At 71.2% G+C, this 110,713-nt stretch carries 113 protein-coding genes, 5 pseudogenes and 1 CRISPR repeat array (1 of these 119 cut by a window edge); of the genes and pseudogenes, 56 read left to right on the plus strand and 62 right to left on the minus strand.

Annotation, left to right across the window (positions count from 1 at the left end; all coding sequences use genetic code 11):
* Together WBK50_RS33560 and WBK50_RS33565 are read right to left on the minus strand one after the other, a co-directional pair.
* Nucleotides 1–795, minus strand: a 795-nt coding sequence (locus WBK50_RS33560; protein WP_341339774.1) for a polysaccharide deacetylase family protein, incomplete at its 3' end; no start/stop codon positions are given.
* A 35-nt stretch (nt 796–830) separates the two neighbouring features.
* Complete coding sequence (locus tag WBK50_RS33565) at nt 831–3,173, minus strand: penicillin acylase family protein (protein WP_341339775.1); 2,343 nt, start codon at nt 3,171–3,173, stop codon at nt 831–833.
* A gap of 208 nt (nt 3,174–3,381) precedes the next feature.
* Here WBK50_RS33565 and WBK50_RS33570 point away from each other — a divergent pair, with 208 nt between their 5' ends.
* From WBK50_RS33570 to WBK50_RS33580, 3 genes are read left to right on the plus strand one after another with little or no spacing between them, the layout of a single operon-like run.
* Complete coding sequence (locus WBK50_RS33570) at nt 3,382–4,743, plus strand: GAF domain-containing protein (RefSeq protein WP_341339776.1); 1,362 nt, start codon at nt 3,382–3,384, stop codon at nt 4,741–4,743.
* Entirely contained in the window at nt 4,740–4,994 is a 255-nt protein-coding gene (locus tag WBK50_RS33575; RefSeq protein ID WP_341339777.1) for an ATP-binding protein, read from the plus strand. Before WBK50_RS33570 ends, WBK50_RS33575 begins: the two co-directional genes overlap by 4 nt.
* Nucleotides 4,991–5,617, plus strand: a complete 627-nt coding sequence (locus tag WBK50_RS33580) for a response regulator transcription factor (protein ID WP_341339778.1) — start codon at nt 4,991–4,993, stop codon at nt 5,615–5,617. The genes WBK50_RS33575 and WBK50_RS33580 overlap by 4 nt, the downstream gene beginning before the upstream one ends.
* 148 nt (nt 5,618–5,765) lie before the next feature.
* Here the strand turns inward: WBK50_RS33580 and WBK50_RS33585 are convergent, their stop codons facing one another.
* Nucleotides 5,766–6,824 (minus strand): helix-turn-helix domain-containing protein, encoded by a 1,059-nt coding sequence (locus tag WBK50_RS33585; RefSeq protein ID WP_341339779.1) that lies wholly within the window; start codon nt 6,822–6,824, stop codon nt 5,766–5,768.
* A 133-nt stretch (nt 6,825–6,957) separates the two neighbouring features.
* On the opposite strand from WBK50_RS33585, the gene WBK50_RS33590 reads away from it, so the two are divergent.
* The gene (locus WBK50_RS33590; RefSeq protein WP_341339780.1) at nt 6,958–8,394 is read left to right on the plus strand and encodes an amidase; all 1,437 of its coding nucleotides are present in this window, start codon (nt 6,958–6,960) and stop codon (nt 8,392–8,394) included.
* 59 nt (nt 8,395–8,453) lie between these two features.
* Here WBK50_RS33590 and WBK50_RS33595 read toward each other — a convergent pair.
* A pseudogene (locus tag WBK50_RS33595) lies at nt 8,454–9,778 on the minus strand (FAD-dependent monooxygenase).
* Nucleotides 9,690–10,340: an FAD-dependent monooxygenase gene (locus tag WBK50_RS33600; RefSeq protein ID WP_341339781.1), complete on the minus strand. Its 651-nt coding sequence runs from the start codon at nt 10,338–10,340 to the stop codon at nt 9,690–9,692. Before WBK50_RS33600 ends, WBK50_RS33595 begins: the two are co-directional and overlap by 89 nt.
* A gap of 496 nt (nt 10,341–10,836) precedes the next feature.
* Between WBK50_RS33600 and WBK50_RS33605 the strand changes: the two genes are divergently transcribed.
* From WBK50_RS33605 to WBK50_RS33615, 3 genes are read left to right on the plus strand one after another with little or no spacing between them, the layout of a single operon-like run.
* Nucleotides 10,837–11,193 carry a hypothetical protein gene (locus tag WBK50_RS33605; RefSeq protein ID WP_341339782.1) on the plus strand — a complete coding sequence of 119 codons (357 nt, stop codon included), beginning with the start codon at nt 10,837–10,839 and terminating at the stop codon, nt 11,191–11,193.
* A complete protein-coding gene (locus tag WBK50_RS33610; protein ID WP_341339783.1) occupies nt 11,193–13,478 on the plus strand; it encodes a N,N-dimethylformamidase beta subunit family domain-containing protein in 2,286 nt (761 codons plus the stop codon). The genes WBK50_RS33605 and WBK50_RS33610 overlap by 1 nt, the downstream gene beginning before the upstream one ends.
* A gap of 47 nt (nt 13,479–13,525) precedes the next feature.
* Nucleotides 13,526–14,644, plus strand: coding sequence for a class II histone deacetylase (locus WBK50_RS33615; RefSeq protein ID WP_341339784.1), 1,119 nt, complete (start codon nt 13,526–13,528; stop codon nt 14,642–14,644).
* Between the two features lie 28 nt (nt 14,645–14,672).
* Here WBK50_RS33615 and WBK50_RS33620 read toward each other — a convergent pair whose 3' ends face one another.
* The 4 genes from WBK50_RS33620 to WBK50_RS33635 form a co-directional block, all read right to left on the minus strand.
* Nucleotides 14,673–15,719, minus strand: coding sequence for a helix-turn-helix transcriptional regulator (locus WBK50_RS33620; protein ID WP_341339785.1), 1,047 nt, complete (start codon nt 15,717–15,719; stop codon nt 14,673–14,675).
* 515 nt (nt 15,720–16,234) lie between these two features.
* Complete coding sequence (locus WBK50_RS35550; RefSeq protein ID WP_445942420.1) at nt 16,235–16,429, minus strand: sigma-70 family RNA polymerase sigma factor; 195 nt, start codon at nt 16,427–16,429, stop codon at nt 16,235–16,237.
* Nucleotides 16,426–16,914, minus strand: a complete 489-nt coding sequence (locus WBK50_RS33630) for a sigma factor (protein WP_445942421.1) — start codon at nt 16,912–16,914, stop codon at nt 16,426–16,428. The genes WBK50_RS35550 and WBK50_RS33630 overlap by 4 nt, the downstream gene beginning before the upstream one ends.
* 253 nt (nt 16,915–17,167) lie before the next feature.
* Nucleotides 17,168–17,932 (minus strand): MFS transporter, encoded by a 765-nt coding sequence (locus WBK50_RS33635; protein ID WP_341339786.1) that lies wholly within the window; start codon nt 17,930–17,932, stop codon nt 17,168–17,170.
* Nucleotides 17,933–17,958: 26 nt separating this feature from the next.
* Here WBK50_RS33635 and WBK50_RS33640 point away from each other — a divergent pair, with 26 nt between their 5' ends.
* Together WBK50_RS33640 and WBK50_RS33645 are read left to right on the plus strand one after the other, a co-directional pair.
* Nucleotides 17,959–18,195, plus strand: coding sequence for a hypothetical protein (locus WBK50_RS33640; RefSeq protein ID WP_341339787.1), 237 nt, complete (start codon nt 17,959–17,961; stop codon nt 18,193–18,195).
* A gap of 695 nt (nt 18,196–18,890) precedes the next feature.
* Entirely contained in the window at nt 18,891–19,775 is an 885-nt protein-coding gene (locus tag WBK50_RS33645) for a hypothetical protein (RefSeq protein WP_341339788.1), read from the plus strand.
* A 635-nt stretch (nt 19,776–20,410) separates the two neighbouring features.
* On the opposite strand, the pseudogene WBK50_RS33650 reads toward WBK50_RS33645, so the two are convergent.
* From WBK50_RS33650 to WBK50_RS33660, 3 genes and pseudogenes are all read right to left on the minus strand, one after another.
* Nucleotides 20,411–21,321 (minus strand): annotated as a pseudogene (locus WBK50_RS33650) (helix-turn-helix domain-containing protein).
* Complete coding sequence (locus WBK50_RS33655; RefSeq protein ID WP_341339790.1) at nt 21,273–21,833, minus strand: DUF6879 family protein; 561 nt, start codon at nt 21,831–21,833, stop codon at nt 21,273–21,275. The pseudogene WBK50_RS33650 and the gene WBK50_RS33655 overlap by 49 nt, the downstream one beginning before the upstream one ends.
* The gene (locus WBK50_RS33660; RefSeq protein WP_341339791.1) at nt 21,827–22,144 is read right to left on the minus strand and encodes a hypothetical protein; all 318 of its coding nucleotides are present in this window, start codon (nt 22,142–22,144) and stop codon (nt 21,827–21,829) included. Before WBK50_RS33660 ends, WBK50_RS33655 begins: the two co-directional genes overlap by 7 nt.
* Before the next feature lie 336 nt (nt 22,145–22,480).
* On the opposite strand from WBK50_RS33660, the gene WBK50_RS33665 reads away from it, so the two are divergent.
* From WBK50_RS33665 to WBK50_RS33695, 7 genes are all read left to right on the plus strand, one after another.
* Nucleotides 22,481–22,702: a hypothetical protein gene (locus WBK50_RS33665; protein ID WP_341339792.1), complete on the plus strand. Its 222-nt coding sequence runs from the start codon at nt 22,481–22,483 to the stop codon at nt 22,700–22,702.
* Nucleotides 22,703–22,722: 20 nt separating this feature from the next.
* Entirely contained in the window at nt 22,723–23,037 is a 315-nt protein-coding gene (locus WBK50_RS33670) for a hypothetical protein (RefSeq protein WP_341339793.1), read from the plus strand.
* Nucleotides 23,028–23,216 (plus strand): hypothetical protein, encoded by a 189-nt coding sequence (locus WBK50_RS33675; protein WP_341339794.1) that lies wholly within the window; start codon nt 23,028–23,030, stop codon nt 23,214–23,216. The genes WBK50_RS33670 and WBK50_RS33675 overlap by 10 nt, the downstream gene beginning before the upstream one ends.
* Before the next feature lie 458 nt (nt 23,217–23,674).
* Entirely contained in the window at nt 23,675–24,364 is a 690-nt protein-coding gene (locus WBK50_RS33680) for a hypothetical protein (RefSeq protein WP_341339795.1), read from the plus strand.
* Nucleotides 24,361–25,434 (plus strand): type IV secretory system conjugative DNA transfer family protein, encoded by a 1,074-nt coding sequence (locus WBK50_RS33685; protein ID WP_341339796.1) that lies wholly within the window; start codon nt 24,361–24,363, stop codon nt 25,432–25,434. Before WBK50_RS33680 ends, WBK50_RS33685 begins: the two co-directional genes overlap by 4 nt.
* Nucleotides 25,317–26,048: a type IV secretory system conjugative DNA transfer family protein gene (locus WBK50_RS33690; RefSeq protein WP_341339797.1), complete on the plus strand. Its 732-nt coding sequence runs from the start codon at nt 25,317–25,319 to the stop codon at nt 26,046–26,048. The genes WBK50_RS33685 and WBK50_RS33690 overlap by 118 nt, the downstream gene beginning before the upstream one ends.
* Nucleotides 26,048–26,914, plus strand: a complete 867-nt coding sequence (locus tag WBK50_RS33695; RefSeq protein ID WP_341339798.1) for a hypothetical protein — start codon at nt 26,048–26,050, stop codon at nt 26,912–26,914. Before WBK50_RS33690 ends, WBK50_RS33695 begins: the two co-directional genes overlap by 1 nt.
* Before the next feature lie 262 nt (nt 26,915–27,176).
* On the opposite strand, the gene WBK50_RS33700 is transcribed toward WBK50_RS33695, so the two are convergent.
* A complete protein-coding gene (locus tag WBK50_RS33700) occupies nt 27,177–27,632 on the minus strand; it encodes a type II toxin-antitoxin system death-on-curing family toxin (RefSeq protein ID WP_341339799.1) in 456 nt (151 codons plus the stop codon).
* 2 nt (nt 27,633–27,634) lie between these two features.
* Nucleotides 27,635–27,841 carry a DUF6290 family protein gene (locus tag WBK50_RS33705; protein ID WP_341339800.1) on the minus strand — a complete coding sequence of 69 codons (207 nt, stop codon included), beginning with the start codon at nt 27,839–27,841 and terminating at the stop codon, nt 27,635–27,637.
* Nucleotides 27,842–28,977: 1,136 nt separating this feature from the next.
* On the opposite strand from WBK50_RS33705, the gene WBK50_RS33710 reads away from it, so the two are divergent.
* The 4 genes from WBK50_RS33710 (at nt 28,978) to WBK50_RS33725 (ending at nt 32,017) form a co-directional block, all read left to right on the plus strand.
* Nucleotides 28,978–29,286, plus strand: a complete 309-nt coding sequence (locus tag WBK50_RS33710) for a hypothetical protein (protein ID WP_341339801.1) — start codon at nt 28,978–28,980, stop codon at nt 29,284–29,286.
* Between the two features lie 37 nt (nt 29,287–29,323).
* Nucleotides 29,324–30,358 carry a hypothetical protein gene (locus WBK50_RS33715; protein ID WP_341339802.1) on the plus strand — a complete coding sequence of 345 codons (1,035 nt, stop codon included), beginning with the start codon at nt 29,324–29,326 and terminating at the stop codon, nt 30,356–30,358.
* A 330-nt stretch (nt 30,359–30,688) separates the two neighbouring features.
* Entirely contained in the window at nt 30,689–31,132 is a 444-nt protein-coding gene (locus WBK50_RS33720) for an Hsp20/alpha crystallin family protein (RefSeq protein WP_341339803.1), read from the plus strand.
* Nucleotides 31,133–31,387: 255 nt separating this feature from the next.
* A complete protein-coding gene (locus WBK50_RS33725) occupies nt 31,388–32,017 on the plus strand; it encodes a hypothetical protein (protein ID WP_341339804.1) in 630 nt (209 codons plus the stop codon).
* A 74-nt stretch (nt 32,018–32,091) separates the two neighbouring features.
* Here WBK50_RS33725 and WBK50_RS33730 read toward each other — a convergent pair.
* From WBK50_RS33730 to WBK50_RS33740, 3 genes and pseudogenes are all read right to left on the minus strand, one after another.
* Nucleotides 32,092–32,403, minus strand: a pseudogene (locus tag WBK50_RS33730) (ATP-dependent DNA ligase); the annotation flags it as partial.
* Between the two features lie 120 nt (nt 32,404–32,523).
* Complete coding sequence (locus tag WBK50_RS33735; RefSeq protein ID WP_341339805.1) at nt 32,524–32,796, minus strand: hypothetical protein; 273 nt, start codon at nt 32,794–32,796, stop codon at nt 32,524–32,526.
* 460 nt (nt 32,797–33,256) lie between these two features.
* A complete protein-coding gene (locus WBK50_RS33740; RefSeq protein ID WP_341339806.1) occupies nt 33,257–34,033 on the minus strand; it encodes a glucose 1-dehydrogenase in 777 nt (258 codons plus the stop codon).
* Nucleotides 34,034–34,203: 170 nt separating this feature from the next.
* Between WBK50_RS33740 and WBK50_RS33745 the strand changes: the two genes are divergently transcribed.
* Entirely contained in the window at nt 34,204–34,596 is a 393-nt protein-coding gene (locus WBK50_RS33745; protein WP_341339807.1) for a response regulator, read from the plus strand.
* Here WBK50_RS33745 and WBK50_RS33750 read toward each other — a convergent pair.
* Nucleotides 34,559–37,597 (minus strand): ATP-binding protein, encoded by a 3,039-nt coding sequence (locus WBK50_RS33750; protein WP_341339808.1) that lies wholly within the window; start codon nt 37,595–37,597, stop codon nt 34,559–34,561. The genes WBK50_RS33745 and WBK50_RS33750 overlap by 38 nt on opposite strands.
* A 60-nt stretch (nt 37,598–37,657) precedes the next feature.
* On the opposite strand from WBK50_RS33750, the gene WBK50_RS33755 reads away from it, so the two are divergent.
* Both WBK50_RS33755 and WBK50_RS33760 read left to right on the plus strand, forming a co-directional pair.
* The gene (locus WBK50_RS33755; RefSeq protein ID WP_341339809.1) at nt 37,658–38,347 is read left to right on the plus strand and encodes a response regulator transcription factor; all 690 of its coding nucleotides are present in this window, start codon (nt 37,658–37,660) and stop codon (nt 38,345–38,347) included.
* 107 nt (nt 38,348–38,454) lie between these two features.
* Nucleotides 38,455–38,763, plus strand: a complete 309-nt coding sequence (locus WBK50_RS33760) for a hypothetical protein (protein WP_341339810.1) — start codon at nt 38,455–38,457, stop codon at nt 38,761–38,763.
* A gap of 333 nt (nt 38,764–39,096) precedes the next feature.
* On the opposite strand, the gene cofC is transcribed toward WBK50_RS33760, so the two are convergent.
* Nucleotides 39,097–39,828, minus strand: a complete 732-nt coding sequence (gene cofC / locus WBK50_RS33765) for a 2-phospho-L-lactate guanylyltransferase (protein WP_341339811.1) — start codon at nt 39,826–39,828, stop codon at nt 39,097–39,099.
* 375 nt (nt 39,829–40,203) lie between these two features.
* Between cofC and WBK50_RS33770 the strand changes: the two genes are divergently transcribed.
* The 4 genes from WBK50_RS33770 (at nt 40,204) to WBK50_RS33785 (ending at nt 45,052) form a co-directional block, all read left to right on the plus strand.
* Nucleotides 40,204–40,980, plus strand: a complete 777-nt coding sequence (locus WBK50_RS33770; protein ID WP_341339806.1) for a glucose 1-dehydrogenase — start codon at nt 40,204–40,206, stop codon at nt 40,978–40,980.
* A gap of 218 nt (nt 40,981–41,198) precedes the next feature.
* On the plus strand, nt 41,199–42,785 hold the full coding sequence (locus WBK50_RS33775) for a class I adenylate-forming enzyme family protein (protein WP_341339812.1): 1,587 nt from the start codon (nt 41,199–41,201) through the stop codon (nt 42,783–42,785).
* Nucleotides 42,786–42,997: 212 nt separating this feature from the next.
* Nucleotides 42,998–43,990, plus strand: coding sequence for an LLM class flavin-dependent oxidoreductase (locus tag WBK50_RS33780; protein WP_341339813.1), 993 nt, complete (start codon nt 42,998–43,000; stop codon nt 43,988–43,990).
* A gap of 399 nt (nt 43,991–44,389) precedes the next feature.
* Complete coding sequence (locus WBK50_RS33785) at nt 44,390–45,052, plus strand: hypothetical protein (protein WP_341339814.1); 663 nt, start codon at nt 44,390–44,392, stop codon at nt 45,050–45,052.
* Nucleotides 45,053–45,073: 21 nt separating this feature from the next.
* Here the strand turns inward: WBK50_RS33785 and WBK50_RS33790 are convergent, their stop codons facing one another.
* Both WBK50_RS33790 and mobF read right to left on the minus strand, forming a co-directional pair.
* Complete coding sequence (locus WBK50_RS33790) at nt 45,074–48,124, minus strand: ATP-dependent DNA helicase (RefSeq protein ID WP_341340009.1); 3,051 nt, start codon at nt 48,122–48,124, stop codon at nt 45,074–45,076.
* Nucleotides 48,125–48,174: 50 nt separating this feature from the next.
* Nucleotides 48,175–49,584 (minus strand): MobF family relaxase, encoded by a 1,410-nt coding sequence (mobF, locus tag WBK50_RS33795; RefSeq protein WP_341339815.1) that lies wholly within the window; start codon nt 49,582–49,584, stop codon nt 48,175–48,177.
* A 1,022-nt stretch (nt 49,585–50,606) separates the two neighbouring features.
* Here mobF and WBK50_RS33800 point away from each other — a divergent pair.
* Nucleotides 50,607–51,164, plus strand: coding sequence for a translation initiation factor IF-2 (locus WBK50_RS33800; protein ID WP_341339816.1), 558 nt, complete (start codon nt 50,607–50,609; stop codon nt 51,162–51,164).
* Nucleotides 51,165–51,458: 294 nt separating this feature from the next.
* On the opposite strand, the gene WBK50_RS33805 is transcribed toward WBK50_RS33800, so the two are convergent.
* The 3 genes from WBK50_RS33805 to WBK50_RS33815 all read right to left on the minus strand — a co-directional run bounded on the left by WBK50_RS33805 (nt 51,459) and on the right by WBK50_RS33815 (nt 53,102).
* The gene (locus WBK50_RS33805) at nt 51,459–51,602 is read right to left on the minus strand and encodes a hypothetical protein (protein WP_341339817.1); all 144 of its coding nucleotides are present in this window, start codon (nt 51,600–51,602) and stop codon (nt 51,459–51,461) included.
* A 501-nt stretch (nt 51,603–52,103) separates the two neighbouring features.
* Complete coding sequence (locus WBK50_RS33810; protein WP_341339818.1) at nt 52,104–52,466, minus strand: hypothetical protein; 363 nt, start codon at nt 52,464–52,466, stop codon at nt 52,104–52,106.
* A 90-nt stretch (nt 52,467–52,556) separates the two neighbouring features.
* A complete protein-coding gene (locus WBK50_RS33815; RefSeq protein WP_341339819.1) occupies nt 52,557–53,102 on the minus strand; it encodes a hypothetical protein in 546 nt (181 codons plus the stop codon).
* 175 nt (nt 53,103–53,277) lie between these two features.
* Between WBK50_RS33815 and WBK50_RS33820 the strand changes: the two genes are divergently transcribed.
* Nucleotides 53,278–54,192: a M48 family metalloprotease gene (locus WBK50_RS33820; RefSeq protein WP_445942422.1), complete on the plus strand. Its 915-nt coding sequence runs from the start codon at nt 53,278–53,280 to the stop codon at nt 54,190–54,192.
* Between the two features lie 84 nt (nt 54,193–54,276).
* On the plus strand, nt 54,277–54,912 hold the full coding sequence (locus WBK50_RS33825) for a hypothetical protein (RefSeq protein WP_341339821.1): 636 nt from the start codon (nt 54,277–54,279) through the stop codon (nt 54,910–54,912).
* Between the two features lie 245 nt (nt 54,913–55,157).
* On the opposite strand, the gene WBK50_RS33830 is transcribed toward WBK50_RS33825, so the two are convergent.
* Nucleotides 55,158–55,436 carry a hypothetical protein gene (locus tag WBK50_RS33830; protein WP_341339822.1) on the minus strand — a complete coding sequence of 93 codons (279 nt, stop codon included), beginning with the start codon at nt 55,434–55,436 and terminating at the stop codon, nt 55,158–55,160.
* Nucleotides 55,437–55,575: 139 nt separating this feature from the next.
* Nucleotides 55,576–55,986: pseudogene (locus WBK50_RS35555) on the minus strand (bifunctional DNA primase/polymerase); the annotation flags it as partial.
* Between WBK50_RS35555 and WBK50_RS33835 the strand changes: the two are divergent.
* On the plus strand, nt 55,904–56,089 hold the full coding sequence (locus WBK50_RS33835) for a hypothetical protein (RefSeq protein ID WP_341339823.1): 186 nt from the start codon (nt 55,904–55,906) through the stop codon (nt 56,087–56,089). The pseudogene WBK50_RS35555 and the gene WBK50_RS33835 sit on opposite strands and share 83 nt — an antisense overlap.
* A 298-nt stretch (nt 56,090–56,387) precedes the next feature.
* Here WBK50_RS33835 and WBK50_RS33840 read toward each other — a convergent pair whose 3' ends face one another.
* Nucleotides 56,388–56,657: a WhiB family transcriptional regulator gene (locus tag WBK50_RS33840; protein ID WP_297494437.1), complete on the minus strand. Its 270-nt coding sequence runs from the start codon at nt 56,655–56,657 to the stop codon at nt 56,388–56,390.
* A gap of 668 nt (nt 56,658–57,325) precedes the next feature.
* Between WBK50_RS33840 and WBK50_RS33845 the strand changes: the two genes are divergently transcribed.
* Nucleotides 57,326–58,126 carry a hypothetical protein gene (locus WBK50_RS33845; protein ID WP_341339824.1) on the plus strand — a complete coding sequence of 267 codons (801 nt, stop codon included), beginning with the start codon at nt 57,326–57,328 and terminating at the stop codon, nt 58,124–58,126.
* A 219-nt stretch (nt 58,127–58,345) separates the two neighbouring features.
* Here the strand turns inward: WBK50_RS33845 and WBK50_RS33850 are convergent, their stop codons facing one another.
* Nucleotides 58,346–58,786 carry a single-stranded DNA-binding protein gene (locus WBK50_RS33850; RefSeq protein WP_341339825.1) on the minus strand — a complete coding sequence of 147 codons (441 nt, stop codon included), beginning with the start codon at nt 58,784–58,786 and terminating at the stop codon, nt 58,346–58,348.
* Between the two features lie 287 nt (nt 58,787–59,073).
* Nucleotides 59,074–59,382 (minus strand): hypothetical protein, encoded by a 309-nt coding sequence (locus WBK50_RS33855; protein ID WP_341339826.1) that lies wholly within the window; start codon nt 59,380–59,382, stop codon nt 59,074–59,076.
* A 375-nt stretch (nt 59,383–59,757) separates the two neighbouring features.
* Here WBK50_RS33855 and WBK50_RS33860 point away from each other — a divergent pair, with 375 nt between their 5' ends.
* A complete protein-coding gene (locus tag WBK50_RS33860; protein ID WP_341339827.1) occupies nt 59,758–60,174 on the plus strand; it encodes a hypothetical protein in 417 nt (138 codons plus the stop codon).
* A gap of 193 nt (nt 60,175–60,367) precedes the next feature.
* Nucleotides 60,368–61,183, plus strand: a complete 816-nt coding sequence (locus WBK50_RS33865; protein ID WP_341339828.1) for a class I SAM-dependent methyltransferase — start codon at nt 60,368–60,370, stop codon at nt 61,181–61,183.
* 6 nt (nt 61,184–61,189) lie between these two features.
* Here WBK50_RS33865 and WBK50_RS33870 read toward each other — a convergent pair whose 3' ends face one another.
* Nucleotides 61,190–61,615 carry a YunG family protein gene (locus WBK50_RS33870; protein WP_341339829.1) on the minus strand — a complete coding sequence of 142 codons (426 nt, stop codon included), beginning with the start codon at nt 61,613–61,615 and terminating at the stop codon, nt 61,190–61,192.
* Between the two features lie 96 nt (nt 61,616–61,711).
* Between WBK50_RS33870 and WBK50_RS33875 the strand changes: the two genes are divergently transcribed.
* From WBK50_RS33875 to WBK50_RS33885, 4 genes are read left to right on the plus strand one after another with little or no spacing between them, the layout of a single operon-like run.
* Nucleotides 61,712–62,239 carry a DinB family protein gene (locus WBK50_RS33875; RefSeq protein ID WP_341339830.1) on the plus strand — a complete coding sequence of 176 codons (528 nt, stop codon included), beginning with the start codon at nt 61,712–61,714 and terminating at the stop codon, nt 62,237–62,239.
* A gap of 5 nt (nt 62,240–62,244) precedes the next feature.
* Nucleotides 62,245–62,796 carry a nitrilase-related carbon-nitrogen hydrolase gene (locus WBK50_RS35560; protein ID WP_445942423.1) on the plus strand — a complete coding sequence of 184 codons (552 nt, stop codon included), beginning with the start codon at nt 62,245–62,247 and terminating at the stop codon, nt 62,794–62,796.
* Nucleotides 62,718–62,936, plus strand: a complete 219-nt coding sequence (locus WBK50_RS33880) for a hypothetical protein (protein ID WP_341339831.1) — start codon at nt 62,718–62,720, stop codon at nt 62,934–62,936. The genes WBK50_RS35560 and WBK50_RS33880 overlap by 79 nt, the downstream gene beginning before the upstream one ends.
* Nucleotides 62,933–63,625: a pentapeptide repeat-containing protein gene (locus WBK50_RS33885; RefSeq protein WP_341339832.1), complete on the plus strand. Its 693-nt coding sequence runs from the start codon at nt 62,933–62,935 to the stop codon at nt 63,623–63,625. The genes WBK50_RS33880 and WBK50_RS33885 overlap by 4 nt, the downstream gene beginning before the upstream one ends.
* Here the strand turns inward: WBK50_RS33885 and WBK50_RS33890 are convergent.
* The 7 genes and pseudogenes from WBK50_RS33890 to WBK50_RS33920 form a co-directional block, all read right to left on the minus strand.
* Entirely contained in the window at nt 63,622–63,939 is a 318-nt protein-coding gene (locus WBK50_RS33890; RefSeq protein ID WP_341339833.1) for a hypothetical protein, read from the minus strand. The two genes, WBK50_RS33885 and WBK50_RS33890, sit on opposite strands and share 4 nt — an antisense overlap.
* Nucleotides 63,914–64,282 (minus strand): annotated as a pseudogene (locus tag WBK50_RS33895) (putative protein N(5)-glutamine methyltransferase); the annotation flags it as partial. The gene WBK50_RS33890 and the pseudogene WBK50_RS33895, both read right to left, overlap by 26 nt.
* A gap of 284 nt (nt 64,283–64,566) precedes the next feature.
* A complete protein-coding gene (locus WBK50_RS33900) occupies nt 64,567–64,695 on the minus strand; it encodes a hypothetical protein (RefSeq protein ID WP_341339834.1) in 129 nt (42 codons plus the stop codon).
* Nucleotides 64,696–65,210: 515 nt separating this feature from the next.
* Nucleotides 65,211–66,977: a ParB/RepB/Spo0J family partition protein gene (locus tag WBK50_RS33905; RefSeq protein WP_341339835.1), complete on the minus strand. Its 1,767-nt coding sequence runs from the start codon at nt 66,975–66,977 to the stop codon at nt 65,211–65,213.
* Between the two features lie 589 nt (nt 66,978–67,566).
* Nucleotides 67,567–67,776 carry a hypothetical protein gene (locus WBK50_RS33910; RefSeq protein WP_341339836.1) on the minus strand — a complete coding sequence of 70 codons (210 nt, stop codon included), beginning with the start codon at nt 67,774–67,776 and terminating at the stop codon, nt 67,567–67,569.
* A 97-nt stretch (nt 67,777–67,873) separates the two neighbouring features.
* Complete coding sequence (locus tag WBK50_RS33915; protein WP_341339837.1) at nt 67,874–68,425, minus strand: hypothetical protein; 552 nt, start codon at nt 68,423–68,425, stop codon at nt 67,874–67,876.
* A gap of 81 nt (nt 68,426–68,506) precedes the next feature.
* Nucleotides 68,507–69,658 (minus strand): DUF932 domain-containing protein, encoded by a 1,152-nt coding sequence (locus tag WBK50_RS33920; protein ID WP_341339838.1) that lies wholly within the window; start codon nt 69,656–69,658, stop codon nt 68,507–68,509.
* Between the two features lie 473 nt (nt 69,659–70,131).
* Between WBK50_RS33920 and WBK50_RS33925 the strand changes: the two genes are divergently transcribed.
* Nucleotides 70,132–70,719: a hypothetical protein gene (locus tag WBK50_RS33925; RefSeq protein ID WP_341339839.1), complete on the plus strand. Its 588-nt coding sequence runs from the start codon at nt 70,132–70,134 to the stop codon at nt 70,717–70,719.
* A 90-nt stretch (nt 70,720–70,809) separates the two neighbouring features.
* Nucleotides 70,810–71,256, plus strand: coding sequence for a hypothetical protein (locus tag WBK50_RS33930; protein WP_341339840.1), 447 nt, complete (start codon nt 70,810–70,812; stop codon nt 71,254–71,256).
* 719 nt (nt 71,257–71,975) lie between these two features.
* On the opposite strand, the gene WBK50_RS33935 is transcribed toward WBK50_RS33930, so the two are convergent.
* The 4 genes from WBK50_RS33935 to WBK50_RS33950 form a co-directional block, all read right to left on the minus strand.
* Nucleotides 71,976–72,377, minus strand: coding sequence for a hypothetical protein (locus tag WBK50_RS33935; protein ID WP_341339841.1), 402 nt, complete (start codon nt 72,375–72,377; stop codon nt 71,976–71,978).
* Between the two features lie 105 nt (nt 72,378–72,482).
* Entirely contained in the window at nt 72,483–72,698 is a 216-nt protein-coding gene (locus WBK50_RS33940) for a hypothetical protein (RefSeq protein ID WP_341339842.1), read from the minus strand.
* 162 nt (nt 72,699–72,860) lie between these two features.
* The gene (locus WBK50_RS33945) at nt 72,861–73,076 is read right to left on the minus strand and encodes a hypothetical protein (RefSeq protein ID WP_341339843.1); all 216 of its coding nucleotides are present in this window, start codon (nt 73,074–73,076) and stop codon (nt 72,861–72,863) included.
* Between the two features lie 463 nt (nt 73,077–73,539).
* Entirely contained in the window at nt 73,540–74,043 is a 504-nt protein-coding gene (locus tag WBK50_RS33950; protein ID WP_341339844.1) for an Rv3235 family protein, read from the minus strand.
* Nucleotides 74,044–74,407: 364 nt separating this feature from the next.
* Between WBK50_RS33950 and WBK50_RS33955 the strand changes: the two genes are divergently transcribed.
* Nucleotides 74,408–75,040 (plus strand): hypothetical protein, encoded by a 633-nt coding sequence (locus WBK50_RS33955; RefSeq protein WP_341339845.1) that lies wholly within the window; start codon nt 74,408–74,410, stop codon nt 75,038–75,040.
* Between the two features lie 11 nt (nt 75,041–75,051).
* Here the strand turns inward: WBK50_RS33955 and WBK50_RS33960 are convergent, their stop codons facing one another.
* Nucleotides 75,052–75,246 carry a hypothetical protein gene (locus tag WBK50_RS33960; RefSeq protein WP_341339846.1) on the minus strand — a complete coding sequence of 65 codons (195 nt, stop codon included), beginning with the start codon at nt 75,244–75,246 and terminating at the stop codon, nt 75,052–75,054.
* Between the two features lie 15 nt (nt 75,247–75,261).
* On the opposite strand from WBK50_RS33960, the gene WBK50_RS33965 reads away from it, so the two are divergent.
* Nucleotides 75,262–75,687, plus strand: a complete 426-nt coding sequence (locus WBK50_RS33965; RefSeq protein ID WP_341339847.1) for a DUF2252 family protein — start codon at nt 75,262–75,264, stop codon at nt 75,685–75,687.
* A 61-nt stretch (nt 75,688–75,748) separates the two neighbouring features.
* Nucleotides 75,749–76,123 carry a rhodanese-like domain-containing protein gene (locus tag WBK50_RS33970; protein ID WP_341339848.1) on the plus strand — a complete coding sequence of 125 codons (375 nt, stop codon included), beginning with the start codon at nt 75,749–75,751 and terminating at the stop codon, nt 76,121–76,123.
* Nucleotides 76,124–76,685: 562 nt separating this feature from the next.
* Here the strand turns inward: WBK50_RS33970 and WBK50_RS33975 are convergent.
* On the minus strand, nt 76,686–77,303 hold the full coding sequence (locus tag WBK50_RS33975; protein WP_341339849.1) for a helix-turn-helix domain-containing protein: 618 nt from the start codon (nt 77,301–77,303) through the stop codon (nt 76,686–76,688).
* 152 nt (nt 77,304–77,455) lie between these two features.
* Here WBK50_RS33975 and WBK50_RS33980 point away from each other — a divergent pair, with 152 nt between their 5' ends.
* The 6 genes from WBK50_RS33980 (at nt 77,456) to WBK50_RS34005 (ending at nt 84,888) form a co-directional block, all read left to right on the plus strand.
* A complete protein-coding gene (locus WBK50_RS33980; protein ID WP_341339850.1) occupies nt 77,456–78,616 on the plus strand; it encodes an NAD(P)/FAD-dependent oxidoreductase in 1,161 nt (386 codons plus the stop codon).
* A 7-nt stretch (nt 78,617–78,623) separates the two neighbouring features.
* Nucleotides 78,624–80,297, plus strand: a complete 1,674-nt coding sequence (locus tag WBK50_RS33985; RefSeq protein WP_341339851.1) for an amidohydrolase — start codon at nt 78,624–78,626, stop codon at nt 80,295–80,297.
* 94 nt (nt 80,298–80,391) lie between these two features.
* A complete protein-coding gene (locus WBK50_RS33990; protein ID WP_341339852.1) occupies nt 80,392–81,816 on the plus strand; it encodes a purine-cytosine permease family protein in 1,425 nt (474 codons plus the stop codon).
* Between the two features lie 116 nt (nt 81,817–81,932).
* The gene (locus WBK50_RS33995) at nt 81,933–83,408 is read left to right on the plus strand and encodes an NAD-dependent succinate-semialdehyde dehydrogenase (protein ID WP_341339853.1); all 1,476 of its coding nucleotides are present in this window, start codon (nt 81,933–81,935) and stop codon (nt 83,406–83,408) included.
* A 431-nt stretch (nt 83,409–83,839) separates the two neighbouring features.
* Entirely contained in the window at nt 83,840–84,136 is a 297-nt protein-coding gene (locus tag WBK50_RS34000) for a hypothetical protein (RefSeq protein WP_341339854.1), read from the plus strand.
* Nucleotides 84,137–84,396: 260 nt separating this feature from the next.
* A complete protein-coding gene (locus WBK50_RS34005; RefSeq protein ID WP_341339855.1) occupies nt 84,397–84,888 on the plus strand; it encodes an HIT family protein in 492 nt (163 codons plus the stop codon).
* A 78-nt stretch (nt 84,889–84,966) separates the two neighbouring features.
* Here the strand turns inward: WBK50_RS34005 and WBK50_RS34010 are convergent, their stop codons facing one another.
* The 5 genes from WBK50_RS34010 to WBK50_RS34030 all read right to left on the minus strand — a co-directional run bounded on the left by WBK50_RS34010 (nt 84,967) and on the right by WBK50_RS34030 (nt 88,152).
* Complete coding sequence (locus WBK50_RS34010) at nt 84,967–85,263, minus strand: hypothetical protein (RefSeq protein WP_341339856.1); 297 nt, start codon at nt 85,261–85,263, stop codon at nt 84,967–84,969.
* A gap of 121 nt (nt 85,264–85,384) precedes the next feature.
* Entirely contained in the window at nt 85,385–85,567 is a 183-nt protein-coding gene (locus tag WBK50_RS34015) for a YegP family protein (protein WP_341339857.1), read from the minus strand.
* Nucleotides 85,568–85,864: 297 nt separating this feature from the next.
* Entirely contained in the window at nt 85,865–86,146 is a 282-nt protein-coding gene (locus WBK50_RS34020) for a DUF5996 family protein (protein WP_341339858.1), read from the minus strand.
* Between the two features lie 238 nt (nt 86,147–86,384).
* Entirely contained in the window at nt 86,385–87,233 is an 849-nt protein-coding gene (locus WBK50_RS34025; RefSeq protein ID WP_341340010.1) for a serine hydrolase, read from the minus strand.
* Between the two features lie 49 nt (nt 87,234–87,282).
* Nucleotides 87,283–88,152: a LysR family transcriptional regulator gene (locus WBK50_RS34030; RefSeq protein WP_341339859.1), complete on the minus strand. Its 870-nt coding sequence runs from the start codon at nt 88,150–88,152 to the stop codon at nt 87,283–87,285.
* Nucleotides 88,153–88,246: 94 nt separating this feature from the next.
* Here WBK50_RS34030 and bla point away from each other — a divergent pair, with 94 nt between their 5' ends.
* From bla to WBK50_RS34050, 4 genes are all read left to right on the plus strand, one after another.
* Nucleotides 88,247–89,140 carry a class A beta-lactamase gene (gene bla / locus WBK50_RS34035; RefSeq protein ID WP_341339860.1) on the plus strand — a complete coding sequence of 298 codons (894 nt, stop codon included), beginning with the start codon at nt 88,247–88,249 and terminating at the stop codon, nt 89,138–89,140.
* 296 nt (nt 89,141–89,436) lie between these two features.
* Complete coding sequence (locus WBK50_RS34040) at nt 89,437–90,348, plus strand: MFS transporter (RefSeq protein ID WP_341339861.1); 912 nt, start codon at nt 89,437–89,439, stop codon at nt 90,346–90,348.
* Entirely contained in the window at nt 90,270–90,623 is a 354-nt protein-coding gene (locus WBK50_RS34045) for a hypothetical protein (protein WP_341339862.1), read from the plus strand. The genes WBK50_RS34040 and WBK50_RS34045 overlap by 79 nt, the downstream gene beginning before the upstream one ends.
* Complete coding sequence (locus WBK50_RS34050; protein ID WP_341339863.1) at nt 90,620–91,351, plus strand: hypothetical protein; 732 nt, start codon at nt 90,620–90,622, stop codon at nt 91,349–91,351. Before WBK50_RS34045 ends, WBK50_RS34050 begins: the two co-directional genes overlap by 4 nt.
* A gap of 42 nt (nt 91,352–91,393) precedes the next feature.
* Here WBK50_RS34050 and WBK50_RS34055 read toward each other — a convergent pair whose 3' ends face one another.
* The 4 genes from WBK50_RS34055 to WBK50_RS34070 form a co-directional block, all read right to left on the minus strand.
* Complete coding sequence (locus tag WBK50_RS34055) at nt 91,394–92,503, minus strand: mechanosensitive ion channel family protein (RefSeq protein WP_341339864.1); 1,110 nt, start codon at nt 92,501–92,503, stop codon at nt 91,394–91,396.
* Nucleotides 92,493–93,317 carry an ATP-binding cassette domain-containing protein gene (locus tag WBK50_RS34060; protein ID WP_341339865.1) on the minus strand — a complete coding sequence of 275 codons (825 nt, stop codon included), beginning with the start codon at nt 93,315–93,317 and terminating at the stop codon, nt 92,493–92,495. The genes WBK50_RS34055 and WBK50_RS34060 overlap by 11 nt, the downstream gene beginning before the upstream one ends.
* A gap of 215 nt (nt 93,318–93,532) precedes the next feature.
* The gene (locus WBK50_RS34065; RefSeq protein ID WP_341339866.1) at nt 93,533–93,751 is read right to left on the minus strand and encodes a cold-shock protein; all 219 of its coding nucleotides are present in this window, start codon (nt 93,749–93,751) and stop codon (nt 93,533–93,535) included.
* Nucleotides 93,752–94,446: 695 nt separating this feature from the next.
* On the minus strand, nt 94,447–94,959 hold the full coding sequence (locus tag WBK50_RS34070) for a hypothetical protein (protein WP_341339867.1): 513 nt from the start codon (nt 94,957–94,959) through the stop codon (nt 94,447–94,449).
* 360 nt (nt 94,960–95,319) lie between these two features.
* Here WBK50_RS34070 and WBK50_RS34075 point away from each other — a divergent pair, with 360 nt between their 5' ends.
* Nucleotides 95,320–95,442, plus strand: coding sequence for a hypothetical protein (locus WBK50_RS34075; RefSeq protein WP_341339868.1), 123 nt, complete (start codon nt 95,320–95,322; stop codon nt 95,440–95,442).
* Between the two features lie 110 nt (nt 95,443–95,552).
* On the opposite strand, the gene WBK50_RS34080 is transcribed toward WBK50_RS34075, so the two are convergent.
* The 10 genes from WBK50_RS34080 to WBK50_RS34125 form a co-directional block, all read right to left on the minus strand.
* Nucleotides 95,553–96,140 (minus strand): LOG family protein, encoded by a 588-nt coding sequence (locus WBK50_RS34080; RefSeq protein WP_341339869.1) that lies wholly within the window; start codon nt 96,138–96,140, stop codon nt 95,553–95,555.
* Between the two features lie 737 nt (nt 96,141–96,877).
* Nucleotides 96,878–97,075, minus strand: a complete 198-nt coding sequence (locus tag WBK50_RS34085) for a transposase (protein ID WP_445942424.1) — start codon at nt 97,073–97,075, stop codon at nt 96,878–96,880.
* A gap of 82 nt (nt 97,076–97,157) precedes the next feature.
* Nucleotides 97,158–100,274: direct repeats of the CRISPR family, unit length 37 nt; unit sequence GTTGCGATCCTCGGCCACCGCGAACAGTGGCCGCTGC.
* 131 nt (nt 100,275–100,405) lie between these two features.
* Nucleotides 100,406–100,711, minus strand: coding sequence for a CRISPR-associated endonuclease Cas2 (gene cas2 / locus WBK50_RS34090; protein ID WP_341339870.1), 306 nt, complete (start codon nt 100,709–100,711; stop codon nt 100,406–100,408).
* Nucleotides 100,696–101,712: a type I-C CRISPR-associated endonuclease Cas1c gene (cas1c, locus tag WBK50_RS34095; RefSeq protein ID WP_341339871.1), complete on the minus strand. Its 1,017-nt coding sequence runs from the start codon at nt 101,710–101,712 to the stop codon at nt 100,696–100,698. Before cas1c ends, cas2 begins: the two co-directional genes overlap by 16 nt.
* Nucleotides 101,705–102,337: a CRISPR-associated protein Cas4 gene (gene cas4, locus WBK50_RS34100; protein ID WP_341339872.1), complete on the minus strand. Its 633-nt coding sequence runs from the start codon at nt 102,335–102,337 to the stop codon at nt 101,705–101,707. The genes cas1c and cas4 overlap by 8 nt, the downstream gene beginning before the upstream one ends.
* A 2-nt stretch (nt 102,338–102,339) precedes the next feature.
* Nucleotides 102,340–103,233 (minus strand): type I-C CRISPR-associated protein Cas7/Csd2, encoded by an 894-nt coding sequence (gene cas7c, locus WBK50_RS34105; RefSeq protein WP_341339873.1) that lies wholly within the window; start codon nt 103,231–103,233, stop codon nt 102,340–102,342.
* On the minus strand, nt 103,233–105,011 hold the full coding sequence (gene cas8c, locus WBK50_RS34110; protein WP_341339874.1) for a type I-C CRISPR-associated protein Cas8c/Csd1: 1,779 nt from the start codon (nt 105,009–105,011) through the stop codon (nt 103,233–103,235). Before cas8c ends, cas7c begins: the two co-directional genes overlap by 1 nt.
* Nucleotides 105,011–105,676: a type I-C CRISPR-associated protein Cas5c gene (gene cas5c / locus WBK50_RS34115; RefSeq protein ID WP_341339875.1), complete on the minus strand. Its 666-nt coding sequence runs from the start codon at nt 105,674–105,676 to the stop codon at nt 105,011–105,013. The genes cas8c and cas5c overlap by 1 nt, the downstream gene beginning before the upstream one ends.
* Nucleotides 105,670–107,811: a CRISPR-associated helicase Cas3' gene (gene cas3, locus WBK50_RS34120; protein WP_341339876.1), complete on the minus strand. Its 2,142-nt coding sequence runs from the start codon at nt 107,809–107,811 to the stop codon at nt 105,670–105,672. Before cas3 ends, cas5c begins: the two co-directional genes overlap by 7 nt.
* 74 nt (nt 107,812–107,885) lie before the next feature.
* Nucleotides 107,886–108,263, minus strand: coding sequence for a PH domain-containing protein (locus tag WBK50_RS34125; protein WP_341339877.1), 378 nt, complete (start codon nt 108,261–108,263; stop codon nt 107,886–107,888).
* 409 nt (nt 108,264–108,672) lie between these two features.
* On the opposite strand from WBK50_RS34125, the gene WBK50_RS34130 reads away from it, so the two are divergent.
* Both WBK50_RS34130 and WBK50_RS34135 read left to right on the plus strand, forming a co-directional pair.
* Nucleotides 108,673–109,191, plus strand: a complete 519-nt coding sequence (locus WBK50_RS34130) for a hypothetical protein (protein WP_341339878.1) — start codon at nt 108,673–108,675, stop codon at nt 109,189–109,191.
* A 547-nt stretch (nt 109,192–109,738) separates the two neighbouring features.
* Nucleotides 109,739–110,713, plus strand: the 5' portion of a protein-coding gene (locus WBK50_RS34135; RefSeq protein ID WP_341339879.1) for a serine hydrolase domain-containing protein. 225 nt of this gene lie beyond the right edge of the window; the window shows 975 of its 1,200 coding nt (coding positions 1–975); it begins with the start codon at nt 109,739–109,741; its stop codon lies off the right edge, out of view.

A 110,713-nucleotide genomic window follows, 5' to 3' on the forward strand; every position in this document is an offset into this window, starting at 1 on the left:
GACCCCGTCCTTGCCGGCGATGTGCTGAATCAGCCGCTCGTACCAGAGCATGTGATGGGCCTGGCCGATGATCTGCGGGTGGACGCACGAGGCGAACACCGGGTTCTCGACGCGCTCGTAGGCGTAGTCGAAGATGTCGCGCCAGCGCCGGAAGATCGTCTCGGTGTCCTGCATCCCGGTGGACGTCCCCGTGTAGGCCAGCGGCGGGAAGTCGTCGAGATACCAGTTGACCGGGATCTCGAGGACCTCGCTCGCCCGGCCGGCGACGTTGCCCTTCTCCCAGTTCACCTGCCAGCGCTGGGGGTGGTAGGGCACGAGGTCGCGCGCCATGAGGCTGGTGTCGTAGCGGAAGCCCGACTCCTCGATGATGTCGAGGGTGTTCTCGCTGTAGTCCCAGTACGGGGAGCGGTAGCCGGTCGGGCGGATCCCCAGCACCTTCTTGTAGGACGCGAAGGCCAGGTCGACGAGCCGTCGTTCGGTATCGCGGCTGATCGCCGGAGGAATCTCGTGGTAGTAGCCGTGGTGACCGAACTCGTGGCCGTCGTCGAGGATCTTCATGCACCACTGCGGGAAGGTGTCGACGGAGTGGCCCGGGGTGAACCAGGTGGATTTGACGTCGTAGCGCTTGTACAGCTCGAGCAGCCGCGGCACCCCGACCTCCGCGCCGAACTCGCCTCGGGACATGAACGCGGGGCTCGGCCGGTTGAACGCGCCGAGCCACAGGCACTGCGCGTCGAAGTCGGTCCCCAGGTTCACGGCGATCTTCTTGCCTTCGGGCAACTTGAGGTGTCCCATGAGTCGCTCTCCTGTTCTCGTAGGGGTCGGTCGGATCAGGCCGGCGAGCCGGGCGGATCGAGGGTGATGATCTGCTCCGTGGCGGCGTCCACCCGCTCGCGGCTATAGAGCAGCGGGAACGCCTCACCGCGAGCCCAGGACGCGAAGAGGTCGGTGGCGTGCGGGTCGTCCAGCCGGCCGGACTGCCCGGGTGCGTTCATCGCCAGCGACTCGTCCCAGTCGCCGACGTCGATCGCGATGCGGAAGGTCGCCCCGGCGCTCTGCACGAAGTTGGGCCCGTAGGCGGTGTTCCCCACGGTGTCCCCGCTGCCGCCGCGGGGCAGCGGTCCGGCGACGAGCCGCTCCTGCGACACCCCGGGCAGCACCGCGGCGAGCGGGTGGGCCATCCGGGCGACGTGCAGCCGCCCCCAGCTCCACTGTGCGCGGTCGGCGCCGAGCAGTGTCTCGACCTCGGCCACCGCGGCGGGCAACGTGGCGCCTACGGTGTCGGCCAGGAACCGCTCGGGGTCCGGGCCGAGCCGGTCGCCGGGCGTCTCCACCAGGTCGAGGTCGACGCGGGCGTCGGCGAGCAGGTCCTCCTTGGCGGCGATGCGGGCTGCGGCCCCGGGAGCCGCGTCGGTGCCGACGATCTGTTCGAGCGCCCGCTGGAGCAGGGCCGGTCGCAGGTGGCGGCGGTACCAGACCTCGAACAGCGCAGCAGCCGCCGAGTCCGCGCGGAGATCGGCGTCCCAGTCCTTGAGGAGGTCGAGCCCGTCGACGTCGCCCGGCAGCGGGAGCGCTGCGAGCCGCGCCAGTATCCGGCGCGCCGGGATGCTCACGAAATCGCTCTGCAGAGCCACCATCTCCGGCAACGTCGACGCGTCGGCCGCCGCCAGCACCTCGTCCAGGCGCTGCCGGCGGTAGGGGGCGTACCAGTCGTAGGAGATGTGGCGGTCCGCCGGGAAGTCGGGGGGCAGGTTCATCTCGTTCGCCGTGGCGACGAAGCCCTGCTCCGGGTTGAACGCACCCGGGAGCTCGTCCATGTCGTAGAACCCGGCCCACTCGTAGCGGCCGTCGCCGGGCACCGGCAGGGTTCCGTCCCAGTTGGGCCGGATCGGCGTGAGCCCGCCGGTCTTCCACCCGATGTTGCCGTCGGTGTCGGCGTAGACCTGGTTCTCCGGCGGCGCCCCCCACCGGTTCATCGCACCCAGGAACTCGTCCCAGTCGCGGGCGCGCATGTAGTCCATGCTGCCCAGGTAGGGCGCCATCCCGGGCTCCAGCCATGCGGCCCGGACGGCGAACGCGGTGTTCCTCTCCGGGTCGGTGCGGATCACCGGTCCGTGCCGGGTGAACAGCAGCTCGACCTCCACCGGCTCCCCGTCGCGCACGGTGATCGTCTCGCGCTCGACGCGCATCGGCTCCCACCGGTCCCGGTAGCGGTACTCGAGCGGCTCCGCCGGGTTCGTCTCGTAGACGTAGAGGTCCTCCTGGTCGATCGAGAAGATCGTCAGGCCGAACGCGATCCGCCCGTTGTGCCCGATGGAGATCCCGGGCAGCCCCGGCTCACCGGCCCCGATCACGTCGAACCCGGGCGCACTGAGGTGAGCGAGGTAGCGCAGCCCCGGCAGTGCGGCGGCCGCGCGATGGGGGTCGTTGGCGAGCACCGGGCGGCCGGTGGCGGTGCGGCTCCCGGAGACGACCCAGTTGTTGCTGCCCTCCGGCAGGACGTCGCCCTGGGCGGCCTGCGGTGCCGGCGGGCCGAAGACCGGCGGGGTGGTCGCCAGGTCGTAGACGGCGAGGACGTCGTCGGGGATGACGCCGAGGTCCAGGCCATCGGGCACGTGCAGCGGCCGCGGGGGTTCGCGCCGCTTGCGCAGCTCCTCCACCTCCGCCGGGTGGTCACGCAGCGTCAATGCCCTGGCGACCTCGTCGCGCACGTTGTAGAACAGGCCGTGGCTTCGGATGCGGGTGACGTCCGACGGCTCCCAGAACGCCGGCTCGTACCCCAGCTCGCGGAACTCCACCGGTAGCAGCCCCGGGTCCTCGCGGGTCATCCGGACGAACGCGTTCACGCCCTCCACAAATGCGGTGGACGCCCGCTTGGTGTCCGAACCGTAGGCGAGCCAGTCGCTGTGGGTGTCGCCGCGGAAGAGGAACAGCCGGGCCGCGCGGTCACGTTCGACGTGTTCGGCACCGAACACCTCCGACAGCCGCCCCAGACCACGCCGGCGCCAGAAGTCGATCTGCCAGAGCCGGTCGCGGGCGGCGTTGAACCCCTGCACCCGGAAGGCGTCGTAGGTGGTGGCGGCATAGATGTGCGGGACGCCCCAGCGGTCCACGACGATCTCGGCCGGTCCGGCGAGCCCGGGCAGCACGAACGATGTCCGGATGGGCGTCATGTACATCCTCCTCGACGAACGCGGCGCGCCATCAGGTCGGCCCGCCGCGGGCAGCGTCGAGTGGATCAGGGCCGGCGGTGCCGATGTCGGCAGACTTCCCACTGCCCTCCGGGCGTCTCGCTCCTACCCGTACGGGTAGGCCGCACCCCGGCCGGCGAGGCCGGACGGCGCGGGCTTTACTGGAGCCGGCGGCAGTGAGGGGGCACTGGTGACTCGATCGACGGAGGGCGCGCGCGCCGACTACCTGTGGGACGCGGGCCGGTCCCGCAGCATCGCCGAGGCGCTCGATCCGGTGCTCGCCGAGATCCGCGAGGTGCTCGGCGCCGACGCCGCGATGGTCGTCTACCGACCGAACCCCGCCGCGGGCGAGGCCCGCGTCCTGGCCGTCAGCACCGCCGGAGCGGTCGATCCGCTCCTCCCGAACGAACCGCTCGTGTTCGGCGACGTGCTGCCCCGGCACCGCCCACAGGTCCTGGTCGACCTCGACGTCGCCTCCACCGTCCGTGAACTCCGGCTGCGGCTGCACTCCGCGGTGACGGTCCCCTGGCGGGATGCGTTCGGCGCGGGCACGGTGATCGTCGGCAACCTCGCCCGGCCACTTCCCCCGGCGTCCGAGCGGCAGCTCCAGGCCCGATGCACACGCCGCGTGAGCGCGGCCGTGCGGTGCGGTCGTCGCGAAGGGGGACGGCGGATGGGCGCGGATCTTCGCGCCGCGCTCTCGGAGGTCGCCGACGCCACGGCCAGCAGCGACGACGCCGGCTCGGCACTCGCGGCGATCCTCGTGTCCGCCCGCGATCTCTTCGGGTCCGAGGTCGCCTACCTCTCGTTGCCCGAGTACGACACCGAGACCTTCACGTTCGACCAGGTCCTCGGCATCCGGACCGCGCAGTTCCGTCATCTGCGCATCGACCTGGGGCAGGGACTCGGTGGCCTGGCCCGGTCGGTGCAGCGGCCCGTGCGGTCCCTGGACTACGCCAGCGACGCCCGCCTGCACGCCGCGCCCGTCGCCGAGACCGTGCGCGAGGGGATCGTCTCGGCCATGGCCGCACCGCTGCTCCTGGACGAGCAGGTCAAAGCCGTGCTGTACATCGGCGACCGGCACCTGCACCCCTTCAGCCAGACCGACGAGGAGCTGCTGGGCGAGTTCGCGGGCTACGCCACCCTCGGGCTCAAGCGCCGCGCGGTCGAGCAGCACCGGTCCGCGGTCGTCGCGCGCCAGGAACGCGAACGCCTGGCCTTCGCCGTCCACGACAACGTGGTGCGCCGGTTGCTCGAGATCGGCTTCGAGGCCGAGGCCGCCGCCCAGCGCGGGGACGAGGACCTGCGCCTGCGAATGGCCGTGATCGGTTCGGCCGCCGAGCAGTGCATGGACGCGCTGCGTGGTCAGCTCATGATGCTGACCGGGGAGCACCGGCCCCGCCGGGCCGCGCAGGTGCTCGAGGAGATCACCGATGTGCAGCGGGCCACCGGCGTGCGCCGGACGTCCGAGTCGTGGGGGCGCGGTCCGACGACCTCGTCGCCGGAGCCGTCGCCGACGCGCTCGTGCGGATCGGGCAGGAGGCGCTGGTGAACGCGGAGATCCATTCGGGGTGCGCCCACGAGCACGTCGTCCTGGACCTCACCGCCGGATCCGCGGCCCTCACGGTGGAGGACGACGGATGCGGCCTGGACGCCGACGCACTCGATCGCGTCCTGGTCGGCGCGTCGCCGCACCTCGGCATGCGCGGCATGCGCGCCACCGCGACGCGGGCGGGCGGGCACCTCACCGTCGGCCCCTCGTCGCGGGGTGGGCTCGCCCTCCGCGCGACCATTCCGACATGATCCGCTTCTGCGTGGTGGACGACCACGCGATCATCCACGACGGGCTGCGTGCGGTGGCCGACCGTGAGGACGACCTCGAGTTCGCGGGCGCGGCCACCGAACCCGACGACGCGGCGACCCTGATCGAACGGGAGCAGCCCGACGTACTGCTGCTCGACCTGCGCCTGAACGGGCAGGACAGCACCGAGCTGTGCTCCCTGTTGACCAGCAGGCGCCCCGCGCTCACCGTCCTGGTCTTCAGCGCCTACGGCAACCCCGACCTCCTCGCCCAGGCCATCCGCGCGGGCGCCGCCGGGTACGTCCTGAAGGACACCACTACGGCGCGCATCCCCGAGATCCTCCGCGAGCTCACCCGGACCGGCAGCTACTTCGACCCGCGGTTGGCCGGACACCTGCTGAGGCGGTCGGTGGGCGCGCCGACCGCGGCGGACTCCTTCACCGCGCGCGAGCTGGCGATCGTGGGTCTCATCGCCCGCGGCGAGGACAACCACGCGATCGCCGAGGAGCTGAGCATCAGCTCGCACACGGTGAAGTTCCACGTCACCACGATGCTGCGCCGGCACCGGTTGCGGCGACGAGCCGAGCTGGTCCGGCTCGCCATGGACCTCCACATGTTGCGCTGACCGGCCGGCCGGGAGAGCGCGAGGCAGTCGCCTCCATGAGCCGGAGGTATCCGTGGTCGACGAGCGTCCGCGAAGCAGGGTGAGCCCCTCCCCGTGACGGACCGACGAGGTGAGGAACTCGGAAGGTCCGGGGGCCGGGGCGCACCCGCTACAGCGGCCGGAGTGGCCGACCCGGCGGGCCGTCACCGGATCGGGCGGGCGTCCTGGCCGGGCCCGCCACCAGCAGCCCGAGCCGGGTGGCCAGCCGCGCGGCGGCCGTCCGGTTGGCGCAGCCCGTCTTGGCCAGCACGTGCTCGAGGTGCGTCGCGACGGTCCGCGGTGAGACGCGCAGCGCGCGGGCAGTCTCGGCGTTGGTCTGCCCGTGCGACACGGCGTCGAGCACCTCGAGCTCGCGGGGTGTGAGGCTGAAGGGCGGGTCCGCCGGCCGGTGCAGCACGACGACGCCGTGCGCGCCCCCGTCCAGGTTCACCGCGACCAGGTCGGCGCCGAGCAACACGAGCAGCGCGCGCGGCGGCTCCCGCCCGGCGAGCAGGTCGTCGAGCAGCGGTCGTAGCGGGGAGCCCGGCGCCGCGAGTTCCGGTCGGGCACCTGCGGACAGCGGCACCGCCTGTCCGATGGTGGTGACGAGCAGCCCGTCGGTGTGGCCGTCGGCCAGCGCTCCGGTGGCCGGGACCGGAGGCGGGAGCGGGTCCAGGGCGGCCGCGAGGTCGTCGGCGAGCAGGGCGAGGAGGTCGACGACGTCGTCGGCGGGGTGGCGGCGGTCGAGGGTGCTCACGTTGAGCATCCCGAGGTAGCGCCCGTCACGGGCGAACAGGCACTGGGTCAGCCCGTCCGCGAACCCGAGCGGGTGGATCACCGTCTCGAAGATCTCGCCGTGGCGCCGGGCGCGCGGGATGTCACGCACCCGCAGCGGGCCGCTACCGCGTTGAACCTCGGCGAAGAGCGGGTCGGCGTGCATGCGGGTGTCGAGGAAGCACAGCGCCGTCGCCGGGTAGCCGGTACTGGCCACGGTGAGGTGCCGACGGAGCATGGGGTCCCAGCGGGCGAAAGAGGCGCAGTCATAGGGCAGCACACCGTGCAGCGCGTCGAGCGCCGCGCTGAGCATGCCTGCGGGGGCCCTCGTCGGCCGGCTGCTGCGCCGCAGGAAATCGCCCAGCTCCCGTGCGGCCCGCAGCCGCGACGATGTGTCCGGCGTCACCCCGGTCACGCTACGGATCGTGCGGATGTACACAAGGGGTCGTCCGCACGTACATCCGTCGATCGACCGATGTCCGCCCGCGCAGGGCCGCCTAGCGTCACCGCAGCTCGGCGGCCGCCCGGCCGGAGCGCGAGGAGGAACCATGCGGGTCGACGAGTACGCCGCTCACGACGCGATCGGCCTGGCGGAGCTCATCCGTGACGGCGCGGTGAAGGCCGAGGAGGTGCAGGCCGCGGCGGCCGCCGCGCTCGACGCCGTAGCGCCGCAGCTCAACGCGCTGGTAGGCGAGCGGTTCGCCGAGCCGCTGGAGTACGACCCGGACGGCCCGTTCGCCGGCGTGCCCTTCGCGATCAAGGACCTGATCATCCACGCGGCAGGAATCCCGCAGCGGGCCGGCACCCGGCTGCTCGGCGACGGCATCGCGACGCCGGAGGACACCTACCTGATGGCCCGGTTCCGGGCGGCGGGCCTGGCCACGATGGGCGTCACCGCGACCCCGGAGCTGGGGTTCAACGCGAACACCGAGCCGGTGTCGAACGGGCCGACCCACAACCCCTGGGACACCACGCGCAGCTCGGGCGGGTCCAGCGGCGGGTCGGCGGCCCTCGTGGCCTCGGGGGCGCTGCCGGTGGCGTCGGCCAGCGACGGCGGCGGCTCGATCCGCATCCCGTCGGGTTGCTGCGGGCTGGTCGGGCTCAAGCCCACGCGCGGACGGACCACGGTCGGCCCCGACTACGCCGACCCGCTGCTGGGCCTCGGCATCGAGTTCGCGCTGACCCGGACCGTGCGCGACTGCGCCGCGCTGCTCGACGCCGTGCACGGGTCTGAGCCCGGCGACCGCTACCTGTTGCCCGCTCCGGTGCGGCCGTTCGCGGAGGAGGTCCGCGCAGGCAGCCCGCGGCTGCGGGTCGCCGTCAGCACCACGCCCTCGTCCGGACCCGGTTCAACCGACCCGCAGTGCGTCGATGCGGTCCACCGCGTGGCCGACCAGCTGGAGTCGATGGGTCATCAGGTGGTCGAGGCGTCCCCCGCCATCGACGCCGAGCAGTTCGACGACGCGAACCTGGTGGCCTGGTGCAGCTTCCTCGCTGACGGGGTCGACACGATCGCGGCGGCCCTGGGCGTCGAGCCGGGTCCGGACACCCTGGAGGCGACGACGCTGGCCTGCGCCGAGCACGGGCGCACATTGCGCGCCTCCGACCTCTACGCGACCGACCGCGTCTTCAACGCCACCACCCGCACGGTGGCGCGGTTCTTCACCGAGCACGATGTGCTGCTCACCCCGACCTCGTGCGCACCCAACACGCCCCTCGGCTACCTGAACGCCGACGACTCCGCGCTGGACGCGCGGGGCTGGTACGACCGGATCTTCTCCTTCGCCGGGTTCACCGGGGTCGCCAACGTGACGGGGATGCCGGCGATCTCGCTGCCGCTGGGCTGGTCGACGGAAGGCTGGCCGATCGGGGTGCAGTTCGGGGCGGGCCTGGGCCGCGAGTCGGTACTGATCGCGCTGGCCGGGGACCTCGAGCGGGCGATCGGGTGGGCCGACCGCAGGCCGGGAGTGTGGGCGGGCGCCTGACCCCTCCGGCCCCGGCGGCGGAAGCGGCATCCGGCCGCCGGGTGAGCCGCCCGGGAGGGTCAACCCCGCTCGGTGTCGACGAAGATGCCTTCGAAGAACTCGGCCAGTGCGCGGTGCCCGTCCAACGGGAGAACGTGTGCGACGTACTGGTCCGGTCGCACCACGACCATGCAGCCCCTCTCGCGATCCACTCCGCGCAGGTCGAAGATGTCGTCCTGCTGGTCGGAGCAGAAGATCTTGTCGTAGTCGACGAGCCCGAACCGGCCCTTTCGCGGGAGAAGGATCTGGGGCATCGTCTCGACCGTCAGGTCACGGTGGCCCTGCTGGAAGATCGCCCGCACGTCGATGACCGAGTCGGGCTCGGCATCGGCCGGGGTGAACCGCGTGACGGGCGAGCCGTCCGACGCCAGGAACGTGCACAGCTCGTCGAATCGGGACGACTCGAGCCGGTCCGCGAACACGTAGATGCGCCAGGCGCCGTCGGCCCGGGCCACGTGGCCCAGGTGAAGGGGCTTGGCGTCGGCCAGACGGACGACCGGTGCGGAGTGGAACCGCATGCCGACCGGGAATCCTTCCGCAAGATGCTGCGACGGGGCCGCGGCGGTGATCATGGAGGGGCCGTAGCGAACCGCGAGCCCAGCGGTGAAGCGACCCTGCTCTCGGAAGTACCGCTGGAACCTGGCGGGATCGGCACCCTCCTCCACCGCCGCGGACCGGCCGGACCGGGCGCTGAACATCGCAGCGAACTCGCGGTCGAAGTCGATGAGCTGCTGGGCGACCGCCTGCCGCTCGGTCGAATACGTCACGAGCAGTTCCGGTCGCGCCGTCCCCCGCAGTACGGTGCCCAGCTTCCAGCCGAGATTCCAGGCGTCGGCCATCGACACGTTCATGCCCTGACCGGCCTTCGCACTGTGCGTGTGGCAGGCATCGCCCGCGATGAAGACCCGGGGCAGGTGATCTGCCGAGCCCGTGTCCGGGAGGTCGTCGAACCGGTCGCACAACCGCTGACCGATCTCGTACACCGCCCACCATCCGACGTCGCGGACCTCGATGCTGTACGGGTGCAGGATGCGGTTCGCCACCGCGGCCAACTTCTCCGGGGTGACGCTGCGGTCCCTGAGCATCTCGACGTCGCGGTCGTTGTCCAGCTCGATGTAGAGCCGGACCATGTAGCCGCCCTCCCGCGGGATGACAAGGATGCTGCCGTTCTTCGAGGTGATCGCGGACTTGAGCCGGATGTCGGGGAAGTCGGTGACCGCCAGGACGTCCAGCACCCCCACGAATCATCGGTCCGGTCACCGATCAGCCTGCGGCCGATCGCCTCTCGGGTGCGGCTGCGCGAACCGTCGCAGCCGACGACGTAGCGCGCCCGGATCGTCGACACCTCGTCGGTATCCTGCAGCTCCTTCAGGTGCCGCACGGTGACCGTCACCGGGTACTCGGCGTCGCCGGTGCAGGCCGTAGAACGGCTCCATCCTCGCGGCCGATCGCTGCATGTGGTCGCGCAGGTGGGCGAGCAGCCGTGCCTGATTGACGATCACGTGGGGCATCTCGGACAGTCCGTCCTCGACGTCCGCGATGCGGCCGGTACGGACGATCGAGGTCGGGTCCTGCGGGTCGGGCCGCCAGAAGGTGACCTCGTTGACCTGGTCGGCCTCCTCGACCAGGCGACCGGCCAGGCCGAACGCCTCGAGCATCTCGACGGTCCGACACGCGACTCCGTCCGCCTGTCCGACCTCAAGAGGCCCGTCCTTGCGGTCGACGACGACGGTCCGGATGTTCGGGAAGTTCGCCAGCTGGGCTGCCAGCACCAGCCCGGCGGGGCCGCAGCCGACGACGAGGACACCCGTGGTGTCGGGAAGGTCCGCCGATCGCTGCCGGGCCGACGGGTGCGGGTCCTCGACGAACGGGTCACCAGGCTTGTAGCCGTCGAGATAGAACTGCATGGTTCTTCCTCCGATCACTGTCGGGAGAAGCCGCGGCGACGCGTCGTCGACCGGATCGCACCCACGAGGGGTCTCCGGGGCTCGACCCCGCCGGTACGCGGTCCCACCAGGTACATGATGCCGATCCGACATGCCCCCCGCGACGTCCTGCTCTGATGGCGCGCCGCCCCGGCCTCGACGGTCTCGGCCGGACGATCGTCGTGCCCGGGCCGGGCACGGCGTCACCGCCCTCGGCCCGGGTGGCTCCCGGCTGCTCTTCCGCCACACGGTCGAGGTCCGAGGTGGGTGTGCGGTGCGCAGTCATGAGGCGGCGGCGCTGTCGCGAGCAGCGGCACGGCGGGGCATCGTTCACCCCTCGGGGTTCCGCCATCGAGGTGTGTCGGACGGGTGAGGTCTGCCGTGCCCGCGAGCGTCTGGCTATGGGCTCATCTGCCCATTGAGCAGGTCCCACGGCTGAAGTTCGCTTGCGAACCATCACCATGCGAAGGGGATTCACATGCGGGACAGGCAGCTGGAGGTCTACGCCCTCTTCGATCGGCGTGCCCGTGAGAGGACCTTGGCGCTGGTCACCGAGGATGTGATCGCCGAGCACGGGGCGAACCCGGCCGGTCCGCACAGCGATCCCCTCCAGCGCGTGCTCCGCTACATGCGCCGCGCCCCGGTTCCCGGCAAGTACGTGATCGTCGCGGTGCGGCCGTGGCGGGAGTACCGGATGGCCGCCCTCACCGGGGTGCACGGCGAGGCGCCGGAGGTCCTCGACGACGGTCCCTTCGCCACCGAGGAGGAGGCGATGCACGCGGTCTTCCTGCGGCGCGTCGCCGACCTGCGCGCGACCGCGGAAGGAGCGGCGTGATGGTGCACGTTCCGCGGCCCACGGTGACCGGATACGCCGACCGCTTCTCGGCCGCCCCGGGTGAGCCGGTCGAGTTCAAGATCAGCTGTGACGAGCCCGGGCAGTTCCAGGCCGAGTTGGTCCGGCTCCACAACGGTGACACCAACCCGGCCGGCCCGGGCTTCCGCGAGACGGTGATCGAGAGCCCGGTGGCGGGCCGTTACACCGCGCGCCTGCAGGAGATCCGAACGGGCTCGGCCGTCGTCGTCGAGGACGGCGGCGCCCTGGCCCTGGGTGCCGCAGGATCGGTGCACGTGTTCGCCCAGCCGACGACGCCCGCGAAGGAGGAGCAGACCCTCGTCGCGCGGTGGGACGCGGCGACGGGGACCGGCTGGTGGCTCGGCCTGACCGATGGCGGCCGGGTGACCCTGCGACTCGGCGACGGGTCGTCGGTGCACGAGACCGTGTCGGATGCGCCGCTCGCGCCCTGGATCTGGTACTCGGTCACGACATCGTGGGACGGGGGCGACACCCGCGTCGCGGCGGTACCGACGCTGACCTCGACGAACAGCCTCTGGAGCCCCGCGGTCGGGTTGGCGACGGCAACGAGTGGCGCGGGATCGGGCGCTCCCGCCCCGGGCCGGCCGGACGTCGCGACGGTGCTCGCGGCATGCGCCGATTCCGCCGGTGGCGGGCTGACAGGGCACTACAACGGCAAGCTGGACTCGCCATCGGTGTTCGACCGGATGCTCGACGAGCAGGACGTCGCCGCGATGGCGCGGGGCGAGCGCCCGTCGAGCGGGCTGCTCGCGCGCTGGGACTTCGGCGCCGAGATCGGCCCGCGAGGGGTCCCGTCCGACAGGTGCACCGACCTCGGGCCGCACGGCCTGCACGGCCGCTGCCACAACGCGCCCTACCGCGCCATGACGGGATGGAACTGGACGGGCGAGGAGGAGAACTACCGGCACGCCCCCGAGCAGTACGGCGCCCTCCACTTCACCGACGACGCCCTCGAGGACGCAGGCTGGGAGACCGACGTCCGTCTCGTCGTCCCCGACGACCTGCCCAGCGCGGTCTACGCGCTGCGCGTCACGTTGGGGGACACCGTCGACCACATCCCGTTCTGGGTGCTACCGCCGCGGGGCACGGCGACGTCGAAGATCCTGCTGCTCTTCCCGACCACCAGCTACCTCGCCTACGCCAACGACCACATCGTCCCGGACGTCCCGGTCGCCCAGTCCATCCTCGGGCACACCTCGGTCATGGCCGCGGCCGACCTCAAGCTGCTGGAGCACCCCGAGTACGGCCTGTCGACCTACGACCACCACAACGACGGCAGCGGGGTCGCCCACACGAGCCGGCTCCGCCCGATCATCACCATGCGGCCCGGCTTCCGGCACACGACCGGCTCGCTGTGGCAGTTCCCCGCCGACCTGCACCTCGTCGACTGGCTGACCGGCGTAGGCGCGAAGTTCGACGTGGCGACCGACGAAGATCTCGACCGGGAAGGCGCGGAGCTCCTCGGCCGCTACCAGGTCGTCCTGACCGGCACCCACCCCGAGTACTACTCGGCGCGGATGCTCGACGCCTGGGAGTCCTACCTGGGTTCCGGCGGGCGCGGGATGTACATGGGAGGCAACGGCTTCTACTGGGTCACGAGCTACCACCCGGACAAGCCCCACCTGGCCGAGGTGCGCAAGGGGGAGAACGGCTGCCGTGCGTGGCAGGCCCGCCCCGGCGAGCTGCACATGGCCTTCACCCCGGAGCGCGGCGGCATCTGGCGCAACCGGGGGCGTAGTCCGCAGAAGCTCTTCGGCGTCGGATTCACCACCGAGGGGATGGACCGGTCGTCGGCCTACGACACCCTCGACGACTTCGATGACACCCGGGCCGCGTTCATCACCGTCGGCTGCGAGGGCGCGACAACCATCGGCGGTCACGGGCTCGTCGGCGGCGGCGCGGCCGGCCATGAGTGCGACCGCTACGACCTGACGCTCGGCACCCCGGCGAACGCACTCCTGCTGGCCACGAGCGCAGGGCGGCACTCCGACAACTACCCGCTGGTCGCCGAGGACATCTACTTCCCCTTCGACGGGATGGGCGGCACCGACAGCTTCCAGGTCCGTGCCGATGTCGTCTACCTGACCACGGCCAACGGTGGCGGCGTCTTCTCCACCGGGTCCATCGCCTGGGCGGGCAGCCTCGCCGAGAACGACTACGACAACGACGTCTCCCGCATCACCCGCAACGTCCTCGAGCGCTTCACCGATCCGAAGCCGCTCGAGCCGCTGCCGATCGACTCCTAAGCACGACCGGCAGGCCTTCTCCTGTTCACCGCTCCCACGGAGGAACCATGACGACCGGCTATCTCTGGCACACGCTCTACGGCTGGAACGACACCGGCAGTGGCTCACTCGCCCCCGCTGACCCGGCCGCCGGACTGCAGCCCGTCTCGTACCACTTCGCCCACGCGGACAACAAGCGACGGATGCACGAGCTGGTACAGGTCATCGGGCTCGGGGACAAGGTGCGGAACATCCCGGCTCGACCCGCCACGCGGGACGAGATCCTGCGCGTGCACACCGCAGAGCACCACGACCGCATCGTCGAGGAGAGCGCGCTTCCCAAGGGCGGGGACGCCGGTGACGGCATCTCCCCGTTCGGCAAGGGCGGCTACGAGATCGCCGCGCTCGCGGCAGGCGGGGCCATCGCGATGGTCGACGCGGTCTGCAACGGCACCGTCGACAACGGTTTCGCCCTGGTCAACCCGTGTGGCCACCACGCCGTCCGGGAAACGGGGATGGGATTCTGCGTCTTCAACAACATCGCGGTCGCCGCGAAGCACGCCCGTGAGGTCCTCGGGGTGGAACGCATCGCGATCGTCGACTGGGACGTCCACCACGGCAACGGGACCCAGGCGATCTTCTGGGAGGATCCGAACGTCCTGACGATCTCGCTCCACCAGGACCGCTTCTTCCCCACCGACCAGGGCTTCACCACCGAGCGCGGCGGCGGCGCCGGGGTCAACACCAATCTCAACGTCCCCCTGCCCCCGGGGACCGGCGACGGCGGCTACCTCCTGGCGGTCGACTCCGTGGTCCTGCCGGCGCTGCGCGCCTACCAGCCCGACCTCATCCTCGTCGCCTGTGGATTCGACCCCAGCATCCTCGACCCGCTGTCCCACACCATGGTCTCCGCCGAAGGGTTCGGCGCCATGACCCAGCGCCTGGTCGACATCGCTGCCGAGCTGTGCTCGGGCAAGCTCGTCATGGTCCAGGAAGGCGGCTACAGCATCCACTACGTGGCCGTCTGCGGCGCCACCTCGATCGCCGTCCTGGCCGGGGAGCAGCCGATGGCCGACCCGTTCCTCCCGCTCGTCGAGAACATGTACGGGCGCCGCGAGGTGGAGGATCACCAGGCCCGGATCTGCAAGATCGCCTCCGAGCTAGTCCCGGACATTCCGGGACGCTGATTCCGCCACGGGAGCCCCGACGACGTGGTCAGGTCGTCGAGTCTGCCGCAGGCAGCAGCCGCAGGCCCTGCTCGACGGCGCACCGTGTCGCCGCCGCCCTGCTCTGCACCTCGAGCTTGGTCAGAACGTGCTCGACGTGGTGTGCCGTGGTGCGGGCGCTGATGCCGAGCCGCCGACCGATCGCGACGTTCGCGAGCCCCTCCGTGAGCAGGGTCAGGACCTGCATCTCCCGCAGCGTGAGCCCATGGGGAGCCGGCACCGGTCGTACGGACACGAGCGTGCCGCCCTCGACGGCCGCGAGCTGGGTCTGGAACCATCCGGCGGCCCGGCACAGGTGGAACCGTGCCTGCAACACGCCCGGGTGGCTCTCGCGCCAGGCCACGATGCCGGCCACGAGGTCGGGGTCCCCGTCGAGTTGAACGGGCGGCTTCCGATCGGGGACCGGAACCAGCGTGCCCTTGCCGCTGACGACGACGGCCGGGACGTCGGGCGCACGGTCGCCGAGCAGGAACGACAACCGCCTCGTCACGTCCGTCGCCGCCGCCAGGACCGGCGCCACGTGATGCAGTGCGGCGGTCGTGCCGGGGGCCGGCCGGCCCTGCTCGTAGGTGTTGAGGTGCAGATCGCCCGTGTAGCGGCCGTCGGTGCTCACCAGGCGAGCGGTCGCGCCTCCGGCGAAGCCGGCCGGCCCGAACACCTCGGTGACCGAAGGGCTGCGCTCGTAGTACTCCAGCTCCACGTCGCACCAGGACCGGGCCCGGCGCTGCGGCCGGCGCACGAGCAGGCGATACCCGACGTCGTCGACGAGGAATGCCGGAGACGTCAGGTAGTCCAGTACCTCGGGCCGGTACCCGACGGAGCCCAGCACGACGTGGCTGCCACGGAACGGGTCGAAGGAGACCAGGGTCGCCGCCGCCACCGGCAAATGCCTGCAGAGCTCCTCAAGCACCGCGCCCGCCACGGCGCTCGGCGACGACTGCTGCGCGGCAGCAGCGATGCCCATCGCGAGAGCAAAGTCGACCGTCACCCCGTCGGCGCTCGGCACGCCGGGCGGGACCACATCCGGTTTCTGCACTCACATCACCTCGATGGCGATCGAGATCCGGGAGCTGCCCCGGTTCTCCGGGCGGTGGACTTCGGGTCGCCCCTGACGGCCCGCCGCGACACAGCGGTCAGAGCATCGTGAGGAAGGTCGTCGTCATGAACTCACTCCGGACCGGGTGAGCAACGGGCTCGATGCGGATCACGAGCGGCTTCCGGCCGCTTACCCGGTTCGCACGGGTGCCCTCGACGGCTGCGCCCCGGCCGTGACCGCCACGATCGGTGCGTACTCGAGACGTTCATGAGACTCCGGGGGTGCGGACGAGTGATTCCGACACCGTGGCCTTGTGTGTGGGCGCCGTCAAAGGGCGTTCTCGTTTGATGCGGATCTTGCGCCGCGGATTCTCGTTCGGCTGCCGGCACCGGTGATCGCGTTACGGTTCCGCCGGGGCCGCCGATAGCGCGAATCTCGTGGCGACACGGCGCTGCGGATGCCCGCACGAGCAGCGCACCACCGCGGATCGGTTTCCTACCGGTGGGCGAGCGGGTTCAGCTGCGTCCCGCGGGGAGCAAGGCGGCGGCGAGCGCCTCCGCACGGAACTCGATCCACGGCGTGGTGCTGAGCAGCCGGGAGACGTGCATCTGGGAGAGCCCGACCCGCTCGGCGATCTGGGTCTGGGTGAGGTCCTCGAAGAACCGCAGCGTCAGAACGGTGCGTTCCCGAGCCGGGAGGGCCTCGATCATCGGACGAAGGACCTCGTGCCGTTCGACGTGCTCCAACCCGGTGTCGAGCCGGCCGTAGGTCTCGGCCAGCGGCTGCCCGTCCTCCCGTAGGGGCGGTCGAGCGGGACGCTGTGCTGGCTCTCCCGCGCGCCGAGTGCGTCGATGACCTCGCCGACGGGGACGCCGAGCTCGGTAGCGAGCTCGCTCGGCCTGGGCGCCCGCCCCAGCCGGTGCGACAGGGGCTCGGTGCAGCGGTTGATCCGGACGCTGAGTTCTTTGAGCCCGCGCGGTACCCGGGTGAACCAGGTCCGGTCGCGGAAGTAGCGGCGGATCTGCCCGGTCACCGTCGGGATCAGGTACCCCAGGAACGTTCCGGGTCCGCGGGCGGCGTCGTACCGGTCGATCGCGTTGATCAGGCCGATCGTGCCGACCTGCTCGAGGTCCTCGGCGATGCCGTGGCGGTTGTAGCGACGGGCCAGATGCCGCACCACCGGCAGAAAGCCCATCACCAGCTCGTCCCGCAGCCGGGCACGGTCCGGATGGTCCTCGGGAAGGGCACGACGGCACCACCCCGCATCAGTTCCAGTGTGGGGGCGACGAGCCGTCGCGGCTCATCGTCACCATCGCCCCCGCCATCTGAGGCCTACGGCCGAGCTGCTGAGCATCGACCACGTCGCGTCCAGTCCGGGAAACCCTTGCCCAGATAGTCTCGAGGATGTCGGCGCGCTACGCGGCAGGTCCGCCTGATTTCCCGGCATCTCATGCCTCCTGTGGTTGGGTCGGTGCCGGCACGACCGGCGGGGTGGGGGACCGGCGGACCCCGCAGACGAGCAGGGCGCCGATCAGCGCCACACCCGCGAAGACGAAGAAGATCCGGGTCAGGGGCAGCCCCGACGTGATCAGCAGACCGCCCAGGACCGGTCCGAGGATGCCGCCGAACCGGCCCACGCCGAGCGACCAGCCGATCCCGGCTGCCCTCGACTCACCCGGGTAGTAGCCGGTGATATAGGCGTTGAGCAGGGTCTGGGTGCCGATCGTGCCGTAACCGCCGATCGCGAAAAGCACATAGAGCGCCGCGAAGTCGAATGTGCCGGCCAGCAACGCGACCGAGGCGGCGGCCAGTGCGAAGGCCGTTGCGACGACCGGTTTCGGGCCGAACCGGTCGGCGGCCCGGCCACCGACGAGCAACCCGGCGATAGCTCCGACGTTGAAGACGAGCAGGAAGCTCAGCGCCGAGCCGAGCGGGTAGCCGGCCTGCCGCATCAACTGGGGCAGCCAGGTGTTCATCGCGTAGACCAGCAGCAGCGAACAGAATGCCGTCAACCAGAACAACACGGTCGGTCGTGCGTAGTCGCGGGTGAACAGCGTCCGGACGCCACCCCAGCCCGCGCTCCGGCGCGCTCGCGCAGGCGGCTCGGGCAGTGCCACGCCCAGCCGCTCGGCCAGGGCCCGTGCCTCGTCCAGACGGCCCCGGGAGACGAGATGCTCCAGGGACTCCGGCAGGTACCTGACCGCGGGGCCCATTCACCCCAATCCCGCTGACCAACCACGTGACACTTCAGTTCCTGACCGATCAAAACGTGCGTCCGCAGCACTGCGCGTTCTTGATGAGTGCCCCTGAGTTCGACTCCGCAATGGACCGCACAACAATTGCCAGGCTCACCTACTGGGCCGACCCGTTCCAGCAGTGCGAGAATGAGATTCACGAGGGTCCGGACGGACGGAAGGCCTACTTCCTGGACCCCTCCGGCCACCTCATCGAAATCCTCGCTCCGCCGTCAGGGTGAAGAAGGCACCGGGTGCGCAAGCGCCCACTGAACTGGGACTTCTACATGCCGAAGCATGTCCTGGGTCGCCCACCTCGAAAAAGCGACAAAGCGTGGTCTGACATCGGCTCCTTCGCGCCGACCAGAACTACGGGCGCCACGGACCCCATTTACTCAGGCGCGCAAACGAGACAGCTTGCGGCTCTGGGAGCCTGGCGTGTATGGAATTGCGGACCGACCTCAGTGGGGCACAGCCGCAGGGAATAGACACGAAGGGGTGAGCACGATGGACAGGCGGAAGACCAACGGAGGCAGACAGGGCGACAGCGTCGTTATGCTGTGCGAGCGATGCTTCATTCCAATTCAAGACAATGAACCAGTAGTGCGGGACGCCCTTCGCCAGGGCGTCGACTCGGATGGGGTCGCGTATTGGGTATACAGCTACCGCCACCTCGAACGCTGCACCACACTGCCGCGCGTCTCACAGGATCTGGACACTGGCGAATGGGACCCGCGGCGCGGAGTCGGCGCCCTCCGGAGACTTTACGACGCTATGTAACGCCAGATCGGATCGCGTGGCTCGAACGGGTCGGCACAATCAGGGACGGGCCTTCGGTCCAGGCTCAGTCTCGTTCACGCTGCTGTCGACGCGGTCGATGTATCAAGACAACCCGTCGGCTCCTCTTGTGCCTGGAGCCATCACGAGGGGATTGAACATGCCTGAGATCGCTGACCTTCCTGAGCGCTTCCTGAAGCGCCATGAGGACTGGCATATGGCCAACCATGACATTCAGGCGCCGGGGTTCGGGGTGGGCTTGCTGGACTTCCACCGTGACCTGGTTGCGGACGTGCTGGCTTGGATGCGCGACACCGGCCACGACGTGAGCACCGTGCAGCCCTGGGCGGCCATCCCGAACGAACTGACGGCCGACCAAACCTTCTCCCCACGGAGGAAGGAGGCCGTGCGGCGGATCACGCAGCGCGCCTACACCTTTCGGGATCTTGACGATTTCGGCCTCTTCCTCACCAGTGACACCCGTTCCGCGAACCTGCACTTATGGTTCCACGACGTCACAATGGCCGTGTACCAGGACCCCCTTGTTCGGCCGTTCGCCACCTCACCAAAGAGCACGTACTTCTACAATTTTCACGGACTAATACAGAATTGGCGCCTCGCCGTTGAGCGCTCGCTGGTGTCGCCACGGCCGGTGGATTGGGAACAGCTCCTGGCCGGGGAGCGACTCTACGACAACGATGTGATCACGGCGACAATCACACCGAACGCCATGACTCCGGGACCCAACGGCGAAACAGCTGTGGATTTCGTGCTGACCAGCACCCTCTGGTGGGGGAAGTGGCTCAACGTCCCGGATGGCGAGGGAACCGGCGCCAACTGGACGATCAGTACTGGTGCGCCGTGGTTCGGCGGTCGAAAGACTGTAGACAGCGTGGCTCTCTGGTCGCACCAGGTCCGCAACGGTCAGCTACTGACGTTCAGCAAGGCGAAAGGCCTCGGCGTGGCGTGGCCCGTCTACCAGCTCGGCGGACTGGAGAGCCTGCAACCGAACTCGCGGGTGACCTTGACATGGGTGGAGGACTGACATCGGCCGTGGGATGGTTCGTGGGATGAACACGCAGCCATGGGTGACCCGGACGCGAACCATGACACGGTCGGCGAGCAGGTAGAACACGCGGGCACTTCGGAGTGCTTGACTCTGCCCGGCCTCTCAAAGCGGCTTCCAGGCAGATGGAGGTCGGGGGGCAGAGGCAAGCCGACCGCCAGCGGCAGCAGCGTGGCGGCCCCACGCGTTCAGATCTTCCATATTTGTTATCTCAAGGCGGCGCCTCCGGCGCCGCGCGGCCCTGTGTTGCGATGGCCGTTCTACAAGAGAAGCACTCATCAACTTTCGATACTCCGCCTGTATGCCGTACGGCAGGATGCTGTTCAAAGGCGCTCCGCTGGCGATTCGACGAGAACTCGATTGTAATAGATCCTGCAACACTCAATGGAACGTTCTAACAGTGACGCTCGATTCCCGGCCATTTCGTATTCCTCGCGTTGATTTTGAGCAGCGACTCGGATTAACTGATGGGACCTTAGGCAAGATGTGGGGATGGCGATTAGGCGTAACGCCTTCATGTTACCCATATTGGTCGACTTCGCGAATTGCCAAGCCTATGGATTTACCTGAATCAATTAGCTTGCTAGTCCCGGGCGGCCCCGCTCAGCGGCGGGTCAACGCCGAGTAGTCAGCCCGGATGCGGTCCAGGCTCCGGCTAAGTCCGTTCCGGTCGACGCCAGTGTCGTCAAGTCCACGAAGAGCTTCTCGTACTGCTCAAGGTCTCGACGATCGGTGATGAGAGCGGTCGCGGTCTCCGTACCCACGACTGCAGCTCGGTCGTCGTAGAGATCCCATCCGTGCATCGGGAAGACGGTGCTGGGCGTCGTCCACTCAATCACTCCCACACTCACGTGCGGCAGCTTCGCCACTTCGCTGATCCGGTCGAGCTGCCGCACCATGACCTCGGGGAGAGGGCCATCCACCGAAGCGCCCCTTCGCTGACCAGCAGGGTGAACCGCCGCTGATCGCCGCGCAGGAGGAGCTGGCGCTCTATCCGTGCTTCCACGGCCTCGTCTAGATCGCGCCCGGTGATCAGGCCGCCTGCACCGAACACCGCGCGCGCGTACTCCTCGGTCTGCAGCAGACCTGGCACGACGGTGGGGGTGAAGGTGCGGATGTGTTGCGAGCCTTCCTCGAGGCGGCCCACCCGGCGCTGGAAGTCGGCCGCGCCACGGCTCAGGACAAGCCGCGAGGGGATGTTCTGCTCGCGAACCGCGTCGAGGTCCGAGGCCAGCCGAGCCACCTCGGCCTGCGTCTCGGGGTCGGCGCCGAGCGCAGCGGCATAGCTTTGCGCCTGCGCCGGATCGGGAGCGTTCCTCCCGCGCTCCCACCGGGAGACCATCGGCTGGGAGATCCCGGCACGTTCGCCGGCAGCGACGCCGGTGATGCCGGCGTCGCTGCGGAGCTGGCGGAGCAGGCGGGCGAGCGTTGTTCGCAGCTGCTCCTCCTCGTCTGCCACGAAGGGGGGCCTCTCTGTCAGGCGGCGGACCGACCGCGATGGTGCTCCGGGTGGGCCGCCCACCATTCGGCGAACGGCTCGGCCAGCGTCCACGCGGCGTCGGCCACGGACTTGTACTTGCTCATCTGCCCGGCGTCGACGATCTCCGCCCCGACGAACTCGTCGTCGTCGCTGTAGATCATGCGGAGCGCCTGGCGGCCGTCGATCAGGAAGAAGTCGCCGATCTCGCGCAGGACCTCCGACCCCTCGGGGGCGTTGGTCAGGTCGAGGATCCGCACGTCCTCTCCGGCCTCGACGAGATAGGTGTAGCCCCACTCGCACTCGTAGCGCTGGTACTCGCTCAGGGGCGCGTGCAACACGTTCACCCGCCGCGAGATCAACCCCGACTCGCGCTCCCTGCGCACGTGCTCCAGCCATTCGGCCTTGCCCGGCGCGGACGGCTCTGCCTCGCCACGGAGGTAGCGGCTGTAGTCCTCACCATCAGAGTCGACGCTGTAGGCGGTGCGGGTCTCGAGCCTGAAGAGGTCGGCGCGGAAGTGCTCGTCGATGAACTCGCCGAGCTGGTCTTCGGTCAGCATGTTGCCGTCACCTCCGGGAGGACGGAGCGGGGAGCGCGGACCACGATCTCCCACTCGGGGACGCGGAGCTCGTCGAGCACGGTCAGGTCGGTGACCCGCTGTCCGGGAACCAGCACCTGGTCCGGTCCGTGCGCTTCGAGGTGGCTGACGTCGCAGCCCCAGGTCAGCGTCGTGGGAATCCGTACGACGGCCTCAGCTCCGCTGGAGCTGGCCATCCGGCCCTGGAAGAGCAGTTGTCCATCCTCCGTCTCCGCGATCTGGGGACAGGTACGTCCGTTGGCACACTCGGTTCGCAGGACCGTGATCTTCATGGGCTCCCCTCCCAAAGGACCGTGGCACCTGCAGTCTCGCGAGGCCAAGGCAGTCTAGTCAACGCATCAGCGTGAATTATTCCAGCTCGCGACTTGCATTATGCACGTCTGTAGCGTGCATAATACTCGTGGGACGGCTGCGCGGCTCCTCTCCGCTGCTGCTTGACCAAGGCGCCCCGGTAGGCGCTGCAACGCCTACCGGGGCTGTGGATCGCACACCAGGACCTTGACGACCAGGAGGAACGATCCGTGTCCATCTTCTCGCGCCGCACTGGCGACGTGACCTTCACCCGCGTCGGCTGGTTACCCGCCCTCGGAGTGGGTTCCGTCGTTGGCATGACCGCGGCGGTCTGCGAGCTCAGCACCACAGCGGAGACCTTCACCGGCACGGCGGCCATCGGTGGCCCGCTCGCCTACGGCGTCATCCGGCTCTCGGTCCGCGAGCTGCGCATCCGCCGCCGGCTCCGCGCCCTCGGCCGGGTTCCCTCCCCGTCGACGGCCCGGCGACCGGCGGCGCCGGTGTCGGCGGGCGTCGTTGTGCTGCGGGGTGCGCAGTGACCGGGCGAGATCGCCCAGCCGTGCCGGCAACCACCCTGCTTCCCGCCCACGACGATCACGTCGGTCACGAGATCAGCGACGACGAGTTCGTGTCCGGCTCCCGCAGTGGCGGGAGCTACCGGGCGCTCTGCGGCGAGCAGATTCTGGCTGCGCCCCTCGAGGTGGCGCCTGCCCGGCGGTGCTCCCGATGCGCCGCCGCGGTCGCAGCGCACCTGGCCCCGGTTGTTGATGACGACCACAGCCGCCCGCGGCGGCGCAGCGTCGCCGAGCTGCTGCGCGGCTGCGCGCTGGTGGTGCGGTGCGCGACCCGCCGGGGGCCGGCGATATGGGCCTGACGACCGCGGCGCTGCTGGTCTGCACCGCGTGCAGGCACGCATTCGCCCCGGCCGCCGAGCAGTGGGCCGATCTGACCGTGACCGGCTGCCGCCGCTGTGGGGGATGGACCTGGATGGCCTCCACCGCCCACGACCTCATCCCGACCCCGCGACCTGCGGAGGAGAACCCCGATGTCTGACCTGTCGACCGGAGCCCTCGACCGCTGGCTCACCCCGCCGCCGCCGCCGTTCCCGCGCAACGGATCGCGTCCACCGCTTTCCCTCACGTCCCCGCCGGACGGCGAAATCGAGCTGGCCGATCCGGCCGCGCCCGTGCCCGTGCCCGTGCCCGCGGAGCCTGAGGCCGGCGAGCCCGACACTCGGCTGGTCGCGATGGAGCGCAAGCTCGTCCTGTTGCGCGGGAAGGCCACGCTGCAGCGCGACCCGGCATGGCTCGACGTGCTCTCCCCGGTGGAGGCGCTCCGGGAGCGGACGGCGGCGATCCGGATTCGCGGGATGCGGCGGCGCCAACAGGTCGCCTCGGCCACCACCCAGGTCCGGCTGTCCGGCCGGGAGCGCCGCGCCGAGCAGGAGCTCGCCCGCCTCGAGCTTCTCCGATCAGCTCTGGCAGCGCCGCGCCCTCGCCCGCCGGGACCGGATGCTCGACCCGGTCGCACGGCTGGCCGCGCAGCAGCGCACCGCACGCCTGGTGGCCCAGGTTCTGCAGCTCGGTGCGGTCGCCGGCCTGGTCTGGACCTCGGTCGGGGTGCACGACGCCCTCGTCGGCCCGGACGGCTCACCGTTGGCGTACCTGGTCGAGACCCTGTTCGCGCTGCCGCTGCTGGTGCTGATGACGCTGCGGGCCCGCGCCGCGCAGTGGGGCCGCGCCTTCCCGTCCAGGGACCACCAGAGGAAGGTCTACGCCCTGGAAGGGGCGCTGCTGTTCGGCTCGATCGCGATCAACACCAGCCCGGTCCTGCCCGGGATCGGCGTCTGGCGGGACACCACCACGCTGCTCGCCCACCTCGGCCCGCCCATGCTGGTGCTGGTGGTGATCTGGCTGCACGCCATGACCACGGCGTTCTTCGCCCAGCTCCTGGCCGACGCCCACGTCGATGTCGCCGACGGCGGCCGCACCCGCCTGTCCGCCGACACCCGGAACGTGGTCACGATGGTCCAGAAGATCCACACCGCCCGGTCCAAGGGCGATCTCCCGGACTGGGAGGACACCGGCCTGCCCAGCGTCTCGGCGATCGCCCGGTATTTCTCCTGCGAGAAGCTCAAGGCCCAGCAGGCCCACGACGTCCTGGAGCTCATGCGGCCCACCGCGGGCGGGGAGACCCGATGACCTCCCCGCCCGCGGCCCCGCTCAGCCCTACACGCAAGGCCGTAGAGCGGAGCATCGCGGCCCTCACGGCCGTCGCAGTCGCTGCGGTGGCCCGTCCAGCGCTGGTCATCACGCTGCTCGCCGTCGCCGCGATGCTCGGCGTCGCGGCGCTGCTGTGGCGGTTTCGGCCGAGCGCGCGGCTGCGCCGCCGGATCGGGACCGACGGCTGGCTCGACGTGCGCGAGTACCGCGCCACCGCCGGCCCGGCGGCCGTGCGCGGGGGGCGGCGCCGCCCCGGCCTGCCCGCCCGGCCGGTCTCGGCCGCGGGCGCGCGTGTCGGCCGGCTGGTCTCCGGCCCGGCGATCCTGCGCCGGCGCCCGGTCTACACGCCGTGGAAGCGGGGCGTGCTCGTGCTGGGCCCGCAGGGCTCGGGGAAGAGTTCGCTGCTGGTCGGGCCGATCCGGGAGTGCCCGGGCCCGGCCTATGTGACCAGCACCAAGACCGAGCTCGTCGACATGACCGCCACCGATCGCGCCCAGCTCGGGCCGGTGCACGTCTTCAACCCCACCGGCCTGGGATCCGTCGCCTCGACGCTGCGCTGGGACCCGGTCGCCGGCTGTGTGGACCCGGCGACCGCGGATGCCCGGGCGCGGGCGCTGGTCCGCGGTGGGGGAGGGGCCACCGGCACGCAGAACGCGGACTTCTGGGCGGCCAAGGCCGCCGAGATCCTGCGCTGCTACCTGCTCGCCGCGGCGTTGGAGGGTCACGGGATGGGGCAGGTCATGGCCTGGGCGCTGCACCCGCAGGACCGGACCCCGGCCGGGCTGCTGTCCCAGTACGGCACCCACGTGCCCTCGGGGTGGCTCGGCACGCTCGAGCAGAACCTGGCCGCGGCACCCAACACCCGCTCGGGCTACTTCGCCGCGCTCGCCCCGGCGGTCGCGTTCATGGACAACCCGACCGTGGCGAGGGCGTGTCGCCCGGGCGCGGGGAGGGCTTCGACATCGCCGCCTACCTGCGCTCGCCGGGCACCCTCTACGTCATCGCCGGGGAGGGCGACCAGCGGATCGCACCACTGCTCACCGCGCTGACCGAGGCGGTGTTCAGCACCGCCAAACAGGTCGCCGCGCTCAACCCAGCCGGGCAGCTCGACCCGCCGCTGGGCCTGTTCCTCGACGAGATCGCCAACATCACCCCGGTCCCGCTGGACAACTGGGCCGCGGACTCCCGCGGCTGGGGCATCACCGTCTGGGCCGTCGCCCAGGACCTCGCCCAACTGGAAACCCGCTGGGGCCGCACCCGCGCCCACACCATCTTCGCCAACCTGCCCACCCGGATCGTCCTGCCCGGGGTCGCCGCCCGCGAGGACCTCGAGCACCTCGCCTACCTCGCCGGGCACCGCACCGTGGTGCAGACCAGCGAAGGCCGCAGCGACAACGGTGACGGGCGCTGCACCCGCTCGCGCAACCAGTCGAAGGCCCGTGAACCGGTGGTCACCGGCCATACCATCTACGGGCTGCCCCGCTGGCACGCCTACGTCCTCGGGCTGGGCACCAAGCCGGCGATCGTCCGGTTCGAGCCCGGCTGGCGCCGCCGCCGGCGCCGGCTCCACCCGGTCCCGTCTGTCCGTCGACCGGGGGAAACCGAGCGCGTCGCACCGGTCACCCTCACCGCCGTCCCCGACCCGGTGGAGGATGCCGCCTGATGAACGACTCCACCCCACCCGGCCCCGACGACCCCACCGGCGTTGACCCCACCGACGCCCCGACTGGCCCCGGCGGGCCCGCCACCGCGCCCGACGGCGGGCCGCTCAACCGGCGCCCTGGCGCCGGGGAGACCACCTGGATCGTCGAGCTGCGCCGCCTGCGCACCGGGATCACCGACCTCCGGTCGCGGGTCGAGGGCCTCGCCGGGCGGGTGGAGGAGTTCACCGGCCACCACAACGACCTCGCCGCGGTCGTCTCCGAGCAGATCGCCCCGGAACTGGCCGCGCTGCGCCAGTTCACCACCGAGGAGCTCAACCGCCAGGCCGGCCAGCTCGACGAGGTCCTGACCACCCTGCGCCGGGAGGACAACGCCCCGGTCAACTGGCCGGCCCTCACCGCCGCGCAGGCCCGCGCGCAGTGGCCGATCCTGGCCCAATGGATCGCCGAGGTCCTCGTCCCCTGGTACGAGATCACCCGCGACGAGCTGCCCGACTGCTGGGCCTTGCACCGCCCCGCGCTCGTCGAGCTGTCCTGGCTGCGCAGCGCCCACGTCCAGGCCCACCTACGCTCCTCGGCGCCCAGCGTGGCGGGGGAGTGGCACCTGCGCTGGCGCCCGGCCGTCATCGAACGCCTCAGCAAGGTGATCGACCGACACCTCTGCCGGCCCGGCGAGCACCTGGTCACCGAGGACCAATCCCAACGGCAGACACCGCCGCCCCCACCTGCCCGGCCCGGCGAGCCCGTCCGGCGGCCGGTCCCCGCGGGCCGCCAGCTGGCGCTGCCCGAGCACTGGAACGCCAACTACGCTGCCGCTGTCGAGGCCGATCTCGCATGGCGCTCGCAGCGCGAGGCCAATCAGGCCTAGGGCGGCCCGACCCTCCCGGGCTACCGGCCGGTGGCTTCAGCTCACGCCGCCCCTCATCCGGACACAGGCACCGATAGTTTCGTTTCCGAGACCCCGCGGTCGGAAAGATCGGGGTCCGGATTCCCGGTGGGCTGCTCCACCCCGTGGTCGACGTCGGGCGTCGGCGCCGGGGTGTGGCAAAACCCGCCCCCCGGACGAGACCCCGGCGAGGAGAAGCCGCGGCGGCTCCGGTGATCCCCTACGCCAGCGGCGTCGACTGGGGCTAGTCCGGGTCGCGGTACAGCTCGGGGCTGTCCTCGGGTGAGAGCCGGGCGTCGGGCAAAAATCCCTCGCTCGCGAGGGAGCTGAACTGGTGCAGCCGGGCGACGATCTCGTCCACGTTGGGCAGCTTCCCCTCGGCGATGTCGACGATCAGGTCCACGGCCTCGTCCTGACTTGGGCTCAACGTCACCCCGTTGAGGTCGCAGAACACCCAGGTGGCCAGCCAGCCCAGGCGCTTGTTGCCGTCGACCAGGGCGTGGTTACGCACCAGGGACTCGCACAGGGCCGCGGCCTTTCCCAGCACCGTCGGGTAGGCGTCCCGGCCGAACACCGAGGTGCGGGGCCGTGCGGCGGCGGACTCCAGCAGGCCATAGTCGCGCACCAGCACCCGCCCGCCCAGCGCGATCTCGGCGATCTCCACCAGATCCTCCAAATCCAGGAAGATCGTCTCGGGCACGATCACAGGCTGCCCAGTCGCTCCAGAGCCTCGCCGTAGAGCGCGGCGCCCCGCTCGGCCGAGGCGACCACCTTGGCCTTGTGGGCGCGCCGGCTGATCTGCTCGCGGACCGCACGCCGCGCGTAGTCGTTCATCGACAGACCCTCGGCCTCCGCGGCAGCGCGCAGCGCCTCTGTCTCCTCGTCGGTGAACCGGACCGTCATCGCCATGTCCCTCATGGTACGACAGTGATACCACTGCGGGCGAGGGCCGCAACGCGGCGGCCGTGTTCCTACTCGGCCCCTACGACAAGGCTGCCCGCGGGGAGCCGCGGGCAGCCGTCGGGCCTGTAATGCGCGAGCCGCCCTGACCGCTCAGTGCCGGGCCCGGACTGGGTCGGCGATCAGCCGAAGATCGGCTGGAGCGCCACGTCGAAGGGCAAGCGGCACGCCAGCGTCGCGGTGGCGACGAGGGCAACGAGTAGGCAGGTCCAGCGGATCAGACGCACCAGCCGATCGGCACCGCCACGTCGGCGGCCAGCAGCACGGGCACCCTCCCGTCATGTGGCGGGGTCGGGAAGACCCGGGCATCGGCGCGTTCACCATCGGGAACTCTCGCCCGTTCCGGTCCGCGCAGCGCCCCGCTGTGGTGCGATGTGCCCGCGACAGAACCGCCCGTGGTCCGGCTCGGCGATGTCCTCGACACGCTCGGGATCGACCCCGACGCCCCGGCCGACGCTGACGATTTCGGCACCGTGACTGCGCTCGTGTACCGCCGCACTGTTGAGGCCGCAGAGCGCGCGCGGCCGGTCCTGGCTCGCTGTACCCGTCCCGCCGTGCCTGCGGCTCGTCGAGCCGTGAGCCGGACGCCGCGCGATCATTCCAGGGTGAGCGAGACCGGCGAGTCAGTCTCATCGCCGCGGACCGTCGACTTCCTGCTCCTGCGGTGCGACACCTCGACCTGGTAGAAGTCCGAGCCTCCGGGACCTTCTCGACACGAACGGGAAGTTGGCACGACGTCCCGACGAGTGACCTGTTCGCGGCCGCCTTGTCGGACGAGTACACGCCAATCAGGGCGTCCGACGTCTTCACCCGCGTCCGGAGGTCGCTCCGCGCTGGTCGAGCCCGGTTCTCGTAGATCGTCGGGAGGTCTACGCATAAGGAGAAGTGGTGGGCGCCCCGCCGCTGATGTGCCGGTAACCCGGCGGTGCCACGGTGCGGACACAGCCCCGGGAAGGCCCGCGTATTGGGTAAAAGCCTTCTGCTTCAGAGAAGGGGTGTTCTCCCGGGTTGACCCCGGGCCCGGGCTATCCAATTACGTAATTCGATGTCAAACTCCAATTACGTAATTGGTGAAGGGAGCTGGGATGACCCGGTCCGAGGGCACGTCACCTGCCGCGCCGCCGGTCCCGGAAGCGGCCGCGGGCGGGGCCACCGCGGCCCGCCGGGCCTGGGTCGCGGCCGCCCGGGCGCAGGCGGCGCGGTGTCGGGCCGGGCTGCGCGCCGGCGAGGACCGGTATCCGACGGGGGAGTGGGCCGCCCGGCAGCGGGAGGCCCTGGACGCGCTGCGGGTGCTGGCCGGGTTCCTCGAGCTGCACGCCGCCGACCCGATCGCCCAGGCCATCACCAGCCACCTCAGCCCGCCGGGCGCGGTCACCGCGAAGCCGGGGGCGTGAACCCTCGCCGTCGCCGGGCGAGGCAGGATCCCTCCCGATGAACGTCCCGGACCGCACCCCCCGCGACCCCGACCCGGAGGCCGGCCCCGGCGGGGCGCGGTTGTGCGGGTACCGGCACTGCCGGGCCCCGCTGCCGGTGGTGGCCGGGCGCGGCAACCGGGCCCGGTACTGCCCGGACGGCAAGACCTGGGGGGCCCAGGCGCTGAGCTGCAAGGCCGCCGAGGCCGCCTACCTGGCCGTGGCGTCGCTGCAGCCCGAGGACCCGGCCCTCAGCCCGGCCGCGGTCGACGCGCTGGGCGAGCGCCTCGACGCCGCGGTGGAACCGCTGCGCGAGGTCCTCGACGCCGTGCTCACCGTCCGCGGCCAGGTCGCGACCGAGACCCGCGCCGCGCTGGCCGCGCGGGACGCCGCACAGGCGGAGGCCGCGGACGCCCGCGGCGCCCGGCACGCCGCCGAGGACCGCGCCACCGCGGCCGAGGACGAGGCCAGCGCCGCCGCCGCCCGCGCCCTCGAGGCGGTGGAGCGGGCCGCGGCCGCCGACCGCGCCCGCGACCGGGCCGAACAGGACGCCGCGGCCGCCACCCGCGAGCAGCTCCGCGCCGACGGCCGGGCCACCGCCCTCGAGGAACGCCTCACCCGCGCCGAGGACCTCGTCGACGCCGCCGCCCAGGCCGGGGAGCTCCGCGACCAGGTCGCCGCGCTGACCGCCACCCTGCGCGCCCGCGAGTCCGCCCTGGAGGAGGAACGGGCGCAGCGCCGGAGCCTGGTCGAGGACCACCGCACCGAGCTGGCCGCCCGCGACACCGCGACGCCCGCGCGGCGCACCGAGCACCAGGCCGAACTCGACCGGATCCGCCGCGACACCAGCACCGCCCAACAGCGGGCCGCGGCCGAGCACGCCGAGACCGTCCGGCAGCTCCGCGCCGACCTCTCGGCCGCGGCCGAGCGCCGCGCCACCGAGCACGCCCGCCGGCTCGCCGAGCTGCACCACCAACTCGGCGCCGCCGAGCACGAGATCGAGATCCTCCGGGCGCGCCTGGCCACCGACCCGGCCGCCGCGGACAACCGGTGACCTGCCCCGCGGGCGGCTGGGGCGAGCGGCAGCGACTCGTCGTCCGATGCCGCCGATCCGGTGGTCCCGACAGGTCGGCTCGTGCGGCCCCGTCTCACCCTCCCGGGACCAGGCCTCGGGGGACGGCACTGCTGAACAATCACCCTCCCCGCGGGGCGGTCCCGGTAGCCCGACGGCGACACCAGAACGGCACCGCGCATCGGTGGGCGGCCCCGGCCGGGATGTGGATCCCGTCGGGTTGTGCGCATCGGGCAGGAACCGCTGCCCAGGCCACGGCAGCGAGTCACCGGTGATAGGCAGCGACGAGCAGAGGAGGACGCCATGTCATTGATGAGGTCCGACCCGTTCGCGGGTTTTGATCGGCTGGCGCAGCAGATGACGGGGGCGAGGCAGGGACCCCGGCCCATTCCGATGGCCGCCTTCCGCCGGGGCGATCAGGTCCTCGCCTACTTCGACCTGCCGGGGATCAACCCGGACGACGTGGAAATCACCATTGAGCGCAACATCGTCACCATCCGCGCCGAACGCCGGCCCGCCTACCAGGAGGGCGACGAGGTGATCGTCGACGAGCGCCCCTACGGAACCTTCAGCCGGCAGGTGTTCCTCGGCGACAGCCTCGACCTGGAGAAGATGACCGCCGACTACACGCAGGGCGAGCTGTGCCTCACCATTCCGGTCTCCGAGAAGGCCAAGCCGCGACGGATCAAGCTCCAGTCGAGTGATCAGGAACCACAGCAGGTCACGGCGAACACCACCGCAGGCGGCACCACATAGGACGCGGGGCCACACGCGTGGTGGGTCCCGACAACTGACGCCCAGCGCCACGCCCATCGCCGACAGGCGCCTGCGCCCGGCGGGGCAGGGTCGGGTGCCCGGCTCTTGCTCCGGCAAGACCAGGTCCGGTCCGTGATGCACGACGATCCTGGTGTGATGGGCCCGCGAGCCGAGCGGGCCACGGCGGCCCAGCGTGGGCATTCTCGCTCGCCGCCATCGTCACGCCGTGCTGACCGGACTTGGCTGGAGGTAGATGTGAGCACGACCGTACCGAGGCGGCCCAGCACGGTCCCGGTCCCGTATCCGGTCCGGCGGGCGGCCAAGGGGTCCCGGCTGCTGAAGATGATCGGGACTACCGACCCGAAACAGCTCGGCATCCTCGCGGCCGCCACCCGCGAGCAGCTGCGCGCCGACGGCCGGGCCGCCGCGCTGGTCGAGCGCGTCACCCGCGCCGAGGACCTCGTCGACGCCGCCGCCGCCCAGGCCGGGGAGCTCCGCGACCAGGTCGCCGCCCTGACCGCCACTCTGCGCGCCCGCGACACCGCCCTCGAGGAGGAACGGGCGCAGCGCCGGAGCCTCGTCGAGGACCACCGCACCGAGCTGGCCGCCCGCGACGCCGCGCTGGCCGCGCTGCGCACCGAGCACCAGGCCGAGCTCGACCGGATCCGCCGCGACACCGCCGACGCCCGACAGCGGGCCGCGGCCGAGCACGCCGAGATCATCGATCGGCTCCGCGCCGAGCTCGCCGCCGCGGCCGAGCGCCGCGCCACCGAGCACGCCGGCCAGCTCGCCGAACTGCACCGCCAACTCGGCGCCGCCGACCACCAGATCCAAGCCCTCCGCACGCGCCTGACCACCGATACGGCAATTGCCGAGCGCGGGTAACCGGTCGAGGAATGGCCTGCACTCGGTCTACGACCAGCCCGACGCCGCGAGACGACGGCGGTGTCGAGCTGGTCGAGGGCGGTGACGATCTCGGGGAAGTAGCGGGTGAGCGGGCGTTGCTGGCGGGACTGCAAGGCAACCCGATCAGAGCCTCGGTGGGCGATGCAGCGGAAGCCGTCGAACTTGGCCTCATAGGACCAGCCCCCACCCGGGACTCGGGAAGGCCGTCGGCGTTGACCGCGATCATCGGGCGCAGCGGAAACTCCACCCCCGCGATCCCCGCCGGTTGCGCAGCCATCCGGCGACGATAGGCAGATCACCACGGGTGGGAGACAGTGGACCGACCGTGGCCTCGCCCGTAGTCGGCAATGGACCCAGGGTGACACCCCCGCCGGGGCCGCGGCTGATCAGAAGGTGCAGGGCCGGCCACGCCCGCCGCGCCGCGGGGGCTCGGCCCGCGGACCGAGGCGACGGCGACCGAACGCGGCCCCCTGGCCGCCGGCAGGTCAGGCGGACCCGAAGTGAATCCGAGTCCCGGGCGGCGCCAGCACCTCGAGGCTCTCCACCGGCTCGCCATCAAGCAACACGCGGCCGGCGCGGAAATGCTCCTCGAGACGCTCGAGGGAGATCGGGGCGGCCAACATGCGGGACCGGACAGTCGGCTCGGTGGGGTGTTCCTCGCTCACGCCGCGGGCAACGCAGGAGACCCGCTCTACCATCTCGGCGTCGCGCTTCCCCCGTGGCAGACCGATCCGGATCACACAGCGGGGAACCTCCATGCCCGACGACCTCATGCCCGACGACCGCGACGCCCGTCTCGCCGAGCTTCGCCGGCTTCGCCTCGGCGACATCCTCTACCCCGGAAACTCCGGCTGCGCCGGCGCGCGCGGTGGCAGCGGGGCGCCCGGCCCGTGCCAGGGCGAGGTGACCGCGGCCGCGATGAAGCACCACCCCGGGCCCAAGCCACAGCGCGCCCGGATCTTCCTCTGCGACCTCCACGCCCCCTCGAGGCCGCCGAGCCCCTCACCGACGCCGACCGAGCCGAACTCGCGCGCCGGCGGGCAAAGGCCGCGTACTGGGCGGAAGTCTCGCCGCGGCAGCGCGCCGCGAACGGCATGGTCGGCTGGTAGCGCCAGTGAGCTCTTTCCATTTGGCGTCAGCCAGTCCGCGAAGGCTGATCATGCAGCGCCAAGGTGCCCGGGGGCACGCTGTCGCGGCCCCCGGCACCCCTGTGGCTGGTCAGGCGGCGGTGATGCCGCCGTCGATGACGAGCTCGGAGCCGGTCACCCAGGACGACTCGTCGGAGGCGAGGTAGAGCACTCCCCACGCGATGTCCATCGACTCCCCGGGACGACCGATCGGGTGCGCCTGGGCGAGAGCCTGGTAGAAGGCGTCGCGGTCGCCGGTGTTGTCGCCGAGGTGCTGCACCATCGGGGTCCAGGTGTAGCTGGGGTGGACCGAGTTGACACGGATGCCGTAGCCGGCCTTGGCCACGTGCAGCGCCGCGGACTTGGTGAACAGCCGCACCGCGCCCTTCGAAGCGTTGTAAGCGGCGAGGTTGTCGATGCCGACGAGGCCGGCGATCGAGGAGAGGTTGACGATCGACCCGCCGCGCGGATCCTGGTCCTTCATGACGCGGATCGCCTCACGGGTGCCGAGGAACACGGCCTCGCTGTTGATGGCGTTGACCCGCCGCCAGCCCTCGAGGGTGGTGTCCTCGACGTTGGCGTCGAGCACGATGCCAGCGTTGTTGACCACGACGTCGAGCCGACCGTGGTCGGCGACGATCTTGCGGGTGAGCTCCGCCCACCGACCCTCGTCGGTGACGTCCTGGTTGTAGTAGACGGCCTTGCCGCCGTTGGCGGTGATGTCCTTGGCGACGGCCTCACCCTCGGCATCCAGGACGTCGGTGAGGATCACCGTGGCGCCTTCGTCGGCCATCACCCGACCGGTCGCCTCACCCAGACCGCGCGCGCCGCCGGTGATCAGGGCGACCTTGCCCTTGACTCGTCCCACAAAGCCCTCCGTTGAACTCGTACCGATGTGGTCGCCGAACGCTAAGAACGACGACCGAGTCGGCAGAAGCGTCGAGGAGATCACCCGCACATGGTGCGTTTGCACCATCCCGTAGGCGCCAGGCAGGGCTACCGTCAGAGCGGCCGAGTGACCCGGTCGAAGGTGCGTGAATGGACGTTATCGCGGTGGACGACGATCACGCCGGTCTTGAGCTGCTCCGGATGGTGCTCGAAGCAGCCGGGCACACGGTGCGCACCAGCCGGACCGCTGACGGCGCCTTCGACTTGGTGACCGAGGCGGCTCCCGCCGTACTCGTCACAGATCTGATGATGGGCAGCGACAGACAGGATGGCTTCCGGCTGATCGACAGGCTGCGCGCCTCCCCGCAGCTGGCCCACGTGCCGGTGGTGGCCCTTACCGGGGTGACCAGTGCTCAGGATCTGGGCCGTGCCCGCACCGCAGGCGCGGACGTGTGCCTGGTCAAACCGATCGATGTCGCAGCGTTCCTGCAGATCATCGCCCGCTTCAGCCCAGCCGCGGGAGCAGGCCAAGGCACCGACTGACCGCGGCTAGCAGTTTGTCGAGCACGAGGGGTTTGTCCAGGACCGGCACCGAGTTCAGGTCGACGGGCGCGACGCGATGTCCAGCGGTGACTACGACCGCTTGAGGTGCGCCACGCGGCCTGCGCTGGGCACCGTCTTCTGTCCTACCGACGGAGGCTTCGCCCACCGGGTCACCGGCGGCGTTGGCGAGTTCGCGCAGCAGGTCCCAGCCGTTGCCGTCCGGCAGCTCGATGTCGAGCAGTAGAAGGTCAGTGGAATCCTCGGCGAGCAGCTTTCGGGCTTCGCTGCAGCTGGACGCGATCCTCAGGTCAACCGCGGGCCACCGCGCCAAAGCTGACTGCACCAGTACCTGGCTGGACCGATCGTCCTCCACGTACACGACGCGACCACGCGGCTGCCCTGCCGGGTTGACGGCGCGTCTACTGGCTGGGTGCTGTGCGGCTGATGCAGCCAGGGGCAGTTCTAGCCGGAAGGTGCTGCCGGCCGTCGAGGTGCTCCTCAGCGTGAGAGCGCCGCCCATGGCGCGCATCAGCCGTTGCGACAGTGCAAGGCCGAGACCGGATCCTTCGGCGCCGCTTCCGTTCGCTCGGTGGAACGGCGTAAACAGCGACGCCAGCTGCTCGGTGGCAATTCCGTCGCCGGTGTCGCTGACCAGCAGCCCGTCCGACTCCAGCACAACCTCGACACTGCCGCCGACCGGAGTGAACTTGATAGCGTTGCCAAGCAAATTCAGCAAGACCTGCCGCAGGCGATGGCGATCCGCAAGAACGAGCAGGTCTTGCGCGGAAGACGCCTGTGTGCGCAACTTAATGGAGCGCTCGCCAGCGAGCCCAGCAACGATCTGCATCGCCTCGTCGACGACTTCCGCGGCTCGGACCGGCTCGGACGTCAGCTGCAGCTGTCCGGTCTCGGCTCCGGTGAGGTCGAGCAGATCGTTGATTAGCTGCAGCAGATGACGTCCCGCACCGAGAATGTGCTCCACACCTTCGCGCTGCTGCTCGGGTGAAAGCTGCATGCTCTGCAGGACCTGGGCGAAACCGATCACCGCGTTCAGCGGCGTGCGTACCTCGTGGCTGACCAGCGCCAAGAGCTCGCTCTTAGCTCGGTCGGCGGCTTCGGCGACCGCACGCTCGCGACGGGCCTGGGCGACGCGGCGGCGCTCAGTGAGATCGAACAGCTCGATGCAGAAATGGCGAGGCTCCCCGCCCGGCCCGAGAATCAGCGAACCGCTCAGCGCAGCCCAGAGCGGTTCCTCGCACATCCGGCCCGATCGCCGCACCCGGACCTCGGCCTTCGGCAATGTCCCGGCGTCGTCGTTGCGGGCTAGCGCAGCGGCCAGCGCGTCTTGGACCGCAGCTGCGTCCTCGTCGACAAGCAGGTCAGCCAGGCTCTCGCCGGTGACAGGGCGTGCAGCCATGGACGCGAGTGCGGCGTTGGCCTGCTGGATCTCCCCGGCCGGGCTGACCAGCGCGATCCCGAGGCCAGCGGTCTCGAAGGTGCTCCGGAAGCGGGCTTCGCTCTCAACGAGCTGCCCGTGCAAGGCAGCGGTTCCGATAGCGACTGCCGCCACGTGGGTCAGCCGCTGGACTAGCTCGGTGGCCGATGGCCCCGGGACCCATCGGTCGGCGTGATAAACCGCGAACGTGCCGAGCACGATCCCCCGGTCGACGTCCAAGATGGGCGTCGACCAGCACGAACGTAGCCCGTGCGGGAGCGCGCTGTCGCGGTAATCGACCCATCGCTCGTCAACCGCGATGTCGGGCACGACCACCTCACCGTGAGTGAATGCGGCCGTCCCGCATGACCCCACAAGCGGGCCGATACGGACGCCGTCGATCGCCTCCCGATATGGCCCGGGAAGCCGGGCTCCAGCGCCGTGCCGCAGTGTTCCGGTGTCGTGCTCGAGCAGCAGAATCGAGCAGATGCTGCCGGGAAGGTAGTGCTCCATGGTCGCGACGAGCGCTTCCAAACTCTCCTCGACAGGGTCGCGCCGCGCGATCCCCTCCAGGATCGACCCCACCGTCCAGTCCGCGTCTACAGCCGTGGAGTCCGGCGCAGCGTGGTTGCCTCCGCTGGCACGACGCAGCGCACCGACGCCGGGAAACCGCAGAACCGCGCGCACCCCGGCAGTCCGGTCGTCGGGCGCGACGCTGAAGATGCCGCCGTGATCGGCGACGAACTCGGCAACTTCGGCGAGCCCGAGGCCGTCGCCCGGCGGGGACCAGCCGCTGGTGAAAGGCGCCAATGCCGCGTCGCTCGTCCAGCCTTCCGGCAGGCCTTGTCCGTCGTCGGTAATTGCCACGGCCGCCCAGCCGGGCGAACCGGCGGGTTCCGTCTGCTTCTCGACGTGCACCGTCACGACCTGCGCGCCGGCTCGCCGGGCGTTGTCGAACAGCTGGCGCAACGCTCGGGCCAGGCGGAGCCGGTCGATCAGCACCAGAGCTTCGGCGTCAGCCTCGACCCTCAGATCGAGCTGCTGCCCGTAGGACCGCTCGCCACGACAGATCGTTCGGACAACTGCGGCCAGGTCCAGTACCTCGACTGAGCTGCCCCCCGAGCGCGCCACACGCCCTGCGCGCCAGGCAAGTTCCGCCCCCCGGGAGGCAAGCCGGCGCAATTGGTCAACTCGATGCGCCGGCTCTTCCGGACCGAGCAGCTGCGCGGCCATCGCGACCGCTGAGGCGTTGCCCGCGAACTCATGTGCGGCCACCCGCGTCTCATCGCGTTCCACCCGGGCGCGACCGGCCAAGGCGCGCGCCGCGGTCCGCGCCGCAGCCAGGTCCGCCGGGTCAGGTCGATCCGGGTCCGGGCAGGGCAGGACGACATCCGTGCCAGCCAAGCGCGCGGCAATGGCCTCCTGGGCCGAGGTCGACCGTACCAACGCGACAATGGCAATATCTGACGCCGATCGACGCAACGCTGCGACCTCGCCAGCCCGAACAACCCGGACCGTGTCCGCGTCAAGTTCCGGGTCGGCGCCCTGCCGGAGGAGCTCGTGCATGGCGTTCCACCCCGATGTGAAAGGCGCGACGCGCCAGCCCGAGCCGACACGTGGGCGCCGATGACGCCGATGACAGCCGGGCGAACCGTAGCACCGCACGACACAGCCACCGTACTGATCGTCGACGACCACCAAGTGTTCGCTGAGCTGCTCGGTGAAGTCCTCGCATCGCGAGGACTGCGCCTCGTCGGCATCCGCCGAACCCTTGCTGACGGGTTGACCGCAGTGGAGTCCGAGCGCCCCGACCTGGTCGTTCTGGACCACAGCTTGCCCGGTGCGACGGGCGCCAGCGGTCTCCGCGCCCTCAAACAGCGCTCACCGTCTACGCGGGTGCTCATGCTTACCGCCGCCGAGGAACGCGCGGTACTGCTCGAGGCCATGGACGCCGGATGCGACGGATTCGTGACCAAACGCCAGGACATCGGCGCGGTCATGGCCGCCGTCACAGCGGTGCTGCGTGGCGAGACACCGGTATCGCCCGACATGATCGGCGCCCTCGTCGGCAACCGGCCCACCCCGCTCGGCGGTGACCTGACACGCCGGGAGTCCGACGTGCTGCAGCTGATCGGCGCCGGCCGGTCCAACCAGGAAGTGGCCCGCGAGCTGCGGATCAGCGTCAACACGGTGCGCAACCACGTCCAGCACATCCTCAGCAAACTCGGAGCGCACTCCAAGCTCGAGGCAGTCGCAATCGCCGCCCGGCTCGGCCTGCTGCGCTCCAACCGTGACGGGGTTGTTCGACCGTTGTGATCGGCTTGTCAGCGATCTGATCCGCGGGGGCCAATCTTCGTCGGGATCGGCTACCCCTGACGCAGAGATGTGATTTCCGCTGTGGCCTCGACGAGGAGACATCCGCGATGACGAGCACCCGGCCAGCTCCCGCTGCGATGAGCTGCGGCCTGACGTTGAAGCAGGCCGGCGGCCCCGGCCGCCTCAAGGTCGTCGAGGAGCTCAACGCCGCAGACATGCTCCAGGCCTCCGCTCCTGTGCCACACCGCAAGCAGGAATTCCGTGCGCTGCCTGATCTTCGGTCTGTGCCGGACACCTCGACGGCCGCGGAGCAGCTCGGCAAGGCTCTCGGAAACGGTGACCTTACGATGACCCCGGCACTCAACGGGACGGACAAGGGCCCGCTGTTGTACCTCTACCGCCCTCGGCGACGCTAGGCCCTAAAGGTCTCGACGGGCGGTGTCCTCGATGAGCGGCGCCCTGACCTTTCGGGCACCGTGCACCAGATTCATCGCACCGCCATGCCTTCACGACCCGAGCAGGGACCAGGAGAAGGCAGGCGAGGTGGCGGTCAGCAGTCGTGCTCGCGGGTCTGAAGCTCCGCACTCAGGCCGAGGCCGCCGCGGCAGGCCAGACCCACCACGCCTGCTCTGCCCACGCGGACCCGAGCGCCTCGCGCATTCCCGTCCGGGCCTACCCGACCAGCTCTGACACGCCACTGGCCAACTGCGGTGCGTCAGTGTAACCCGGTTCACCCCGCGCCTCCGCCACTATGGCGCCTGGGGGTACAGCGCCTCGAAGGTGTGCAACCCGAGGCCGATCTCGGTGGCGGCGCGCAGGTCGTCGGCCGTGTCGACGTCGTGGCGCAGGCTCGGCCACGTGCCTGTCAGCGCGACGGATCCGGCCGCTCGGTGCCGCGCCGCCGAGCCTGCACCGAACCGCGGGTCGAAGGTCGTACGTCTCGCAGCGAGTAGGAATGTCGTGCCCGTCGTCCCGGCGTCGGCGACGAACGCGCTGGTCGCCCCGGTGGTGAAAGCGGCTAAGGCCTCCGTGACTGCGGCGTCAAGCTCGGCAGAGCGCAGCGCGGGCAGGTCGGCTTGCAGTACACCGACCGGTACGGTGCCGTCGAGTGCAGTGGCGCCATGCCGGCACGCCTCGTTCAGCAGCGGTACGGGTCCCTCTGGCACGACCTCGACGCCCAGGGTGGACAGTTCGGCCGCGACGACCGGGTCCGAGGTAACGACCACGAGACGGCGGACTGTCACGGCTGCGCGCGCGGCTGTGACCGTGTCCTGCGCAAGCGCCAACGTCAGCCGGGTGTGCCGGGTAGGTTCGCCCACGCCGTGGTCGGCGGCACCGCGCAATCGAGTCTTGGCGAAGCTCAGTGCCTTCACCGGGACTATGAGGTCGACGGCGAGATCAACAACGGGTGAGGGCGAGATCAGCCATGAGCTCCGCACGCCGCTCAACGCTTTCATCGGATCGCCGCAGCTGCTCGACACGCTACAGCTGACCGAGCAGCAGCAGCACGATGGTGCCGGCCCGCGCCAACAAGAAGGTCGGTGACTACCACCATTGGGGCCGGCCCCTCCTCGAGCAACCGTCTGCCGCTGGCGATGTGGTGCGCTCCTACGCACCTGATGACCGGTGGAACTCCAGAACGCTGTAGCAGCCCCGTGCCCGCAACGTCGTCGTCCATCGCGAACAGATCCATCATCGGCTGACCCTCCTCCGAGCAGAACCGTAGACGGAGTGACGGGCAAGGAGATGGTGCAGATGCACTACTTGGGAATAGTGCCCTGAGCGCTTCTTCACGCCCTCAAGCCACTCCTAGCGTGGCCACAGTGGATCCGACTACGAGTTCAACGGAGGGCTTTGTGGGACGAGTCAAGGGCAAGGTCGCCCTGATCACCGGCGGCGCGCGCGGTCTGGGTGAGGCGACCGGTCGGGTGATGGCCGACGAAGGCGCCACGGTGATCCTCACCGACGTCCTGGATGCCGAGGGTGAGGCCGTCGCCAAGGACATCACCGCCAACGGCGGCAAGGCCGTCTACTACAACCAGGACGTCACCGACGAGGGTCGGTGGGCGGAGCTCACCCGCAAGATCGTCGCCGACCACGGTCGGCTCGACGTCGTGGTCAACAACGCTGGCATCGTGCTCGACGCCAACGTCGAGGACACCACCCTCGAGGGCTGGCGGCGGGTCAACGCCATCAACAGCGAGGCCGTGTTCCTCGGCACCCGTGAGGCGATCCGCGTCATGAAGGACCAGGATCCGCGCGGCGGGTCGATCGTCAACCTCTCCTCGATCGCCGGCCTCGTCGGCATCGACAACCTCGCCGCTTACAACGCTTCGAAGGGCGCGGTGCGGCTGTTCACCAAGTCCGCGGCGCTGCACGTGGCCAAGGCCGGCTACGGCATCCGTGTCAACTCGGTCCACCCCAGCTACACCTGGACCCCGATGGTGCAGCACCTCGGCGACAACACCGGCGACCGCGACGCCTTCTACCAGGCTCTCGCCCAGGCGCACCCGATCGGTCGTCCCGGGGAGTCGATGGACATCGCGTGGGGAGTGCTCTACCTCGCCTCCGACGAGTCGTCCTGGGTGACCGGCTCCGAGCTCGTCATCGACGGCGGCATCACCGCCGCCTGACCAGCCACAGGGGTGCTGCTGGTCTTCCGACCCACGACGCCCGACGCCGCGGCCGAAGGGGTGGCATGAGCCGCCACAGGCCATACCGATCTAGCCCTCCGGCACGCCGGCCTCCTCGGGGATGACGATTGACCCATCCGGGAGCTCCCCAGCCGGCAGCTGATACGGCGGTGTTGGGGCCGGGCCAGCGCCCCAATGATCTCCTAAGAGGGAGTTCGATGACCTCCAGCGCAGCCACCTTGCGGGACCTGCTCGTCGCTGCTCTTGACCGTTTCGGCGACCAGCCCGCGGTCACTGCTGCCGGCGCCACCCTTTCCTACCGGCAGGTCGTCAAGCAGGCCAACGGCCTGGCCCGCTTCCTGCAAGACAACGGGATCTCTCCAGGCACACCGGTCGCTCTCATGATGAGCAACGGAGTGGAGTATGTGGTCGCCGACCAGGCCGTGCTGCGCTGCGGCGGGGCGAAGGTGCCGCTCAATGACATGATCGGCAGTCGCGAGTCGCGATACATCGTGCGTGATAGTGGCGCCGTGATCGCGATCGCGACCCCTTCGCAGCTGCCGAACGCACTCGCCGCTCTCGAAGACCCAGCAACGTCGCTGCGCACGGTCGTGGTCGTCGGTCCGGCATCAGAGCAGCCGATCCCCGGGACCACGTCGTGGGAGACTGCCGTCGGCTCAGGAGCGGACAGGCCGCCTGAGGTCGCGATCACGTCGTCCGATGTCGGTCTGATCCTTTACACCGGAGGGACCACAGGCGACCCAAAGGGCGTGGTCCACACCCAGCATGGGCTGACACTGAACGTACTCGCCCACGTCATCGAGATCGGGTTCGGTGACGACGAACGGCTCCTTCTCACCTCGCCTCTACCTCACTCAGCGGGTTTCCACCTGCAGGCAGGGATGCTCAAAGGGGCCCACGCCTTCGTCGAGTCCGGGTTCGATCCCGAGATGGTCCTGCACCGCATCGAGCACGACCGTGTGACCTTCATGTTCGCCGTGCCCACGATGATCTACCGGCTACTTGACCATGCGGCGACGATCGCAGCCCAGCGCCCGCTCGATCTGTCTGCGCTGCGCACGATCCTCTACGGCGCAGCCCCGATCACCCCCGAACGGCTCGCGCAGGGACTGGCGGCTTTCGGCCCGGTCTTCATGCAGCTCTACGGCCAGTCCGAGGCACCGAACTTCATCACCCGGCTGACCCACCACGATCACGATCTCACGCGACCAGAACGACTGACCAGCTGCGGGCGCGCGGTCACGATGGCCCGGGTGCGTGTCCTCGACGCCGACGGTAACGACTGCGCTACCGGCGTCGTCGGCGAAGTCGTAGCACAAACGGCCTACACGATGATCGGCTACTACGGGCTGCCGGAGAAGACGGCTCAAACGATCCAGGACGGCTGGCTGCACACCGGCGATCTCGGCCGGCTCGACGAGGACGGCTACCTCTACCTCGTAGACCGCAAGAATGACATGATCATCACTGGCGGGATGAACGTCTACTGCAATGAAGTCGAGAACGTCATCGCGCAGGTCGACGGGGTAGCCCAAGTCGCAGTTGTAGGGCTACCGCATCCGGACTGGGGAGAGGCGGTAGTGGCCTTCGTAATCGGCACGAGCAACGGCTCCGTAGATCCCGAAGCTATCACCGCCCACTGTCGCGACCAGCTGTCCCGCTACAAGATCCCGAAGAGCATCCGCCTCGTCAACGAACTACCCCTGACCTCGGTCGGCAAGCTCGACAAGAAGGCCCTCCGATCCGCCCATCAATTTTCAGAGACCGCGTTATCCGCAATGTAGCCTGCGTGGGCCTCTCGCCACACATAGTCCATAAAATGGTGTACGACAACGCTCGGTGCCCCGTTTGTCTGCACCGCAGTCCTCGCTGAGTCAATTTTGGCGCCTCAAGGAAAGCGTGCCAGCACATGCCGAGAGAACTGTCGATCCGCCGCTAATCGTCACCGCTCATTCCAATGTTGCCCAACCAATTCACGGCATGGAGGTCCTCCACCATGAAGCTTGCTCTCTACCTGCCAAACTTCCGCGACAAGGTGACCGTCAAGGAACTCGAAGACCTCACCAATCTTGCCGAGGATCTCGATTTCGACTCGGTCTGGACACTCGACCGCATCGTCGTCCCGGAAGTCTCTGACACCCAAGAGCTCCAGTACTCGTTCGGCATGATGGATGGGTTTCCCAAGGGCCTGCCGGTGTCTGCCCGAGGCGAGTTCCTTCAGGGAATGCCGCTGATCCCTTGGCTCGCGGCAAAGACGACCAAGCTGCGGATCGGCATGAGCATCATCGACACTCCATTCCGTTCGCCAGGCGTTCTCGCCGCGGAGCTCGCTACTATCGATCATCTCTCGAACGGTCGACTCAACGTCGGCGTTGGCTCGGGCTGGATGCCCGAGGAGTTCGCGGCAGCAAGCGCGACACACATCTTCCCCAAGCGACACAAGCACGTTCGCGAAACGATCGAGATCATGCACGGGATCTGGGAGAACGATCTTTTTGAGTACCACGGTGAGTTTGCGGACTTCGAGCGGTGCGGCTTCGGGGCGAAGCCTGTGCAGAAGCCGTACCCTCCCATCTACATGAGCGGCCTGAAGGATCCAAAGCGCTCCGCGCTCCGCATCGCGAAGTACGGGCTGTCGGGCTGGATCGGTATCCAGGACACGCCCGATGAGCTCAAGAGGTGGCGCGGCGTGATTCAGCAGGAACTTGAGGAGTTGGGCAGCACTCGTCTGGTCGACGACCTCGACATCTGCAGCATGATCTGGTTCGTGATCACTGATGAGGAGACAGATCAGACGCCGCAGGGCAAGCTCAGCAACCTGCTGGTAGGGACCGCCGCGCAGATCACCGACTCGCTCAAGCGCTATAAGGAAGCTGGGCTCACGATGCCCCTGATCTGGCCGCCATTCCAGGATGTGCCGGTTTCGAAGACGCTCGATGACCTGAAGCGCCTCAAGGAGGAGATCATGCCAAAGGTCGATGCGATGTAGGTGAGCCTGGCGTGGATCCTCGCTTGCACGGAGACACCGTGCCGCTCTGCCAGTTCCCCAAACGCCACGGCGTGGAGCCGCGCGAACGTCGACCCACAAGGGCACGCTCGCGGGCATGAGCGTGCCTAACTGGGATTCAACGCGGCACGCGGCGGAGTTGTGCGCGGTCGTCGTCGGCGCCGCCGCAGCTGGCGGGTGGCTGCTCCGGGCCCGGCGCAGAGGACTCTGAGCGGTTGTCCTTTGGCTGGGGGCGGCGCGGGTCAGCCCCCTCGCCCGCACATCGTCTACGTCCGGATCCGGCACGGTCATCGCCGGGCGACCTCCCACAGCGCTGATGCCAAGAGCGACCTGACCGCCGTACCCTGATCGGCGCGAGGGGGAGGGAAGGCGGCGACGATCATGACGGCGACTCTGGGTGCGGTGACGGACCGGTTTCTGCCGCTGTTCGACCCGGCCGTCGAGGAGCCGCCTAGTTCGGCGATCGAGATCTACTTCGAGACGCCGACCTCGCTGGGGCTGCTGTACACGTTCTCCCAGCGGTTTGATCAGCCTCGGCTGGTGGAGGCGGTCCGGGAGGCGCACGAGGCGGGGATCGCGGCCGCGCTCGAGGCGATCGCCGATGTGGCGCTGCTCAAGGTCGGTGAGCACGTCGAGATCCCCGGCAAGCCCTCGATGGGCCGCTACCTGCCGGGTCGGCTGTCCCTGACCCGGGTGTCCCACACCTACACCGGCGACCCCGGCGACATCGCCCGGTTCCACGACCACGTGTTCATCGGCCGGACCGGGATCGCGGATCACGACGGCGAGTGCTGGCCCCTCGCCGCTGAGGACCTGCGCGCCGGCCTGAGGTCGTTCGCAGTAGATCACGTCCACGGTATCCACCTCTCCCTGCGGGAGAGCATCGGCGCTCGCTGGAGCGAGGAACGCACCTGGATGGGCTTCCAGGAGCTGACCTACCCGGACCTGGGCCAGTACGTCGCCGACTTTCCCCGGCAGTACTGCCGGTACGGGCTGGGCTCGCCGGCCCGGTGGAACGTCGTGGACATCATCGAGCGCCTCTGACGGCACAGGCCGCGGCGGCGATCAGTCGAAGTCGAGCCCGATCTCGGGGCCGGCGTCGACGGTTTGTTCGCGAGCCAGGTCGAGGCTGCGGTCTGCGCTGAGGTCGCGGGCGAGGCCCTGGTCGCGGCGCTGCCGCTCCTGTTCGAGGGTCTCGGAGGCCTCGTCGCGCTGGCGCTGCCACTGCACGACGGGGTCGCTCGCCGCCCGCGCGCGCTGGGCGTTGAGGTCGGCGAGGATCTCGGCCTGTCGCCGCGCCTCGCGCACGGTGACGGCGTCCGGGTCGACGAGGTGTTCCTCGGGCGTGGAGCGCAGGGGCCGGGCGGCGGCGATGTCCGCTGCTGTCGGGGTGGCCTCGAAGATGGGCTCTTGGTTGGGGTCCATCGTCACCTCCTGCACCTCCTCGACGAGGCCCTGATCGGCGTCGCGTTCGGGTTCGGCGACCAGGTAGGGCGGGCGCAGGTCGTCGTCGACGCCCAGGTCGAGCTGGGCGGGGTCGAGGGGTTCGAGGTCGTGGTCGAGTTCGGCGGCCTCCTGCGGGGTGAGCACGCTGAACAGCGAGGTCTGTTCGGCGACCTCGGCGGGCTGCGGGTCGCGGGGCAGGCCGCGCTTGACCAGTTCGTCCCCGGCGAGCTGGGCGCGCTGCTCGGCCCGGGCGGCCTCGGCGGCCCAGGCCTCGCGGGCGGCGTGGACCGCGGCGAGGTGCTCGGCGCGCGCCTCCAGTTCGGCGGCGGCTTCGGCGGCGTGGGTCATCTCGGCCTCGGCCCGCGCCCGCTCCGGCGACCCGAGGGGCAGGCGCCCGGTCTCGGCCCAGAACAGGGCCTCGTCGTGGCGGTACTCCTGCGCGGCCAGGCGGGTGTCGCGCAGTTCCTCGGCCACGTAGTACGGGGCGAAGGTGCGCTCGCGGGCCGCCGCGTCGCGGATCTGGCGCAGTTCGGTCTCCGACGCCGCGGCGTAGTCGAGCGCGTCGGTGGGCTCGCCCAGCGCGGCGTAGGCGCGCTGCCACAGCGCCCGGTGGAACACCTGCTCGCGCGCGGGCGCCTCACCGAGGGAGACGCTGGTCTCGGGCACGCTGCGCAGATCGCGGTAGGCCGCGGCGATCCCCGCGCGGTGCACCCACTCCTCGCGCTCCGGGCCGGGGTCGGGCAGCGGTCCGAGGTGCGCCACCGCCCACTGCGGCTGGTCGAGGGCGACCTGCTCCGCGAGTTCGGCCTCCCGGTCCTGGCACGCCTGGGCGAGCACCTGCCCGTATCGGCCCGCTTCCCCGTCGACCCGGCTGGCCAGGTCGGCCCAGCTGGCCGGGGCGTTCACCCCGAGGATGTCGCTCGGGTCGTGCTCGGGGGTACGGGAGTCCAGCACACGCTCGCGTAGCCGCCACCGCAGCACATCCGACACCGACGCGGCGGTCCCGAGCCGGCGCATGACGACCGCCTCGCGCAGGACGGTCTCGACGTCGTGGCCGCCGAGCTCGGCCTCACGCAGGGTCCGGTTGAGCCGCCCGAAGCCGTCCTCGCCACGCATCCGGGCGGCGATCTGCTCGCCGAGGATCCCGGCCAGCAGCTGGTCGTAGCGGCCGCGCCCGAACTCCTCCGACAGCCGGTCCAGCTGGGTCCCGACGAAGGCCAGCGAGCGGCCTTCCTCCTCGTTGAACCGCCGCGTCATCTCGGCCGAGGCCGCATCGATCTCGTGCTCGCGGCCCATGATCGATGCCAGCACCGCCCGCGGGGTGGTGTCGAGGCTGTTCTGGTTGTGCTCGTCCGCGGGCCGCGCGGACACCACGTAGGCGAGGTTCTCCTCCCGGCCGCGGGTCATCCCCACGTACAGGGCGTGCGCGTCGGTGTTCTCCTCGATCAGCGCCCGGCAGATGTCGACGGTGCGGCCCTGCGCGGCGTGCACGGTGGAGGCGTAGGCCAGGGTGACGTGACGGCTGACGTAGCCCTCGGGCAGGTGCGCGACCAGCCCGTTCGCGGCCACCACCCGCAGCGTGCCGTCCTCGGGGTTGCGCCCGGCGACCCGGTAGGCGACCCGGTTGGTCACCGCCCCGTTGCCCTCGACCCGGATGTCGTAGTCGTTGCGGCGGGCCTGGACCAGGTCCCCGACGCCGATGTGGTTGCCGTCGCGCAGCGTGCCCAACACCTCGTGCTCGACGTACCCGCGCGCGACCAGTTCGGCGCGGATCAACGCGCAGAGGTGGCTGGCGTGGTCGTTGTCCCCCACGACCAGCAGAGATTCCTTACCGCGGACGGTATCGGCGAGATAGCCGCGGACCGCGGCGTCGATCATCGCCTCTTTGGTCCCGCCGTGCAGCCGCCCGGAGTCCTCGTAGAGCCCGAGCACGCTCGCGTCGCGGGAGCGCAGCCGCAGCGACGCCGCGCGCTCCCACGGCTCGGCGAACCGGCGGATCTCGGTGAGCTGGTAGGCGCCGTTGTCGCGCACCAGCAGGTCCAGCATTCCGCCCGCACCCACCGCGACCAGCTGCTCCGGGTCGCCGGTGTAGAGCAGCTTCCCGCCGGCCTCGCCGACGAGCTTCGCGATCCGGTCCAGCTCCCCGGTCGCCGACATCCCCGCTTCGTCGACGACCACCAGGTCCCCTGGCCGCAGCCGGTCCCGCACCTGTCCGCGATCGTTCGGCGCGAACCGGTTCAGGAACCGGGTGGTGTTCATCGCGGTGACGCCGTCGTCCTCGAGGACCTGCGCGGCCCGCTGCGAGGTCGCCACACCGATCACGCGGCCCCCGACCCCGCGCTCCCAGCTGCGCGCGAGCGCCCCCACGGTGTGTGACTTCCCCGCACCTGCGGGGCCGAGGAGAACATCGCCGGCGCGTCCGGAGGACAGGATGCCGATTGCAGCATCGAGCTGATCCGGGCCCAGACCAGCGGCAACGAGCTCCACCCGGGCCACTTCCAGCTCCGGGCCGGTCAGCGCCGGCGCGTCCGCGCGACGGGCCGCCGCGACGAGCGCGGTCTCCATCGCCAGGTGCTCGAACGTCGCGTACCGCTCGTGCTGATGGGGCCGATAGATGCTCTTCCCGTCCTCACGCTGCAGCACCTCCGGCACCTCGCCCGGATCGGGCATCGACACCGTGACGATCCCGTAAGCCGCACCGTTGCGGAGCACCTCGTTCGTCAGATCCCGCAGTACACCCTCGAGTGCAGGCGTGCGATCCGACTCCACCTTGATCGCGTTCTGCAGGAGCCCGAAGTCCCACGTCGCGTTGCTGGCCTGCACGGAGTGGACGGCGGCCTGCAAGGCCTCCTCGCGGGTGCGGTGCACGTATCCGTGCTGGTCGGGATGCCCGCGCCGCCGTACTTGGTCGGCGTGTGCGGCAACATCGACGACCACATTGCCGAGAGCCTCCAGGCGTGGCCCGGACCAGTTGTCGAGCTGCTCGGCCGGGGAGATGTCCCCGGTCTTACGGGCGCGGTCCTCCACCTTCGCCAGACCCCACATGCTCTTCCGCTCCGCGGGGAGGGCTCACGACCTTGCCGCTGCCGGAACTCCTCGATGCGGGCGTCCAGGTTCGCTTCGACCTGACGCGCCCGCGAGGACGCCTCAGCGCAAAGCTGCTGGTCTACCCCCAGAATCTCGCGCGCCTTGCCGTCGGGGCGCATGGCCATGACGACCCCGAGCTTGGCCGCCAGCCTGGTCTCCAGCGTGCGGTCGTAGATCGCGACCGCACCGAACTTGATGGCCTTGAACCCCTTGCCGTCGAGAGCCTGGATGTTGCGGCTGCGCCGCTCGATGACGCGGTTCAGCACCGCCACGTGCGTGTGCAGCTGCGGTTCCTGATTGCGATTGGTGGAGTGGTCCCAGCGGGTCCAGACCAGCCCCGTCGCCTCGTCGAACCGGCCCACGGACTGCCCACCGGCGGTCTTCCCGTGGTAGCCGGAGCGGGTGTAGGCGGCCTCCTGCTCGATGAACGCCATCGCCTCGGCGATCGCCTCCCGGTGCGCATCCACGACCGCCTGGGCGTCCTCGGACCGGCCCTGCGAGCGCAGCGCGGCGTGCAGGATCGACACGCTCTTCTGCGGCGAGAACGTCAGGTCGTAGTACGCCACCGCCTTGCGGCCGGACGCCGCCGCGGCCGTCTCGATCTCCCGGCGGCGCTCCTCCCCGGCGTCGGATTCCTTCGCCAGCGCGGCCGCGACCCGCTCCGCGGTGGACTTGAACTTGCGCGGCGGACGCCCCAGGAACTTCGGCTCGTCCGGGGTCGAGTCCGGACGCATCAGCTTCCCGAACACCGCCCGCACATCGTGCTCAGTCGCCGCCGTCCCGGGCGCGATCCCGAGCATCTCCTGTAGCGCCCCGCCGAACCACACCCCGGGTGGCTCCTTCTCCGCCGCCGCCAGCAGGTAGCCCGCCCCGGCGGCCGGCGACCCGTTCCCCCCGCCATCGCTCGGGGCGGCGTCGGGGCCGTCGCGATCGAGGTCGTGCTCGGCCGGGGAGGGCTCGTGCTCGTGCTCGGCGCAGCCGCTTCCTCGCAGGAGGTAGTCCACCGCGCCCGCAGACACGGCGGTGATCCCGAGGAAGCCCACGTGATCACCCTACCAAGATCATTAGGCTAATGCATGGGTCTGTTGCGTTCGAGTGGTGAGGACTGGCTAGGGCATGAGAGCGGCGAGATGAAGAGAGAAGTGGATCATGAGAGGAGGAGGGTGATGGGTGATGGAGGGATGAGCAGGGGGATAGAGAACGCAGGTGTGGGAGGAAGAGCAGTGGAGGAGAAGTGGTCGGTGGAGGGCCCAGAGGCCGGCTGTGGCGGCTGTGGAGCAGCCGCGTCAGGCTCGGGCTAGGAGAAAGGCGCGTCGATCTCTGGGGCGTTCTGGGCGGGCGCCCCGTGCTGGTGTCCCGCCGCGCTTTTGACGGGGGCTTCAGCGGCCTTCTGGGCAGCATCTGGATGCATGGCCGGCGGCCGAGAGGCCGTCCTGGGGTGCCCGTGGGAGGGCCCCGGGAGGCAGTGACTGGTGACCGGTTGCGTCGCGTTGATGGACACGCGGAAGGGTCCGCCGGGGGTGCGCGGGTTCTTCTGAGCCGCTCCGCGGCTACTCGGTGCTGGCCATCTAGACCGCGGTGAGCCACCCGATGAGGTGCGGGAGCTCCTCACTGGTGAACCCGCCGTCGATCCGCACGTGCTGCCCGCCCGCGTCCTGCAGGGGACGGCGGCCGGCGGCTGGCCTCGATGGCCTCAGCCCGGTCTCGCGGGGACGGGCGGGCTGGGTTCATCGGCCGCTGGCCCCGTCCGGTTGCGCTGACCCTTCGGGCGATTCGGGTGCCGCCATGTCCCGGAGGACCGACCCGACCATCGGCGCGACCAGCACGAACCGGGGGATCGGGGTGCCACGTGGTGCTCACCGATCGGGGTGTCTCGCCGGAACCCGCCTGTGCCCCGGCTTGGCGACCATTTCGTGGCGTCCGTGACCGGCCGAGGGCCCCGGACGAGCCCTCAGCGGGGCGTGGGGCGTGCCTTTCCGAGGCCGTGAGCCGTGGTGTTTGCGCTGGTCGCTACCTACGCTGACGGGGCCAGTGTCGATCAACGAGAGATCAACAGGGAGGACTGATGTCGACGACCACGACCGGCCGGGGCCAGCCCCGCCGGACCCGGCGTCCCCCGGCCGAGCAACAACGCCTGGAACGGCTGACCGCGGCCCGCGACCAGCTCGACGCCGCGGCAGCCGAACGCCGCCGCCGCGAAGACGAGGCGCTCGCCGGATACGCGGCGACGGCTGGGGAGGCCGACGAGGTGATCGCCGCCCGCGACGTCGCGCTGGCCGACCTCGACCGGCAGCGCCAGGCCGTCATCGACGGCGCCGCGGCGAAGCTCGCCGACATCGACGCGCGGAAGACGGCCGTGCTGGCCGTTCTGAACGAGCTCGGCCGCAGCGCGGACGAGCTATCCGCGTTGTTCGAGATCCCGGTCAAGAAGGTCCGGGCCCTGCTGCGCACCCAGCGCCGCAGCACCCCGGCGCCGACCGAACCGGCTGCGACCAGCGACAACAAGCCATCCGGGACGCCACCGGGGAGCTCCAGGACCGGCCGGCGGGTACCTCGCCGGAGCAGATCGCCAGCTAGAACCTGCTGGTCGAGGCACACGGTGTTCCGGTCCCGGCGGTGGTGACCGGGGACAGCCGAGACAGCCTTTCCCGTAGGTGGAAGGGGACGACGATCAGTCAGCGCTGCTCGTCGTCCCCTTCGCCACGTCCGGACCCGACAGCGCGCCGGGCCGAACCCCTGGCTGCGCCGCCGTGGCCGGTCAGCCGAAGCGAGCCCGGGCTTCGGCTCGCGGTGGAGCGCCCGCCCGCCTAGATCGTCTTCACCGTCTGGACAAGCAGCTGCGCGGAGGGCATGCCGTCCTTGGCTGCGTGGTCACCGCTGGGGGGCCGCCCCGGCGGGGGGCGGCCCCTTGCGGGGGTCAGAACGGCGGGACCAGGTCCGGGCAGAGGCTCTCGGGCCTGGCCTTGGTGGCCTCCGGGAAGGTGTCCTCGATCCAGTGCTGGAAGGCGACAGCCTCGGCCGTGGAGAGCTGGGTGATCTCAGTGTCGAGGGTGAAAGCCATCGTGTCCTCCGGTGGTCGGTGCGGGTGGAACGCGGCTTTGCCTCAGCAGGTCGGGGTGGGGTCCCCGCAGGGGACGGGGAGGGGGTTCTGGCTGGCCCATCCCGGTGTGACCGCCTCACCCGACCGGTAGCTGACGACGCGACCGCAGCGCGGTCTCACCGGGATGGGTCGGCCAGGTTCATCTGCCCGCTCGCCCCACCCCGATCTGCTGACCTCCGGGCGGTCCAGTCGTGCCGACCACCGGAGGACGCACCCACCCGCACCGGGCCACCGTCGCCCTCGCCGGTGCCTCACCGCGGACCGGCACCCGCCGCCCCCACCGGGGCAACTGCGCCGCCGCCCCACCGTGACCAGCACCAACCCCGCGACCGCGGCCAGGTGACCATGTCGAACCGCGAGGAGCCGTCGACCGAGGGCACTTTGGCTGGGTGCGTGAAGACTGGCTGCAGAACAAGAAGGCGATCCCGCACTGCTGAGTCCGGTTCCCACTCACCCTCTCGATCAGGGGTCGAGGATCGCGCCCTCGGCCGCGGCGAGCCGCCCGACCAGCGCCAGAAACTCCTCCCGGGCGGCGGCGGGGCCACTGCCCCCGGTGCGAGGGTGCGCGAGCATCCGGGCGGCGAGCTCGTCCACGCTCCAGCGGACCAGCAGCCCGTGCCGGGACAGGTAAAGCGCGACCGACCGGATCCGGTACCGGTCACCGACCGAGTCCAGCCAGGCGTAGGCCAGGACCTGCCACAGCCACACCGCGACCTTGCTCGCCGGCTCGGCCCGGATGACCGTCTTGACGTCGACCAGGGTGTCCCCGACCAGCAGATCCCCATTGGCCCAGTGCGCCACGAACGCCGGCCCGGCATGCCCCAACGGCGCCCCCGACGGCGGCCGGCGGGCCAGCTCGTGCAGTTGATCGAGGGTGCCGGAGGTCCGCAGCCGCTCGGCCAGCCGCGCGGTCTCCTACACCACCGCGGCCGGGGTCAGCGACCGCAGTTGCTCGACGGTCGGCTCGTCGCCGGCCAGAAGCTCCTCGAGGTCCGCGCCGATGGTCCCGGACCGGTAGACGTCCTCCGCGGCCGACCACCATCCGTAGGTGCGGGCCAGGCCCCGCTCGACCCCGGGTACGCCGATCGTCCCGGTCGGGGCGTGCTGGTCGTGGTAGCGGTGGGTGCGCTCAGCCAGCTCCCCCAGCGCGACGTCCGCCCAACCTGCCGGCTCCTCGGCAGGCCACGGTTCGCACAGGTCGCGCCACCCACACCGGGTCGGGCGGAAGTCCAACGCGCAAGCCGCGTCGGCGGGCCGCAGCGACCGGTGCGAGGGGAAGCCGGCCGCGATCCGGTGCGCCGCCGCCCGGGTCAGCAGACCGGGCCCGACCAGCCCGAACAGCCCGTAGTAGAGCGGGGCCTGCTCCACCGCCGCGGCCATCCGCGCCCCGAAGGTGCCGCCGACCTCGGCCCAGTGCCGCGGGCCGATCTCCGTCCAACGCGCTGGACGGACCGGGCTCACCCGGGTCAGAACCCGGCAGCGCGAAGCGCCGTTCGGTGATTCGGCCTGTAGTGGCGATCAGGCCGGATCGGCCTCAGGCGCACCGCGATCGTGGCGCGGCCCGAGTGTTATCGGCTTCGGCGGGTATTTCCTGCGCGGAACGCGAGATCACGGGCCCGTTGCCCCTTAGGGCGGGATGTCCGCAGTGTCGCTTCCCACGAGCCTGGAGGACGGTTCGGTGCAGGTGCTACGCAACGGGTTCAAGACCGCGGTGCTGCTGGGGGTTCTGTCGGCGCTGATCCTGCTGGTGGGTCAGTGGCTGGGCGGGACCACCGGGCTGGTCGTCGCCGCGGTGATCGCCCTGGGGATCAACGGGGTGTCCTACTTCTACTCTGAGCGGCTCGCGCTGCGCGCGATGCGCGCCGAGCAGGTCACCGCGGCTCAGGCGCCGCGGCTGCACGCGATCGTGGCCGAGCTCGCCGAGCGGGCACAGATGCCGATGCCCCGGGTGTACGTGAGCCCGACCGCGACGCCGAACGCGTTCGCGACCGGCCGCAACCCGCGCCACGCCGCGGTGTGCGTCACCACCGGCATCCTCGAGCTGCTCGACGAGCGCGAGCTGCGCGGCGTGCTGGGCCACGAGATCAGCCATGTGCGCAACCGCGACATCCTCATCGCCTCGGTCGCGGCCGGCCTGGCCAGCATGATCATGATCCTGGTGAACATCGCCCAGCTCGGGGCGCTGTTCGGGTTCGGCGGCGACGAGGACTCCGGCCCTGGCTTCCTGGAGATCATCCTGTTGGCGCTGATCGGACCGCTGGCCGCGGGGTTGATCCAGGCCGCGATCAGCCGGTCGCGCGAGTACGCCGCCGACGCCTCGGGCGCTGAGATCACCGGCGACCCGAAGGCCCTCGCCGCCGCCCTGGCCAAGATCGAACGCGGTGTGGCGGCCCGGCCGCTGACCCCGTCCCCCGACGCCGCGCCGGTGAGCGCGTTGATGATCGCCAACCCGTTCTCCGGCCGTGGGCTGATGCAGATGTTCTCCACCCACCCCGATACCGCCGACCGCATCGCCCGCCTCCGCGCCATGGCCACCCGGCCCCACCCCTGAACCCAGGCCCACCAACACCCGCAGGCAAGACCCGACGCGGGCCGCGGCGCGCGGCACGCTCCGCACCAGGAAGGTTTGATGGGAATGGGACTTCTCGACAAGCTGCGCGAACGCCTGACCGGCTCCACCAGTGGGCAGGCGCCCGGTGGCCCATTCGGCTCGGCCGGGGCGCGGCCCGGCGCCGCCGCAAGCGCCCCGGCCGGCCAGCGCTCCGCGCAGGACCCGGACGAGGCGGCTGTGCAGCGTTACCGCTACATGCTGCGCACCGCCCCACCCGAGACCATCGAGCAGGCCCACGCCGAAGCGTTCGCCAAACTCACACCCGAGCAGCGCCGCAAGGTCCTCGAGGACGTCGGACAGGCCGTGCCCGCCTCCGAACGCGCCAGCTCTGACGACCCCCAGTCGCTGGCCCGGATGGCCACCCGCGCCGAAATGCGCCAGCCCGGCACCATGGAACGCACCCTCGGCGGTGGCCGCGGCGGCATGGGGATGGGAGGCATGATCGCCGGCAGCCTGCTGGCCAGCGTCGCCGGCGCCTTCGTGGGCAGCGCCGTCGCCGACGCATTCCTGGGTGACGACGTCGGCGGCGAGGACATGGCCGGGGGCGAGGACATGGCCGGCGACGCCCCCGGGCAGGAGCCCGGGATCGCCCCGGGCGTGAGCGATCCCGGAATCAACGACCAGGGCCTGGGTGACTTCGGCGGGATGGACGACTTCTGACACCAACAGCCGGATGTGGTTCGAAGTCGCGCTGTCAATCGACCGGCGTTCGACAGAGCGGCTGTGGTGGTGGCTGAGACAGAGGAAGGAACGAGATGGAGCGAGGAAGGGCTGACGATAAAACCGCGGCAGTTGCCAGCTCAGGCCGGACCGGGCGGCCGCTTGGCCAGAGGCGCCCGGCCGTCGGCGTGGGCGCCGGGGCGGGGGAGGGCCCCGGGGTGGCAGCCGCCGGCCGCGCGAACCGGTCATGTCTGGCCCCGTCCTCGCCGGATGGTGCGCGGCAGCTTCCGGCCGAAGGCGATGCCGTCGTCGATGTCGCGGACGACCTCGCGCTCGGTGGTGTCGGGCCCGATGTGCCCGGCGGCGGCGTCGAGCAGGATCTCCCGCGCGGTCTGCTCCTCGAGCTCCCCCGCCGCCGACGAGCCGCCCCAGGGTGCGGGCGGCCTTGAGCCGGGCCTCGTGCCGGCTCCCGGTCTGCGCGGCCGCGAGGTCCGCGGCCTCGCTCTCGATGATCGCCCGCACATACGCGCCGGCCCGGATCCGGGAGAGCTGCAGCGGCTCCGCCGGCAACGGAGGCGGCGGCGGGGTCAGGGCCGTCGCCAGCCAGGCCGGTAGCGGGGCGACCTTCCCGTGCCGGGCCACCCGGTATATGCCCTCGCTCCGGACGGAGCCGGCGCCGACGACGAACCCGCCGTGCCCCCGTGTGTCGATCTTCCAGCCGAGACCGCTCTGGGTGTTGCGCAGCTCGAGCCCCTCGGGCATCAGGTAGTACAGGTGCTCGCCGCCGGTCGGGGTCGTGACCGTGTAGGTGGCGCCGGGGTCGGGTTCACCCGAGGCAGTGGCCAGCCGGCGCAGCACCTCCCGGCCCCCGCTCGCCCCCGCCCATTCCTCCGGGGCCTCCTGCCCGCGGCCCTGATCGAGGTCGATCACCAGGATCCTGCTGCGACCCACCGCGAGCCCGATGTTGTAGGGCCGGGCGTTCCACCAGTCGGTGATCGTGTCCGGGTCCCGGGTGGCGGCGTTCTCCCAGTCCTTGACCGCGGGCAGCTTGCCCTTCGGCCACACCGGGAACACGTACAGACCGGCCGCGGCGGCGTCGAGGGCAGCCTGCATCAGCCGGGTCGGGCGCGGGTTCGGGCTGGCCTGGCTGCTCATGGGCGACGCTCCCCGTCGGTGATCGTCACCAGGGTGCCACCCGCCACCGACAGAACGGGCCACATCGGACCCGACACCACCGGGCCCGGTGACCGGGCCCCGGGCCGCCGGCGTCGTGTTGGTCGCGGTGGTCATGTCGTTTCCTCCTGCTGATCAGACCGGGCCGGCGTGGTCCCGGCTCCGGTGGTGCTGCTCCGGTGGTGGCGCTCGGGTGGGTGTTCGGGCGGCGGTCGATGCGGTGCGGGTGGGGTGCGCGGTACCGTCCGGCCGGACCGGGCCAGATGTCAGCTGGCCCGGCCCACCCCGTCGGTGCCGGTGGGTCACGCCGCCGGATGGGCGGCGGTGCGCCGGCCGGAACGGCCCCGGCGGTCGATCCCACGGCGCTCGCGGCGCTCGAACTCATCCAGGCCGCCCCACACGCCGTGGTCCTCATGCGCCATCGCCCACGCCAGGCACCGGTCGGTCACCGGACAGCGCCCGCAGACGGCCTTCGCCTCAGCGATCTGAGTGGCGGCCGGCCCGGCGTTGCCGAGCGGGAAGAACAACTCCGGCGGCTCGTCGGTGCAGGCGCCCTTGTTTCGCCAGTCCATGACGGTGCTCCTTCTGTTGGTGGTGACGGGGGTGCTCAGCGGGCCGCGGGCTGTTCGCTGCGGGCCACGAGGATCCGGTGGCACTCGGGGTTCGAGCAGCAGTCCTGCAGCCCGAACTTCGCGCCTCGGACCCTGCTGCCGCAGGCGCGGGCACCAGCGCTCTGCGCCGCCCCCGCCGGTCTCGCGGTTCTTCCGGTTCAGAAACCTGATCGCCATCGCTTCTTCTCCTCCTGGGATTTGCGCGCGCCCCGGTGCGGGGTGCGGGTGTCTTTGCCCCCTTCTCCGAGAGAGGCCGGGTCCGGGCAGCGCCCGGCCCCCGGAGGGGCTCGCCCGCACCCGGGCCCGTCAGGGCCGGTGCGGGCGGTATCGAGTTGTGCGGGCTGCACCCGGGCCACCGGCGGTGCTCCGGGTGTCCCGCCCAGACGGCGGGACGGGGTTTGTTCTCCTCGCTTCGGCGCGACCGGGAACGCCCGGGGTTCCGCCTGCTGGTCCGGGCTCGCTGCAGGCGACCGCGCGCGGCCGGAGCGCAGGGCCTGGACCGGCAAGGGCGGGTTCTCGGGCACCGTCGCGGCGACGAAAAGCGAGGAGACCCCGGCGATCCCGCCGCTGCGGAGGCTCGCCGGCAATCCGGTGGCCCACGCCCACCGGGAACGCTGATCATGGGTGCTATGGGAAGACCGGGCTGGGTGTCCGACGTGAGCGTCGGGGACTGGATCGCCGATCGTCTGCGGGTCCTGGACGGCAGGGTCGGTTCGACCGTGCCGGCGGTGTTCGACGCCTACGCCCGCGTCCTGCACCCTCCGCACACCATGACGGGCGAGCCCGGGTCCTGGGTGCAGGTGTGTGCCCGCACGGGGGCCACGGCGCACCCGCTGATGCAATGGCGGGCGATTTCGCGCGCCGAGATCGTCCCGATGGCCGACGGCTGGGTCACCGAGCGTTCGGCGTGGGCGGGGAGCCCACCGGACCTGGGGAACCTCCCTGCCGACGCCCTGGCCGCGCTGCTTGACGTGCTGACCGGCCACACCGCCGGGCAGCGGTGTGTGTTCGCGCTGTGGGAGGGCTTGGACTGGGTCGACACCCGCGGTGCCTCGGTGACCCGGACCTTGCCCGATGGTCGGTGGGTGAGCGAGGAGCCCCCGTCGGCGTTCCCCCTCGAGATCCTCGAGGGCCCGCGCCTTGAGCTGCCGGGGCGGAGCTACCTGCTGTTCACCGGCCCGCTCGACGACGCCGGCGGGCTCGGGGACCCGCGTGGGATCTGGCCGCAGTCACCGAACCTGTTCTGGCCTGCCGACCGCTCTTGGTGCGTCGCGACGGAGATCGACTTCGACTCCACACTCGTCGGCGGCAGCCGCGACCTCGTCGCCGCCGTCCTGGCCCACCCACGGTTGGAGGCGTGGCCGGTCACCGCAGACGACTCGCTGGCCTGGGACGCCGACACGATCAACTCCGGACAGCGGCGCCCCTGATCACGGGGCTGCGGCAGGTCTTCCGCCGGCCCCGGCCTACCGGCGTCCCGCGCCGTGGGGACGCCGGTACGGGGCACGACGGCGGACTTCAGCCGGCCCCGGCCGCGGCGACGAGCCTGCATGGCGATCCAGGCGACGATCGTGAGGCTCCTTCGAGCAAGACGGGCGGGGGAGACGGGCGGGGCCCGGCCCCGAAGGGCCGGGCCGCGCCCGGGGGGATCAGCCGACCTGCTGCGGGGCGGTGCTGCGCTGGGCCTGGTCGGAGGGCTGCTCGCCGCGGTTGCGCTCGACCTTGGTGACCTTCGCGCGCTGGGCGCGGAGGCTGACCGCGATGTCGCGGGCCTCGATCTTGTGGCGGCGGATGACGATGTCCTCGCCGCCGGGCTCGTAGGACTCCTTGGTGTAGGAGTCGTCGCCCTCCTCGCCGGTGACCGTGACGGCCATGCCCTTGGCGATGCTGTCGTAGACGTTCTCGGCGAACTCGCCGAAGCAGACCACGTCCTTCCAGACCGTGGGGCGGGTGACCCGCTGGCCCTTGGCCCGGTCGAACCGGCGGGAGTTGATCGCGATCGAGAAGTTGACCACCGCGATGCCGTTGTTCTTGCCGTAGTTGATCTCAGGGTTCTTGCCGACGTTGCCGTGGAAGGTGTTCTCGTTCATGGCGGGGCTCCTGTCTGGAGGTCGGTGCGTGGGGGTGACGCGGCTCCGCCTCAGCGCGCGGTTCGGGTCTGGGCGGGGGTTCCGGCTCGTCCATCCCGCGTGGTGACCGCCAATGCCCGGCCGCCGGCCGACCCGGAGAACCGGCGCGGCGGTCTCACCGGGATGGATGGGCACGGGTTCATCGACCAACGGCCCGGACCGGGTGCTGACCCTTCGGGCGTCTCCACCAACCACACCGGCCGTCCACGGCGGGAGCCTCGCCCCTGCGAGGGCCACCGCACCCAACGTCATCCGGCCCGGACACACCGCCGGATCTCCAGGCCAGACGCCGATTCCGGTCCGACTGCCTCGAGCTGGGCAGCGCCCGACTCACCCCGCGCAAGGCGCCCGGTGTGTGTGCTGGCCTCACAGCCAGAAGAGGCGGTGCTGGAGCGGCTCGCTGTCTCGTGCCCGGTCCATCGCCCGCTGCGGCCGTGCGCGCGGTCGCGGCTGGTGACGACGAGCTCAACCTCCTCGATCACCGCCCCCGGCCACGAGGGATCACCGAACCGCTCGTCCCGTTCGGACCGCGCCACCGCGTCGACGTCGGTGATCATGTCCGGGAAGTGCCGATGACAGCCCCGCCGCGACCACTCCCGCCGCCGCGAGGCGGGGCGGGCGCCGGTGCTCCAGGAGATCCGGCGTACCGGCCGTCGCGGGCAGCCCAGTCCGGGCCGGTCCGGACCGTCGGGGTAGGCCATCGCCTGGCAGGTCGGCCCGGACAACCGCATCGCCCATCCCAGGTCGATGCGGTGCTCTCGGAGCGCCCCGTCCGGCCCGCGGTCAGTTGGGGACAGACGACGTACGGCGTTGCTCGGCGCGTATCACGTCCGCCGAAGCCCGAGTCATATGGAGCACGGCCGCATTTCGGGCGCGACCCGAGTCCGCGCGGTCGTGCGAGTTCGTCCACCACCGAAGAGAAGGAGAGTGGCATGCGACGACAGACCCTGCTCCTGAGGTTCGAACCGCAGGCGACGCCGCCCGCGGGCGATCCGCCGAGATTCGACGTCAAGTCCGGGCCGGGCACGGTGACGCTGCTGGACGGCGACGACTCGGGGGTGCCGACCGAGGCCTCCTACGAGACCCACGTGAAGATGACGAGCGAGACGACCTTCGACGAGGACGGCGAGATGGTGTTCGACGGCGGAGGCCTGCGGCTGAGCACCGTCGGCGCCGGGGTCATCGAGTCCTCCGCCGAGGAGGGCACGCTGCAAGGCGCCGTGACCTGGCGGATCGAGGGCACCGGCAGATTGGACGGTGCGACCGGGCTGCTGTCCTCGAACTTCGAGTTCCACCCCGAGCAGGGCACCGCAGTGGAACACCAGGTCGTCCGGCTCTTCCTGCCCTGACGCCGCGGAGTGCCCGGGAGCGGGGATCAGGGATGTGGCCCTCGCCCGCGGCCTCGTGCCAACGGCCCCTGAACCTGCGGAGACGCGAACAGGGCCGTTGTCGTCCGGCCGGAGATGCTCGCGGAGCACTCGGTATCGGGGCCGCGTCGGCTCCGGCATCCTTGCCGAGGACGGCGGAGGAGGAGGCGCCCCGATGACCGGTCGTCCTGTCGAGGCATGGGCCAGCGACCAGGCCTACGAGCCGTACGTCGGGCGGTGGAGCCGGCTGGTCGCGCCGCGGTTCCTGCAGTGGCTGCCGGCGAGGCCACCGTCGGCGTGGTGCGACGTCGGCTGCGGGACCGGTGCGCTCGCGCACGCCATCCTGGCGACCGAGCAGCCCACCCGCGTGCTCGGGGTCGACCCGTCCGAGACGTACCTCGCCGCAGCCCGGCGGGGCGCGGCCGGCCTGCCCTTCGACGCGGTGATGGGTAGCGCGACGGCGATCCCCGCCTCGGACGGGCAGTTCGACCGGGTCGTCTCGGCGTTGGCGCTCAACTTCGTGCTCCGGCCCGGCGAGGCACTCGCCGAGATGCGGCGGGTGACCCGGCCCGGCGGCCTGATCGGTGCCTACGTCTGGGACTACGCCGACGGCATGCAGCTGATCCGGATGTTCTGGGCCGCGGCGATCGCGCTGGACCCCGGCGCCCTCGAGCTCGACGAGGGGGCTCGCTTTCCGCTCTGCCGGCCGGAACCCCTCCGCACGCTCTTCGGGTCGGCGGGGCTCGCCGACGTGGACGTCGCCCCGATCGAGGTCCCCACGGTGTTCGCGGACTTCGACGACCTGTGGCGCCCGTTCCTCGGAGGCCAGGGCCCGGCGCCCGGCTACTGTGCCTCGCTGCCCGCCGACCGCCGGGACGCCCTCCGTGACCGGCTGCGGGATACCTCGCCTCGGCAGCCCGACGGAACCATCCCGCTCCAAGCCCGGGCCTGGGCCGTCCGCGGGACCGTGCCCGGTCCCGGGCCGTCCTGACGACCGCTACGGAACGGCGCCTCGCGCGTCGGCGGATCCGGGGCCGTCCATCGGCGCCGCGAGCCTCGCCAGCACCCTCTCCCGGAGCAGCTCGTACTCCTCGCGCAGTCGGCGGATCGTCGACGGGCGGGCGATGACGACGCCGCCGACGACGACCTCGTCCGGCCGGAACTGCTCGCGGGTGAGGTCGACCTCCACGCCGAGACCGAGGCGGTTCCCCCAGTGGAAGTCCACCCGCTCGCCGTCGACATGGACCTCGCCCCGCACGAGGTCGCCGCCGAGCAGGTCGTTGACCACCAGTGCGGTGACGCCGCACTGGTCGCGAGCCGGGTTCTCCGGGCTCCACCGCGACCGGAACTCGGGGGTGCTGGTGTCGGCGCCCCAGCTGGTCCGTACGGCTCGTTCGATGGCGGTGAGCGAGAGCGGGTGCATGGCCGCATCGTGCCTGCGGGCACCGACGGTTTCGGTGACGGGACCGGTCTCGCGCGCGATGCGAAATCGGCTCGCGGGCCCGGTGACGATGACTTCATGTCGATCGAGATCGAGGACGACCCCCGCACCGAACCTCCGACCCGCGGCGACGACCGCGCGATGCTCGCGGGGTTCCTGCGCCGGCAGCGCGAGACGCTGGAGCTGAAGTGTTCCGACCTCGACGCCGAGCAGCTCGCCCGGCGCTCCGTCGAGCCGTCGTCGATGTCGTTGCTCGGGCTGCTGCGGCACATGGCCGAGGTCGAGCGCAGCTGGTTCCGGCGGATCATGTCCGGCGAGGACGCCCCGAAGATCTACTGCACCGAGGCCGACCCCGACGGAGACTTCGACGGCGCGGCACCGGACCCCGCGCTCGTCACCGAGGCCTGGGCGAACTGGCGGGCCGAGATCGCCCACGCCGACCGGTTCGTGGCGGAGGCGCCGGATCTGGACGTCACGCGTGAGGAGAAGTGGCGGGGTGCGATGTCGCTGCGCTGGGTGCTGATCCACATGATCGAGGAGTACGGGCGGCACAACGGCCATGCGGACCTGCTGCGGGAACGGATCGACGGCGCGGTGGGGCAGTAGCCGCCGTGCCCGAGCCGTTGCCGATCGCCGCTGCTCAGCCGCGCATCGAGCCCCACGACGTCGAGGCCAACGCCCTGGCCCACGCCGCCGCGGTCCGCGAATCCGGGGCCCGTGTGGTCGTCTTCCCCGAACTCTCGCTGACCGGTTACGAGCTCGACGCCGCCGTGATCACCACCGACGACCCGCGCCTCGCCCCGCTCGTCGACGCCTGCGCGGAGACCGGTTCGATCGCGCTCGCCGGGGCTCCGCTACCCGGCGACCACATCGCGATCCTGGCCGTCGCGGCGGCGGAGCCACGGTCGTCCACCGCAAGGTGCGGGTGGGGGACGAGGAGTCCGCGCGATTCACGCCGGGGGACGCGCCCGCCGTCCTGGCCGTCGACGCTGGCGGCTCGGCCTCGCCGTCTGCCGGGACACGGGCATCCCGCAGCACGCCGCGGACACGGCCGCGCTGGGCATCGACGCCTACGTCGCCGGGGTTGGAGACGAAGGAGGACTCGGACGTGCCGGACGAGCGCGCCAGGCGCGTCGCCGCCGAGCACGGCGTCTGGGTGGTGACGGCGAGCTTCGCCGGCGCGGCGGGCGGCGGCTTCCAGGAGGCCGCGGGTCGTTCCGGGATCTGGGCGCCGGACGGGGCCGTCGTCGCGGAGGCGGGGCCGGAGGTCGGGGCTATCGTGCGTGGCACGCTGCGTGCATGACCGTTCTCGAGGACCGCGACGCCGCCGATCCCGAGGTGCTGTGCGCGATCGCTGCGGGTGGCCAAGCCGGTGAGCGGGTGTTCCGCCGCTGCACGTTCGACGAGGCGGACCTGGCGGATGTCGACCTCTCCGGCGCCGTGTTCGAGCAGTGCTCGCTGGCCGGGGCGAGGTTGGGAGGCGCCGATCTGGACGGCGTCCACGTGGTCGGCGGCAGCTTCGCGAGGGCGGATCTCACCGGCGCGGAGCTGAGCGAATCGCGGTTCACCGACGTCGACCTCTCGCAGGCGCGGTTCACGGGCGCGCTGCTCGGCGAGGCCCGGTTCGACGGCTGCCGGCTCGTCGGCGCGGACCTGACGTCGCTGCGCGGCGTGGTCCTGACCTTCAGCTTCGACGGCAGCAACCTGCAGCTCGCGAGCCTGCAGGACGCGACGTTGAAGGGGCTGCGCCTCACCGGTGTCGACCTCAGTGACGCGGATCTGCGCGGTGCCGACCTGCGCGACACCGTGCTCGTGAACTGCGTGCTCCGCGGGACGGACCTCTCCCACACCCGGCTCGACCGCGCAGACCTGCGCGGCGCGGACCTGGGCGAGCTCACCGCGGACGCGCCGCGGGACCTCGCGGGCGCGATCATCTCTCCCTCCCAGGCCGCGGACGTCTGTGGCGCGCTGGGCCTGACGGTGATCGGCTAGCCCGCGGCCTGGCGCGCCAGCCCGTCCAGGACCTCGGTCCGGTTCCCGGGCACCCGGACGTCGACGATCACCTCGTCTCCGCGCCGCACGTCGAACGTGAAGAACGAGCAGCACTCGGACTCCCGCGCGGCGAGGTCCCTAACCCGCGCCTCGACCTCGTCCGTCCCCGCGAGGTGCAGCCGCAGCCAGCCCGGCTCCCGCCGCTCGACCCGGCGCAGCGACGCCGTGAACAGCGCGTCGAACTCGTCGAGGCGAAGCGGCTGCTGGGCCGTCGGGAGGGTGCAGGCGTCAACCGGGACCCAGCTGTTCGACATGCCCTCCAGTGTGCACCGGTGAGCGGCCGATGACGACGGTCGCGCCGAGGTCCTCGAAGGACGCGACCCGGGTGACCAGCCTGCTCCGCTCGAACGCCGCGACGGTCCGCGGCGCCTGGTGCTCGCTCGTCTCGATCAGCAGGTGCCCGCCCGGTGCCAGCCACTCCGGTGCCCCGGCCGCGACCCGGCGCTGGATGTCGAGGCCGTCCGCGCCGCCGTCGAGGGCGACGTGGTGTTCGTGGTCCCGGGCCTCCGGCGGCATCAGCCGGATCTCGGCGGTGGGGACGTAAGGCGCGTTCACGACGAGGACGTCCACCCGCCCCTGCAGCTCGCCGGGCAGGGGAGTTGACCTGGTTGCGCGCGGTCGGCGCCTTGGTGACCTTCCAGACCTTCCCGGCGTCGCCGGGGCGCTGGAACAGGCTGTCGAGGGTGACGAGGTCGTAGCGGTTGTAGGTGCGCCCGGTGCTGTTCATGGTTGCGGTTCTCCTCGGTGGGGATGGCGTTGTTCGGGTCCGGACGGGGAGGCACCGCGCCGAGGTCAGGGCGGCGCGGGCCCCTGCCGGGGCAGGTGGCGGGCGACGATCCCGCCGATGCAGGGCGGGCCCGCGCGGGCCCGCCCCGGGGGGCTCAGAAGCCCGGCTCCGCGAGCGCCCCGGCCAGCCCGGCGCCGATCTGGTCCTCGCGCTCGGCGTGGTCGTCGAAGTCGCGCCACTCGGTGGCGTTGAAGCTGGTCGGGGTGATCGCGGTGCGGAACATCAGGGCCTCCCGGTGGTCGGTGCGGGTGGAACGCGGCTCTGCCTCAGCGCGGCCGGGTGGGGTCCCCGAAGGGGACGGGGAGGGGGTTCTGGCTGGCCCATCCCGCGTGGGACCGCCCCTGCCCGACCGGCAGCCGAGGACGCGACCGCAGCGCGGTCTCACCGGGATGGGTCGGCCAGGTTCATCTCCCCGCTCGCCCCACCCGGTTGTGCTGACCTCCGGGCGGTCCAGTCGTGCCGAGGACCGGGAGGCCACCCGGCCGTACCGCCCGGCCCGACCCGCCGGCACCGCTGCGCACCCGCGCTGCACCCGCGCTCGCCGCTGGCACCGGGCGAACCCGCACCGCACCGCACCGCCGCACACCTCGTGCCGCACCCGCGCTCGCGACTGGCACCGGGCGAACCCGCACCGGCTCGGCCCCGGGATCCCGCCCCGACCCCTCGCCAACTCCATTGGCCTTTGCCGGCGTGGCGGGGGTAGGGCGGCGGCGGGGCCGGCGCCCTACCCGGTTCGCGTCAGGCCGCCTCGGCGTCCCCGACCTCGTCGGTGGTGGCGCCGACCTGGGGTTCCTCGGCCCCGATGTTCTCGTCCCCGGCGGGGTCGCCGGTCTCGTCGGCGTATTCGTCGAGGTCGCTCAGCTCGCCGGTTTCGGCGGCGGTGGTGTCCTGGGCGGACTCGCGGTCGGCGTGGGGGTCGATGACGAGCTCCTCGACGGGCTCCAGCGGGTAGCCCCAGGACTTGAGCGCCCTCATGTAGGCCGCGCTCTCGGGCAGGCCGTTGCGCCAGCTGTGCCGGCCGAGGCTGTCCTCGGCGGCCGCGAGCAGGACCGCGAGGGTGAGCATGGTGGCCTTGGCCGCGTTCGCGGTCTCGGTGAGCTTCGCGATCGGGTTCGCCCGCCCGGCGTAGTAGCCGGCCGGGACCTCGAGGCCGAGCAGCTCGCAGGCCAGCTTGTTGCCGCCTTCGAGGGCCTTGCGCACGTCGTGGCCGCCCTGGGCGAGGACGGTCGCGATGTAGCGCCCGGCATCCTTCGGCGCGGTCTTGCGGGCCAGCAGCACCGTGCGCAGCCACTCCCGGCGCACCGTGACCGCGGCGTCCCACGCCTTGTTGTTCTCGACCACCCGGCGCTTCTCGGCGCGGCGGGTCTCCTTCTGCTCCTCCGACAGGCCCGCGTAGCTGGACCCGGACCCCTGCGACCCGGCCCCCTGCGACGCGGCCCCCGCGTAGCGGTCGGCGTGGCCGTTCCCGGCCGGGTCCAGGCAGTAGCTCTCCTCCTGGACCTGCGGGCCCTCTTCGCGGATCCACGAACGCCGCAACACCGTGAGGTGCACGGCGTGCCCGGGGCAGCTCGCGTGGTCCGCGCTGCGCAGCGGGGTGCCCGAGGGGTCGTCGGCGCGGGGCCGCAAGTCGGTGGTCCGCCGGGCGGTGGCGTGGTCGTCGAGGTCGGCGAGCACGGCGATCCCGGCGTCGGTGAGCTCGGCGGCGCGGGCGGCGATCAGCGCGGTGTCCTCGCGGTCGTTGCGGACCCGCTGCACCACGTGGGCGAACCGTTCGGGCTCGCGCTGCGCGGTGACGGTCAGCGTCTTGATCGCCTCCCGGCCGGCGGGGGTGCCGTCGTCGAAGCCGGCGATGACCGCGGCCTGGTCCAGGGTGATGTCGTAGCGGTCCAGCACCGCAGCCGCCAGCTCGGAGCGGGCGACGGTGGTGGTGGCCCGGACCCGCCTGGCCGGGGTCCGGGTCTGCCGGGCGATCTGCGCCGCGGACAGGCCCAGGTCGAGCAGCTGCTGGTGGGCGCGGACCTCATCGACGTCGACGATGTTCGCCCGGTGCTGGTTCTCCCCGAGCTGATCGACGATCCGCTCGATCTGCGCCGCGGCGCTCGCATCCGGCTCGGCCTCGACCTCCACGAGGACCTTGACCCGGTCCAGGCCGGCCCTGACCGCGGCCAGGGTCCGGCGCTGGCCCTTGCGCACGACCAGGGCCCCGTCCTCGACGCGGCGACGGACCGTGATCGGCTCCCGCACGCCACGGTCCCGGATGGAGGCCACGAAGTGCGGATCGAGCCGGACATCGACCCGGGTGTTCACCCCGACCACCAGCTCGCGGGGGTCGGCCCAGACCAACTCGCCGAGCCCGCCGGGCCGGCCGCCGCCCGCGGCGAGGGTGCTCTCCACGTCGGGGTTATCGACGCCGGGGTTTTCGACGTCGGGGTTTTCGACGTCGGGGTTTTCGACGTCGGGCACCGTGTCGGTGCGGGTCGGGTCGGGGGTGTCGATCGGGATCATGGCGGCCTCCGAGAAAGCGATCGGCCCGGGACAACGGGTTGTCCCGGGTGGGGAGTGCGTCCCGGTGTGGGACGCACTCCACGGCAGCCACCGGCCGGGCCGGGCGAGGGTTCGCGCTGGCCCGGCCGGTGTGAACCCGCGATGCGCGGCGGCCGGGGGGTCCGCGCCCTCGGGGTCGTGTTGGTGCGGGGCGGGTTCACCCGGGGCGGTGCCGGCGGCGGTTCATCGCCCACCAGGCCCGTGGCGGGGGATGCCAGAGTGCGCCGTCCCACAAGGAGGGAGCCGGACCCGGTGACCTCCGTGCCGGGACCCACCACGGCCTCGGCCATGCCGGGCCCGACCGACCCGAGCCCGGGCGGCCGCGTCCCTTCTCCTCCTGCTCCCGGTGGGGTGCGGGCCGCGTAGCGGCCGCACCCCACCCGCGATCCTCAGCCGGCCCGCGCGGTCCTCCGCCCTGCCCGCGCGTTCGGCCTCCGCGACCGGCCGGGTCTCGCCGTCGATCCGGACGGTGATGGTGAACCCGCGCGCTCGCAGCGGGTCAACGGTGCGAGTGATCGCGTCCTGTAAGGGCCAACCGCAGGTCAGCGAACTAGACCTGGTCCTCTTGACGTTCCGGGTAGAAGTACTCGGGCACGGGGACCCCCGGACGGGCTAACTCCCAACTCAGCAGGCGGATGTCCGCCAGCACCCTGACCTGCTCTGCCGCGGCCTCCCGCGCCTCCCGCCGGCCCGCACGGACGTGGTGTGCAATCTCGAAGAAGACCGCCACCGCAGCGAGGCCGATGAGTCCGAACAGCATTACGAGCCACCAGACCGCTACATCGCTCGCCATCGTCGCCCCCCCTTCTCACTGATCAAGAAGGGCGGAGCCTGCCATGACGCCTGCCTTATGGCCACTAACCTCGACGGTCGCTGTCGTGCGGGGTTTCGTCGTGCAGGTGCCGCAGCGCCGGGTCGATGAGGGCATCCGGGGTGAGCCCGGCGTCGCGGGCGAGGTGGAACAGGTCGGCGATGAGGTCGCCGCCGACCTCGATGAGCACCTCCGGATCGTCGAAGTCACCGGCCCGGGCGCCGGTGTGTTCGCGGTAGGCCTGCAGGGCGGGGAGCGCGAGCTCGGCACAGTCCTTCTCCGCGGTGGGACCCGGCCGCTCTACCGCGCGGGCCAGGCCCCGGATCAGCGAGGGGGCGGACCGTCCGGGGTCGATCCCGAGCCCGGTGAACCACCGGGCCAGGGTGGACACGGTGTCGCCGCCGTTCCAGCCGCCGTCGGCGTGTTCGCCGGTCTTGAGCTCGACGAACAGCGCGATGATCGCCCGCACGGCGGGCCGTTCGAGATCGAGATCCAGCGCGGCCGGGTGCAGCCGGTCGTGCTCGAGAAGCGCCGCCACGTACCCCGCGCCGGTGGTCGTGGGGTTGGTGGGCTGGTCGGTGTGCGCAGAGCTGGTCATGGTGTCCTCCTGGACGAGAGCGGGAGAGCCGGCGGGCCGCGCGGGCAGGGGCGGCGCGCTTGGCGCCGCCCCTCCCGGGGGTCAGCCGCGGCTGGCGTGGGCCGCGGCGAGGCTCATCGCCCGCAGGCCCTGGGCTTCCATCTCGTAGGCGGCGTCGGCGTTGGTGATCCGCTGTGCGGCGGAGGTGACCGCGTGCAGGACCCCACCGGCGGTGCGGTCCCCACCGGAGATGAAGTGGTTGAGGATCGTGTCCTGCTGCTCGCCGGTGAACCGCAGCGCCTTGCCCACGTGCTCCAGGGTTTCGGTCGGCGTGGTGACCTCGACCCCGGCGGCGGTGGTGATCTCGGCGAGTCGGCCCCTGACGAACTCGCGGTCCAGGAACGTCGCGACCGCGTCGCGGGCCTGCTTGATGACCAAATCCAGCGCGACCCGCTGGGTGTCGTCGGCCCAGCGGATCTGCCCCTCGGGCAGGCGCCCGCCCAGGTGGACCTCCTTGAGCACGTGCTCGGTCAGCGTCATCCCGTTGTTGCAGATCTCCACGGTGAGCTGCGGGGAGATCTTGAAGCTGCCGTTGCCGGTCTCGGAGTTGGAGATGACGAACCCGGCCCAGACCAGCGGGTTGTCCGCGCCCCGGGCGCCGGAGAACGGGCTGGTGTAGTGGGCCAGCAGGTCCGGGGCGTATTCGGCGATCTCGGTGGAGCGGACCTTGACATACATCCGGGTCTCGGTCAGGTCGGCGGAGGTGATGTCGACCTGTGCGCCGGCCTGGCGGATCCCGTCGAGCGCGGACATCAGCACGTCGAGGTTGTCGACGATGCGGAACTGGTCCGACAGCAGCGCCCGCATCACCCCGGTCTCGCCCTCCCCGGCGAGGCCGCGGACGAGGAAGCGGCGGGTCGGGTCGTGGGCGAGCCAGCCGTTGACGTTGGCGTCGTAGAGGCCGAGGTGGTTTTCCCGGACCCGGCGCAGGTACTGCGGCGGGATGTCGAGCTTCTTCGCGATCTGGTTGTCCGCGGCGGTGGTGGGCAGCAGCCGGGCATCGGTGCGGGTGACCCCGTCCAGGGTGAGCTCGTGGGCGGCGCCGGCCACGTGCAGCCGCCCATCGGCGGCGTGCAGGTTGCGGGCGGCGGTGACGACGTCGAGCTTCGCGGCGTGCTGCCCGCGCAGCACCTCCACCAGGTCGGCGAGGGTGGCGTGGCGGGCGGTGAGCTGCGGGATCGTGGGCTGGGACATGAGCGCTCCTGTAGGGAGTCGAGGCGCCCCGGGACCGAGAGGGGATCGGTCCCGGGGCGGCCCCACCGCTGTGGTGAGGCGTGACTCGCCCGCACCCCGGGCGCCGGCGCGGGCGGGGGCCCGCGCTCGCCCGACCGGCGTGAGATCACTCCCGCAAACCGGCACCCGAGCCCCGCGACCGCAGCGGTGATCTCACCCGGGTCGGGCCGGGCAGGCGGGGCATCGACCGGGAAGCCGCGACCGGGGTGCAGAGTCACCACGCCCTCACCCAGGCGGAGGCGCGCCCGGGCCGCTCGCCGCGGAACAACCCATGCGGCGGGTCCAGGTGGGTCAACGACGCGGCCCCGCCGATCAGTCCTCGGCTACGCGCAGTTCTTTCGGTCCTGATGCGACCCCGCCTCACGCATCTCGAGCAACCTCGCAAGCCTGCGCCGGCCGAGAAGGTCGACGGAGAGGGCCGATAAGGTCCGCGAGTGCTCGCCGCAGATGCCCCGACGTCGGCAGATTGGCTCTCCGCCTGGGGGCAGGTAGGCGGTGCGGCAGCGACCGCCGCTGCAGTCATCGTTGCCCTGTGGATCGCCTCGAGGGATCGTCGACGGCTGGCCCAGGACCGGGCGGACGAGGCGCGAGGCAGGGCGGCGATGGTGATCGCGGCGGCCAGCAACAGCAGTGTCATCGTCACGAATCACGGGCAGAGCCCGATCCGCCGCCCAGCGGTCGTGAGCAACTCGGTACCGGAAGATGCCGAGATCACTTGGACTCCACAGGGGGCCGGACAGGTTGATCCGGTCTGCGAGGTCCTGGCGCCCGGCGCGAGTGTCACTGTGCCTGGCGGATTCCAGCGAGAGCGTGTTCGAGATGGCAGATCAGAGATGCATATCTACGACTATGACCGTCCGCCGTACGGCGCGGTCATGACGATCAGGTTCATCGATGTCGACGGGCGGCTCTGGTCGCGCACAGGGCTCGAGAGCCCGGAACTCGTGGCCGCCAACGAGCAGGGCGCCCGCGTCTGGAAGGTGGGACGCCTATCGCGGCCCTGGTCGCGGCGAGCGCGGTGACCGGGCGAGGAGCGAGGGCGATCCTTGGGCTGGAGCTGACTGTGCGGGGCAAGGAGTAATAGATCGGTCACGCTGAGCGACACGATCTACGTGAGTGACGACGTTGCAGACGCGAAGCACCTGCTCGAGCTATGGGACATGCTGCCCGGCTGGAGCCACAAGACTTTCTGGTCCGATCTTGCGGCAGCGCAGGGACGCGGCGGCGAAGGAAGGCACTACTTCGACGAGAAGATGAACACGATTCCAGTGATGCTGAGGCAGTACCTGGAGAACGATGGCGAGGGCGACTCCTTCTCGCTGCCCTATCTCGCGCAGTACGTCCTTATGTTCTTCGACTGCGAGAACCAGGCGATGTTCGAGGTGCTCGATGAGGTCACCGGATACACGGCCGAGGCGGGCCGCTCAGGCCGGCGGTGGGCCGCGGACGCCACAGCAACGGCCTGGCGCCTGTACGTTCCTGGCCAGGCTCACACGATGCGCGGGATCCGGGACCCGGCCGACGACCAGCCTCCGTGGAAGCTCATCGAGGACGACTGACCCTGCGTGCGCCGGATGATCTTCTTCTTCACCGCCTGCAGGTCGGTCAGGCACTCCTCGATCACGTCGTCGGTGAGCCCGTAGCCGAAGGTGTGGGAGATCCGCTCGAGCGCGGCGAAGTCGTTCTGTGCGAGCGACCACAGCCGCAGCTCGACGGTGGGATCCAGGGTGGGCCCCGAGGACGAGCGTGCGGATCGACGCCGCCTTCCCGGCGCCGGGGATCGCCCCGACGACGACGTTGTTTTCGAACAGGCGGATCCGCCAGCTGATCCACTTGCACGAACTGCGGGTCGAGTCCGTCGAGGAGATCTGCTCTCAGGCGGGTTCGCCAGGGTGGTCGTTCACGTTCTCGGTGACCGGGGGAACCGCAGCGGTGATCTCACCCGGGTCGGGCCGGGCAGGCGGGGCATCGACCGGGAAGCCGCGGCCGGGGTGCAGAGTCACCACGCCCTCACCCAGGCGGAGGCGCGCCCGGGCCGCTCGCCGCGGAACAACCCGTGCGGCGATCCAGGTGGGTCAACGGCCCTTGCCGGTGCGCGCCCTCCACGGCCTAGGGATCCGGTACGGGATGCCGGTAGCCCTTTCGTAGAGAATCCCCCGCTGGGCTGGCGATCCTCGGACCGTTGAAGAGGAAGAGCGGGGATGGGTACTACCGGGGACGTTCCCCGACCCGGCTTCGCCCATCAGGCCAGTGCGGCCACAGGCCAACGATGACGAGGTCAGCTGCCGACGATGTCGGGCCCGGCCCAGAGCTCGACAGGTTCGCCGCGCACGGACTGCCACCCTGCGGCGAGCTCGGGCCCGGACAGGCCCGCGCGCAGCTTGGCCGATGTGTCCGTGCCGAACCGCCTCCGGATCCCTTTGCGCAGCGCCTTCTGCGCCACGCGGGCCAGCACGTCCGCTTCGGTGTCTTGGGCGGCGGACAGCAGCGCGACAAACTCGTGACGGCCCTGGCCGACGGTGCGGTTGGTTCCGCGGGCGGGCAGGGCGATGACCTCGGCGCTCATCGGAGTCTCGTCCTGCAGGCAGATGGACCGGGTCACCTCGGCCTCGACCAGGCCGGGGTCGATGCCGTCGGGGACTTGCACGCGCACCAGCGCCATCACCGGCACGGCCGTCATGGACATGCACCGCAGCCTAGGGCCCGACCCGCTCCCTGCGCGGATGAACTCCAGGCTCGCCGCATCTGCGCAGGCCAGAGGGTGGAAGCCGTGCGGGCATCCGCGTCAGCACGAGCTGCGGGACGGTCGAGTCCGTCGAGGAGATCTGCTCTCAGGCGGTTCGCCAGGGTGGTCGTTCACGTTCTCGGTGACCGGGGGAGGGGAGATGACGAACTTCTCGACCACGGTGTCGACGTCGGTGATCACCTGTCCGTCGGACCGGACCCAGTCGTTGCGCAGGTAGTGGAGGGCCCTGTCTTCACTGATCTTCGCGTCGAGCATCCGCTGCAGGATGGTCCGCGGCTGCTCCTACTCGGGGTTTCCTCAGGCACCCGGCGACGGTAGGGCCGGTGTCGGACAGTTCTGCCGCGGCCCCACACCGTCGTGGCCAGGGCCACGAGAGAAGGGGGCCGCCGCAGCGGGCCCCCTTCGGTGGGTGCGGGGTCAGACGTAGTTGATGTTGTGGGCGATGTGGACCGGGACGATGTTGAGGATCTCGTGCTCGCCCCCGCAGTCGGGGCAGGTGATCCACTCGCCGACCTCGTGGCGCCCCGGCAGGATGCCGGCCTGGTAGCCCAGGGGGCAGGGGGCGCCGATGTCGACGAGGGCCGCCGGGGTGAGGTCGAGGGGGACACCGTCGATGCGCGGGATCTCGGCCATGTCGTGCTCCTTCGCTGTGGGAGTTGAGGTGGGAACCGCGGCTTGCCCCCTGCGCGGTGCGGGTGGGGTCCCGCAGGGACGGCGGGGGTCCGGGCTCGTCTCGACCGGGTGGGATCGCGCAGCGACCCCGACAGGGGCTCGTCTCACCCGTGTCGGACCGGGCCCGGTTCATCGCCGCTCGCCCCACCCCGTTGCCGTGCTGCCGTCAGGGCGGATTCCTCGCCCGGCTCCAGCGGCGAAGGTGAACCAGGACGATCACCCCCAGTATCGAACATGTGTTCGCTTCGGGTGCTAGCCTGTGGCCGCGGTCGCGGCGCTGAGGTGGGGAAGACCCCAGCACCGCGGCCGCCCACTTCCGGCGGTCCCGCCACGGATTGACGGCTGGAGATGTCGTCGACGACGTCGGCCTGGACTAGCGGCGTAGGGCTGCGCACTCGGATGGCAGCCCCCACGCTGGGCGGGGTCAGAGGATGCGCAGGGCGGTGCACTTCCCGAGGTCGAGCTCGGCGAGCTCGAAGCGGGCGGCCAGCGCCCGCGGCCGCCCGAGCTCGACCAGGGCCGTGACCTCGAGGGCGCCCTCGAGGGGCTGCGCGGCGTGGAACCGGCGCAGGCTGAGGGATCCGGCGCGGGCGCAGGCGGGCTCGATCTGCTCGAGGTAGGCGAGCACGCGGCGGTCGGCGTGCCGTCTGATCTGGGCCAGGCTGCGGCGCCCGACGGCGGCCTCCAGGATCGCCTGCAGCCCGCGGCGGGCGGCCGTGACCGCGGCCGCGTCCCGGGGGACGTCGCGGGTGAGCGGCCCGGCCTCCACCGGCGCGAGGGCCGCGGCCCGGTCCGGGGTGTGCCCGCAGGTCGGGCAGCCGTTCTGCGGCGCGTCCTCGAGCGGCGGTTCGATGTTCGGCCGGGAGATCCGGAACGCGGGGCCAGAGATGCACGGCGGGTGGGCGGTCTGGGTGTGGGAGCTGGGCATGAGCGCTGTCCTCCGGGGTCGCGGCGGCCGGTGGCCGGCGCGTGCCCGCGGGGTGCGGGGCGGTGGGGCGCCGGCGGGACGGCGCTTCAGGCCGTGCCCGGGTCGGCGGGCAGGGCTCGCCGGAGGCGATCGCGCAGCGACCGGAGCGCAGCGCAGGGCCTTGCCCGTCGAGCGGGGCGCGGGCACCGTCTCGTCGTCGGCGACCACGACCCCACCCGTTCGGCTGCGTCCCGCACCTGCGTGCGCAGCCCGGAAGGTCCGCCCGCCGGCAGAGAGAGCAGCCCGCCCGGCGGCGGGGAACGAAGTTGTCCACAGATCTCTGGAAACGGCCCTCGGCCCCGTGTCCGCGACCAGGCTCGGGGTCATGCCTCAGACACCCCGAACCGAGCTCGCCTCTGACCCGCTCGCCCCGCTGACCTCGCGCTCCCGCGCCTGGGTCGCGCTCGCCGAGTCGGCCCGGACCATCTCGGACTTCAGCCGCTCCCTGCTCCCGGGAGCAGCACACTGCACCCTCGGGGGCGTCGTCACCGGCGACGCCGTCCGCCTGGCCGCGCTGGCTCAGCGCCTGATCGCCGCGGCGATCGTGATGGAGCGGACCTGCGGAGCGAGCTGGGACGAACTCGCCGACCCCCTCGGAGTCACCGCCGCCGAGGCCCGCGAACAGTGGGAGCCGATCGTCGCGCAATGGGAGACCGACCTCGAGGCCGAGCGGGCGGCCTCACTCGCGCGCACCTCGTTGCTCCCGGTGGACTCGCCCGCGACCGCCGTCGAGCTCGACGACTGGGTCCGCCGGCACCGCGAGCCGGCCGACCTCGACGACCACCCGCACCCGGTGTCCGGGCAACTACAGCGCATGGACCCGCTCCGCGAACTCCTGCACCTCGCCGGGACACGACGCGCACTGCTCGCCGCACACGACGGCCCACCGCCAGAGGTGCTCCTGACCCGACTAGCCGACCGCGAGCGCACCCTCATCGCGGCGGCGTCACAGCCGTGACCGACTGACCTTCACCCCGCCCGACTAATGGTGTCGACGTCGGCTCGCTGCCGCGCGAACACAGCCAGCGCACGCCCGAGCTCGTCCTGCGCCGGCCTGCGGACGTCGGCGGTCCGGGCGCGGTCCTGGTCGGCGAGGACTCCGAGGAGCCACTGCTGCTGGCTGCTGGGCCGCGACGACTCCGACCCGCTGTTCCTGCAGGCCAAGGAAGCGCAGAGTCGGTGGTGGCGACGGTCGGCCGGAGCAGCGAGTATCCGAACGAGGGGCGGCGCGTCGTCACCGGACAGCGCCTCATGCAGGCCACCAGCGACATCTTCCTGGGCTGGGACCGCGTCGACGGGATCGACGGCGGCCCACGGGACTTCTACCTGCGGCAGCTGCAGGACTGGAAGGCGTCGGCCACCGTGGAGGCCATGACGCCGGCCGGTATGGGCTGGTACGGGGCACTGTGCGGATGGACGCTGGCCCGGGCGCACGCGCGATCGGGGGACCGGATCACCATAGCGGCCTACCTCGGCGGCGGCGACGTCGTCGACACGGCGCTCGCCGAGTTCGGCGAGGCCTACGCCGACCAGAACGAGCGCGACTACCGGAGCTTCGTCGCGGCCGTCGAGTCCGGCCGGTTGCCCGCGCAGACCGGGGTGTGAGCGCGTCCGGTCCGCCTGGTTCACCGGCGAGGCGCAGTCCCCGATGGGTACCCGGACAGGTATGAGCACCGACACGAACACCACCGGCACCGTCGAGACGACCGACGTCCCGCAGGTCGACCCCGCCGAGGCCGCCCGGCTGATCGACGAGGGCGCGTTCCTCGTCGACGTGCGCGAGCCCGACGAGTTCGCCGCCGGTCACGCCCCGGGCGCGGTGAACATGCCGCTCGAGCAACTGGATCCCGAAGCGGTCCCCCGGGATCGGCTCATCATCACGACCTGCCGGACGGGACACCGGGGCGCGAAGGCCGCGGCCAGACTGCTGGCCGCCGGGTTCGACGTGCGCAACCTCACCGGCGGGATGACCGCGTGGGCGGCCGCCGGGCTGCCGGTCGTCCGGGACGACGGGAGCCCGGGGACGATCGCCGGCGGGTGAGCCGCGCTCCCACGGCGGAGACGACGGCGTCGGGGCCCGGCGCACGGGTGCCGGACCCCGACAGTGCTGCCGACCGGGTCAGCCGTGCCCGAAGCAGTGGCTGCCGCAGTGCGAGAAACAGTGGGTCGCGCACTCGGCCTCCGCCACGACGGCCGGGACCGCCGCTTGGGCGATCAGCTGGCGGAACTCGTCACTCTGGAAGGCCTCAGCGCGCTCGTCCTCGGGAAGCGCCCGGGCGTGTCTTGAAATCGCGCAGCTCGGTGGATTCACCGCCGCCGCCGCCCGCACCCGGACCGCCGGGCTGTCCCTGGGCGACCGCTGCTGCCTGGCCCTGGGCGCCCGGCTGGCGCTGCCCACGGTCACCGCGGACACCGCCTGGGCCGACCTGGGCCTGGACGAGATCACCGTCCAGATGATCCGCTGACCGTCATGCGCAGCCGCCCCGACCGGTCCCGCCGACGATGAGCAGCGACCGCACCGACCTGGAGCTCGCCGCCGGCAGCGAGCTCGACCCGGCCGCGCTCGACCCGGTCGGACATGGCTCGCGACCGCCGTCGCTCACTTATCCGGTCGTAGCCGTACTGGCGCTGACGGGGCCGGCGGTCAGTACATCGGTGGGCTCATCACCCAGATCGAGCGGGCCGGCACCTGCCCGGGGTTGCGGTAACTGTGCGGCAGACGGGGGTCCAGGAGCAGGGAGTCGCCCTCCTCGAGGAGGTACTCCTCCCCCTGCGATGACGACCAGCTGCCCGACGATGACGATGACGCACTCCTCGTCGGCCGGGTGGGTGTACGGCTCCTCGCCGGAGCCGTCACCGGGAGCGACCACGGAGTAGATGATCTGCAGCGTCTTGGCCCCGGGCGGGGTCAGCAAGTAGTCGTCCAGGGAGCCGGCCGGGTGGGCCAGTCGCTTCCGGTCGCCGGCCCGGACCACCATGCCCGGCATCTCCGACCCCACGAAAAGTGACGCGACACTCTCCCCGAGTGCCTCGGCCATGCGGCGCAGCGACGCCATCGACGGGTTGGCGACGCCGCGCTCGACCTGGGACACGAAGCTCTCGGAGACCCCGGCGGCGTCCGCCACCTCGCGCAAGGTGATGTTGTTCCGCCGGCGCAGCTCGCGCATGCGGCCCCCGAGGTCCCCGGGGGATCGACCGGCTTGCTCGTCACAGACCGCCATCTCTCCTAGGGAACGGGGCGACCCCGACTGTATCCGGGCGCCGACACGACCGGAGAAGTCCCACGCCTCTTGTGGCCACCGCCATGACTGAAGTAGCTTCCACAAAACTGAAGTGTGACTACAGAAGTCGCCCCCACGGTCGAGGGAGATACGTGAGCAGCACGAAGCATGTCGAGATCGCCGGCGCGGGCCTGGCCGGGCTGACCATGGCAACCGCTCTGGCGCAGCGCGGCTGGTCGGTGCGGGTCCACGAACGGGGCGCCGAGCTCCGCGAGATCGGCGCGGGCATCTACCTCTGGGAGAACGCCCTCCGCGCACTGGAGGCGATCGGTGCCGCCGAGGCGGTCACGTCACGCGGCGAGCGGATCAACAGCCCCGAGCTGCGCGACCACAAGCAGCGGCTGCTGCAGCGCGAGTGGCTCCGCGACGGCCGGTTGTACACCGTCCTGCGCCGCGATCTGCACTCCGCACTGGTTCAGGCGGCCACCGATGCCGGCGTGGAGATCCGGACCAGCTCGGCGGTCATCGGTGCCGGTGCGGACGGGTCGCTGGACCTGGCCGACGGCAGCTCGGTGAAGGCCGACCTGGTGATCGGCGCCGACGGCGTCTACTCCCGGGTTCGCGACACGTTGGGCCTCACCCAGCAGATCACCAACCTCGGCGACGGTTGCGGGCGCCATCTCGTACCGCGCACCGACGACGACCCGGTCAACGTGGCGTGGGAGGAATGGAACGGCGGACGCCGGGTGGGCGTCATCCCGTCGTCGCCCGAGTGGACCTACCTCTTCCTCTGCTGCCCGGAGGACGACACCGAAGGGACGGCGCAGCAGCCGTTCAACCGGCAGACCTGGATCGACTCCTTTCCCAGCTTCCGCTCCCAGCTCGAACGAGTGCCGGACATGCCCGAGGGACGCTGGGCGGCGTTCTCCGACGTGGTCACCCGCCACTGGTACCGGGGGCGGGCCGCAGTCATCGGCGACGCGGCGCACGCCATGTCACCCAATCTCGGGCAGGCGGCCTGCACCGCGATGGCCAACAGCATCGCGTTGGCCCAGTCCCTCGACGTGCATGACATCGACACGGCGCTGCAGGTGTGGCAGCGCAGCGAGAAGCCGGTGGTCGACCGGGTACAGCGCTACTCTCGGATGTACGGGAAGATCGGCACCCGCTGGCCCGACCAGGCGCTGGGCGCCCGGTCCGCGCTCATCTGGTCACTGGCCAAGGCCAAGCCCTTCCAGCGGCGCATCCAGTTCGCCGCCGGCTACTTCCCCACGCTTGACGCGGCCTCCGGGCCGGTCGGCGCGGGGCGCTGACGCCGTCGTGAGCACCATCGGAACCGAGCTGGCAGCAGACTTCGCGCTCACCGGCCGCGTCGTCACCGTCACCGGGACGGCGGACGCGCAGGCGGTCGTCGTCCGTGGCGGACGGATCGACTCGGTCGGAGGCCGGGAGCTGGCCGAGCAGGCACGGGCCGCGGGCCTTCCGGTCCACGACGTCGGCGAGCGGCTGGTGCTGCCCGGCTTCGTCGACCCGCACATGCACCTGCAACACATCAGTGTGGGGCGGGGACGCGGGGTCGACTGCCGGTTCCCCGGCTGCGCGACCATCCCCGACGTCCTGGACGCGCTGCACGCCGGGCTGGCCGACATCTCCGGAGACGAGTGGCTGGTCGGCTACGCCAACCTCTTCTTCGACCAGAAGATCGCCGAACGGCGCTACCTGACCCGCGCCGAACTGGACCGGGTCAGCGACCGGGTGCCGATCGTGCTGCACATGGGCGGCCACGCCTCGGTGCTCAACACCCCGGCCCTGCGGCTGGCCGGGGTCGAGCGCTTCATGGCCGGTGCCGCCGGCGGCTGGGGCAGCCCAGTCGTCGAGGTGGACGAGGCCGGGCAGCCCACCGGGCTGGTCGCCGAGATCGACCCCATGCTCCCCATCCCCACCCCGGACGCCGGCACGGTGGAGGGGTACGTCGCCGACACCTTCCGCGACCTGTTCACCGCACACGGGGTCACCGCGTTCGGGGAGATGGTCGAGTCCACCGACGGCGCCGCGCTCCTGGAGCGGCTGACCGGCAGCGGCCGGCTGCCGGCACGCGCCGGGCTCTACCTCATGTCGCCGGCGGCGCTGCCGCTGACCGAGGCCACGAGCTGGGTCAGTGGTCACCGGCCTGCCGATCCCGACCGGCTGCGGGCCGTGGGCGTCAAAGTGTTCGCCGACGGCGGTTACTCCTCCCGCAACGCGGCCAGCCGGACGCCCTACGTGCTCGACCACGCCCCGCACCCCGGTTACCACGGCCGGTTGAACCTGCCCTACGCCTCGATCCGCGAGGCGATCGCCGCCACCCGGGCGGCGGGCGTACACCTGGCCATCCACACCAACGGCACTGCCGCGCAGGACGAGGCGCTGGCCGCGGTGCTCGGCTCGGGCGACCCCGCCGACCATCCGGCGGTGCGGATCGAGCACCTCGGCAACGTGCTCGACTCCCCTCGGGACCTGGCCACCTGGCGGCTGGCGGGGGTGCGCCCGGTCCTGCAGCCGGCGTTCCTGCACAACTTCGTGGGCGACTACGTGCCGATGCTCCTCGGCGACGCCGGGATGACCGGACGACTCCCGTTGCGCACCATCCTCGATGCCGGCGTGTTGCCGGCAGCCAGCTCGGACGTCTGCCTCGGGGCGGAGACCGAACAGTCGAACCCGCTGTTCGGCATCTGGTGCCTGATGGCCCGGCGCAGCTACTGGGGCCGGCACGTCGAACCGGACGAGAAGATCAGCTTCAGCGAGGCGCTGCGCCTGTTCACGCTCGAAGGCGCGAAAGCACTGGGCATGGACGACCGCGTGGGCTCCATCGAGCCCGGGAAGTACGCCGACCTCGTCGTCCTGGACCGCGATCCGCGCACCGATATCGACGAGTTGCGGCGCACCCAGGTCGACTCGGTCTACCTGCAGGGCCGCGAGGTCCACCACCGGCCCGGCGCAGCACCCCCGCGCTGAGGCCGCCGGGGGCGATCAGCCCTGCTGCACGGACACCGCACTGCGCATGACGCGGCGATCGCGTCGCAGGACCCCATCACAAAGGAGTGGCACCATGGGCAATGACGCACGTCCGCAGGCCGGCATCCGAGGCCTGGAGACCCGCTCGATCGACTACGTCCCCCTCGCCGAGAGACACGGCGTCGTTTGGCACCAGGGCCCGTTCTGGTTCACCGGCGGGTTCGTCCTGCCGTCCATGCTGATCGGCTTCATCGGCCCGAGCATGGGGCTGGGACTGATCTGGTCCATCATCGGCTCGGTCACCGGGATGGCCTTCGGCACCCTGTTCATGGCGCTGCACGCCAACCAGGGGCCGCGCCTGGGCCTGCCACAGATGATCCAGTCGCGGGCGCAGTTCGGGGCCCGGGGCGCCATGTTCCCGATGGCCGTCGCGATCTTCATCTACGTCGGCTACAACGTCTTCTACTTCATCCTGTCCACCGAGGCGATCGACATCGTCGTCCCCGGTGGGAAGATCTGGTACGTCCTCTTCGGGCTCCTCGCCGTAGGGATCGCGATGGTCGGCCACGACCTGCTGCACGTGTTCCAGCGATGGTCGAGCTTCGTCATCCTGGTCGTCTTCGCGGTCCTGACCGTGGTCGTGATCGTGAAGTACCCGGCCGCGGGCGCCCCGCCGCGGGCCTCCGGCTGGGCGTTCACGCCCTTCCTCGTGCAGTTCGCCGCCGCCGGCGGATACCAGATCAGCTACGCCATCTACGTGTCGGACTACAGCCGCTACCTGCCCGAGGACGCCCCGGCCAAGAAGCTGATCGGCTGGACGTTCATCGGCGGGCTGGCCGGTGCCGGCTGGCTGGCGTGCCTGGGTTCCCTGTTCGCCACCTACGTCGCCGCGTCCGACCCGATCGTCGCCATGCACGAGGTGGGTAACCTGGTCTTCCCCGGTTTCGGGATCATCGCCGTGCTGGCCAGCGTGCCGCCGATGATCGGGACCTCCGGGGTCAACGCCTACGGGGCGATGCTCACCGGGGCGACCATCGCCGACGGGATCCGGCATGTGCGACCCGGCGTGCGCACCCGGGTGATCGGCCTGCTGATCGTGGGTGTCGCCACCATCGTGGTCAGCCTGGCGATCCCCGACAACTACCTCAACGCCTTCAACACCTTCCTCGGCGTGATGGTCTACCTGTTGGTCCCGTGGACCGCCGTCAACCTGGTCGACTTCTACCTGGTCAGGCGGGGGCACTACAGCGTCACCGACATCGTCGACCCGCGCGGCGCCTACGGGCAGTGGTCGGCCCGCGGCCTGACCGCCTACTTCGCCGGCTTCCTGGCGATGGTGCCGTTCTTCTCGCTGAGCTTCTACAACGGGCCGGTGACCCAGGCGCTGGGCGGCGCGGACTTCTCCTTCGTCGTCGGGCTGCTGGTCTCCGGCGTCCTCTACTGGCTGATCAGCCGGCAGCGGGCCGGCCAGAGCTTCCCGGCGGAGATCGCCGCCGACCCGACCCGGGTCACCACCTGAGCGAGCCCGTTCTCCGGCGCCGGGCGGTTCGCGGCGCCTTCCACCACAGGCGTCGGGTGGGCCGGTGCAGCCCCGCGCCGCCGGCCGACCCGACCCGCACAAGCGACAGGACAACCATGAGCACACTGCACGCCGGCACCCACCCGAGCGAGGTCTTGGACTCGACCCCCACCCAACTCCTCATCGGCGGCGTGTGGCGGAACTCCAGCAGCGGCCGCACGCTCGCCGTGGAGGACCCGGCGACGGGTCGGACCCTGGTGCACGTCGCCGACGCCACCGTCGAGGACGGGGACGCAGCGCTCGCCGCGGCCACGGCGGCGCAACCAGGCTGGGCCGCGACCCCGCCACGCGAGCGGGGCGAGATCCTGCGCCGGGCCTTCGAGACCATCCTCTCCCGGATCGAGGACCTCGCCCTGCTGATGACGCTGGAGATGGGCAAGTCGCTGGCCGAGTCGCGGGCCGAGATCCGGTACGCCGCCGAGTTCTTCCGCTGGTTCTCCGAGGAGGCGGTCCGGATCGGTGGGCGGTTCGCCACCTCTCCGGACGGCGCGACGCGGCTGCTGACGATCAAGCGGCCGGTCGGCCCGTGCCTGTTCATCACGCCCTGGAACTTCCCCATGGCGATGGGCACCCGCAAGATCGGCCCCGCGGTGGCGGCCGGCTGCACGATGGTGGTCAAGCCGGCCGGCCAGACGCCGCTGAGCATGCTGGCGCTGGCCCAGATCCTGATCGACGCCGGCCTGCCCGACGGCGTCCTCAACGTGGTGACCACCTCCACCACCGGTGCGGTCATGGAACCGCTCATCCGCGATCCCCGACTGCGCAAGCTGTCCTTCACCGGTTCCACCCCCGTGGGGCAGCGCCTGATCGAGCAGTCCGCCCAGCAACTGCTGCGGACCTCCATGGAGCTCGGCGGGAACGCGCCGTTCCTGGTGTTCGACGACGCCGACCTCGACGCCGCCGTGGACGGCGCCGTCGCGGCCAAGATGCGCAACGTCGGCCAGGCCTGCACCGCGGCCAACCGCTTCCACGTGCAGGCCGGGATCGCGGAGGAGTTCACCCGCCGGCTCACCGAGCGGCTCGCCGCGCTGACCGTCGGGCCGGGCAGCGAGGACGGCGTGGAGGTCGGCCCGCTGGTCGACCAGGCCGGCCGCACCAAGGTTGCCAAACTGGTCGCGGATGCCGTCGCCCGAGGAGCCACGGTGACCACCGGCGGCCGGGCCATCGACGGCCCCGGGCACTTCTACGCCCCCACGGTGCTGGCCGACGTGCCGGCCGGCGCGCGCATCCTGCGGGAGGAGGTGTTCGGTCCGGTGGCCGCGATCGCCACGTTTAGCACCGAGGAGGAGGGCATCGCGGCCGCGAACGACACCGAGTACGGCCTGGCCGCCTACGTGTTCACCCGGGACGTCGGCTGCGCGCTGCGGGTCTGCGAGGCGCTCGAGGCCGGGATGATCGGCCTCAACCAGGGCGTCATCTCCAACCCCGCGGCCCCCTTCGGCGGCCTGAAGGCCAGCGGATTCGGGCGTGAGGGCGGCAGCGAGGGCATCGAGGAGTACCTCGAGACCCAGTACGTCGGCATCGCCCCCTGAAGCGGAGCCTCAGGTCGGCCGGCTCCCGCGGGGAGCGGAAAGCACAGGTGCGCAGCGGGGGTGCGACCGCCGGGGGCGATGTCCTCTTCGGAGGTGCGCGCCGCATCGCTGTAGCGCAGCACGCTCTGCAGCAGCTCGTCCACGACGTCGGTCGTCTGAGTAGGCCTGTGTCAAGCCGCCTGGTGTTGATGTTGTGGGTGGGCTTGGGCTGCCGGAACATGCGGGCTCCAACGACGGCCGCGCCTTGGGCCCCGTCCTCCTCCGCGGCGCTCAGAAGCTCCTCGGCGGGGTCGCGGATGGCGTGTCAGGTCTCGGCTGATGAAGAGGTCGATTCCCTCTCCAGCCGGGACGCCACAAGCTGGCCTGCCCGGTACACCCAGGAGCGGGGACGTGGACCCGAAACCGTCGGGCCTCGGTGGGAGGCTGCCCACATGACTGCTTGCCGGCACCCCGAGACCGACCCGATGCCGAACGACGTCGAGCACCTCGAGACGCGCTGGACGAGCCGGGACGGCGACGACGTGGCCCGGGACGTGTCGCTGACCTTCGGGACGTGCACGACCTGCGGACATCTGATGGCCTCCGTCGTGCTCTGGGACCTCGAAGACCACGACCCGGACCACCCGGGCGCGCCACGCGCGACCGGCTGGCGCCCCCTCGAACCGGTCAACTACGACACTGTGCCGACCCGACTCACCACCGAGCAGCTACACCGCGGCGGGTTCTAACCAGGAAACCCTGTCAACGAGCCGAGGATCGATCCCGCGGTGGCCGTGCTCGACCTCTCGGGCCGGGCTGGTGGCGGGCAGCCCCGGCGATCACGCCGTGGTCTGCTCGCGCAGCGGTGCCCTGTGCACGCCGGCGCGCACGCGCACGCCCCGTCGATCACCGGTTCGACGATGCCGACCCGCTGCCAGCGCTCGATGACCGGGGGCAGCACCTGGTCGGCAATCTGGGCGAGTCCGACTTGGCCCCTACACTCACGGTGATGAGTGGTGTGGAAGGCCGCCTCGCGGCCGCGGAACGCGGCGAGAATCCCACCGTGCTGGCCCGACTCAAGACCGGCTGGGCGGTCATCGGCGACACCCAGCACCTCCCCGGGTACTGCCTGCTGCTCTACCGGGGCGAGGCGAATCATCTCACCGACCTGCCGCGCGCCGAGCGGGCCGACTTCCTGCTCGACATGTCGCTGCTGGGCGAAGCGGTGCAGAACGTATGCAGCGCGCTCGATCCCCAGTTCCGGCGGGTCAACTACGAGGTGCTCGGCAACTCCTGGCCGCACCTGCACGCGCACGTGCATCCGCGCTACAACTGGGAACCGGCCGCGCACCGCAGCTCCCCGGTGTGGACCTACCCGGACCGCAAGGACCCGCGCCACCAGCTCGACAGCCGCCACGACGCCCTGCGGACGAAGTTGTCCGACGAGCTGATGCGGATCACCACCGAGACGGGGATAGGGCCGGACGCGGCACTGCGCTGACGTCTCTAACCCGCACAACCCAGGCCAGCTCGTCGATGTGGTCGGCCGGCTTCCACCAGCCCGGACGCTGCCCGGTCATCAGCGGGGGACGTGCCGCCGGCGGACCAGGACGTGCACCCCGATCCAGAGCAGCGCCGGACCGACGTACGCCGCGTAGCGGAGCACCCCGGGGAGCTCGCCGACGGCGTCGGGGTCGAGGAACACCGGCAGGCTCCACGGGAACCCCAGCGCCAGGACGACGATCAGCACCAGGCCGGCGCCGATGTTCGCCCCACCGCCGCGGTCGGTGAGCACCAGGACGGCGAAGAGGACGAGCGGCACGCCCACGACCAGCGCGTGCAGCGTCAGTCCCGGGTAACGGATCCGTCGGCGCATGGGGTGATGGTCGCCGTCACGACGACGAGGGACATCCGCGGATCTACCGAGATCCAGGAGGCCGTCGCCGCGGTCAGGCCGTGGCTGCCCATCGCGCGCGGCGCCCCGCTTGTTGCCGAGCTCAGGAGTCGGTTTCGGCGATCGACGCGCCGGCGGCGGCGTTCTGCACCGCCTCGCAGCCCTTCCTGGCCGCAGCCTTGGTCTCGTAGGCCTCGCCGCTGGCCACGACCTGCCCGTTGCTGGCCTTCAGCCGGAACCGGTACTTGCCGCCCCGGTCCTGGTAGACCTCGAACTTGCCCGCCATCCTGTGCTCCCAAGGTCGGACTGAACAATGTGGACGGCGGGGACGGTAGCGGCTGACCTGCAGTGATTCGCTCAGCGACGCGCAGGCCCTACCCGAACGGGGCGGGTCGCCCGGGCTCATCACCCCGTGAGGCGACCTCCCGAGCCGCCTTCGGGTTAGTCGCTACGACCCAAGCTAGGTTGCCGCGTCCGCCATCGAACTCGCCGAGAAGCTGCGGATCAGTGCTGACAACCTGGCCGGCGCGGATCCCACCAGCCTGAATCGACTCGATGGGCGCACCACTGACATATCGGCGAGCTATCGCGAGTGATCGGCCAGCGGGAACGACACCGACCGGCCGTCGAGGGTGTTCACGAGCAATCGGTGACCCACGAAGTCGAAGTCGACGGCGAACGTCGGATCCAGGCCCATCGGTCGCGTCGTGATGCCGCGACCGGTCAGGTGGAACGGGACGTTCCACCAGTGGTTGCGCCGCGAGCTCGCGGCGAGCCGGACCTTGCCGATCACCTGGACGAAGCGGTGCAGCGTCGGGATCGTGTCCGACCAGCCCTCGTAGGGGATCGGCGGGAAGAGCTCCATCAGCGCGTACCTCCTCCGAAGGTGTCGCCGGCCCACGAACGACGCCCGGCCGATGCCTGGATGTTCCCGGTGCAGGGCCGCGATGTCGACCTGGTGACTGTCGCCGGCCCGCCAGGTCCTCCGGTCAGTGGTCCGGTTCGACGACGGCCCAGGCGCAGGTGAGGGTGCGCGCGGGCGGTCGCCGGGCCCGCCTCACCCACGCGGATCCAACAGCGAGACCCCACCCGGTCCCGGCTGGTCACAGAGCGGGCACCCGCAGGTGGTTCACCGCGGCCCGGGCCGCGGCGGCGATGGCGGCGTCGGCCCGCGGGACGGCGGTGTCGCTGCGCGCAGCGTGCGTGAAGACCGCGACGGCGACCGGGTGCTCGCCCGGGTAGGTCACCACACCGATCTCGTTGCGGACCGCGCCGACGGTCCCGGTCTTGCCCGCGACGGAGGCCGTGCCCGGGAATCCGGCGCGTAGCCGATGCGTCCAGACCTGCGCGCCGAGCACCCGCCGGGCGAACGCGGTCCCGGCGGCGGAGGCGAGCTCGCCGCGCCACAGCAGCGTGAGCAGCCGGGTGCTGTCGGCGGCGGTGGTCGACGAGCCGTAGGCCGGGTCGAGCTCGCGGACGGCGACCGGGGCGTCGTTGTCGGCGAGCACCGCGAAGGCGGCCGCGACGTCGTCGGCGCCGGTGTCGGCGAGCAGCCCGGCGAACACGTCCGCGGTGCCGCCGCGGACCCGCGTCCCGGGCAGGTCGAGCTCGGCCGGCAGCGCGGCCACCCGATCCCGGCCGAGCCGCGCGTGCACGACGTCCGCGGCGCCGTTGTCCGACACCGTGATCATCGAGGTGGCGAGGTCGCGCCAGGACATCGTGACCGGGTCGGCGAGCGCGGAGATCCCGGTCGGGCCGGGGGTGCGGCGGCCGGGAGCGACGGTGACCTGTTCGCGGGGGTCGAGCCGCCCGCGTCGACGGCCCTGCAGTACGCGACCAGCACCAGGACCTTGTAGACCGACGCCATCACCACGGGCACGTCCGCGCCGACGGCGACCTCCCGCCCGGCCCAGCGCGGGCCGTCGCCGCTGACCGGGCGGGCATGCAGCCAGCCGCGCACGCCGGCGTCCCGGAAGGCGGCCCGGACCTCCTGCTCCGCGGTCACGTCGCCTCCCGGAGCACGGTGGCGAGCTCGTCGACGACGGCGGCCGGGGTGTCGTCGCGGTGCACGATCCGGACCCGGAACGGGACCGGGGCGCCGGCCGCGGCCCGGCGTGCCACGCCGTCCGTTCCCAGATCGGGATCGGGGGTGAGAGCGAACCCGGCGCCGGTCGCGACCAGCGCCAGGACCGCGGCCGGGCCGTCCGCCTCGGCCGCGCGCACCGGGCGGCCGCGGGTCTCCAGGGTGTCCAGCAGCAGGTCGTGCGCAGCCGGGGCATGGCTGCGCGGCGCCGTCGCCAGATCCAGGTCCCGCAGCGCGCGCAACGCCACCGGCCCGCCGTCGCCGGCCGCCGGGTGCTCCGCAGGCAGCAGCACCTCCGTGGGCAGCGCGACGACGGGCCCGGCCCGGGCCGACTCCAGCACCGCCGGATGGGCGACGACGGCGACGTCCAGCGTCCCCGTCGACACGGCGTCGATCAGGGCGACCGTGGAGCCGCCGGTGAGCGCGGCGCGCCGGCCCGCGACCCGTCCCGCGCGGGCGGCCAGCCGTGCGGCGACGCGAGGCCCGAGATCCGCGACGACGCCGACCCGCAGCACCTGCGCGGCCTCCGCCTGCCGCCGGGCGGCCCGGCCGAGCGCCTCGGCGTCCTCCAGCAGGGCCCGGGCGCGGGGAAGCAGGTCCCGGCCCGCGGAGGTCAGCGCGACGCCGCCGGGGCCGCGGTCGAACAACCGCACGCCGAGCCGGTCCTCCAACCGCCGGACGCCCTGCGACAGCGGCGGCTGCGCCATCTCCAGCCGGCGGGCGGCGTTGCCGAAGTGCCGCTCCTCGGCGACGGTGACGAAGAACGTCAGGTGCCGCAGCAGGTCCATCGCCCGCCATCACCTCGATCCATATCAAATAGGTTTTACACGCGGAGCATCATCATATTTGAGCTATCACCCCGGATCTGATGATGTTCGCCGCATGATGATCTCCCGCCGCTCCCTGCTGCTCACCGGAGCCGTGTCGGTCGGTGCCGCCCTCGTGGGCTGCGCGGCACCGGCCGCGCCCACCCCGGCACCCCGGCAGATCCCGATCCCTCCCATGGAGGAGATCGAGCAGCGCTACGCCCGGCGCATCGGCGTGCACGCACTCGACACGGTCACCGGAGCGACCGCCGGCCATCGCGACACCGAGCGGTTCCTCATGTGCTCGACGGCCAAGTCGCTCATGGCCGCCTTCGTGCTCCACCTGTCCACCACCGATCCCGGCCTGCTCGACCGCCGGGTGACCTACACGGGGGCCGACCTGCTGGAGTACGCGCCGATCACCTCGACGCACCTCGGCACCGGGATGACCGTCGCGGAGCTCTGCGCCGCCGCCGTGACCGTCTCGGACAACACCGCGCACAACCTGCTCCTCCGGGAGACCGGCGGCCCGGCCGCGCTGACGGCCTACCTGGCCGGCTTGGGCGACGCCGTCACGCGCGCCGACCGGCCGGAACCGGCGCTCAACGAACCGGCCGGGGACCAGGACACCACCACCCCGGCCGCGCTGGCCGCGACCCTGCGGACCCTCACCACCGGCGACGCCCTCCCTGCCGCCCGGCGCGACCAGCTCGTGGCCTGGCTGCGTGCGAACACCACCGGCGACGCCCAGATCCGGGCCGGGGTCCCGGCGGGCTGGCAGGTCGGGGACAAGACCGGTAGCGGGTTCGCCGGGGAGAAGAACGACGTCGGCGTGCTGACCCCACCACAGGGGGCGCCGATCGTCCTGACCGTGTTCACCGTGCCCACGGACCCGGACGACGGGCGCGGCGAGGAGGCCGTGGCCGCCACCACCCGGGCCGCGCTCGGCGCCCTCGGCGGCGCCCGGTGAGGACCCGACCCGCGCACGGCGGACCGGCCCCGCTCCGCGGGCGACCTCGCACGACCTGGCGCGACCTCACCACGTGGGTCCCGCCGGAAGCGGAGCGCTGAGCTCCGCCGGGCGCCGGGCGCCGGAGACGCTGTCCTGTCAGGCCCTGCAGGCCCGCAGGGAGTGGTGTCGACGGGTCCAGGTCACAGGTCCCCCTGTGTCTCAGAATTCGGGTGGTCAACCGCCGACCGAGTGTCGGCCCGCTCGCCGTGTCTCGCGCGGCTCCTCCGGGCCGGCCCACGCACGGAAGCCCGACCATGAACACCGCCAGCGCACCCGAAGTCCTCCGCACCGACATCCCCGCCCGGCTCGACAGATTGCCCTGGTCGCGCTTCCACCGGCGGATCGTCATCGGCCTCGGGACCGTGTGGGTCCTCGACGGTCTCGAGGTCACGATCGTCGGTGCCGTGGCCTCCCGGCTGACCGAGCCGGGCAGCGGGATCACGCTGAACTCCGCGGACATCGGGACCGCCGCGGCCGTCTATGTCGCCGGGGCCTGCATCGGTGCGTTGTTCTTCGGCCAGCTCACCGACCGCATCGGGCGCAAGAAGCTCTTCATGATCACGCTGGTCGTCTACCTCGTCGCGACGGTCCTGACGGCGTTCGCGTTCGCCCCGTGGTACTTCTTCCTGTGCCGGTTCTTCACCGGCGTCGGCATCGGCGGGGAGTACTCCGCCATCAACTCCGCCATCGACGAGCTCATCCCCTCGCGCGTCCGCGGGCAGGTCGATCTCGCGATCAACGGCAGCTACTGGGTCGGTTCCGGGCTGGGTGCACTGGCCGCGCTGCTGCTGCTCGACCAGTCCCTGTTCGCGTCGGACATCGGCTGGCGGTTCGCCTTCGGGCTCGGCGCCGTGCTCGGCATCGGGATCCTGCTGGTGCGCCGGCACGTACCGGAGAGTCCACGGTGGCTGTTGTTGCACGGCCGGGTGCGGGATGCCGAACGCATCGTCGAGCAGGTCGAGGACGAGGTGCGCGCGGAGACAGGGGCGGGACTACCCCGCCCGCCTACGCGATCACCATCCGGATGCGCGGCAATATGCGGTACCGGGACCTGGTCGCGCTCGCGTTCCGGCGCTACCCCAACCGCGTGCTCCTGGGTCTCGCGCTGTTCATCGGGCAGGCGTTCCTCTACAACGCCGTGGTGTTCGACCTCGGGACGTTGCTGAGCGGCTTCTTCGGCGTCAGCTCGTCCTCGGTCCCCCTCTACATGGTCCTGTTCGCGGCGAGCAACTTCTTCGGCCCGCTGCTGCTGGGCCGGCTGTTCGACAACGTCGGGCGGATCCCGATGATCTCGGGCACCTACCTGGGCTCGGCCGTACTGGTCGTCGTGCTCGGCGTCCTGCTGCGCAACGGCAGCCTCACGACGGGCACGTTCATGGTGCTGCTCCTGGCGGCGTTCTTCCTCGCCTCCGCGGGGGCGAAGCCGCGTACCTCACCGTGAGCGAGATCTTCCCGATGGAGGTCCGCGGGCTCGCGATCGCGTTGTTCTACGCGGTCGGGACGGCGGTGGGTGGCATCACCGGACCGCTGCTCTTCGGGAACTTCATCCACAGCGGCAACGTGAACCTTGTCGCGCTCGGCTTCTTCGTCGGTGCCGCGGCGATGGCGATCGGCGGTATCGCCGAGCTGTTCCTCGGGGTGCGGGCCGAAGGGCAGTCGCTGGAGAACATCGCCACGCCGCTCACCGCCGAGGAGGCGGAGGCCGACCCGCACGAGCAGGGCGCCATCCTGGCCGCGCGAGAGCCCGCGCGGACGACCGATCAGGAGCATCAGGCCACACGCGAGCGCAACCTGCGGATCGTGCGACGTGCGGCCGAGCGCGCCGAACACGAGCGGCACGGGGCGAGACGTGTCCGCCCCGGCCCGGGGTCGGCGTTCTACTCACCCGGCCAGATCGGCTCGGCGGGAACCACGAGCCGGTGGTCGGCCGCCTCGGACGAGGCCCTGGACCGGGAGCTCGAGGTGATCGGCCGTGCGGTGGACCGGCACGGTCCGATGCGGCGCGGAGCCCTTGCAGGCTATGTCGACGGCCGTCGCTGGGGCCCGCTCCGCTTCCAGCGCGCTCTGCGGCAGGCGGTGGCGGAGGGACGGGTGCAGCGGATCTCCGGTGACGCCTACGGCTCGCGCGGGCCGGCCGGCACGTCGGAGACCATCTCCTCCGATCGTTGAGCCCCGCCCCGGCGTCGCAGGCGCGGGGACATCGGCCTCGGGTCACTCGCCCGGTGGGACGCTGCGCGGCCCGCGCCGGAGCCGCTCCTGCGGGGTGACGACCGAGAAGTCGACGGGAACCGAACCGGGGCGCGTCTCGTCGCCCGGGACGCCGGGGAGCGCATCGGGGTGCTCGGTGCGCAGGAAGGCGATCAGCTGCTCGCGGATCTCGCAGCGCAGGTCCCAGTTGCTGGGCGCGTCCGCGGACGAGGCCAGGACGCGCACGACCATGGTCCACGGGGTCGAGTCCACGACCTGCAGGACCCAGTCCCGCCGGTCCCACAGGGGCGACAGCTCGACGATCCGGCGGGTCTCGGCGCGCAACTCCTCGACGGGGGCCGTGTAGGCCAGGTGCAGCTCTACCGACCCGAGGACGCGTGCCTCGTTGCGCGTCCAGTTCTGGAACGGTGTGGTGATGAAATAGGCCGTCGGCAGCATGAGGCGCCGCTCGTCCCACAACCGCACGACGACGTGGGTCAGGGCGAGCTCCTCGATCCGGCCCCACTCGTCTTCGACGACCACCACGTCGTCGAAACGGAGCTGGTCGCTCAGCGCCAGCTGGAGCCCGGCGAGCACGTTGCGCAGGGTGGTCTGCGCGGCAAGGCCGGCAATGGCCCCGGCGACTCCCGCCGACGCGAGGAGGGACGCGCCGAGCGCACGCAGCGAGTCGAACGTCATGAGCATAGTGCCGAGAGCCAGCACGGCGACGATCGCCGCGGTCAGACGGCGGAGCACGCCGATCTGGGTGCGGACCTTCCGGACCCGCCGGTTGTTCTGGACGTCCATGGGGAGCCGGCGGAACGCCATGTCCTCGATGACGTAGAGGACCCCGATCACCATCCAGGCCGCGGCACCGATGAGCGCGAGCAGGAGTACCTGGTGCAGGGCGCTGCTGATGGGGCCCTCCGCGGGCACGGCGGTGTAGAGCGCGTAGACCAGCAGCAACAGCATCCAGGCCTTGTGGCAGCGCCTGTGCAGCAGGCCCAGCACGTAGTAGTGGTACCGACGTGTCGCCCAGTGGATGACGAGGCTGGACACCCGGCCGACGACCAGCGCGCCGGCGGCCCACGCCGCCACAGTCCCGATCTCGCGCAGAACCTGCTCAGTCGGCACGATGCGCACTCCCGGGTCCGCGGTCCGCCCAGCGTTCGAGGTCCCACATGCGCCGGTAGGGCCCGGGGACGGTCAGCATGTCCCCGTGCGTTCCGCGCTGGACCACCCGCCCGCCGTCCAGGACGACGACCTCGTCGACCGCGCCGAGCATCGCCAGCCGGTGGGTCACGAGCAGCGTCGTGCGTCCCGCCGTCGCAGCCAGGAGGTCGGCGGTGAGGGTGTCCGCCGTCGCGGTGTCGAGGTGCTCGGCGGGCTCGTCGAGCAGCAGGACCGGGGGGTCCGCGAGCAGGGCGCGGGACAACGCGATCCGCTGCCGCTGCCCGCCGGAGATGCGCGACCCGTGCTCGCCGACGCACGTCGCGAGCCCGTCCGGGAGCTCGCGGACCCAGGTCAGCAGCCGAGCGGTGGCGAGAGCCGCGTCCAGCTCCTCCGGCGTGGCGGTCCGGCGCGCGAGCAGGACGACTGTGCGGGTGGCGATCTCCGCGCCGAGGGCCTCGACCACCGCGCGCTCGCTCGTGGCGTCCAGCCCGCTCGTCGGTTCGTCCAGGACGAGAAGCGGCGCGGTGGCCAGGAGGGTCCGGGCCAGGGCGATCCGCTGCCGCTGGCCTGCCGAGAGCCCGGCGCCCTGCTCGCCGAGGACCGTCTCCACGCCCTGCTCGAGCCCGTCGATGAAGTCGGCGCCCGCGGCGCGCAGGGCTCGCCGCACCTCACCGGCGGCCGCCGCCGGATCGGCCAGCCGGACGTTGTCGGCGATCGTCCCCGCGAGCAGGTGGGTGATCCCGAACTGCCATCGAGCGAGGTCGAGCGCGTCCACGAGACCCTCCGCCGCTCGCCGGGCCCGGGACGTTCTCGTCCTGGTGCCGCGAGCGTTCGGCCAATGGTCAGCGCCACGCCGCCGTGGCGCGTCGGCCCCGCAGCGTGAGCGACCGGACGGGCGGCGGACCTGTCAGCACAGGGTGCCCGGGGACGGCAGGACATCCGCCGGGCGGCGTGGCATCGCCTGCATGCCGACCGGTCCGGGCTGGCGATCTAGATCTTCCGTGCTCGGGTGGCGACATATCGGAAGCTGTCCTGCTGGGCAGGCACGTAGTCGAACTCCACCCGATCGCCTTCCTCGAAGGATCGGAACCCCTCGGCTTCGATCACGCTGAAGTGGATGAAGGCGTTGTGGTTCGCCGGCAGGTCGGGGCTGGAGATGGCGCCCCATCCGCGCTCTGTCTTGAAGAACTTGACGGTGCCGTACATCATCCAGGCAGCGAACCGCATGCGAGGCGGTCGAACAACATCGGACGGACAGAGAGCCGTCGCCACGCGCCGCACAGCAGGTCCTCGAGGGGCTGGCGGCGCGAGGGTGGCGGGCACGCTGCGCGAGGACGACTCTGGCCCGCCCAGGGCTGGGCTCACGTCCCGACCGCGACTGGCTACTACCCCTGCTCGCGATCAATGCCGGGGCGCTCGGGCTGCAGAGCAGCGCGATCCAGCGTCTCGGGGTGTCGGGCCTGTCGACCGTGTACCTGACCGGCACCTTGACCTCAGTGGTCATCCGACTCACTTTCGTCCCCGCGCTCGCGGGGGTGGTCCCGAGTCGGCCGGCGACACCACCGTCTGATCCAGGTCGTCCCCGCGCTCGCGGGGAGTACGGCACGCTCGAGGTGCCTCAACTCCGACCGCGTGCTCAACACCGGGCAGATGGTCGCGTGAGTCGACCCAAGCAGCCCCCGCGAAGGGCGAACGAGTGCACCTGCGAATCGAGCAGGGCCGGGAGCAGCTGTTCTCGACGAAGACAGTTCAGCGCTTGAGCAGTTAACCGACCTGCGGGGTCCGCTGATTGACCTTTGGGGATTCGCGGCGCGTACCGGCGGACACGCCGTCTGCTGGTCGCTCGCGTCGTTCGGGGCGGTCCTGCTGGTAGCTCGCCCTGGTCGGGTTGATGATGGAAGGTTCTAGTCGTCCTGGTCGGCGAAGCTGATCAGGGCGGCCGCTGCCGCGATGGCCGTCCTCACCGAGCCGTTGTGTGTGCCATCGAAGTAGAAACACACGTTCCCGTTGGGACGCTGATCAGCACTCTCCAGAGTGGCGGCGAACTCTTTGACGCCGACATTGGCGCACGTGATGTTCCGAGTGTTCAGGTACAGCGTCACTCGGTCCTTGCGCCCGACGTACAGCAGCCGCAGGTACTCCTCGTTCTCGGTCGCCTTCGTCGGCTCGGGCGCTACCGCGGTCCATCCAAGGCTGATCAGCTGGTCGTGAACGTCTTTGACCTCGGGTGCATGACGCGCGAAGCGATCAAGGATGCGACCGACACGCAGAGCTGCAGGATCTGTAGAACTTGGCTCGACGGCCGGGGTGACTGCAGCCGCCGCGGCCGGAAGGGGGCGGACGATCATCCCGTCATCTGTGAACCGGATGTCGCCCGTGAAACCGGGCTGCAAAGTCAAATGCACCGTTCGCGACATGTGGCCTGCTCCCGCTCGTGATCGATCGCCGCCACGGCTCGTCACCGCGCGCCTAGAGCTCGAAAATTTACCCCGTAAAACTCCAAAGGTCTAGTGTCGGGCGACCACGCGGGTCGAGCAGCCCCTACGGCCCACCCAAGCCCAGCCGGCGCCGCGACACCGCGCGGCAGGGGCTCGAGGAGGGCGCCTCGTATCAAGTCGGGTCGACGACGTATCGACGACGTATCGCGATATGCCGATAAGGCACATTATGACAGTTGCTCCTCGACAAGGCTGGTACGGCCTCTGATGGCCGCGTCATCCCTCACGTCAGTTACGGCGCGGGTTGTCGCCCGGCCGCGACCGCCCGGGTCGCCCGCCGTGGTGAAGGACCGGCGCAGGTTCGATCTCCGGCGCAGGCGCGAGGACAGCACGGGTGTGCGCGCCCAGCCCGGGATCGGCGGCACGACGTGGGTCGTCGAGGATGTCGACGTCGCGCCGTAGGCCCGGCCGGCCCCCGGTGAGCGGTGAGGCACCCGTCCCGCACGCGCCGCAACGCCGCCTCGGAAGGGGGAGTCGCGGCGCACACGGATCGGGGAGAGCGTCGGTCATGGTCACGCAGCGGGGCCGTCCGCAGGCACCCAGCCCTGATCCTGTCGGGGTGTCCAGGCCCGCATGAGGTCCAGCAGCGGGCGCACCTCGGTCTCGGCCAGGATCAACGCTCGGTCCTCCTCTCGGAGGAAGCGCTCCGCCACGGCGTGGTCGAAGAACCGGAGCAGCGCCTCGTAGTACCCGGCGGTGTTCAACAGCCCGGTCGGCTTGTGGTGCAGCCCCAGCTGCAACCAGGCGATCGCCTCGGCGAACTCCTCGAGGGTTCCGAGCCCGCCGGGCAGGGCGATGAAGCCGTCGGAGAGCTCGGCCATGCGCGCCTTGCGCTCGTGCATCGAGTCGACGACATGCAGCTCGGTCAGGCCCTCGTGCGCCCACCCCTGGTCGAAGTCGTATTTGGGGATGACGCCGACGACCTGACCGCCGGCTTCCAGGACGCCGTCGGCCAACGCCCCCATCGTCCCCGTCGAGTTACCGCCGTAGACGAGCCGAATCCCGTCGGAGGCGAGAATCCCCGCCAGTTCACCGACGGCGTGCAGATAGACGGGTTGGCGACCCCGGCTGGAGCCGCAGAACACGCACAAGGACCTCATCTGCAGAACCTCTCTCTCGGGCCCAACTCGTTGGGCGCGCGGTGTCGAAATCCGGGTCCCGTCGGGGCGGGGGAGCGTGCCCACGGGCTCCAGGCCGAGATCGGTGGCCGACTGGAAGGCGCCGCGACATCGTCGAGTACTCCGGCCGGCGCCCCGACCGCCATGCAGGCCGTGGCCCACTCCGCTGCGGGGCGGGTGGCGAGGAGTTCGACGTGCAGAGGTGCGAGTGCACTCGGCGGCGGAACCATGACCGTGGGAGGCCTCCGTCCTCGGGTGAACCGTTTCAAAACGCAGCCCTGCCGCTTGGACAGCCCAAACCTGGGCCCCGGCCGAAGGTCGCACGATGTGCTAGCTGACAGTGCCCTGATGAAGAACGTGCGTCGAGGCCTTGATCGAGACCGTACTGCAAGATACGTTTCTACCATCGTGATCCCAATCACTGTCAATATCTGCAGGTGGCCCCTCGCAACCTCTTCGGGTTGAAACGTTTCTGTCATGAGCAGCATGACAGCCTCCACGGCCGCGACCTCCGGAGCGCCCAGGCTCCCGGACGGCTCGTGCGGGCTGCTAGTTCCGCGGCTCGTATCTGGGCGGGCGTTTGGTGGTTCATCGGGCGCGGTTCCGTTCACTGGGGCGCCGGGAGAGGTACGCCGGCGCCTGATGAGGGGCGGGCGGCAGGTGAGCGGGGTGGACGTCGCGGGCCGGTCGATCCGGCCCGCGACGTCTCCGCCACCCGGCTAGGGCGTGTCCTGTAAGTCCTGGCGCAGCCACAACACTGCGGCGACGATGGTGATCTCGGCGCGGAAGTAGGCGGCGCGCTTGGCGTAGCGGGTGGCCAGGTCGCGGAACTGCTTGAGCCGGTTGAAGCAGCGCTCGACGACGTTGCGGCCTGCGTAGACGGTTGGGTCGAACGCCGGTGGGCGTCCGCCGCGCAAGCCCTTGGCCTGGCGGCGGGCGATCTGATCCTCTCGCTCGGGGCTGCCCCTCCAGGAAGGCGATGACGTGCCCCCGGTAGGAGTTGCGATCCTCGGCCACCGCGAACAGTGGCCGCTGCCGGTTCGGGCAGGACATGGCCCAGTTGTCCCTGGGTTGCGATCCTCGGCCACCGCGAACAGTGGCCGCTGCGCGTCCGCGCCGCCGCCCGGCGTGGGCAGCATCAGGTTGCGATCCTCGGCCACCGCGAACAGTGGCCGCTGCCGATGTGGTTCGCGGCCTTCTCGATGACCTTGGTGTTGCGATCCTCGGCCACCGCGAACAGTGGCCGCTGCCGGTTCGGGCAGGACATGGCCCAGTTGTCCCTGGGTTGCGATCCTCGGCCACCGCGAACAGTGGCCGCTGCGCGTCCGCGCCGCCGCCCGGCGTGGGCAGCATCAGGTTGCGATCCTCGGCCACCGCGAACAGTGGCCGCTGCCGATGTGGTTCGCGGCCTTCTCGATGACCTTGGTGTTGCGATCCTCGGCCACCGCGAACAGTGGCCGCTGCCGCCGCTGGGCCTGATGCTCGACGAGGCCGCGCAGCTGTTGCGATCCTCGGCCACCGCGAACAGTGGCCGCTGCCGTCGAGATCTGCGAGTCCATCACCACGGCCGTGTTGCGATCCTCGGCCACCGCGAACAGTGGCCGCTGCTGGCCGCCGAGTGGACCACGGCGACCAGCACGATGTTGCGATCCTCGGCCACCGCGAACAGTGGCCGCTGCGCGGTCTGGTGACGACCTCTTCCTGCTGACCCGGGTTGCGATCCTCGGCCACCGCGAACAGTGGCCGCTGCAGGTGCAGGCCGACGACGTGGCCGCCTCGGTGAAGTTGCGATCCTCGGCCACCGCGAACAGTGGCCGCTGCCCTGCGTCGAGGTGGTGGATTGACGCCGGGTCGGGTTGCGATCCTCGGCCACCGCGAACAGTGGCCGCTGCCCGAGCTGCACCGCCCGGTTCCACCCGTCGGTGATGTTGCGATCCTCGGCCACCGCGAACAGTGGCCGCTGCCCCGGGGTGGGGAGGGGGGCGTGGTGTCGTGCGTGTTGCGATCCTCGGCCACCGCGAACAGTGGCCGCTGCGGTCGCCGGCTACCTCGAGGAGACCCGCGCGAAAGTTGCGATCCTCGGCCACCGCGAACAGTGGCCGCTGCGAGCACCTGGTCAAGGTCGCTCAGGCCAAGGCCGAGGTTGCGATCCTCGGCCACCGCGAACAGTGGCCGCTGCTCCCGGTCTCGTCGGCCTTGCCGCCGAGCAGCCCGTTGCGATCCTCGGCCACCGCGAACAGTGGCCGCTGCCTGTGTTCGCGACCGTGCTGTGGGACCTGGACCGGAAGTTGCGATCCTCGGCCACCGCGAACAGTGGCCGCTGCGGCGCGAGCTTGTCACGACCGGCGCGGGCGGAAAGGTTGCGATCCTCGGCCACCGCGAACAGTGGCCGCTGCCCGGTCGAGCAGGGCGTCGCGCAGCTCCTCGAAGTTGCGATCCTCGGCCACCGCGAACAGTGGCCGCTGCCCCAGATCCGGGCCGTCCCGGACAGCGTCATCGTGTTGCGATCCTCGGCCACCGCGAACAGTGGCCGCTGCCCGCTGCCCTTGTTCGACCCGGATGCGCCTGCGGTCGTTGCGATCCTCGGCCACCGCGAACAGTGGCCGCTGCGGCTCGACGCCGACGCCACGTGGGGCACGCCGGAGTTGCGATCCTCGGCCACCGCGAACAGTGGCCGCTGCAGTTCGAGCCGAACGGCGACGTCCTCCTCTCGAGGTTGCGATCCTCGGCCACCGCGAACAGTGGCCGCTGCGGCGCTGCTTGTTGCCCTCGTCGCCGAGGGAGTCGTTGCGATCCTCGGCCACCGCGAACAGTGGCCGCTGCGGGTCCCGGCGGGCGGGGCCACCGGGCAGCTGTTGTTGCGATCCTCGGCCACCGCGAACAGTGGCCGCTGCGGCTACGCGTCCCGTGGTGCCGCGTGCACCGACGTGTTGCGATCCTCGGCCACCGCGAACAGTGGCCGCTGCCGGTGCCGTTCGACCAACCAGGAGACCCCCGCATGTTGCGATCCTCGGCCACCGCGAACAGTGGCCGCTGCACGGGCGCCGCCCGCACGTCCGCCGCCTGGAGCGGTTGCGATCCTCGGCCACCGCGAACAGTGGCCGCTGCGTTCGTGGACGGCCCACTCGGTGGCGACTTCCAGGTTGCGATCCTCGGCCACCGCGAACAGTGGCCGCTGCTCCCGGCCTTGACCACGCCGGCCGACCAGCGCCGGTTGCGATCCTCGGCCACCGCGAACAGTGGCCGCTGCTGCAGGTGGAGGACGCCCGGTCCAGCGCGACGATGTCGTTGCGATCCTCGGCCACCGCGAACAGTGGCCGCTGCACTAGGTGACCACAGCACTCGCCCCCCCAGCCGGTGTTGCGATCCTCGGCCACCGCGAACAGTGGCCGCTGCAGGGCCACGAGGGTGTCCCCGTCCACGACCCGCTGTTGCGATCCTCGGCCACCGCGAACAGTGGCCGCTGCCGCCGAGGACGAGGGTCCCGTGGCCGAGGTAGAGGTTGCGATCCTCGGCCACCGCGAACAGTGGCCGCTGCGTGTTGATCGCCGTGGGAATGTCGTCGACCTGGGAGTTGCGATCCTCGGCCACCGCGAACAGTGGCCGCTGCGCCTGCTCGGGGCCGGCGCCGATGCCGTGCACGATGTTGCGATCCTCGGCCACCGCGAACAGTGGCCGCTGCTCGCCGCCAGCGCAGCCTCAGCGGCGTCGACCATGGCGTTGCGATCCTCGGCCACCGCGAACAGTGGCCGCTGCTGCCGACCCACCGCGGCGCCCACGCCTCCTCCCGCTCGTTGCGATCCTCGGCCACCGCGAACAGTGGCCGCTGCCTGACCTCGGACATGGCTAACCCGATCAGCTCGGTGTTGCGATCCTCGGCCACCGCGAACAGTGGCCGCTGCGTGTCGACACCCGCGTCGCGTGCCGGCACTGCGGGTTGCGATCCTCGGCCACCGCGAACAGTGGCCGCTGCTGCCCCACCACGAAAGAGGACACGCTGTGAAGCAGGTTGCGATCCTCGGCCACCGCGAACAGTGGCCGCTGCTCTGCGCCGCGTAAGTGATGACCTGCCGCTCCGAGTTGCGATCCTCGGCCACCGCGAACAGTGGCCGCTGCCCTGATTGAACAGGAAGAACGTTTGATCGCTGCTTCACAAGCGCGCTTCATCGCTGTAGCTGGTGCAACACGCCTGCTGCGCGGTTGGGGATGTGCAGGCGTGTCGTCCACCGCTTCAGGTTCCGAAGTGGTCAGACGATCAACGGGCCATGGTGGGGTGGCGCGATGGCAGCTCCCAGGTGGTGGGCTTCCGCGAAGGTGCCCTGGTTGAGGCGGTACACGCGCACGCTGTCCCGCTGGTGGTCGATGACGTCGGATAGCGCCGCTTCGAGGCGGACGCGTTGGACGGGATCACACACGATCTCGAACACGGATTTCTGGACTCGATGCCCGATTCCCTCGCAGACCTTGGCGACGCGACGCAGCCGGCGCTCACCCTCCCGGTCGGTGGTGTCGACGTCGTAGGTGATGAGAAGTTCCATCAGGTCACCGTCCACGGCAGGTACGACTCGCTGTCGCCGCGGAGGTGTCGGGCCAGCAGTCGGGCCTGAACGAGCGGCAGCAGGGCGGCCGGAAGGTCGCTGACGAGGCCGGCATGGTGCCATTTCCGCTCGCGGGCAGTGGACCACTGTTCCAGGAACATCCGTCGCCCCTCGTCGGTCAACTGCACTGCCCCGCCGGGGAGCGTCTCGGTGTGGCGGGTCGCGACCTGGCCACGGTTGAACAGGGTCAAGACGAGCCGGTCGACGAGCAGCGGCCGGAACTCCTCCATCAGGTCCAGAGCCAGCGCCGGCTTTCCCGATCGCACCCCGTGCAGGTAGCCGATGTACGGGTCGAGGCCGACCTGCTCCAGCGCGCCGTGCACGGCGACGCGCAACATGCCGTATCCGAAGGACAGCAAGCAGTTGACCGGGTCCAGGGTGGGCCGCCGTGTCCGTCCGGCGCCGACACCGGGAGACAGCACGTCGAGGCCGCGGAAGTAGCCTCGGGCGGCCTGGCCCTCGATGCCGAGTACCGCGGTCAGCGATCGGGCGGCGGCGAGCTCGGTGAGCGCCTCCGCGTGTCGGGCAGCGATCTCACGGAGTCGTGTCTGCCGGGCGCCGCTGCTGTCACGTGCCGCGCGGAGCAACAGCTGGCGGTAGTTGTGCAGTTTGCCGGCGACAAGACACCGTCCGAGCATCAGACGGTGCCCCGGATCCTCGTAGGCGCGGAACTGACCGAGCCGCAGCATCGGGTTACCGGTCTGGGGGCCGCTGACTCGGCCGAGGAAGCGGCCGTTGCGGGTCACCCAGGTGACAGACCGGCCGTCAGCGGCGCACCGGTGCAGCAGGTCGTCGGACAGGGCTACGCCGTTCCACGCGACGATGTGGTCGAGCCGCACCAGCGGGACGAGGTGGCGGCCGGTCCGCTCGGGGTGCACGAGCCGTAGCGCGTCGCCGTCCAGGTGCAGGCTGGTGCCTGGGGTCGTCGCGTAGAGCGTGTTGAGCAGTTCAACCATGCCACTCACCTTCGGGACGTGGCATGAACAACCCGTCGACGTGCTTGGGTGCCTCAGGCATGCAGCCTGGCCGCAGGGAGCAGCGCCGACACCGCGAGTCATGCACGGGTTCCGGGAGAAGGCTCTGCTCGAGCAGCGCTCGCACCGCTGTAGTGGTGGTTTGGACCCGGGCGACCAGAGCATCATCGACGCGGATTTCGTGGCGGCGGCGATCCTTGCCGGCGAAGATCACGCCGGTTGGGACCTCGGCCTGGAACATCTCGCGCAGGCAGAGCACCTGCGCGCCGACCTGCACATCGGCGGGCCCGCCCGGCCGGTAGGAGCCCGACTTGTGCTCGACGGGCAGTGGGCCGGTGGGATCGAACTGCACGACGTCGCAGACGCCGTGCAGCCCGAATTCCTCGCTCCACACCGGCAACGAGCGGAACAACCGGCTGTGGTCGCGGCCGTGCCCCATTCCGGGGCGATTCACCGCAGCGTGCGCGAGGTCGCCCCGGACGGTGTCGACGGTGGTGTCGAAGTACCCCTCGACGTGGATCAGAGCCGCCTGCCGGGGGCAGTAGGCGTGGTGCTCCAGCGCCGAGATCGGGATGCTTCGGGGCCCCTCGCCGGGCCGGTCCAGCACCCTCAGCTGACCAGCTTGGTCAGCTGTACCCCGGCGGGCAGCCCGTCGTCGTCGACCGAGACGATGTAGTCGGAGAAGCTGCGGGGCACCGACTCGATCGCGTCCTCGATGCGCTGGATGCGGACCCGCTCGGTGAGCCGGTGGGCTGGGGCGGCGCCGAAGGCATCGGGGTGGGTGAAGACGTAGAGCCCGCGGGGGGTGAGCCGGCCGCGGGTTGCGGATCGGTCGTGGTCGAACATCATCTCCAGGCTGCGGTGCAGCAGGTCGAGGTCGCGGCTGTCCACCCCGGTCTGGGCGCCGCGGTTGGCGGAGTAGTAGATCTCGGCGCGGTACAGGCCGTAGGGCACGGTCCACTTGCCGCCCATCTCGGTGGACTCGCCCTTGTCGATGTCTTCCTGGCGGGTCTGGGTGACGCGGGTGATGGCGTGGTCCATCGGGAAGACCGGGTCGATGCTGCGGCCCATGGTCACCTGTACCGGGCCCCGGACCTGGCCCAGGGCGGGGGTTTTACCGACCGAGAGCACCGCGCCGAACAGCCGGATGTCGACGTAGCGGTCACACAGCCAGGCCCGTGCGGCGCCGGCCTGTTCGGCGGTCACCTTGCCCTTGCCGCCGACCTCCAGACCGGTCGCTTGGTAGGAGGCCTCCAGGCGGGGGTTCAGGGCGTGTCCGGCCTGGACGAACACCTCGTAGCGGGGGTCGTCGCCGGCGGCGAGGGCGATGGTGTCGCGGATCTTGCGCTTGAGCGACACGTCGGTGACCAGGCCCTGGCCGGACTCGTCGTCCATGCGCGGGCGGTTCCCAGCGTCCGGGTCGCCGTTGGGGTTACCGTCCACAACGTCGAAGAGGAACACCATGTCGTGGCGGACCGTGGGGTCCAGGTGCGGGGCGGTCATCAGGCGGTCTCCTCGACGGCGTCGACGTCATCGGTGGGGGTGGCGTGGGCTGCGCGGATGGAGGCGAAGCGGTGCGCGCGTTGGTGGTGGTAGCCGAGCAGGAACAGCGACTGCTCGTGCAGCGTGGTCCGCGCCGGCACATCCCCAGTGGGGTCGAGCAGACCGAACAGCTCGTCCAAGGCCTTCTGGTGGCGGACGGCGGCGGGTGGCTTCGTGCGGCGGAGCTTGCGTAGCCAGGCGATGGCGTCGCGCTGCCCGGTGACCAGCGCGGCGCGGGGGTTGCTGATCGCCCCTGCGAAGAACCGGTCGCCGTAGGTGGCGTTGCGCTGCCCGCTGGCGTCGTACTGGATCTGTTCGAGGACGGCGAAGGCGCGCCCGGCGACGTAGGCCGGGGTGGTGTTGGACGGGTCGAGTCCGGGCATCGGTTTCTCCGTGGTCAGGGGGTGGCGCGTCAGGATCAGCCGGAGCAGCGCGGCGCGCGCGTCATCAAGGCGGCCGTCGGTGCGCACCCGGTGCACGAGATGCGCGAGCAGCGAGGGCGGTAGCGGGGTGCGGCGCAGCGCCGCACGCACCAGGTCGCGATGCACCCCGTCGGGCCGGTCGGCCCCCTTGGCTCCGAACTCGGCGTAACGGCCCCCGTCGCGAGCCCGCACCAACCGCCCGCAGACCAGGGCGAATCGGCCCAGGCCGTGGTGGGTGGGTCCATCGGGGCGGGTGGAGACGATCTCGTGGTCGGCGAACCAGGCCGCAATGTTGGTCTTGACCTGGTCCAGCGGCATCTCCAGCCAGTCCCGCACCATGATGCGGGCGACGTTGCCGCCGACGGTCAGGGAGCAGAACTTCGTCGGGTCGGGTCTCTGCCCGCCCGCGGGGCGGCCGCGGTGCACCGCCTCCAGCAGCGCGGTGACCTCCGCTGCGGAGGGCTGCTGCAGGATCGTCATCGCGTCGAAGCTGGCCTCCTCGGTGGTCCACCACGCCAGGCGGCTGTCCTGCCCGCCGTAGGTCGAGGAATGCTCGGAATCCAGGGCGCGGACCAGTCCGGCGGTGACGGCTTCCCCGCAGCTCATGCAGACCGGGCTGGCGGCCAACTGGGTGGTCAGGTCGTAGCCGAAGACCCGCTCGTTCACACTGACCAGGGCGGTGTCGTTCGTGGCGCCCGGCACCAGCCGCGAGGGAACCCGGCCGGGCAGGGTGTCTAGCAGCGGCCCCACCTGGCCGCAGATCAGGCACAGCCCGTGTCCTGCTAGGGAGCCTTTGCGGCGGGCCACCTCCGTGGCCCAGAACGCGGGCACCGACGCGGCCCGGTAAGCGGGCACCCCACCGACGGCGATGAGCACGCCGCTTTTGGCGGTGCAGTCCTCGGGGCGCTGCAGCGCGGTGGCGGCGCCGCTGCGGTAGAACGCCGACACCGCGCGGGCGACCGGGTCGGCGCCGCCCTCGTCGCTGTCCGCCCAGCGGTGGGTCAGGTCGACGAACGCGGCGTGGCACTGCGCGACGCGTTCGGGCTTGCTGTCCTCGTCGGCCCAGCCGAGCACGTATTGCGCGTCGTCCGCGGCGAGGTTGGCGGCGACTCCCGCGGTGCGCACCATGGTCGGTACCGCGTGCACGACCCCGCGGGCGCGTCCCTTCGCGTCGACCTCGACGAGGGGCTGCAGGGTGTCGGTCTCCGGCTGCCCGTCCAGCCGGAGGTCAAGCCGCCAGCCGAACTGCCGTTCGCGGTGGAACGGGGCCGCGGCTTCGTCGCGGCCGGCGTACTCGACGAGCCGGTGTAGCAGCATCAGGCCGCCCCGGAGCCGGGGATGCCCTGGGCGGGGACGTGCAGCACGCCGTGGTCGAGGCGGGCGGTGAACCAGGTGAACGACGCCGGGGTGGTGGAGTGGTCCACGGTGTGCAGCATGATCCCCAGGTCCTCGGTCACCTCGATCGCGGGCCGCTCGTCGGGCTCCCCGAAGTAGGCGGTGAACTCCCGCGTCCCCAGGTAGGGCTGGCTGAAGCAGCTGCCCCGCCCGACGCGGCGGCGGAACTGGTCTCGGTAGGCCGCCGCCGGTTTGGTCGCCCGCTCCCGCAGGTCCACGTGTGCGTGGATGCGGTAGGCGACATCGCGCAGGCACACCGCGTTGCGCTGCACCCGGTGGGCCACGGTGTCGATCCGGCGGCGCCCCGAGGCGGCTTCGGTCAGCGAGGCGAGGTCGGTGGTCTCGTTGCGGCGCTGGGTGAACTGGCGGATCGGGTTCAGCACCTCGATCGCCACCACCCGCCAGGTCATCTCCGGCTTCCAGAAGATCGACTCCAGCACGCCGACCGCGGCCGACGGGGTCATCACCGGGTAGGAGACCCGCTCCACTTTCAACTCGGGACGGGTGAACAGCGCGCCGTCGCCCCACACCTGCACCACCACCGGGGGCGCGCCATCCGCGGACCGCGGCAGGTTCACCGTCACCACACCATCTCCTTCGCAATCTCGTCCTCATCGATGCCGTGCTGCGGGTGGTAGTCGCCGAGCCACTCCCGCAGGTCCCCCACCACCGGGGCGGACAGCGCGGCGACGTCGGGGCGGGCCATCAGCCGCTCGGGCATCGCGACGGTGAACCGCTGCAGCGCCCGGAAGAGGTCGCGCCGCGCCCCGTCGGTGGCGCGCAGCTCGGCGAGCAGCCGGGCGGCCTCGCCGTCGCCGTCGTAGCCGGTCACCACCACCGGCACGGTCTCGTCATCGAGCATCCGGAACGCCAACCGCGGATTGCGGGCGCCCGACTCCCCGGCCTCGATCCATGGCCCGTCCGCCACCGCGGCGAAATCCAGCCCTCGACGGTTCCGCTGAATCGTCGTCGCCCGCTGGCCGCGATCGGTGCCCATGGCCTCGTACAACCGCCGGTAGTAGTCCTCCAGCACGATGAGGTCATCGGGGTCCGCGCGGCCCGGGCCGAAGCAGATCGAGGTCACCCCGACCGGGGTCCGATAGCTCGGGGGTGCCCCCGCGTCGGCCGCGTCGAACACGACCACGCGACCCGGCTCGGCGCGGCGGCCCTCCCGGTTGGCCCGGCCCGCCGCCTGCTGCAGCGAGTCCGCGGGGGCGAGCGCGCGGTAGACCGCGGGGAAGTCGACATCCACGCCGGCCTCAATCAGCTGGGTGGACACCAGCAACACCGGTTCGTCCGCGGCGAGGCGGTCCTGCACTTCGGCGAGCACCGCGCGCCGGTGCGCCGGGCACATCCGGGTGGACAGATGCCGCACCGCGCCGCCGCGCTCGTTGAGCAAGCCGGCCAGCTCTCGCGCATCGCGCACGGTGTTCACCACGACCAGCGCCTGGCGCTGGGAGGCAACCCGGTCGGCGACCTCAGCCAGCGTCGGCTGGGGATCCAGCCACCACTCGTAGCGCACCCGGCGCAGCCGGTCGTAGACCGCGGCAGGCTGGTCCACCACGTCGGTGATGCGCATCTGCTGCCACACCTGCAGATGTTGGAACGCGGGCTGGGTCGCGGAGGCGAGCAGGACAGTGGTGCCGAAGTGCTCGGTCAGCAGCCGCAGCCCGTCGAGGATCGGCACCAGCAGCTGCGCGGGCAACGCCTGCACCTCATCCAGCACGATCACCGCGTTCGCCAGCCGGTGCAGCTTGCGCGACCGGGCCGGTTTGCGCCCGAACAGCGAGTCGAACAACTGCACCGTGGTCGTGACCACGAACGGGGCGTCCCAGTTCTCCGCGCCCAGCCGGGCCCGATCCCCGTCCTGCTCGACCGCCGAGTGGTGCTCCACGACGTTCTCCGCGCCGAGGAGCTCACGGTAGACCTGGGCGTTCTGCTCGGTGATCGTCACGAACGGCACCGCCACGATCACCCGGGACTGGCCGTACCGGACCGCGTGATGCAGCGCGAACGCCGCCGCCGTCATCGTCTTGCCCGACCCGGTCGGCGCCGGCAGCCGGTACAACCCGGGCGGGCCAGCCGCCGCGGCCACCGCCGCCGCGTACAGCTCCGCGCGCACACCGTCGACCGGGGAGGCTGGCCGGTCGGCCAGCAGCGCCGCCCGCCGGTGCTCGAAGCGGCGCAGCAGCGTGGCCATGTCCGCCGGCGGCGCAACCTGCGGGCCGGCGAGCCCGGCGAAGTGCGCCCCGGTGTCGAGGTGATCGGCATCGACCAGCGCGGAGAACGCCAACCGCAGGCCCATCTCCAGCACCAGCGGATCCCGCCGCCACGCCTCGGGGATCAGTGGCTCCCCGTCGATGATGGGGCGCGCCTCTGGCAGCTCCGCCAATAGCCGGTCGGCTGTGGCGCGATCGGCCGGATCGAGGTCCTTCGCGACGAACCCCCGCAGGTCTTCCAGCGCCCCGAGGCCGCCGTGGTGGCCCAGCACAGCGAGCGCCGCCGGTCCCGCCGCGTCGAGCAGCAGCCGGGCGCCCAGCGACTTGTGATCCCCACCCACCCGGTTGCCGGTGCCGTCGGCTCCGCGTAGGCGGTCCTGCCAGCCACAGTCGGCCTTGCCCGCGTCGTGCAGCAGACCCAGCGCCGCGCCCAGATCACCGGCCCCGAACGGCGCGGTGAAGTTGCGAGTGAGGGCGGCCGTCGACCGGAGATGCCCCGCCAAGCTGTGCCAGCGACCCGCTCCGTTCCGGCTATGCGCCCACAAAGCGAGGCTCGGGTTGTAGCCCGACCGCGAGGTCAACGTGCGACGTAGTTGCTCAGCAGCGCCTGCACCTCGTAGACGTCCGCACCTTTGCCGAACTGCTTACTGATCGGCGTGGGGCTGCCCGACAGCCAGATCTTCAACTCCGCGTCGAGGTCGAAGGTCCCCGCCGTCTCGACGCTGAAGTGCGTGATGCTCCGGTACGGCACGGTGTGGTACTCGACCTTCCGCCCGGTCATGCCCTGCTTGTCGACCAGGATCAACCGCCGATCGGTGAACAGAAAGGCATCCCGCACCAGCTGATAGGCCGCCTGGACCTGCTCACCCTGCCCCAGCAGCCGGGAGTACTCCTGCGCCGCGGCGGCGGGATCGATGCGGGAGGCGTTGCCGATGATTCCGTCCAGAAGGCCCACAGGGCTGCTCCGTTAGTCAGAGGGGTCTGACTCTGTGTCGTTCCCCTCAAATCGCGCGTTACGTGCTGCTCGTCGGGCCATCAGGACTGACTAGACGCCGGGCCCGCGGCGGGATCTGCGGGGCTGTGGCTTCCACCAACTATGGGAGGTGCACGGTAGACGCCGGGTGCGTTCACCGGCTCCACGTGATCATCTCAGGGCGCCACTCCGCCCGCCGTCTTCGCCTGAGCCGCCGTGGGTTCGGGCACGAGCCCAGGCCGCCCAGTCCGCGGTGAAGTGGGCGACCAGACCACTCACGAGCGATTGGTCGCTGACGACATGGCCGCCTGACCCACCTCCAAATGAAAACAACCGGCAGAGACGGGAGTTGATGAGGCGGGAGTAGCGGGAGGCGCTAGCCTCGGCCACGATGATCCGTGATCGGAGGGACGAGGACCTCGACCGCCTCGGCGACATCGTCTCCAAGCTGGATGACCAGGCCAGCATCCTCGCGGGGCGACGGCCACGGGACTGGCTCCAGGAAGTCGAGGCCGAGCGCTCATGGGTGTTCGACCAGGCGCCGGTGAGCGTCGCTCCCACCAAGAACGTGGTCGGTCACGTCCAGATCTACCGACCGCGACACGCGCCCTGGGCTGACGACGTCAGCGCGCACACCGGCCGCCAGTTCGATGACCTGCTGGTGATTGGACGACTGTTCGTGAAGCCGGTCAAGCACGACTACGGCATCGCGCGGTACCTGCTGAAGGAGGCAGTGAAATATGTCGAGACCCGGGGGCGTCTCGCGGTGCTCGACCCTGCCAGCCTCGCCTTCGTCCCTCGATCGCTGTGCGCAAAGCTCGGCTTCGAGGAGGTCCGGACCGATGCCCATGCTGCGGATCAACGCGTCCTGGTCCGGCAGCCGATGGGCGCCGAGCGGGCGATATCCTGACTCGGCGTTGCTCGAGCCCTGACCAGGCATGATCGGCACCAGCCAGCTACGCGATGTCCAGCGCCCTCACCAAGAGGTCAGCTCCTGCATCTGCTGAAGCTCCCGTCCTTGAACTTGATTGCCGATAATCAGACTTATGACAGTGGGGCCCGCGGCTCTTGTCGAGGTGCCGGTAGACGGTGGGGCGGGTGCCGCCGAACTCCGCCGCGATCTGGGCCACGGTGTAGGCGCGCTTACCGTCGTTGCCGACCTCGTCGTACATCTGCTGGGCGAGCTTGACCTGCCGGGGGCCGAGTTTCGGCTTCTGTCCGCCAATGCGGCCGCGGGTCCGGGCACGAGTGCAGGTGAGAATGCGGTAGACCGCCGGAGGCAGACGTCCTGAAGCGACCGTGACAGGTCATGTGGATTGCCGCGACGCGGTTCGCGCTGGGAGGCTGCTCGGGCTTATCTCCGGCGCGGTGGACGGTGGACGGCGTGGGCTCGGTAGGGCGTCCCGGAGGGTCTCATGGTTAGGCACGGACGACGAGTGGTCCGGTGGTTGACGGCGGTGAGTGCGGCCCTGGCCACGCTCGGGCTCGGGCTCGGGCTCGGGGCGGCGGCGCCGGCGGCGCTCGCGGAGCAGGCACCACCTGACGAGGCGGCGAAGGTGGTGGACACGGTCCGCTCCACGATGGAGTCCGCCCACCTCAGGGCGGTCATCGTGAAGGTCACCCGGGGAGAAGACGTCGTGCTCCGGGAGGCCTTCGGCCCGTCGATGGAGGGCGTGCCCGCCTCGCCCGACATGCACTTCCGCAACGGTGCCGTGGCGTTCGCCTACGTGAGCACCCTGCTGCTGAAGTTCGTCGATGAGGGCAGGGTGGGGCTCGACGACCCGATCGCGCGCTGGGAGCCGACTCTGCCCTACGCGGACACGGTCACCCTCCGGATGCTGACCAACCAGACCACCGGCTACCCCGACTACGAGACGGACCCGGCGTGGCTCGCGGCCTTCAACGCCGACCCCTTCCACCTCTTCACCTACGAGGAGCGGCTGAAGTACGCGTTCAGCAGGCCGCAACAGTTCCCGCCCGGCACGAACTGGAGCTACGCGCACACCAACTTCATGATCCTCGGCGAGATCCTCGCGAAGATCGGCGGCAAGCCGCTCGACGCTCTGCTCGCGGAGAAGGTGCTCGGCCCGATGGGCTTGGAGGACACGGTCGGAACCCTGACCTCGGAGGTCCCGGAACCGGCCCTGCACACCTACACCGGTGAGCGGAAGCCGGCGCTCGGCACGCCGCCAGCCACCTTCAGCGAGGAGGCGACCTACTGGAATACACAGTGGGGCACGCCGATGGGCGCGAACCAGACCACCACAATCGACGACCTGGCCACCACTGCGGTCGCCGTCGGCACCGGCTCTCTGCTGTCCCCGGCGAGCCGGGAGGCGATGACCGGACCGAGCCTGCTGGGCTTCGGCACGAAGGAACCGGCGTGCGAGCCGACCTGCTTCACCCAGGTCGACGGCTACAACTACGGCCTG

This window comes from Pseudonocardia sp. T1-2H, from assembly GCF_038039215.1.
Taxonomy (GTDB): Bacteria; Actinomycetota; Actinomycetes; order Mycobacteriales; family Pseudonocardiaceae; genus Pseudonocardia.

Coding starts and splice junctions, on each gene's coding strand:
- WBK50_RS33710 (WP_341339801.1), top strand. CDS start 28,978: ATGACCCGGTCCGAGGGCACGTCACCTGCCGCGCCGCCGGTCCCGGAA.
- WBK50_RS33840 (WP_297494437.1), bottom strand. CDS start 56,657: ATGGACTGGCGAAACAAGGGCGCCTGCACCGACGAGCCGCCGGAGTTG.
- WBK50_RS33935 (WP_341339841.1), bottom strand. CDS start 72,377: ATGACGGCCGTGCCGGTGATGGCGCTGGTGCGCGTGCAAGTCCCCGAC.
- WBK50_RS33695 (WP_341339798.1), top strand. CDS start 26,048: ATGAACGACTCCACCCCACCCGGCCCCGACGACCCCACCGGCGTTGAC.
- WBK50_RS34040 (WP_341339861.1), top strand. CDS start 89,437: ATGAACACCGCCAGCGCACCCGAAGTCCTCCGCACCGACATCCCCGCC.
- WBK50_RS33755 (WP_341339809.1), top strand. CDS start 37,658: ATGACGCCGATGACAGCCGGGCGAACCGTAGCACCGCACGACACAGCC.
- WBK50_RS33885 (WP_341339832.1), top strand. CDS start 62,933: ATGACCGTTCTCGAGGACCGCGACGCCGCCGATCCCGAGGTGCTGTGC.
- WBK50_RS33910 (WP_341339836.1), bottom strand. CDS start 67,776: ATGCTGTTCGGACTCATCGGCCTCGCTGCGGTGGCGGTCTTCTTCGAG.
- WBK50_RS33940 (WP_341339842.1), bottom strand. CDS start 72,698: ATGCTCGACGCGAAGATCAGTGAAGACAGGGCCCTCCACTACCTGCGC.
- WBK50_RS33660 (WP_341339791.1), bottom strand. CDS start 22,144: ATGAAGATCACGGTCCTGCGAACCGAGTGTGCCAACGGACGTACCTGT.
- WBK50_RS33995 (WP_341339853.1), top strand. CDS start 81,933: ATGAGCACACTGCACGCCGGCACCCACCCGAGCGAGGTCTTGGACTCG.
- WBK50_RS34030 (WP_341339859.1), bottom strand. CDS start 88,152: ATGGACCTGCTGCGGCACCTGACGTTCTTCGTCACCGTCGCCGAGGAG.
- WBK50_RS33785 (WP_341339814.1), top strand. CDS start 44,390: ATGACGGCGACTCTGGGTGCGGTGACGGACCGGTTTCTGCCGCTGTTC.
- WBK50_RS33845 (WP_341339824.1), top strand. CDS start 57,326: ATGGGAAGACCGGGCTGGGTGTCCGACGTGAGCGTCGGGGACTGGATC.
- WBK50_RS33635 (WP_341339786.1), bottom strand. CDS start 17,932: ATGGGCCCCGCGGTCAGGTACCTGCCGGAGTCCCTGGAGCATCTCGTC.
- WBK50_RS33950 (WP_341339844.1), bottom strand. CDS start 74,043: ATGCCCAGCTCCCACACCCAGACCGCCCACCCGCCGTGCATCTCTGGC.
- WBK50_RS35550 (WP_445942420.1), bottom strand. CDS start 16,429: ATGATCGAGGCCCTCCCGGCTCGGGAACGCACCGTTCTGACGCTGCGG.
- WBK50_RS33780 (WP_341339813.1), top strand. CDS start 42,998: ATGAAGCTTGCTCTCTACCTGCCAAACTTCCGCGACAAGGTGACCGTC.
- WBK50_RS34015 (WP_341339857.1), bottom strand. CDS start 85,567: ATGGCGGGCAAGTTCGAGGTCTACCAGGACCGGGGCGGCAAGTACCGG.
- WBK50_RS33970 (WP_341339848.1), top strand. CDS start 75,749: ATGAGCACCGACACGAACACCACCGGCACCGTCGAGACGACCGACGTC.
- WBK50_RS33945 (WP_341339843.1), bottom strand. CDS start 73,076: ATGGCCGAGATCCCGCGCATCGACGGTGTCCCCCTCGACCTCACCCCG.
- WBK50_RS33990 (WP_341339852.1), top strand. CDS start 80,392: ATGGGCAATGACGCACGTCCGCAGGCCGGCATCCGAGGCCTGGAGACC.
- WBK50_RS33920 (WP_341339838.1), bottom strand. CDS start 69,658: ATGTCCCAGCCCACGATCCCGCAGCTCACCGCCCGCCACGCCACCCTC.
- WBK50_RS33850 (WP_341339825.1), bottom strand. CDS start 58,786: ATGAACGAGAACACCTTCCACGGCAACGTCGGCAAGAACCCTGAGATC.
- WBK50_RS33775 (WP_341339812.1), top strand. CDS start 41,199: ATGACCTCCAGCGCAGCCACCTTGCGGGACCTGCTCGTCGCTGCTCTT.
- WBK50_RS33790 (WP_341340009.1), bottom strand. CDS start 48,124: ATGCCCGATCCGGGCGAGGTGCCGGAGGTGCTGCAGCGTGAGGACGGG.
- WBK50_RS33590 (WP_341339780.1), top strand. CDS start 6,958: ATGCGGGTCGACGAGTACGCCGCTCACGACGCGATCGGCCTGGCGGAG.
- cas1c (WP_341339871.1), bottom strand. CDS start 101,712: ATGGTTGAACTGCTCAACACGCTCTACGCGACGACCCCAGGCACCAGC.
- WBK50_RS33830 (WP_341339822.1), bottom strand. CDS start 55,436: ATGTGCGGGCGATCATCGAGAGCGAGGCCGCGGACCTCGCGGCCGCGC.
- WBK50_RS34005 (WP_341339855.1), top strand. CDS start 84,397: ATGAGTGGTGTGGAAGGCCGCCTCGCGGCCGCGGAACGCGGCGAGAAT.
- WBK50_RS33825 (WP_341339821.1), top strand. CDS start 54,277: ATGGGACTTCTCGACAAGCTGCGCGAACGCCTGACCGGCTCCACCAGT.
- WBK50_RS33820 (WP_445942422.1), top strand. CDS start 53,278: ATGTCCGCAGTGTCGCTTCCCACGAGCCTGGAGGACGGTTCGGTGCAG.
- WBK50_RS33605 (WP_341339782.1), top strand. CDS start 10,837: ATGCGGGACAGGCAGCTGGAGGTCTACGCCCTCTTCGATCGGCGTGCC.
- WBK50_RS33630 (WP_445942421.1), bottom strand. CDS start 16,914: ATGGGCTTTCTGCCGGTGGTGCGGCATCTGGCCCGTCGCTACAACCGC.
- WBK50_RS33675 (WP_341339794.1), top strand. CDS start 23,028: ATGGGCCTGACGACCGCGGCGCTGCTGGTCTGCACCGCGTGCAGGCAC.
- WBK50_RS33610 (WP_341339783.1), top strand. CDS start 11,193: ATGGTGCACGTTCCGCGGCCCACGGTGACCGGATACGCCGACCGCTTC.
- WBK50_RS33715 (WP_341339802.1), top strand. CDS start 29,324: ATGAACGTCCCGGACCGCACCCCCCGCGACCCCGACCCGGAGGCCGGC.
- WBK50_RS33680 (WP_341339795.1), top strand. CDS start 23,675: ATGCTCGACCCGGTCGCACGGCTGGCCGCGCAGCAGCGCACCGCACGC.
- WBK50_RS33580 (WP_341339778.1), top strand. CDS start 4,991: ATGATCCGCTTCTGCGTGGTGGACGACCACGCGATCATCCACGACGGG.
- WBK50_RS33705 (WP_341339800.1), bottom strand. CDS start 27,841: ATGGCGATGACGGTCCGGTTCACCGACGAGGAGACAGAGGCGCTGCGC.
- WBK50_RS33615 (WP_341339784.1), top strand. CDS start 13,526: ATGACGACCGGCTATCTCTGGCACACGCTCTACGGCTGGAACGACACC.
- WBK50_RS33870 (WP_341339829.1), bottom strand. CDS start 61,615: ATGCACCCGCTCTCGCTCACCGCCATCGAACGAGCCGTACGGACCAGC.
- WBK50_RS33750 (WP_341339808.1), bottom strand. CDS start 37,597: ATGCACGAGCTCCTCCGGCAGGGCGCCGACCCGGAACTTGACGCGGAC.
- WBK50_RS34000 (WP_341339854.1), top strand. CDS start 83,840: ATGACTGCTTGCCGGCACCCCGAGACCGACCCGATGCCGAACGACGTC.
- WBK50_RS33860 (WP_341339827.1), top strand. CDS start 59,758: ATGCGACGACAGACCCTGCTCCTGAGGTTCGAACCGCAGGCGACGCCG.
- WBK50_RS33655 (WP_341339790.1), bottom strand. CDS start 21,833: ATGCTGACCGAAGACCAGCTCGGCGAGTTCATCGACGAGCACTTCCGC.
- WBK50_RS33720 (WP_341339803.1), top strand. CDS start 30,689: ATGAGGTCCGACCCGTTCGCGGGTTTTGATCGGCTGGCGCAGCAGATG.
- bla (WP_341339860.1), top strand. CDS start 88,247: ATGATGATCTCCCGCCGCTCCCTGCTGCTCACCGGAGCCGTGTCGGTC.
- WBK50_RS33915 (WP_341339837.1), bottom strand. CDS start 68,425: ATGACCAGCTCTGCGCACACCGACCAGCCCACCAACCCCACGACCACC.
- WBK50_RS33645 (WP_341339788.1), top strand. CDS start 18,891: ATGCCTGAGATCGCTGACCTTCCTGAGCGCTTCCTGAAGCGCCATGAG.
- WBK50_RS33745 (WP_341339807.1), top strand. CDS start 34,204: ATGGACGTTATCGCGGTGGACGACGATCACGCCGGTCTTGAGCTGCTC.
- WBK50_RS34020 (WP_341339858.1), bottom strand. CDS start 86,146: ATGGAGCTCTTCCCGCCGATCCCCTACGAGGGCTGGTCGGACACGATC.
- WBK50_RS33800 (WP_341339816.1), top strand. CDS start 50,607: ATGTCGACGACCACGACCGGCCGGGGCCAGCCCCGCCGGACCCGGCGT.
- WBK50_RS33905 (WP_341339835.1), bottom strand. CDS start 66,977: ATGATCCCGATCGACACCCCCGACCCGACCCGCACCGACACGGTGCCC.
- WBK50_RS33975 (WP_341339849.1), bottom strand. CDS start 77,303: ATGGCGGTCTGTGACGAGCAAGCCGGTCGATCCCCCGGGGACCTCGGG.
- WBK50_RS34065 (WP_341339866.1), bottom strand. CDS start 93,751: ATGATGTACGGCACCGTCAAGTTCTTCAAGACAGAGCGCGGATGGGGC.
- WBK50_RS33600 (WP_341339781.1), bottom strand. CDS start 10,340: ATGCAGTTCTATCTCGACGGCTACAAGCCTGGTGACCCGTTCGTCGAG.
- WBK50_RS34010 (WP_341339856.1), bottom strand. CDS start 85,263: ATGCGCCGACGGATCCGTTACCCGGGACTGACGCTGCACGCGCTGGTC.
- WBK50_RS33735 (WP_341339805.1), bottom strand. CDS start 32,796: ATGGAGGTTCCCCGCTGTGTGATCCGGATCGGTCTGCCACGGGGGAAG.
- WBK50_RS33855 (WP_341339826.1), bottom strand. CDS start 59,382: ATGATCACCGACGTCGACGCGGTGGCGCGGTCCGAACGGGACGAGCGG.
- WBK50_RS33665 (WP_341339792.1), top strand. CDS start 22,481: ATGACCGCGGCGGTCTGCGAGCTCAGCACCACAGCGGAGACCTTCACC.
- cas7c (WP_341339873.1), bottom strand. CDS start 103,233: ATGACCGCCCCGCACCTGGACCCCACGGTCCGCCACGACATGGTGTTC.
- cas8c (WP_341339874.1), bottom strand. CDS start 105,011: ATGCTGCTACACCGGCTCGTCGAGTACGCCGGCCGCGACGAAGCCGCG.
- WBK50_RS33900 (WP_341339834.1), bottom strand. CDS start 64,695: ATGTTCCGCACCGCGATCACCCCGACCAGCTTCAACGCCACCGAGTGG.
- WBK50_RS33890 (WP_341339833.1), bottom strand. CDS start 63,939: ATGTCGAACAGCTGGGTCCCGGTTGACGCCTGCACCCTCCCGACGGCC.
- WBK50_RS33760 (WP_341339810.1), top strand. CDS start 38,455: ATGACGAGCACCCGGCCAGCTCCCGCTGCGATGAGCTGCGGCCTGACG.
- WBK50_RS33955 (WP_341339845.1), top strand. CDS start 74,408: ATGCCTCAGACACCCCGAACCGAGCTCGCCTCTGACCCGCTCGCCCCG.
- WBK50_RS33805 (WP_341339817.1), bottom strand. CDS start 51,602: ATGGCTTTCACCCTCGACACTGAGATCACCCAGCTCTCCACGGCCGAG.
- WBK50_RS34130 (WP_341339878.1), top strand. CDS start 108,673: ATGATCCGTGATCGGAGGGACGAGGACCTCGACCGCCTCGGCGACATC.
- WBK50_RS34070 (WP_341339867.1), bottom strand. CDS start 94,959: ATGTCGCGAACGGTGCATTTGACTTTGCAGCCCGGTTTCACGGGCGAC.
- WBK50_RS34080 (WP_341339869.1), bottom strand. CDS start 96,140: ATGAGGTCCTTGTGCGTGTTCTGCGGCTCCAGCCGGGGTCGCCAACCC.
- WBK50_RS33865 (WP_341339828.1), top strand. CDS start 60,368: ATGACCGGTCGTCCTGTCGAGGCATGGGCCAGCGACCAGGCCTACGAG.
- WBK50_RS33875 (WP_341339830.1), top strand. CDS start 61,712: ATGTCGATCGAGATCGAGGACGACCCCCGCACCGAACCTCCGACCCGC.
- WBK50_RS33685 (WP_341339796.1), top strand. CDS start 24,361: ATGACCTCCCCGCCCGCGGCCCCGCTCAGCCCTACACGCAAGGCCGTA.
- WBK50_RS33565 (WP_341339775.1), bottom strand. CDS start 3,173: ATGACGCCCATCCGGACATCGTTCGTGCTGCCCGGGCTCGCCGGACCG.